Origin of the sequence: Larkinella arboricola (assembly GCF_003259745.1) — a bacterium.
Classification (GTDB): Bacteria; Bacteroidota; Bacteroidia; order Cytophagales; family Spirosomataceae; genus Larkinella; species Larkinella arboricola.
Window position 1 is genome coordinate 230687 of sequence record NZ_QLMC01000005.1, and the last position, 114652, is coordinate 345338.

Genomic DNA, 114652 nt, shown 5'->3' on the forward strand with positions numbered 1-114652 from the left:
TCAGAAAAAAGACGTTTTCCTGCGGGCCGATCTGGGCTTTACCCGCGAAGGAACGGGATTCTACCTGTCGCTGGGTGAAGCGTTTTAACTCAACGCCAGTTTCTTCCAATCCAGTACACGATCACGATCCCAAAGACCAGCCAGCTGGCGGTTTTTCCGTACAAGCGCCGGTGCAATTCCGGCTGCTTTCGGCCGAGCGGGGTATATTCCAGCAAAAAACCGAGTAACAGATAGGGCAAAGACAACACCAGCAGCGGGTTGTACGCAAACGCCTGCCGGATATGGCCGTGCATCAACTGGTGCAGACACCGCTGCGAACCACAGCCCGGACACTCCAAGCCGGTCAGCAGCTTAAAGGGACAGGGCGGGAAAAATGATACCTCGGCTGGATTGAACCAGCCGTAGATACCCGCCATTCCTGAAAGAAAGACCAGCGTGACGGCCCATCCGAGCCGCTTCTTAACGATATGACTGAACGAGTCCGCCAAAGATACCGAGGAAGAAAAGAAGGAAGTAAAGCACCCAGAGAACAATCGAGATAAAGAAGCTGACTTTCGTCCACTTGGCCGCTTCGTCGGACGCCCGTTGTGCGCCAATAAAATCGCCGTTGCTATAGCGGGAATCAACATTGGCTGCATTAACAATACCGGCAATTCCGAAGGGAAGGCAGCAGAACAGCGTCGCCAGAATCGACTCAACCAGCCAGGTTTTGGGCTTGGGCGGTGAGGCTCCGAGCGGCTGGTTGGGGGTATACGACTCCTGAAAAGGCCGGGTAACGGGAGGAACTTCGGTGAGAGGCTGGGCTGGAGTGACCGGCGGAAATGCCGCCCCCGCCAGCCATTCGTTGATTTCCGGGACGGTTTGGGCGTCTACCCAGTCGGGCAGACCCTGTGCCCAGACTTTGGTGTCGGGTTTGATGGGTTTTGAGCGTAATTCGTCCAGGCTAAAAGGGCCAAATTGCTGATTGCCCTCTAGGTAGTAGTATTGCTTCATGAAAAAAGGTGGTTTGGAATAAACAGCCGGACCAGTAGCCTGCCATCGGGGCTGAGCGGGGAACGGGTCAGTAAGATAGAAAAAGATGCCGGTTCCTGGTGATCAGCCCCTTGTTTTTTATTCACCGTTTTAGCAGTAATAACGGCATTCAGCGGCCTTTAATCCAATTAGATAGAACCGTTTTATTTCTTTTCGGATGCTTCGAAATGTTGCTGTTATTGGAGCGATTGGCCTGCTGACGGTCGTATGGGCCGTTTCGTTCATACCGCTTTCCACCCCGGAGGGAGCCAATACCGACTGGCGCGAATACAATGGTACTGGCGAACAAAGCCATTACAGCCCGTTGAACCAGATTACGAAAGCCAATGTAGGGCAACTGACGAAAGCGTGGGAATACGCTTCGGGCGGGGCCGATTCCGTTGCAAACCAGACGCAGATTCAGTGTAACCCTATTGTGGTAGACGGTGTTCTCTACGGCGTTTCGGCGGGTTCGCAGGCGTTTGCGCTGGATGCCGCTACGGGAAAAGAACGCTGGAAAACCGCCCTGACGGACGAGACGTTTAAAATGACCAGCCGGGGTGTTACGTACTGGACCGACGGCAGGAACAAACGGGTTTTCTTTGCTTACGGACACCTGTTGTACGCGCTGGATGCCACGACCGGAAAACCCGTACCAACGTTTGGAAAAGCCGGGAAAATCAACCTGCGCGACGGTCTGGAACGGCCCGGGGCTGATGATTACGTGGTGGCGAATACCCCCGGCATTCTTTTCAAAAACCACATCATTGTCGGCGTTCGTGTATCGGAAGGACCCACGGCTTTGAAAGGCGATATCCGGTCGTACGACGTGCGGACGGGGCGGCTGGTCTGGACGTTCCGGACCATTCCGGAGCCGGGTGAATTGGGCTACGACACCTGGCCGAAAGACGGATACCGGAATGTGGGCGGGGCCAATAACTGGATGGGCATGGCCATCGACCGGCAGCGGGGCATCGTCTACGCTCCAACGGGTTCGGCGGCTTTCGATTTTTACGGCGGCAATCGGTTGGGGACCAATCTGTTCGCCAATTGCCTGCTGGCGCTGGATGCCCGGACCGGGAAGCGGCTCTGGCATTTTCAGTTTGTACACCACGACATCTGGGACCGCGATCCGCCCGCTCCGCCCAACCTGCTGACGGTGGTGCAAAACGGGCAGAAAATCGACGCCGTGGCTCAGGTGACCAAGCAGGGACACGTGTTTGTGTTTGACCGCGTGACCGGAAAACCGTTATTTCCGATTGAAGAAAAGCCGTTTCCGGCGTCGGATATTCCGGGTGAGCAAGCCCATCCGACGCAGCCGATTCCGCTGAAACCGGCCCCCTTTACCCGCCAGACATTCACGGAAAAAGACCTGAACGAAACCGTGGCGGATCGGGAGGAGGTGTTAGCGCAACTGCGCGCCAGCCGGACCGGAACACCGTATTACCCGGTGGGGCGTCAGCGAACGATTTTCTTTCCCGGAACCGACGGCGGAGCGCAGTGGGGTGGAGCGGCTGCCGATCCGGATGGTATGCTGTACGTTCCGGCCAAGGAAATTCCGGTCTACTCCACGCTGACCGATGCGCCTAAACCCACGACCGTGAGCAGCGCCGAAACGTTGTATGCGACCAACTGCGGAGCCTGCCACGGCGCCGACCGCCGGGGTGACCATAGCGGAGCCTATCCCTCGCTGCTGTCGATCCGTGAGCGTATGAAACCGGAAGCCATGCACGAGTTGCTGAAAAAGGGCCGGGGAATGATGCCCGCGTTTTCGCACTTGTCACAGGTCGAACGCAATGCCATTGTCGATTTCATCTCCGGAAAAACCGCTTCCCATACCGTTGCTACCACGCCGGGCCGAACCTGGTTGCCCTACATTCACACGGGTTACAACCGCTGGTACGACCGCAACGGGTTTCCGGTAAGCCGCCCGCCCTGGGGTACGCTGACGGCCATTGATCTCAATACCGGTGAACACCGCTGGCAGATTCCGCTGGGCGAATTTCCGGCGCTGACCAGGCAGGGTATGCCGCCAACAGGCACCGACAATTACGGCGGCCCGGTCGTGACGGCCAGCGGTCTGCTTTTTATTGCCGCCACTCCCGACCAGAAATTCCGGGTTTTTGATCGCCAGACCGGTAAACTGCTCTGGGAAACCCAACTTCCGGCAGCCGGATACGCCACGCCCGCCCTGTATTCGGTAGGCGGAAAACAGTATGTCGTGATTGCCTGCGGGGGTGGTAAACTCAAAACCCGTTCGGGCGACCGCTACGTGGCTTTTGCGCTGCCGTGACCGGAAACAAAGGCCGGGGGCAGGGTTTGTAAAACCGTTTTACGTGTGTAACTTGCAGCACTAAACGAATTGTTACCGATGAATTTTCCCGAAGAACTAAAGTATACGCAGGACCACGAGTGGATTCGCATTGAGGGAGACACCGCCGTTATTGGGATTACCGATTTTGCCCAAAGTGAATTGGGAGATATTGTATTTGTGGAAGTTACCAGCGTCGGTCAGAGCTTGCCGAAAGGCGAAATCTTCGGATCTATCGAAGCCGTTAAAACGGTATCGGATCTGTTTCTGCCCGTGGGTGGCGAGGTGCTTGAAATCAATCCGGACGTTGAAAAATCGCCCGAGCTGGTCAACGACGATCCGTACGGCCGGGGCTGGATTATCCGGCTGAAACTGACCGACGGCGCCGAAACCGATGACCTGTTATCGGCCGAAGCCTATAAAGAGTTGGTGGGCGCTTAAGCCCCCGATTGAGTCAGGAAGCTCCATCCGGGGCTTTTTTTTTGCATTCCCGACCACCCGACCCCGGCCAGCTGCCCGCGGGTGGACCCAACAAAACCATGAAACTACTTATCCGTGCCGCCCGAATCGTAGACGCCCAGTCGCCCTTTAATGGACAGGTTCGTGACGTATTGATTGAAAACGGTCTTATCCGTCAGATTGGTGAGTCGATCACCGTTGAGGAATCGGACGCAGCCCTGAAAGTGATTGAACAGGACGGGTTGTGTATCTCGCCCGGCTGGATCGATCTGCGGGTGTCGGCCAAAGACCCCGGTTACGAACACAAAGAAGATTTGACCACGGTTTGCAAGGCGGCTTCACGCGGAGGGTTTACCGACATTGCCATCCTGCCGAATACCAAACCCGTGCTGGATTCGAAAGATACGCTGGGATACATCCGGCAGGCTACGCAGGGGCATCCGGTGAACGTACACCCCATTGCAGCCATTACCAAGAAAACGGAAGGTACGGATTTTACCGACATGATCGACCTGCATCATGCCGGGGCGGTGGCCTTCTCCGACGGCGAAAAACCGCTGCTGAATGCCGACCTGCTGCTCAAAACCCTGCAATACCTGCAACCGTTCAACGGGTTGCTGATGAACCGTCCGGAAGAGCAGAATCTGACGCATTTCGGGCAAATGAACGAGGGGCTGTCCAGTACGCTGCTGGGCCTGAAAGGAATGCCCGCTATGGCCGAAGAAATGATGATTGAGCGGGATTTGCGGCTGCTGGAATACGCGTATTCCCAGAGCGCCAACCCGGCCTCCGGTACGGTGTTGCACTTCTCAACGATTTCGACAGCCCGGGCCGTTGATTTAATCCGCCAGGCCAAACAGCAGGGTTTGCCAATCAGTTGCGATGTAGCGGCCCACCAGCTTGCCTTCGAGGACACGGCCCTGATGGGGTTCGATACCAACCTGAAAGTGAACCCGCCGTTTCGCGGGAGCGCCGACCGGGAAGCCCTGAAGCAAGGGCTGGCCGACGGTACCATTGACGCCATCGTGTCGGATCACAATCCGCAGGACGACGAGAGCAAAAACATCGAGTTTGACCACGCCGAATTCGGTATCATCGGCCTGGAAACCGCCTTTGCCGTTGTCCGAACCCACTTTGCGGACCTGCCGCTGGAGCAATTGGTCGATAAACTCACGCACGCGCCCCGCCGGATTCTGCGGCTTCCGGCGCTGACTCTCGATGAGAATCAACTTGCAACGCTGACGGTGTTCCATCCAGAGATGGAATGGACGTACGAACAGACGGTTTCGCGCTCTAAAAACTCGCCCTTTTTTGGCAAGACCCTGCGCGGAAAAGCGTTATGGATTATAAACAAAAACTTTGTTGAACAGCTATAAATCCGAGTGAAACAACTAGTCTCCTATTTCAACCACCCGCTTTTAAAACTTCCCGTCCTGTTTGGGCTGGTCGCGGGGGTGTTGTGTTTTATTTACTTCCTGGTGTTGTATTATCTGGGGATTGCACCGCTCGGCAATGTGCGGGTGCCGGATTTCGGCTTTCAGATTATCATGATGGTAGCCGCCGTCTGGTATTACCGGAAACACATCGGCAAGGGATTTCTGCACCTGTGGGAAGCCCTCACCATCTGTTACGTTGTGAATACCGTGGGGGCGTTGCTGACGGCCTGGTTGATCTATCTGTTTATCAACTTCGTTGATTACGATATATTTACGCGCTATCTTGCCGATATGCGGCAGTTGATTACGTCAACGAAGGGGCATCTGGTGGAATCGCTGGGGCAGGCCGAATACCTCCAAATGCTCAAAAATGTCGATAACATTACCCCCGAAACACTGGTGGGCGACGAGATCAGCAAGAAAACCGTATTGGCAGTCCTACCGGTCCTGATCATTTCGTTACTGTTCAGAAGGCAGGACTACAGTTTGTATAATGATGGGCCCGAACTGCCGAACCCTCCTAAATCGTCCCAACCCTAAACCTGTAACCGCTTGCATCATGGAAGAAAAACCTTCTACTGTTCGTCTGGCCCTGAAATGGGGACTAATTTCCGGCGTCGTTTTTATGGTTTATACGACGGTCATTAACCTCACTGGTCAGTTTGCAAATCAGTCGCTGTCGTGGCTGAGTGTGCTTATCTCAGTGGCCATTACGGTATTGGCCATGCGGGAATACCGTACGCTGAATGGCGGTTTTATGAGCTTCGGCGAGGGCGTGAGCCTCGGCGCGCTGGTATCGGTCATTGGAGGGTTGATTTCCATTACGTACAACCAGATTTATACGAGCTTCATTGATCCCACCATTCGGGAGCAGATCATGGACAATGCGCGGGAGCAACTGGAAAATCGCGGCATGACCGATGCGCAGATTGATCAGGCGATGGAGTATACCGAAAAGCTGCAAAGCCCCGGCTTGCAGTTTCTGATCGGGGTACTGGTGGCGGGTATCTTTGGGTTAATTATTTCGCTGATTGTAGCGGCCTTTATGCGCCGAAACAAACCGCCATTTCCGGATTTTCAGAATTGATAACGAGAGACAAAAGAGAATAGACAAGGGAAGAAAGACTTGTAAGGTCCGCCAGTACGTTTATTTGTTGTCTCTTGTCTAACGTCTTGTCGTCGAAATTTTTATGTTGCCTGTTTTTCGAAAAGAAATCAACGGCTTTTTCAGCTCATCGGTTGCCTACGTCATCATGGCCGTGTTCCTGACGGCGGTGGGGCTGATGGTTTGGGTGTTTCCGGATACGAGTCTACTGGAATACGGGTACGCCGATATGGGCGTTTTTTTTAACTTGACGCCCTACGTCATGCTGTTTCTGATTCCGGCCATTACCATGCGTTCCATCGCGGAGGAGGTTCGGACGGGTACCATCGAGTGGCTGCTGACCAAACCGCTGACCCGCTGGCAGTTAATTCTGGCAAAGTTTGTTGCCAACTGGTTGCTGGTGGTACTATTGTTGTTACCAACCCTGGTATATTATTATTCTGTTTATCAACTGGGTAATCCGCCGGGTAACATTGATTCCGCTTCGGTTTTTGGTTCCTACGTCGGTCTGTTGCTGCTGGGTGGCGTGTTTGTTGCCATTGGGTTGTTCGCGTCGTCGATCAACGAAAACCAGGTTGTTGCGTTTGTGATTGGCGTATTTTTATGCTTTCTGTTATACGTTGGTATCAGTTCCGTAGCCAGCCTGGAGTTTTGGGGCAGCTTATCGTATCCGCTGACCTGGATTGCGCTCGATGAGCAGTATCAGGCACTGGGCCGCGGTCTGATCGACTCCCGGAATGTGATTTATTTAGTGAGTGTTATAACCGTATTCTTGTACCTGACCGAGTGGCGCATGACCGCCCTCACCCGCTGACATGCGACTCGACTCCTTAATCAAATGGGCCGCCATTGGCTGGACCATCGCCATTTTTATTGGCTGTGCCTGGCCCAGCGATCACCTTTCTGAGGGGCTGACGACCAACGATAAGTTTATTCACATCAGTATTTTTGGCGGCTGGGGCTTCTTGTGGGGGACGGTTTACCGGCAGCAGCCGGTCCGTCTTTTTATCATTGGCGTGCTGTACGGTCTGGCGATTGAAATTTACCAGTTGGTAATGCCCATCAACCGTAGCTTCGAGTGGCTGGATCTGGCGGCCGATTCGGTTGGCATTGCGCTCGGTCTGATTGCCAGTGTTCTGATGTTGCGGGTGGTTTCAAAAGGGTAATGGTTCCTGCTGTTTATCATACAAAACCGTCAGGATTTCACCCCTGACGGTCCTATTTTCCTTCTTTTCAAATCCGGAGTTTCTACCGCTTTAAAACCGTCAGAACCGGCGACCCGACGGGGTGTTCGCACTTAAACTCGTGTCCCAGCAGCCGGGCCAGGGTAGCGGCGAGCTGGTTCTGGAATAAAACGGGTCCGCCGGATTGCTCGCCCGTTGGTGGGGTATCCGGCCCGATCACGGCAAACCACAACTGGTACGAATCCGGCGTTTTGGTACCGTGTCCTTTCCAGGTGGCTTTCGGGGTGTGGCCCCGTCCGTGATCCGTGGTCACAATCAGGGTCGTTTTTCCGGCGTATTGCGGGATTTGCTGAACGGTTTTCCAGAGATCGGCCAGGAAGGCATCCGCGGCATTTATCATGCGCAGGTCATCGGCGTAGCGCCCGGCATGGGCCAGCCCGTCGGTTTCGTCGAACTGCATAAACAACACGCGTGGACGGTTTTGGAGCAGGTAGTTTTTGGCGGCATAATACGTCAGAAAATCAGGGCGGACGGTTTTGTCCCAAACCTGCGGGGGAACGGTGGTCATCATGCTGTTGAGCAGCGAGTCGGTAGCCGTTTTGGGCTTTTCGATCAGTTCATTGCCCGCGCTGGCGTAAATCCCGGTTTTCCGCTCGTTGACGGCGGCTTCGATTACATCCCAGGACGAAAAAGCCGCAATCTTCCCTTTAAAGTCAGGTTTGTTGTTCAGAAATTCGAGGACGGTCGTGTTCGGGTTGTCGATTTTGTCGTTGGATTTGATGCGTTCATCGGCATAACCGGACAGGATTTCGTTATAACCCGGATAGCTGAACCAGTACGGGTTGGACGTGTTTACCTTACTGCCTTTCAGGCGGTTGCCGTACAGTTGCCCTTCTTTCGCAACGGTATTCCAGAGAAACGGAAAAACCAGCTTACGGCGTTCCTGCGGATTGGCGGCCCAGAAGAATTTGCGGGCCGAAGCGGTGTCGGGCGAGTAGGCGGCATCGAACAGCAGGGTGGAATCGGCACCGGAAAATACTTCCTGCCAGCGAACACCATCGAGCGTAACCAGAATAACATTTTGCGTTTGCTGCGCTCTGACAAATGAAAAAGACGTAACGGCCAGCAGGAAAATCAGACCGGAAATACGGAGTAGTAGCTTCATACGGTTTTGGTGAACGGGGAAGGGATTAGATGAAATGGTAAAGTAACAAAAAGCCGTCAGACCCGCTGGATGCCTGCCTGTTAAATTTTTATGAAAAGAAGAAGTGGGCGCCTGCATTTTTTGTACCTTGAAATTCCAACTTCCGACCCTTAATCTCCCTATGAATCATTCGCTTAACCGTCGAACGTTTCTTAAACAAAGCAGTGTTGGTGCCCTCGGGCTGTCCTTGTTTCCGGCCATTCGGAAAGTGGCGCCGAGTGACCGGCTGCGCATTGCCCACATCGGCCTGGGTGGCATGGGCAACAACCACATGGGCTGGTTTGCCAAACTACCCGAGGTAGAAATTGTGGCACTGTGCGATCTGGATCAGGATCACCTGAACGGCAGCCTGCAACGCCTGTCCGAATTAAACCCCGGCACCCGGGCGCAGGGATATGACGATTTTCGGCGTGTACTTGACCGCAAGGACATTGACGCCGTTACCGTGGCCACACCCGACCACTGGCACGCGCAGATTGCCATTCTGGCGTTTCAGGCCGGTAAGGATGTGTACGGCGAAAAACCGTTGTCGTTCGACGTGCGCGAAGGGCAGAAGATGCTCAAGAGCCTGAACCGTCACAAACGGATTTTCCAGCTTGGTACGCAGATTCACGCGGGCGACAATTACCACCGCGTTGTTGAACTGATTCGGGGCGGGGCCATTGGCAAGGTGCATACCGTTCGGTTGTGGAAAACCGGTTTTCCGCCCGATCTGGGTCCGGCCAACTACCAGACTCCCCCGGCTACGCTGAACTGGGATATGTGGTTGGGTCCGGCTCCGCAGTCGCTCTACACCCCGCAGCGGTGCCATTTCACGTACCGGTATTTTCTGGATTATTCGGGCGGGGTGTTTCAGGATTTCTGGAGCCACATTGCCGATGTGGTCTGGTGGTCGATTGGGCCTAAAAACCTGAAAAGCGTCAGTGCGACCGGGGAAGCGCCGGACGGCATTGCCGACGCTCCCAAGTCCATCAGCATTGATTACGAATTTGAAGACCTGAAACTCCACTGGACCTCGGCGCCCCCCAATGTGCCGGGGGCCGAGAAACGGGGCATTGGAGCGTACTTTGAAGGCGACAAAGGGACGCTGCTCTGCGATTACGGCTCCCGCGAAATAACCGTCAACGGCGTGGTGATGACCGATATTCCGGAAATTTCCCAGGTGATTCCGCGCTCGCCCGGCCATCAGCAGAACTTTGTCGATGCCGTTAAAGCCCGTTCGCAGCCGGAATCCAGCCTGGAGTATGCCCGGCAAATGACGATGCCCATGCACCTGGGCCTGATCTCGTACCGCCTGGGCCGCAAACTGGCGTGGAACCCTAAAAAAGAAAAGTTTATCCACGACCGGGAAGCCAACTCGTATTTATCGAGGGAATACCGCAGCAAATGGGATTTGACGTAATCGCTGGGTGTCGAAGGTGTCGAAGTGCTGGACAGTAACCAGAGGCTGAGTACGCGTAACAGCCTGAACCAGACCACTGGCGGTGTTCGGGCGCGGGTTCTGTATCAGTTTAGGTTTTTAACATATGATAAAACAAGAGTTATAGAAAGGTCGTTTAGAGAGTAAACTATCCGACCTTTCTATGAAGACACTCTTCGGAACAAAAGCCAGTCCCTCGACCGTTCATGCCGCCCTGTTGGTACTGCGCGTCGGCGTTTCGGCGATTATGCTGACGCACGGCTGGCCAAAAGTTACTAAAATCATGGCGGGCGATATGGCCTTCGGTGATCCCATCGGGATTGGCAGCACGCCGTCGCTGATTCTGGCAACGCTGGCCGAGTTTCTGGGGTCTGTCCTGCTCATCCTCGGCTTTCAGACCCGCGCTGCTGCCCTTGTGCTGGTGATCAACATGCTGGTCATCACGCTCTTTGCCCACGGCAGCGATCCGTTCGGAAAAAAGGAAATGCCGCTGCTTTACGCGCTGATCTATCTGACCATTTTCTTTGTGGGACCGGGGAAATACTCCGTGGACGGGCAGGCCAGCAAGACGTGGCCGGGATGATAACCAATTCCCGTAAAACGCTGCTTTTTAACCGTTTCTAATCAGTTGGAAGCCGTTGCGCCCGTTGCCACCGTAACCGCCCCTGACTCGCTCAGTTTGCTGGCATCGTCCGGTTTCAAATGCCAGTCGTTATCGAAATAGCCTTCGGCCACCGGTGTCTTGTACGTTCCTTTGAACAGAATAAAATCCTTGAAACCGGACGTCACGGCCATCGCCCGGTTGTTCAGCGAGAAACCGCCCGTTGGGGCCTGGGTATCCGTCCACCAGGGCAGTCCGGAATTGATGGTTACGTAGTGGTTATTAACCGGGAAAACGTAAAACAGGCCGTAATCGGTGGTGTTGGGGTTCAATTGAATGGGTAAACGATCGCTGAATTTGGCAACCAGAGAATTGGTTTCTTTCGTACCGAACAGCACCAGATTGGCGCTTTCCAGATCGCTGGGCCGAATTTCTTTGTCGGCCAGAATGCGCGGGAAAACCATGATTCGTCCCAGAAACTCACCCCGGTACGCTGACCAGTTGGCCGCCTGAAACGCCTGCTCCTGACGGTTTTTGAGTTCTTCGGGAGAAGGGTTGTCGGCGGTTCCGTAGACGTACACATGCCGGTCGGCGAAGGGTTCGCTCAACGGTCCTTCAGCACCCGGACGTTTGGCGGTGGGTGTGGGCTGATACGGCGTAACCTCCCAACCACTCTCGCGTTTGACCAGCGTTACGGCATCGCTCGTCGGTGCGCTAACGGTTTTACCGTCGATGACTACCTCCAGCGGCTTTTTGGCTTTAAAACTACGGTGTCCGGCCAGTTTCAGGGTAAGCGCCCCGATGTTCGAGGTGGTTACATCCAGGTGGTTCGGACTACTGAATCGAGCATCGACGGTTGCCAGCGTTCCGGGCGTTAACTGGTCAATCTGAACCCAGTATGCCGAGTTGTATTTGTATTGTCTGGTGGAAAACCGCACCCGCTCCGGAAAACGGTTTCGCTTAAACTTGTCGAACCAGCTAAAAATAAACCCGTCCTGATACGCATTCACCCAGCTATCGTGTTTTACGCCGGGGTATTCCTGGTAGATAATGTTCACGCCCGCATCCTTGAACCGCTGCACCCATTCGCGGGTTCCTTCCACTTTAACGGCCGGGTCGGCGTCGCCCTGAAAAATGTGAACCGGGTAGTTGAGCGCATTGCCCGCGAGCGCATCCGTACCTCTCGGCGGGGCGGGGCAAACCGGCGCAATGGCCGCCCACACATCCGGACGGCTCAGGCCAATCCATAACGTGCCACCACCGCCCATCGAATAACCCGTCAGGTACACCCGATCGTCGTCAATGCTGAACTGCTTCTTTACGTCGGCCAGTACATCGTACACGTCTTTTTCGGCAACGCCCTGATAGCCAACAGTTCCTCTTGCAAATGGTGAAGCCACAATGTAATTAACATCCGCCCATTCCGGAAAGTATTTCGTGGCTTCCACGTCGGTTTCGCCGTTGATGTTGCTTTTGCCGAACACCCGCCGGAGCGACAGCCGGTGGTTCGACCCCGCGCCGTGGAGCATAATCACCAGTGGGTATTTCTTTTTGGGATTGTAATTTTTCGGGAGGTACAAACCGTACGGCTGCTCGGTGTCATCAACGTTCGAGAAAATGGTCAGCACTTGCGGGCCGGGCGGAAGCTTCTGGGCAAACAGGCGGCTTCCTACGCCCAAAAGAAGAATGGTAAGCAGCAAAACGTGAAAAATTCGGTGACGAATCATGAGTGAGAAAGGTAAGGTGATACGGTTTTTCAGAAATTACTTCGTTTGCCACAGATTGGGCAGAAGCCGGTAGTAGAGCAGATGGCGCCAGGTCCCCAGTCGTGGGCACCCTCGCCACCGACGTAATAATCGTGCCTGATGTTATGCTTTTGCAGGGCTTCGTGCAGGGCGACGGCCCGCTGGCCAATGGTGGCTACTTCGCCCGTTCCCTGTCCGACGAGCAGGTAATCGACTTTCTTGTTGACATCCGGATCGTTGAGGAACTTCGCGCTGGTTTGCTCGGTGTTGACATCCCCGGAGCTCAGACAGCCGAACGAACCAAACAAATCCAAGCAGTTGAAACCAACCAGTTGCGTATGCCGTCCACCCATCGACAAACCGGCCAGCGCCCGGCCTTTGGGTTTGGTTACCGTACTATAATATTTGTCAACAAAGGGTACAATCTGTTTACGTAATTCCTCTTCAAAAAGTTTGAAAGTCAGTTCCGTATGCCGGGGGTCGGTGCGGTGAATCACCTGATTGTTCGGCATGGCAATGATCATCGGAACGGCTTTTGCTTCGGCAATCAGGTTGTCGGCAATGAAATTGGCCCGACCGTCGATGGCCCAGGTTGAAGCCAGTTCTCCGCTGCCGCCGAGCAGGTATAAAACCGGATATTTTTTCTTAGGATTGTAACCGGGTGGCGTGTAAATGTAAATTTCGCGTTCACCGTTCAGAACGTCGGAGTGGTAAACATGGCGGGTTACGGTACCGTGAGGAACCGGGCGGGCATCGTAATAAGCCGGTCCATCACCGTGTACAACCAGTTGGCTGTAACCCGGCTGATCCGAAAAACCCGTCAGGGTGTTGTTGGGATCGACCACGGTAACACCGTCAATGATAAACCGGTAGACGTATATATCCGGCTTTACGGGACCAACCGTCAGCGTCCAGAGCGTATCCGTCTCTTTTTTGAACGGTATGGGCTGGGTGGCCTTTAGCGCCAGCAGAATCGGTCCGCCCGTAAGCATCACTTCCTGAGCCCGGGGCGCTTTCAGCCGAAAGGTGACCCGATGGTCGTCGCTCACTTCCGGCGAAATAACGTTCGCACCGAAAGGATTCAGGTTTTGGGTATTTTTGTGCGGATTCCAGTCCAGATTGACGTGGGCCTGCTGCGCCCGGGCCGAGGGGAGCAGCGCCAGCAAAAAGAGCGAAAGGAAGAATGGAATGGGTAGTTTTTTCATCATAGTATGAAAGCGCAACGCTGACTGGTTAAAAATAAATACTGAATATGTACGGCATACATAAAGCTTATTTTTTATTTTTTCTTCATGGATTACCAAAAACAACTGCAAAACTATTTCGCGGAAGCTGATGAAAACTGCCTGCCCGGTCTTTCAATTGATTGTGTCATCTTCGGATTTTCCAATAATCAGTTAAAAGTATTGCTGTTGCGCTGGAAGTATACCGAGGAGTGGGGATTACCGGGTGGGTTTATTTACAAAACGGAATCGGTCGATGTGGCGGCTCAGCGGATTCTGAAGGAGCGAACCGGCATTAACAAGCTTTTTCTGCAACAGTTTCACACCTTTGGCGACGATGTTCGGTATAACCGGGAAGAAATCAGCCGGAAGCTGCACTGGCCCGATCCGGCGACGCGCCGGTGGCCTAACCGAACCGTTTCCATTGGCTACTTTGCTCTCGTGGATTTCTCAAAAGTAACGCCCACTGCCGATTTTCTGACGGACGAATGCCGCTGGTGGGACGTTGAAAACCTGCCGTCCCTGCTTTTTGACCACAATCACGTCATTGAAGTGGCACTCAAAACCCTGCGCGTTCAGTTAAGCTGGCAGCCCGTTGGCTACAACCTTTTGCCCGAAAAATTTACGATGCCGGAATTACAGCGGCTCTACGAAACCATCCTCAACCGGCCGCTCGACCCCCGGAATTTTTCCAAAAAAATGCGGGCGCTCGGGATTATTGAGCGGCTGGAAGAGCAGCGAAGGGGAGGGGCTTACAAGTCGCCGTACCTGTTCCGGTTTGATAAAGAAAAATACAAAAAGGCGCTGAAGGAGGGCAATCTGGCGTTTAGTTAACATTTTAGGAGTTGGGTCCGACGGACCCAACTCCTAAAATGTGTTCTTAGCTCAAATACTGCTAACTGGCCGCATCTTCGGCCATCCATCGGGCCGCCTGCCCAACATCGATACCGGGGGTCGAGTCGGTAATCCGCTAAGAACCCGTGCATCAATGCGTTTCAGGAATTCCCTTCCGGCAGCCATCGGAGCTTACTTTATTTTTTGACCAGACTGAATTTGACGCTGGATAAAGACAGGAGCGGCTCGATGGCTTTCGCCTGATCGTTTTTAAAGACCAGATAAACATCATGAATACCGCTGGTTTCCTTTAGCTCAATTTTTGGTGGACCCGAACTCCGCGGTGCTGGTGCGGCTGTCGTGGTCGATTTGGGTTGAGTCGTGGTGCCGCCCGCGTTCTGGATGGAGGTAGCCGTGGGGGCTGCCGACCGGGGTTGGGCCACGCCGATGGTAGTCTGACCGATCAGCTCACCCGTCGGCGAATCCAGCCGCACTTCGACGGTTCCGCCAACGGCCCCTTCGCGTTTCTGGGCCGAAGCAACCAGCTCCAGTTGCTGAATGTCGGTCAGGTCCAGTTTTTTAAACCCAATGTAACCGTTGGAGAAGGCCATCAGACTAACCCCGGCTCCCATACCCCGCGCCTTGATGTCAACACCTTTGGCAAGTTCGGCCTGATCGGGGCTCAACTCCGGATTACGCAGGATAAGCTGGCTCTCGGCGGTTTGCGAAGGAATCGTTTTGACCGGCCGGTCGGTGTAGGCTGCCCGCACCAGAACCGAGCCTTTGCCGTTGTCACCTTCCGGAATTTTGACGGTATAGCTGCCCTGCGCTGGCAAGGTGCTCAACGTTTTTTCGGTGCTGTTCAGAATATATTTTACAATCGCTGCGGCATCGCCTGCGGGCATGGCCGGGTGGGCAGGCATCGCCACTTCACCCCAGACGCCAGCCCCGCCATTGATGACTTTTTTGATCAGCCGGTCCGTGGCTTCACCCTGGCCTTTGTAGCGGTTGGCAATGTCGTGGAACGACGGCCCTACCGATTTCGACGCGACCTGGTGGCAAACTTTACAATCGCTCTGGCTGATCAGCGTCTGGGCTACGGCAAACTGCGTAGAGGCATCGACACTGCGCTGGCTCTGAATGACTTCGGCGTAATCGAAACCTTGCGAGGTGTAGTCGATGCTGATGGCCACCCGCGACGGGTCGATTTGTCCCGGGGCCGCCTTCGACTGGGCAAGGCTGCCGTCTTCCTTATCCGTCACCTGAACAGCGTACTGAATCGGTTTGTTGGGGAAGAAAAAGGTTTTGTTGCCGGTTATGTTTACCGCAACCGTGGGTGGTTCGTTGCCCGCAATGATTTTAACGGCCTGGCTGTTGCTGGCTCCTTTGGGGTCGGTAACGGTCAGGGTGGCGGTATACACACCGGGTTTGTCAAACGAAACCGTCGGGTTGGCCGTTGTAAATGTACGGGCGGCCACGCCCGGAGCGGCTACTTTCCATACGTATTTTAGCGCATCGCCGTCAAAATCCTTGGTTCCTTCCGACGATAACGTTATCTGGAACGGAACCTTACCGCCTTTTTTGCTGGCCGCTGCCTGCACCACGGGTTTGCGGTTACCACCGTTGTATTCGATGCGCACAAGCCGCGAGTTGTCGCTTCTGCGGAACCAGTTGCTGCCGTATTCCAGAACGTACAGATCGCCATCCGGCCCGAATTTCATATCAATGGGTTCAACGGGTCGGTAGCTCGGCAATACCCGTTCCATCGACTTGTAGTCACCGTTTTCGTCCATCGTAATGGCTATAATCCAGCCCCGCGAAAAATCGGTAGCAATCCATTTGCCTTCGTAATAGGCTGGCCACGGACGTTTCGGATTCTTGAAATCGGAGCGGTGGTAAATCGGGCCGCCCGTCGCCGAACGAGAACCGCTGCCCACCAGCGGGAATTTCTCGGAAACTCCGTACGGATAGTAAATGAAATTTGGCGCAACCGGTGGAAGCTCCGTTAAGCCGGTGTTGTTGGGCGAGTTGTTAACGGGCTTTTTCGGGTCTTTTTTCTCCAGCGGTTTGTTGTTGGCGTAATCATAAACCGGAAATGCCTGATCGTTGCCGACAAACCAGGGCCAGCCGAAGTTACCCGGTTTGCGGGCCTGGTTTAACTCATCGTAACCACGCGGGCCAATTTCGCTATCTTCGTTGGCGTCGGGGCCGACTTCACCCCAGTATACATAACCGGTTTTGCTGTCAATGAAAATCCGCCAGGGGTTGCGGTGGCCCATCGAGTATATTTCCGGGCGGGTTTTCGCGGTTCCTTTCGGGAACAGGTTGCCTTCCGGAATGGTGTACGTACCGTCGGGTTCGGGATGGATGCGCAGGATTTTACCACGGAGGTCGTTGGTGTTTCCGGCATGGCCCTGATCATCCCAACTGGCCCGACCGGGGCGCTCGTCGGTTTGGGCCGCCTGCTGGTTTCCGGTATTGTTCCCCACCGTCAGATAAAGGTTTCCGGCTTTATCCCAGGTCATACCGCCCCCCGTGTGGCAGCAGACTTCGCGCTGTGTGGTTACGTTCAGCATCACCTTTTCGGAACCCTCAACGAGTTTGTCGTCAACCAGGTCCCAGCGGGTCAGCATATGTTTTTTCTCGGTAGGGTGGGCATAATAGAGGTATACCCAGTGATTCTTCTCAAAATTAGGGTCCAGCGAAAGACCGATCAACCCTTCTTCCGCTTCGCGCGATACGCCCTCGGCATTGGTGTATTTGGTATTTACCGGAATGGTGGCAATCAGGCTGACGGTTTTGCTGGCCGGATCGTATTTCTTGAAGCCACCTTTGCGTTCGATGATGTAAACCGCCCCGTTCGGAGCAACTTCAAAGACCATCGGTTCGTCCAGACCTTCGGTGACCACGACCGGCGTAAACCGGCTTTCGTCCGGCTTCTGATCCCTGGGGTTATCCTGCCGGGTAAAGGAAACCAGCCCGATCAAGAGCGTGGCATTGAGCAGAAAGGAAAAAGACTTGGAAAAAGAATTTTTAAACATTACAGTTAAAGTTGAAACTTACATCGGTTTGTTGCTGGATTTCTATTCACTAAAAAAAGTCATTCGCTGCTGCGGAATCTTCCTGTTTCTGAGCGGAAACAGCAAAGATTTGAACAACGAATGACTTCGGTAAGTAAGCAAAATAGTGAAACCGGTTACATCGGTTTAGATTTCTTGCCTACCAGTTTCAGGTCAAGGCTGAAGGTGTCTTCAATGATTTTATCAGCCGCCGTACCGATGATTGCAGCCCGGTATTTGATGTCATAATCCAGCCGGTTGACGGTCAGTTTGGCCGTAGCTTCCACATTGTCGCCCTCCAGTTTAACCGTAGCCGGGAACGTAATGGGTTTGGTCGTGCCTTTAATCATCAAATCACCGGTCACGTTGTAGTTCGGTTGACCGGCAGCGGCACCGGAAATCGGCGCCAGTTTGGTGACTTTAAACGTTGCCGTCGGGTTTTTATCGACCGCAAAGAAATCGTCGTTTTTCAGGTGCCCAACAACCCGCTCGTTGCCTTTGTTTTCGCTGAGGGAGGTCATGTCGGCGGTGAACGTTCCGGCCGTTAGTTTATTCCCGTTGAACACAAACTCACCTTTGGACAGTTTGATGTTGCCCGTATGTTCGCCACCGACTTTCTTGGCGTTCCAGACGATGGTGCTTTGCTCGGTATCGACGGCATACGTAACGGTTTTGGTGACGACGGCTCCGGGGCGTTTGTCGGGACCGTGCGTTCCGGCAATAATCGTCAACGGGGTAGACGCCAGCATAGCCATGGCGAGTAGTCCGGCAAAAATTCGGTTGGTTTGCATAATAGAGAGGTTAAGTTGATAAACGGTTTACGTTAGCAAGATAAACAGAATTACAGAACGAAACATCCTGTAATTCTGTCGGTAAAGTGGAATAGTCAGAAATTATTTCTGCCGGGGACGGCCACCGCCTGCGGGCTGGGTTTGGGGCTGTTGAACAGCGCCACCGCCGTTGTCGTCGCCACCGCTTTTCTGGTCGTCGTTGTTGATGGATTTTTTCCGGCGGCCTAGGCTGAAGCCCGATCCATCCATGCTCATTTTACCCAGTCGATACGAGAAGTTCACGCGAACACCGGCATTGTACATGCTGTTGACGCTACGCTGTGAGACCAGCGGTGAAATTGTCTCGGAACGAATTTTGAACGGATGGTTAAAGAAGTTTTCAGCAGAGAGACCGATGCTGCCGCGCTTGCTGTTGAAATCTTTCTTCACACCCAGGTTGTAGAAGGCAAAACTGCCCTGGTACCCCTGGAGGTTGATCTGCCGTCCGCGACCGCCACCGAAGCCCTGGATACCCCAGCCGTTTTTCAGCGTAATGCTGGTAAACAACCGGCCACCCAGCACCCAGCCTGAATTGGAAGCACCGTAGAGGGCGCTGGCGTTGTTGTTGGTCAGGTAAGCGTGATAGAGGTCAAAACCGCCACCCAGTTGCCAGATGGAGAACAGCGTTACGTTTGTGAAGACGTTCATCCCGTAGGCGCGTTCCGTTCCGATGTTTTGCGTGGTGGTGCTGACAACGGTCTGGAAATTCGGATTAAGCTCCGTACCGATGTTGCGGGTGGCCGTATCCCGGAGGCTCATGATGGAATTGTCCGTAATCCGGGCAAATAACGTTGCATTCAGGTAGAATTTCTTGACCTGACCGCTTAATCCCAGTTCGACGTTGTCGGTGTATTCGGGCGACAGGTTCGGGTTACCCTGGCTGATGTTCAGCGGGTTGGCCGCATTGATGTTCGGGTTCAGGGATTGGATACCCGGGCGCTGAATCCGGCGGTTATAGGCCAGTTTGATGATTTTTCCGCCCTTGATTCCTTTCGAGATATTGACACTCGGAACAAAAACACCGTAATCCGGAATATCCTTTACACTGCCGTTTAGCTGTTCGCTGTTGTTGTCAAAGCGGGCGTTGATGAAGGTGTATTCGTAGCGGCCCCCGGCTTTCAGCGTCCATTTGGTTTTGGTCGATAAGGTATAGGCGGCATACAGGGCCGTGATGTTCTGGTCGTAGTTCAATCCGTTGGACGGCTGAATCGGGCTCAGTTCGTAATTTTCGTTATCGCCGGTAGTCGTATAGAACTGATAGTCACTGTTCATTTTCCGGAAAATACCCTTACCCCCAAATTCCAGCAACTGATTGCGTTTGATCGGGGTCTGGTAGTCGAGCTGCAGGGTCGATTCCTGGTTATGGCTCAGGTTATTGTTCCGCTGACGGCCCGTGATCGTGTGCATATCCGTACCGTTGAGCAGTTCGGTTATGAAATTGTTCGTGTTGTTGTTGCGGCTGTACAGACCCAGAATGCTCAGTTCCTGATTGGTCTTGTACGTTTTGGTGTAGCTAACGTTGGCATCAACCGTTCCGGACAGGTTTTTCGACTCCACGTTCCGGCCCGACTGCGTGACCAATTGGTTGACGTACGACATGGTTTGCAGGTTGTCCTGGAAGTTGATCATGTTCCGCAGACCGTACCGTACCGTGGCCGACAGCGACGTATTTTTGTCGATGTCATAATCCCAGCCAAACTGGTAGTTGCCAAATAGTCCGCGCTGGCGGGTATCGGCCGACTGAATGGTCGTGGTCGTGCCGGTCTGGCCAATGGTGGTCTGCGTATTGTTGAAGGCTCCCCTGACGTTGTACATGCCCCGGCCAAACCCGCCGAGGTTGAAGCCCATTTTGCCCTGACGGTAGCTGGCGTTCAGGTTCAGGTTTGAACTCCGGTTTCCGGTGCCAACGTCCATGTTCAGGGTCGCTCCCTGCAACGTATTTTTCTTGGTAATGATGTTGATAATCCCGGCAGAACCTTCGGCGTCGTACTTCGCGGAGGGCGATGTAATAACTTCTATGGACTTGATCATGTCGGCCGGAATCTGCTTGAGGGCGTCGGCTACGCTGCTGGCAATGATCGTTGACGGTTTGTTGTTGATCAAAACCCGGACGTTACCGCTCCCGCGCAGACTGACGTTCCCGTCCAGATCGACGCTCAGCATCGGCACTTTCCGCATGATGTCGGCGGCATCGCCCCCTTTGGAGGTAATGTCTTTTTCGGCATTATACACCAGACGGTCTACTTTTTCTTCAATAAGGGCCGCCTGTCCGGTCACAACGACTTCATTCAGTGTGCGGATATCCTGCGAGAGCTTGACGATGCCCACGTTGATGTCCGAGCCTTTTTCAATCTTAATCAGGTTGGATAGCTTATTCTGATACCCCAGGAAGGAATATTGCAGACGGTATTCGCCGGGGGCCAGTTTCGTTAAAGAGAATTTCCCTTTGCCATCCGCCGTAGTTCCGTCGATGGGCTTACCGGTTTTGGTGTCAATCAGGGCAATTGTCGCGAATTCGACGGGTTGATTGGAGGTGGAATCCATCAAAAAGCCGTTAATCTTGCCGTTGCCACGCGGTTTGTCGTCATCGGCGGTGCCGGGAATGAATGTTTTGTCCTGTTGATTGGTACGCTGACCCGGTTGGCTAAACCGACCCGGTCCGCCAAAACCGCCACCTCCGCCCGGGAACTGGGCGAATGCCTGGAATGCTCCCAGGCTTAAAATTCCTAAAAATAGTGAGAAGGAAAACTTTGACATGAGTTCGATTTCATTGGAAAATGAATGTACAAAATAACCATGGCGCAGGTGATCTATAAAATGGAATAGACTAAAACGGCAGGAACGTCGCCGGATGCCGTCTTTTCACCGATGAACTCCAGTCGTATTTTTTAGATACGAAAGTGTTGGCACCAGGTAAGCGACCGTGTCAGGGCCTTAGTATCAGTGAATTGAAATGGTCTGGAATACAGCCGGTGTGGGAACGTGCGTTGTGGGTCGGCGTAAAGCACCACATCAATCTTCATGTGGTTCAGAAACGCAGTTAGGCATGATTGGAGCGTTTATTTATGACCGGTATGATTGGAGAAACCAACGATTGTCATGCTCAGAAGAAGGGAAACGATGCTGACCCGTACGGTTTTCAGGGACGTATAATTTTCAGGGAGATTGCGGACCGGCGGCCGCCAAAAACGGGAGTGGAATAAAGGAAAAGATGCTGTTTTTGTTGCAAAATTCGGTATGCCAGGTAGTTAGTGTTGATGGTTGCTGGTTTGGCTGGACTGGTTAGTAAACAAAAGGCCGGGAGAACGAACTGGAAAGGGTAAGAGTCGATAATAGGCAAAAAACGGCCATTGGTCGGGATAAGGTGGCAATTTGTCGATTCTACCGTGCGTTTTTAACGGTTGTGCCGTAAAATTGTCAAATAATTGACGCCCTTACACGTCCTGACATATTCTCAGTATATGCGTTGTTGGACGATCTTATACATATAGTCGTATACGATAGAAAAGATTATTAATAGAGATGGTAGTTGGACAACCTGGTTTCGCTGAAATCAGGTTGTTTTGTCATTTTCGGAGAAGCTTTCCAACCTGAAATTAGCACGTAAGCCTTAACATCTCATGAAATTACTCACGTTACGTCGAAGTGTGCCCGTTTTAATTCATATTCTGGCATGGGGGCTGCTGGGCTTTGCTCTGCTGGTGTACCAACCCCTGAACTGGGATATCACGGCACCCCCGCAGTTCTGGATTAAGCAAGGATTTTATTTTAGTCTGCTGGTCGGGTCCTTTTATTTAAATACCCAGTTACTGGTGCCTTATCTGCTCTTTCGCGACCAGACCAGTCTGTATATAACCTCCCTGTTTGTTACCGCCGTTTTTGTGGTGGTGGTACTTTTTCACGTTGATAACTGGCTTAATCTGCCGGAACTCATGCACCGGGCCTGGCACCCCGAGGGCGGCCCCCGAAAGCCCCGGAACGTCTGGGCATGGAGCCAGCCGATTCTGGTCACCACCTTTCTGATGCTCGGGATTGGAACCAGCATTGCGTCCGTGCAGAAGTGGCAGGAAGACGCCCGGCTTCGGCTGGATCTGGAACAGGCCCGGGTCAGTTCGGAATTGTCGTTTCTGAAAGCGCAGATCAACCCGCATTTCTTTTTCAACACGCTCAATAACATCTACGCCCTAACGCTTATCGACGGAGAAGCGTCGCGTGAGGCCCTGCACCGGCTGTCGCGGATGATGCGGTACGTGCTCTACGAAACCGGTAACGACACCACGATGCTGAGTAAGGAAATCGACTTTGTACAGGATTATATTCAACTCATGCAGCTTCGGCTGACGGACAAGGTAACCGTAACGCTCGAACAGCCCACGCCCCTGAAAGACGTACCGGTTGCACCGATGCTGCTGCTGCCATTTGTCGAGAATGCGTTCAAGCACGGGGTCAGCGCGATCATGCCCAGCCGGATTGTGATCAGCATTCACCAGGATGGAAGCCAGTTGGAAATGAAAGTGAGAAATACGATATTCCCCGAAAAAAATCAGTCACTCGAAGTCGGCAGTGGCATTGGGCTTACCAATACGCGTCGGCGGCTCGACCTGCTTTATCCCGAACGGTATCAGCTTTCGGTAATGGAGGATCAACCCGCCAATGAATACCTGGTACACCTGAATCTGAATCTCTCATGATATTAAACTGCATTGCGGTCGACGACGAACCGCTGGCCCTCGGGCTGGTGTGTGCGTTCATTGAAAAAACACCTTTTCTGAACCTGGCCGGGCGTTACAGCAGCGCCGTAGAGGCCTTACAAGGCTTGCACGATCACCCCATCGATCTTCTTTTTCTGGATATTCAGATGCCCGATCTAACGGGTATGGAACTCGCCCGCGTGATCGAGCGCAACCAGACCGGTCATACACCACGGGTTATTTTCACGACGGCCTATAACCATTTTGCGCTCGAAGGCTACAAAGTGGATGCGCTGGATTACCTGCTCAAACCGTTCAATTACGAAGAATTTCTGCGGGCCGCCAATAAGGCTAAAGCGTATTTTGAGCTGGTCAAGCGGCCTGCCCCTGCACTGACACCGACCGTCCCCGAACCGGAAGAAGAGTACTTATTTCTGAAAGTGGAATATCAACTGGTCCGGATAGCGTTCAACGACATTCTTTACATCGAAGGTCTGAAAGACTATGTGAAAGTTCATTTGCGGAAAGAACGGCCTGATGCCGTTCCCAAACCCATTCTGTCACTGACCAGTCTAAAGGCGCTGGAAGATAAACTTCCCGCCCGACGTTTCATGCGGGTACATCGATCTTTTATTGTCGCACTGGACAAAATTGAAGCCGTTACCCGGAATACCATCCAGATCGGACCGGCTATCATTCCGGTCAGCGATCAGCACAAAGACGCATTCAACCAATTTCTGAGCCGCTGGTCGTAGACTCCGCTGCGGCAACATGGCGCTCCAGGGTAGCTTCGACGCCCAGTGTCAGCAGGTTGCTGAGGTGATCGGCAACGGCATCACCAAAACCGCTCAGCACGCTCAGGTCGGTTTCCCAGAGTAAGGTGTCGGCGCAGAGCGTCTGGACGAAGTTCCGGACGGAAGAGGCATCGTGTACATCGACCTGTTGCCACAACTTATAAAAGTATTCGGCGTGGTCGTCGCGGATGGGATAGGTGATGATGCCGCCGGTGGGCGTTGTGGCTTCGCCCAGATACACGCCATCTTCCTCCCGAACGGCTTTCATAAACCGCAGATAAGCCGCAAATCCCAGGGCCATGCGCTGCGGGATTTGCTCATGCTGCTCCACAAACCGCTGGATGGTCGGGAGGTTGCGGGCCCGCATTTTAAGCGTTTCCTGAAGCGTAATGTTCAGCAGTAGGTGTTCGATGTACGGGTTACGGAAGCGGTCGAGAACGTCGGCGGCAAACTCCCGGACGGCCTCCGGATTCTCTTCCGGAATCATCCATTCGGGCAGGGTCGGTACAATTTCGTGCGTGATTACATCTTCCACAAACCGGCTCATCAGCGGGTGCTGCATCATTTCGTGGACGGTTTCCAGCCCGAGCAGATACGCCAGCGGAACGCTGATGGTGTGGCTGCCGTTGAGGACGCGCAGTTTGCGTTCGCGGTAAAAATTAATGTCTTCGTCGATGATGACACCCGGATCAGTTTTGGCAAAGGTCAGGACATTTTTAACGCGATCATCCCCTTCAATAGCCCACAGCCGATACGGTTCTGCCATGATCAGGAGCTTATCGCTGTAGCCTAGTTTCTGTTGCAGCTGAGCGTGCGTTTCGGTGTCGGGTTTGCCCGGTACAATGCGATCAACCAGCGAGTTACAGAAGCGAACGTGGTATTTCAGCCACTTCATAAACAGCTTGCCCAGTTCGTTGTGCAGGGCTATTTTCTCCACGATGTCACGCAGTTTCAGGCCGTTGTCGCTGATCAACTCGGTCGGGACAACCACCAGGCCCTTATTGCGTCCACCGCCAAAATTCTTGAACCGTTCGTACAGAAAAGCCGTCAGTTTGGCCGGGTAGGATTGGGGCGGATTCTGGAAAATGCTCTCTTCCACATACTGAATCCCAACCTCGGTGGTGTTGGAAATAATGACCTGCAACGACGGCTTTTTGGCGACATCCAGCACGGCTTTCCAGTCTTCCTGCGCCGAAATCACGCGGCTGATGGCCGACACCACCGTGTGTTTGTCCACCAATTGACCTTTCTGAAGGCCCCGACTGACCACTGTATACAAACCGTCCTGTTCCGCAAACTCGTCCGTTGCGCCACCGGTTGACTTCACAACCACGATACTGCCGTTGAATATACCCTGCTGATTGGCTTTATGAATCAGGTAGTCGGGCAATCCACGAAGCAAAACGCCCGTGCCGAATTGCAGCACGCGTTCCGGATGGATAGCAGCCGGATGGTTTGAACGGTTCAGTGATGTCATGAGATGATACGTTTCGCGGTGGTCTCGACGGAATTAAAATAGAATGTAATGTGTAAAAGTAAGGTTTAAACACATTGAGCGCAAACAACCTTAGGGAATGATAAAGTGGGAACGATGCGTTCTGAATTGATTTACACCGGGCTGCCCGGCTTTCATGATTCATCGTTCCGCCTTCATCACGTATTATTTGGCACGCAGGGACTCAATAATCGAAAGGACTTCCTTCGCTTTGGCCTCAATCTGGTCGAATTGCCGGTTACTCAAAATGTCTTTCGGGAACAACTGCGAACCCATGCCAACGGCAGTCACACCGGCTTTGAACCAGCTTCCGAGACTTTCCCGGGTGGGTTCAACGCCCCCCGTTACCATCACGCTGGTCCACGGCATGGGGCCTTTGATGGCCTTCACAAAACCGGGGCTGAGCGTATCGCCTGGAAAGATTTTTACGATTTCTGCGCCCAGTTCCTCAGCCGCCGAAATCTCGGTCAGCGTGGCGCAGCCGGGCATATAAGCCACCTTCCGGCGGTTGCAGGTGCGGGCAATGGACTCGTGAAACGACGGCCCCACGATGAAGTTCGCCCCCGACTGGATGTACAGCGCGGCAGTTCCGGATTCGACGAGCGTTCCGGCACCGAGGATCAGGTCCGGAAAGTCGCGGGCGGCTATTTTGACCAGTTCGCCGAAAATTTCGTGCGCGAAGTCACCCCGGTTGGTAAACTCGAACGCCCGAATGCCTGCCCGGTAACAAGCTCCCAGCACCTCGCGGCAAATTTCAGGGTCAGCATGATAAAAAACCGGGACCATCGGCACCCGCCGGATGGTTTCGTAAACCTCTAATCTTGAAAAACGAGACACCTCTTTTTTAGTTATGAGTTAAGAGTTAAGAGTTAAGAGTTAACGGATGTGTTCAACTCATAACTCATAACTCTTAACTCTTCATTCATAATCATCTTCTCAATCGTCCGGATTTATCCCCTTGCACCAGGGCTTCAACTTCCGGAACGGTAACCAGGTTGGCGTCGCCTTCGACGGTGTGTTTGAGCGCCGAAGCAGCCGCGCCAAATTCAACGGCGTATTGCGGATCGTCGGTGGCTAATAAACCGTAAATCAGTCCGGCCAGGTACGCATCGCCCCCGCCAATGCGGTCGATGATGTGTGTAATGTCGTACACTTCGGACGAATACATGGTGGTTCCGTCAAAGATCTTGGCCGTCAGCCGGTTGTGCGACGCACTGACCGACTCCCGTTCGGTATCCGTGAAATATTGGATGCGCGGAAACTTCTCCTGCATTCGGTGGCAGGCATCGTCGAACGTATCGGCTTCCACCCCGTAGAGTTCTTCGAAATTAGCCTGATTGCCCAGCACCAGATCGCAGCCAGCGGTTAAAGCGGGCAGGATTTCCTGCGGTGTCCGGCCATATTTCCACAGATTGCTCCGGAAATAGATATCGCCCGATACCTTGACGCTCAGCCGGTTGGCGGTCTGAATGGCGTCCAGCAGGCAGTCGGCAGCCTGTTGCGACAAAGCCGGCGTGATGCCCGACCAGTGGAACCAGTCGGCTCCGGTCAGAATGGCATCCCAGTCAAAGTCACCCGGTTGAATCAGCGAGAACGCCGAATCGTAGCGGTCGTAGATGATCTGGCTGGCGCGGCTGACGGCCCCCGTTTCCAGAAAGTACAGGCCAAGTCGCCCCGGTCCGTAGGTGATGCGGGAGGTATCGACCCCGTGGAACCGTAGCGTAGCGGCTGCGGCCCGGCCCAGCGCGTGATCCGGGAAACGGGTGACATGAACGGCCTCACAGCCAAAGTAAGCCAGCGAAACGGCCACGTTAGCTTCCGTGCCGCCATAGACCACATTCAGGGAATGCGCCTGATTGAACTTTGCAAAACCCGGCGGAGCCAGTCGCATCATGACCTCGCCGAACGTAACTATTTTTTTCAAGTATGGAATAAGTTGTTAATGGTTAGGTGGTTTTATGGCTAAAAATGGCTGGACGGCTATACGGTTTAAAGGACTCTATGGTAAGGATGTGCAGGAGGAACTATTATACCCTTGGATCATCCAACCATTTTTAACCAGCCTTGCCGTTTTCCTTGCCAGCTATCCAGCTTTGAACTAGTAATCCGTTAAACACCAATACTATCCAGTTCCTTTTTAGTCACCGGTTCCAGCGTGGGCGATAGCAGGTGAATAATGGCCAGTGCAATCAGGTAGGTCGAACTGGCAATTATAAACAGGGGCAGGTAGCCGAAACTGACCCGGATATTGCCCGCAACGGCCGCCAGCAGAATACCGCCCATCGCCCCAAACATACCCCCGATGCCCGTAACCGAAGCCACCGCACTTTTAGGAAACAAATCGGACGCGAATGTATAGATGTTGGCCGACCAGCCCTGGTGAGCCGCCGTTGCCAGAGAAATTAAGGCAATGGCTACGTAAATACTACTGGTTTGGGCCGCAAAAAAGATTGGCGTGACGCAAAGGGCGCAGATGAGCATGGTGATTTTCCGCGCCCGGTTGGCCGACCAGCCCAACTGGATAAACTTGGACGACAGCCACCCGAACAGAACGCTGCCGCCGTCGGAAACGATGTAAATAACCAGAAAAGGCAATCCGACGTTTTTCAGATCGAGCCGCTGGTCGAGCGATTCGCTGCTGTTGAAAAAATCGGGGAGCCAGCTTAGGTAAAACCACCAGATCGGATCGCACATAAACTTGCCGACGATAAACGCCCAGGTCTGCCGGAATCCCAGCAGACGCCACCACGATAGTTTTTCTTCCGGAATATCCTCTTCTTTATCCTGTTGGATGTAAGCCAGTTCGGCCCGGCTGACCTGCGGGTGCTCCTCCGGACGGCGGTAGATTTTCAGCCAGGCAATCAGAACCAGAAAACCCAGCAGGCCCGTTGCAATAAACGAAAACCGCCAGCCAAACTGGAGCGTGAGCCACGGAATCAGAGCCGCCGTAACAATGATGCCGACGTTGGTTCCGGCGTTAAAAAGTCCTGCGGCAAACGAGCGTTCTTTTTTAGGAAACCATTCCGCCACGGATTTAATCGCCGAGGGGAAATTGCCCGCTTCGCCGATGCCCAGCATGAACCGGACCATACTCAGCCCGCGCAGGGAACCGATAAAGGCATTCAGCACACCGGCAATGCTCCAGACCACGATGGAAATGGAAAAGCCGCGTTTGGTGCCAACCCGGTCGATGAGCCAGCCCGTCAGCAGAAAACCGAGCGCGTAGGCCACCTTGAAAACCGTATCGATGTAGCTGTACAGCACCTTAAACTGGTCCAGATCGCTCTCGGTCAGGGCTTCCTCGCCGGTTTTACCCATCATCTCCTGCCGGAATGTTTCGTCGATCATGGTAAACGAAAGCACCTGCCGATCGATGTAGTTGATCGTTGTCGCGAAAAACAGCAGCAGCACAATCCGCCAGCGATAATTTCCGGAAAGGTTGGGCATCCGACAAAAGGTTAGCAGGTCTAAAAGACAAAATCCAGCCAAACATACCGAAATGCCGCGAAAAAATAGTAGATCGCAGGGCCGCAAGGTAAAATGAGTAGAGCCGCCCGGACTCTTTCTTTTTCTAGCAACATTACCCACAAAAAAATGGCATTAGAACAAACCTGGAGATGGTTCGGCCCCGCCGACCCCGTAAGTCTGGCCGACATCCGACAAGCTGGCGCAACGGGTATCGTAACGGCTTTACACCATATTCCGAACGGGCAGGTGTGGTCCGTCGATGATATTACGACCCGCAAATCCCTGATTGAAGCCGGTGCGCCCGGTGAACACCGGCTGACGTGGTCGGTCGTGGAGAGCATTCCGGTACACGAAGCGATCAAAACCCGTACCGACGGCTTTCAGCAATACATCGAAAACTACAAGGAGTCGATTGTGAACCTGGGTCGGTGCGGCATCGACACGGTTTGCTACAATTTCATGCCGGTGCTCGACTGGACGCGTACCGATCTGGACTACCTGATGCCCGACGGTTCGACGGCTTTGCGCTTCGATGCGGCCGAATTTGCGGCATTTGAACTGTTTATCCTCAAACGCCCCGGTGCCGAGGAGCATTACTCGCCCGAGCAGCTCCGGAAAGCCCGTCATTGTTTCGAGTCGCTGGACGAAGAAGCCGCCCGACGCCTGCAACGGAACATTATTGCGGGCTTGCCGGGTTCCGAAGAAAGCTATACCGTAGAGCAGTTTCAGGAAACGCTGGATACCTATAAATACACCGGTGACAAGGAGTTACGCGAAAATCTCTACGCCTTTCTGCGCGAAATTGTGCCGGTTGCGCAGGATGCGGGTGTTCGGCTGGCGATTCACCCCGATGATCCGCCGTACCCGATTCTGGGTCTGCCCCGTGTGGTGAGTACGGAAGAAGACGCCCGAATGGTGCTGAATGCCGTTGATGTGAAGGCCAACGGACTGTGTTTCTGTACGGGTTCGTACGGGGTACGGCCCGACAACGACCTGGTGGGGATGGTGGACCGGCTGGGTTCGCGCATTCATTTCATTCACCTGCGGAGTACGAAACGGGATGAGGAAGGCAATTTTTACGAAGCCAACCACCTCGACGGCGACGTGGATATGTTTGGTGTCATGAGTGCGCTGATTGGCGAGCAACGCCGTCGGCAGGAGCGAGGACGCGACGATTTCCGGATGCCGTTCCGGCCCGATCACGGCCACAAAATGCTCGACGACCTGAATTCCGTCAAACGCACCAACCCCGGTTATACAGCCATCGGGCGGCTGCGCGGACTGGCCGAACTGCGCGGCTTGATGCTGGGTATTGAACGGGCCAGTCTGTAATTGATAGCGCTGGTTAACGTTTGGGAGGTAGGCAGGTTGCCCATACCGCTCAGACGTTAATCGGTATTGGATGCGGTGCCGACGGGTAAAAAGCCCGGATAAGAACCTTTTCTTTCAAACGAATCTACTACGATCATGCTGGTTGATCATCCGATAAAATCCTTTCTCGACGAAGACTTTCTGCTTCAGACCGATACCGCCCGGCGGCTCTACCACGATTACGCCAAGGCGATGCCTATTATTGACTACCACTGCCACCTGCCGCCCGATCAGATTGCTGCCGACAAACGGTTTGAGAACCTGACGCAGATCTGGCTCTACGGCGACCATTACAAATGGCGGGCCATGCGCACCAACGGCGTACCGGAACGGTATTGCACCGGCGATGCGTCGGATTACGAAAAGTTTGAAAAGTGGGCTGAAACCGTGCCGTACACAATGCGGAATCCGCTCTACCACTGGACGCACATGGAGTTGAAAAACCCGTTCGGCGTTGAAACGATTCTGAATAAAAACACCGCCCGGGAGGTCTACGACACGTGTACCGAACAACTCTCGGGCTTATCGACCCGCACCCTGCTGCGGCACTTCAACGTGCGGACGGTCTGCACCACCGACGACCCCACGGATTCGCTGGAGCACCACAAGAAAATTGCCGACGACGGTTTTGAAGTCAGGGTGCTGCCTACCTTCCGGCCCGACAAGGCAATGGCCATCGACGATGTTGCGGCTTTTCAGGCGTATGTGAATCGGGTGGGCGAAGTGTGCAACCAGGAGATCCGCACGCTTGATACGTACATGGACTGCCTCAAACAGCGCCACGACTACTTTGCCCAGGCCGGTTGCCGGTTGTCGGATCATGGTCTGGAAACCGTCTATGCCGAACCCTACACCGAATCGGAGGTGCGGGCCATCTTTGAAAAAACGCTTTCCAATGCGGTATTGAGCGAAACCGAGCGGTTGCAGTTCAAGTCGTACATGCTCGACCGGTTTGCCGAATGGGACTGGGAGAAGGGCTGGACGCAGCAGTTTCACCTGGGGGCTTTGCGGAACAACAACCAGCGGGCCCTACGGACGCTGGGGCCGGACACGGGTTGGGACAGCATCGGCGATTTTCAGCAGGCCCGTCCGCTGGCCCGTTTCCTGGGTGGACTCGACAACCGCGATCAGTTGGCAAAAACCATTCTGTACAACCTGAATCCCGCCGATAACGAAATCATGGCAACGATGATCGGGAATTTCAACGACGGGTCGGTGCCGGGCAAAATTCAGTTTGGCTCGGGCTGGTGGTTTCTCGATCAGAAAGACGGGATGGAGAAGCAGATCAACGCCCTGTCGAATATGGGATTATTGAGCCGATTTGTCGGGATGCTGACCGATTCACGCAGTTTTCTGTCGTACCCACGGCACGAATACTTCCGCCGGATTCTCTGCAATCTTTTTGGGAGAGACGTCGAAAACGGCGAACTGCCCAACGACATTGACTGGATTGGCAAGCTGGTGCAGGACATCTGCTACCGGAATGCGGAGGATTATTTTGGTTTTTAATAAGTCAGAGTCGGGCCTGTTCGGGCCCGACTCTGAATACGGTTATTTCCTGACAATCACACCGTCAGCGGTAAAGGCAATTGCTTTTTCGGGCTGGGTGATTTTCGTAATTTCTTCCTTGCTTTTACCGGCATCTTCGGCGTAGTGCCGCAGTTCGGCTACCGAAGTCGTTTTGGTTTCGGCGGTTCCTTCAAACACAACCTTCTTGCCGGCAATATCTTTCGGAACAAAGAAACCGTAGTCGCGGAACCGCACCAGCATGGTCTGGTTGTCGGCGGTTTTGACCCGCATCCAGCAGCCTTTCACCTGGCAAACCGACTCAACGGTACCTTCCACTTTGGTCGCCAGTTCTTTCTTATCGCCCATTTTGGCCGCCAGTTCGGTCGAAGGAATGGCGTTGTCGGCGGAGATTTTCCTGCCGTGGTAGCTGCTGTTATCCTGCGCCATTGCGCCGTAGGAGAGGCCGAGCGCAAGCGCCCAGATGGCTAAGTGCTTCATAATCTGATGCGGTTTTGGAAGTGGTCTACAACAAAAATAATAAAAAATCACTCTAGTACCTGCACCCAACCTTTGCATTTGGTGCCCCGCTGCGTTGTAATCAGGTAGTAATACAGGCCGTTGGGCGCGTCGGCTCCCCAGTTGTTGGGATAGTTGTCACTGGCGTAAATCTGTTTGCCCCAGCGGTTGAAAATTTCCAGTTTTGCACCCGTAAACCCGATGTTGAAAACGTCATTTTTGCCGTCGTTGTTGGACGTTACCACGTTGGGAACTTCGCTCATATTCTCAATATCAACCGGTAGATTGAGCGTCAGGCTGCACCCGTTTTTGTAGGTCGTCAGCGAAATCTGGTACTGCCCGGAATGCGCGTACTGGTAGCTGCCGGGTGTGTTGGCGCGCAGGGTGTCGCCGTTGCCCATCGCCCACTGGTAGTCGTCGGCCCCGTCGGTTTTATTGACCAGTTCCACCTTCGTTGGTTGCCCGCATTCCGAATTGAGCCGCACCTCGGCCACCGGGCGAAACCCATCGTCGGTTTTGATTGTCACCTTTTTCTCCGCCGAACAGCCGCTTTCGTTTGTCATCTTGACGGTATAGGTGGTAGTTTGGGTGGGGCTGACCACGGGGTTGTGTACCGTCGCACTGACCATGCCCTGAGTGGGCGACCACGCGTAGGTCTTTCCTCCGTCGGCCAGCAACTGCACCGGTTTTCCGGGACAAATGGTGGTGTCGTTGCTGACCTTGAAATTGGCCGGATACACCTTGATAACCTTCTGCGCTACATCAACCCGCTTGCAGGTCAGCTTGTTATAAGCCGACAGCGTGACGGTATATTCGCCCGGTTTATCGAAGGTATGGCTGACTTCCCCCGGACTGGAGGAGGTGCCGGTGCCGCCAAAATCCCAGGCATAGGTGATGCCGCCCTCGCTGGTATTAACAAAATTAAGCGTCAACGGGGTGCAGCCTTCTACCACATCTTTTTTGGTTCCTTCGTAGGCGTCAAAAGCGGCTTTCAGGTGGTCGATGTCAAATTTAAAGGCGGCATTGTTGCAGTTCGGGCTTTTGTTGGTTCGCGACCAGACCTGCGCTGTTGCCGGAAAATTGGTTCCTCCGCAGGCGCAGGCTGCGTGGTAGATCACCCCGCTTTTGTCGAACCGGCTGGTGCCGCCGTCCACGTGGTCACCGCGCCCCTGGGGATTCTGGCTGCCGAAGAAAGTCGCATACAGCAGCGATTTGCCGCCCTGTTCGAGCAGCGCCAGCCAGTAATTGTTGCCATCGGTGGTCTTGCGGTAGGCTTCCGCCGTGACGGGCAGGCCCCGCGTACTGCTGCTGCCGTTTGCGCTCCGGACGTTGACAATCCCGCCCCAGCCCGACAAGTACATGTTACCACACTCGTTGACCAGAAAAGCCGTCGGAGAAATATCCGGCAACGAGCGGCCCGAGCCAATGACGGTCGAAAAGATGGTTTTGGAAAGCGATGGGTTAAGGGCGTGAATAAACTGGCCGCTCCGGGCGTTCTGGTACACACTGTCCGAAACCGGGTACTGGCCCCGGGTCAGCCCAAAGACGTGCGGATTTTCCTGCGCATCGAGGTCAATCAGGTACGCTGCGTCTTCGGCGCTGGTACCCAGGTAGGTGCTGCGCTCAACCCGATTGCTCACGAATTTAACCAGAAAGCCGTCTTCCTGACCACCTAACAGCGGTTTGTAGGCACCGGCTGTTCCCGGTAAGTCGGCGCTGAGGGTGGTCCCAACGGCGTAGACCGCGCCCGAATCGCCGACCCGAAGCGCATAGGAAACATCGTAACCGGAGCCGCCGAAAAAGGTACTCCAGCGCAACTGGCTTAAATCCGGGCTCATTTGCAACAATACCGCATCCGCCGGTCCGAGAAGTTTTGTCTGTGAGGCATTGGCCGTGACCGGAAAATCGCCGGACATGGTGACGGTTGCGACGTACACATTGTCGTTTTTGTCGAGGATGATTTCGCCCCGCAGGTCGTCGCCGTAATTATAAATACCCAGGTGGAGATCGGCATAATTCAGTCCGTCGTTCCCCGAACCGCCGACATACGTACTGCCCTGTAGTGCCCGACCATCGGGACTTATTTTCGCCAGAAACAAATCGGTTCCGTTCCGGAAATAAATGGAACCGTAGAGGCTATTGGGGTCGGGTGCCTGGTTGCCGATGGGAATGTACGCCGATCCGCCCGCGAATTTCCGGTTGTAGGCCGAAGCGGTTGTTGGGAAATTAGTGGAGGAGGTAACGCCGTAAATCAGCAGTTCATTTTTGGAGTTGACAATCAGGCTATGGGGCGTCTCCCCGGTCGAACCGCCCAGGTAGGCCGCGTAGAGCAATTGTTTGCCGTCCGGGCTGAATTTCATAAGGGCTATGTCGATTTCGGCACCGTAGCGGGTTTGGAAGGCGCCCGTTGTCGGTACGAAACTGGTGCCGAAAACCGTCCCGGCGGTATACAGATTGCCTTCGTTGTCGTAGGTGGCGGTATGACCCCAGTTGTCGCTGACCGACCCCGAATACGTCGCGAAAATCAGCGTCGGGTCGATGGTAAGCGGTTGCTGCGTATCGTAGCTGTTTGGAAAATGGAAGGAAGCGGTTTGCCCATCCAGCAGCCATTGCGAAGCTACTTCCGTCGTTTTGCCGTTTTTTTCGGTAAATGAATACGGTTTTTCCTCCCGGAAAGGCAGCAGACTAGTTTGGATAATTAGCTGGCCGTTTTCCTGACGAACCGCCGTGGCCCCGTCATACCGCAGCCGAATCAGGGATGGGTCAGCGCCGGGCCGCACCAGAAATTCGTATTTGAGGGTTTGGTAATACGCAAACAGGCGCAGGTCGATACCCGGATAAATGTCGTGGTAAATGATTTCGCCAAAAGCCGGGACGGCGCTGGCCCAGCGGCTGGATTCGCTGCCCAAAAAGTAGTTGATATTTTCAGAAACGCGGTTTTTGCTTTCAATCCGGGCGGTTGGCAGGCTATTTTGCAGTTGCACGTCCACACCGTGGGCGCGAACCATCGGCTCGGAGCGGGTGGGTGGCGGGGCCGTTCGGGCGGCTGGCTGGCTGACCGGGCCGGAATGAATCCGGTCCAGAGACTCGGAATCGTAGAAAACGTAGTGCAGTGATTGCTTTTTCAGGAACAGAAAACCGCCCGGCAACTCGGCCCGGTACAGCACTTCCGGCGACCACTGACCTTTGTTCTGCACAAACCGCACGGCATTCGGTGCATCGGCGAAAGCCAGCCCGAACAACCCAGAAAGCAAAAAGAGGAAAGAAAACGTAATGGTTCGACGCATAGACCGGCAACACAAAGAGTGATCAAGATACCAGTTTCAGACGAGAGATTCCAGACCTGAGGCCAAAGACATTAAAACTTCTTTCGTCCCGGATCGGCTCTTGTTCTCTTACTTACCTATGACTCCATAACGGGGCAAAGAGTTGCAACCAGATAGCGGTGGAAGGGCGTTTTGGGCAGGGGCCGGTTTATGGGGCGGTATAGGAGCCTTCGGGCTTACTTCCAGCGGCTGATGTCGATCACGTTGGGGCAGAAATCGTATTCGTCGGGCTGATTGGAGCCAATCAGCAGCAATTGACCGGAAAGCTGGCGAACCCGTTCCTGATACCAGGCTACGCCCTGTTTGTCGAGGTTGGAGGTGGGTTCGTCGAGAATGACAATAGACGCTTCGGAGTAAAAAGCCAGCCCTAACTTCACCCGCTGCTTCATGCCGGACGAAAACGCCTTGATCTCCTTGTGCCGGGCGTGGGTGAGAAACATCAGTTCACAAAGCTGCTCGGATGTCAGCTGGTTTTTGAACGGTTTGAACGACTGGTGAAACGTCAGCAGTTCAAGCAGGGTCAGTTCTTCAATCAGTTCCAGATACGGGGCCGCCACCACCAGATGCCGAAACCAGTTGTCGACCTCCAGCGAGTTTCCTTCGTGTGTGTAGCGAATGGTGCCTTCCGAAGCGGGCAGAACACCGGCCAGGGTTTGCAGCAGCGTGGATTTGCCGCTGCCGTTGGGACCCACGAACGTATAGCTCGAACCCGCTTGCAGGGTTAGGTCAACGTTCCGGAAAATCCATTCGCGCCGGAAGCGCTTGCCAAGTCGTTCGGTGGTAATATTCATGGAAATGATAAATGATGAATGATGCGCGATAAGTTACTTTTCGGTTGTGCCTTCATCGTTCATCATTCATCACCCCTAATTAAAAATCACTCGCCTACTTCGCGGCCCGACGGTCCTTTCATGATGCCGCGTTCGGAGTTGCGGATGAAGTTGACGATTTCGTCGCGTTCGTCGGAAGGAGGCAGTTCCAGTTCGATGCGGGTCAGGGCTTCGGCGTTGTTCAGACCGCGCAGGTAGATGTAACGGTAAATTTCCTGAATCTGGTTGATCTGCTCGTTGGTATAGCCGCGCCGACGCAGCCCCACCGAGTTGATACCGGCGTAGGTGATGGGTTCGCGGGCGGCTTTCGAAAACGGCGGAACGTCTTTCCGCACCAGCGTTCCGCCCGAAATAAAGGCGTGGCTGCCGATTTTGGCAAACTGATGAACGGCACTGAAGGCGCTGATAATCGCCCAGTCGCCCAGGTGAACGTGTCCGGCCATCTGGACGGTATTGCCGATGATGCAGTGGTTTCCGATCCGGCAGTCGTGCGCGACGTGGGCGTAGGCCATGATCAGGCAGTCGCTGCCGATTTCGGTTCTGCGGTGTTCTTCCGTTCCCCGGCTAACGGTAGCGTATTCGCGAATGGTGGTATTATCACCGACAAAAGTCAACGTATATTCCCCTCTGAATTTCAGATCCTGAGGAATCGCTGAGATGACACCACCGGGATAAATGCGGCAGTTTTTGCCGATGCGTGCTCCTTCGTTAATGACGGCATGGGAGCCGATCCAGGTCCCTTCTCCGATTTCCACATCTTTATGGATGATCGCGAACGGTTCGATAACGACGTTATGAGCAATTTTAGCCTCAGGATGAACGTATGCAAGTGGTTGAAGCATCAACTGGGTGGTTTAACGTTTCAGGTTGATTGGTACGGGACTGGCAGGGATGCTGAAATTCAACGGTTCCCTAAGCCGGATATTTCAAACCTTAAACCTATTTTTTCTTAACAAGACTGGCGATCATTTCGGCTTCACAGACGAGTTGTCCGGCTACGTAACCCCGTCCGGACATTTTGACGATGCCCCGTTTCATGGGTGAGATAAACTCACAGCGGAAAATAACCGCATCGCCCGGAACCACGTTCCGGCGGAAACGGCAGTTTTCGATACCGATCAGGTAGGGCCAGTAATTCTCCGGATCGGGAACGGTGCTCAGCACCAGGATACCGCCGGTCTGGGCCATCGCTTCCAGTTGCAGCACGCCCGGCATAACCGGATTGCCCGGGAAGTGGCCCATAAAATACTGCTCGTTCATGGTGACGTTTTTGACGCCGACCACGCTGTTCTCGTCCAGCGCAATGATTTTGTCGATCATCTGGAACGGGTAGCGGTGGGGAAGCAGGCTGGCTATTTTCTGAAAGTCGTAAACAGGCGGTTGCTTCGGGTCGTAGGTCGGAATGTTATTCGACGCATTTTTCTGCATCAGCTTTTTGATTTTTTTCGCGAAAGCAACATTGGCCGCATGGCCGGGCCGGGCCGCCAGTATCTGGGCTTTGAGGGGTCGCCCGACAAGCGCCAGATCCCCCACGAGGTCAAGCAGCTTATGGCGGGCCATCTCGTTGGGGTAGTGCAGGTCGAGGTTATTCAGAATGCCTTCTTTTTTATTGACACTGACTTTCGGTTTGTTCAGCAGTTCGGCCAGGTAATCCAGTTCACCTTCCCGCACATCGCGGTCTACAATCACAATGGCGTTGGTCAGATCACCGCCCTTGATCAGGTCCTGTTTGTAAAGTGCTTCCAGTTCGTGCAGAAACACAAATGTCCGGCACATGGCGATCTGCGACGAAAACTGGCTGATGTCGTTCAGGAAAGCGTGCTGGCTCGTAATTACCCGCGAGTTATAGTCCACCATAACCGTCAGCCGGTAATCGTTGAGCGGCAGGGCGGCAATTTCAATGTCTTTTTCTGGATTCTTGTAATGAACGTACTCGCTGATTTCGAAGTAGTTGCGGTAGGCGTTCTGTTCTTCAATACCGGCATCCTGCAACGCTTCGATGAATTTGATCGAACTGCCGTCCATGATGGGTGGCTCCGGACCATCGAGCTGAATCAGCACGTTGTCGAGTTGCAGCCCGACGAGCGACGCCAGCGTATGTTCAACGGTATGAATCCGGGCTCCGTTCTGCTCCAGTGTGGTGCCGCGGGAAAGATCGACTACATTATCAACATCGGCATCCACAATCGGCTGACCCGGTAAATCGACGCGCTGGAATTTATAACCGTGGTTTGCCGGAGCGGGCAGGAACGTCATCGTTGCCACCACGCCGGTGTGCAATCCGACACCCGAGACGGAGACGGCTTTTTGAATCGTTTGCTGTTTGGTGTTCATTCCGTAAGCTTCTGACCTGAAGGGGTTAAGTCACTCGTAAACAGTTTTTTGCCGGTTGCGGGTGACTACTGATTGTTTAATTTATTTTCTAACGCATGGATGCGTTTTTCGAGCTCCGGCAGCCGCTGGTAAACCACCTGCGAACGCAGGGCGTCCTTCAATTCAACGGCGGGTGCTCCGAACATCGATAAGCCTTCCTGTTTGATCGACTTCATAATGCCGGCCTGCGCTGCAATTTTCGTCTGGTTGGCAATCATCAGGTGACCGCTTACCCCGACCTGTCCGCCAATCTGGCAATTTTCGCCAATTTTGGAGGAACCCGCAATGCCAGCCTGAGCCGCCACAACCGTATTTCTGCCGATTTCAACGTTATGGGCCACCTGAATCAGGTTGTCTATTTTAGCGCCCTGCCGAATGATGGTGGATCCCATCGTGGCGCAATCAATGGTGGTATTGGCGCCGATGCTGACGTTATCTTCCAGGATGACGTTCCCCAACTGCGGTATGGGCCGGTACGTTCCGTCGGGCTGCGGAGCAAAGCCGAAGCCCTCGCTGCCGATGACGGCATTGGGTTTAACGACACAGTTCTGGCCGATTACCGTATTGTCGAGGATTTTGGCACCGCTATGAATAACCGTATTGTCGCCAACGGTGACGTTTTTGCCAATATAGACCTGCGGGTAAATTTTGACGTTGTTGCCGATCCGGCAATTTTCGCCGATGTATGAAAAGGCTCCCCGGTAAATACCGTCGCCCACCTGCGCGCTGTCGGCGATGAAAGACGGTTGTTCAATGCCGGTTTTTTCGATGTTCCGAAGCCGGTTTACCTGTTCGAGTAAAGTTGAAAAAGCGGAATAGGAGTTATCTACGAAAATTAAAGTCGCCTTGACGGGTTGCCGCGGCTGAAAATGCTTGCTGACAATGACGGCCGATGCGGCTGTTGTATACAGGTAATGTTCGTATTTGAGATTGGATAAAAAGGAGATGCTGCCTTCTTTTCCCTCTTCGATTTTGGACAGTTGATTGATTTTCAGAGAATCATTCCCATCAACCGTACCGCCGAGCAGGGCAGCAATCTGCTTCACTGTAAATTCCATAGAGTTGACGTTGTCGTCGTTGGAGCTATGTATGAGTTGGATAATCGTGCCGCTAAGGTAGAGAACAAATTGAACTATACCAACCGGACAGGTTGTTGAGTCAGGTTTTTCGCCCAGCAAACGTAGTATCGTTTGACCATGTTGGTGAGCGCTTTAATACCGGGAAGATCGGACGCATCGGCAATGTCGATGATTCGACCGTCTTTCATTTTGATGTTTATGTTGTCAATGGAAGGCAAATAAGCCGAGTTGGTCGCCACGCCTTCGACCAGAAAATAGGAGAGTTCGTCCTGCTGAAGCCCGGCATCCAGCAACTGCTGCTCGATTTCGCGCACCAGTTCACCGGCAAACGGAACATCCGACATCAGGATTTTAAAAAGCCGCCGGTCGAGCAGCAGTTGACAAAGGGTGGATAAAACCCGGTCGGGGTGTTGGCTCCAGAATTTGATGCACGTCCAGATGTCGTAATCATCCAGTTGAGAAAAGGCGCGGAGGTATTCCGGGTGCTGTTCAAAATCGTCCATTGTAATTTTCCGGGACAGGAACGTGTGCAGGGCCGGGGTTGTAAAAACCGTCGGCACGCCGGAATACTCAGCCTCGGTCTGGCTGAGTAAAAACCGGGCCCGCCGGATAATCTGCAACAGCATGGCTTCGGCGCAGAGGGAGGTTTTGTGCAGGTACACCTGCCAGTACATCAACCGGCGGGAGCTCAGAAAATTTTCGATGCTCAGAATGCCTTTTCCTTCCACCACCAGGTGGTCATCCACCAGGTCCAGCATTTTAATGATGCGGTCGGCGCCGATGGTTCCTTCGGCTACCCCCGTGTAGAAACAGTCGCGGTTGAGGTAATCCATGCGGTCCATGTCCAGCTGACTGGAAACCAGTTGATGAAAGAAAGGCCGGTGGTAGGTTCCTTCAAACATCTGAATGGCCAGCGTCAGCCCGCCCCCAAACTGCCGGTTCAGTTCGTGCATCAGCAGCAGCGACAGGCGTTCGTGCGGGATGCCTTCCAGAATCGTATATTCCAGTACGTGCGAAAACGGTCCGTGGCCGATATCGTGCAGGAGAATGGCAATCTGGGCCGCGTCGCACTCGGCTTCCGAAATCTTGTGGCCTTTGCTACGCAGGGTCTGGATGGCCTGCCCCATCAGGTGCATGGCGCCCAGGGCGTGATGAAACCGCGTGTGCAGGGCACCGGGATAGACCAGTTCCGACAGGCCGAGCTGTTTAATCCGCCGGAGCCGCTGGAAATACGGGTGTTCGACCAAATCAAACGTCAGATCGTTTGGCAGGGTAATAAACCCGTAGACGGGGTCATTAAGGATTTTTTTCTTGTTCTGAGAGGCCAACGGCGAATGGTGCAGGTTTACAGGCAAATATACGCCAAAAGGGTACAAAATGTTGCGGGATAGGCCGGTCCATCGAGCGAACGGACTTTTGTCTGAACAATTTGTCGTAAAAGCCTATTTTTATATATTTGCAAACGCTTTCTTCGTTTGGAGCAAGCGGCCGGGTTACCGGTTCGGGCCTATAGCTCATTCGGTTAGAGCAACTGACTCATAATCAGTAGGTGCTTGGTTCGATTCCAAGTGGGCCCACGAAACACGAAAATTACCCTAAAAAACCCCGAAAACAGGCTGTTTTCGGGGTTTTTCCGTTTCCTAATCGGTTTCCTAATAAAATTCCACGCCAATTTTTCCTAATTCTCTCCTAATGGGAAATCATCAGACCTTCAGTCAAAAGGTGATCATCAAGGATGATTACGTGAAGAAAGATGGCACCAGCCAGATACACATTTATGTGTCGATTGACGGGAAATGGACCCGGATTCCGCTTAAAATCTCATGGCCGCCAAGCCACTTTGATAAGGCCGCCGGAAAGCTGAAACCGCGCCATGAGAAGGACCAGGACTGCACTGATTACAGCATGATCATTGTCACCGAATGCAGCAAAATCAATGAGATTTTTAAGTCACACCGGCTATCTGGAAAAGTGCTGACCATCGATAATCTGGAAAGGGAGTATTACAACTTCAAGGCGCGTAACTGCTTTCTGCGGTACTTCGATAATGAATCAAGGGAACGGTATAAACGTCGGAAGATTGAGAAGGGAACCTACGATTGCAACCAGGTCGCGTTGAATAAGCTGAACGAGTTTTGGATTAAGGAGTGCCAGAAGAAGGTAAAAGGTAGGAGGGAAGAAGCACCAGTGGAGCCAGAACGGTTCCCACATCCCTTGCCGTTCAACCAGCTAACGAAGCAACTATTGGAGAACTTTGCGGCCTTCTGCAAAAATCAACACGGTAATGAGCCGGTAACAATTTCTAAAAATCTTCGGGACATTAAAACCTACGTCAACCGGGCGCTGGAAGACAAACACGTCTTTGATAATCCGTTTAAAAACTTCAAATACAAGGCGATTGAAAGTTTACCACACGCCCATACAGAAGAAGAATTACAGGCGCTTTTGAAGCTGGTAAATCACCCCGTCACCTCTGATGCCTGGCGTCAGGTTTTAGCCCATTATCTGTACAGTTGTTTTACGGGCCTTCGTATCTCTGACATCCAGGCTGTCAGCCATGATAACATACAGGGTGATTGGCTGGTGATTAAGCCGTACAAAACCAGGCGCTTTAATAAGATCGTCCGGATACCCCTGCACCCGATCTGTCAGACCTTTATTCATTCCACCACCGGGAAATTATTCAAGACCTTTTCTGAACAGTATACTAACCGGATTTTAAAGAAAATCGGCGAATACCTTAAGTTTCCGTTCGATCCAACAACCCATACTGCCCGGCATACCTTCGGAACTCTGTTTATTGAATTAGGCGGTGATGTGGTTACGCTGAAGGATTATATGGGACATTCAAATCTTGAAACGACTATGAAGTACGTCCATATAAGCGAGAAGCGGAAGAAGGAGAAGATCAATGTTTTCGATAAGCTATTCTGCAAACAGGAAAACAAAAAAGATGCTGCCTGAAAAAGCCCTTCCGCTCTGGAAGGGCTTTTACCAAATATTATATAAGTTTTCGATCTGTCGACCTGGTTGAATCTCCAAAGATTATTCTCTCAATTTAAAGTATTTGCTCAGTTCTTAATGCTCTTTCAATTTTTTCAATTACGTTTCCAAAGGGCTCTCTTACTGTAATATCCCTGTTTGTCAACCAAATTTTAGTCATTTCAACCCCATCCTTCCCAACACTAGTAATTGCTTGAATTACATCAATGTTGATTACATACTCTTGATTAGTAAATTCAATAACGCGAATAAATCTAGCCATAATTTTAAAGTTTAGTTTAGATGCCGGTCACCCGGCTATTGAAGAACGTTGAGCAAATCAGATTGTATTCAAAATTCACGCATTCAGGGCGAAACTGACAGGACGGCTTTTATACCTTCCACAAATCCACTTCCGCCGGAATAATATTTTCATCGGCACCCAACACCGCTTTCATGCTGCCGATGATATAATTGACCCCCCGGATATGCACCTTATTCCGGAAACGGAAGGTTGCCAAATCCGCCGGAGTCAGGTACAGAATCTTCCGGATCAGGAATGTATTGGCCTTAAACCGCTCAAACGCTCGCCAATGGTAGTCCACCAGGTTCCCCGCGCCGTTCCACACTAGCCGCCGTCCGTTGATTTCATTGGTGGCCACCGGTCGGCCGTCAGTTATCCCTTTCCAGAATAACAGGCGGGGCATTCCCCGGGCTGCTGAATCCTTGTTATAGACACTAATTCCCGGTTGTGAAGTCATGGCCAAACCGCTGGTAGGGTTGGTCTGAAGGGTACTGAACCGGCTTTGGATCGGGAGCAAACTTCCCCCGGCGGTCTGGGCTGTTTCGGCCGTCGTGTATTTATCGAAATCCGCCGGGATCGGCTTCATTAACGCATCGTTGCCGTCAATGGCATACGATAGTTCCAGCCGGTTCTGTAGCTCCGGAAGCTTCGTATGCGTCGGTTCGGCCTTGGCGCTCCAATCCAGCATCGTCGGAGCCTTCAGGATGTCATCCGAATAATCCAGGGTACATAAACGCCTACGGACGTCAAAGTCCATGTACAGGTTGAATTTCTGCCGGAGCGCAATCAGCAGTTGCGGGAACGACAGTTCCGGCAGGTGGTTTTGATACTGGATCGTCGAAAGTTCGTCCAGGCTGTACAGGTTGAAGAACAACAGCCGCAAAATGTCCGGGTCTTCCAGAAAGCCGCCATCAAACTGCCACCCCGTCATTTCACCAAATTGCTGAAATAGCCAGGGCAGAAAAACCATAGGAACACGGGCCTTTTCGTCCATCACTCCGGACACCACATCGACCCGGTTCATGGCATTATTAAATCCCGGTACTGAACCGTTATTTCCATAAAATCCCGGGTTTTCAACCTGGGGGAAGGCGAAGGGGGCAGTTAGGTGATCGACGTCCAGCACCGGAGCCGCCGGAGCCGCCACCGATCCGAAGTCAATATCCGGCAACAACACATTTTGCAGATCACCGAATATTTCCCCGAGGTTCTGCGTGAAGTACAGGTTATAGCTGCCCGAGGGAGCGTCCTGAATCTTCACGTAACCACGCTCAATCAGTTGGGTATTCACATACTTCTCACAATAAAACTTTCGATTTCGGTAAGGTACCTGAGCCTGATTGACAAAGCCCAGAATCCGCCGGTTTAAGGGTGTGTCGGGCAGGGTAAATCCGTACACGCGTGAACCCTGCACCGCCGAAAAGTCCAGCATGGGGTTAAAACGTTCCAGCGTCAGACGCGTTCCGGGCGTCATATCGACGCTATAGCCATCAATTCGAATATCAACCATGGGTGTTGTGTTTGAAGGGATCGACCGGCGAAACCAATCGGCCGGCCGATCCAGAATGCAGATTTATTTCAGGTCGGAATCCCCGGCCACGACGTTGATTTGGTTCATGACGTTGACGAACGTTTGAACCGACAGGTCTTTGGCGGCAATGCGGTCCAGGTAGCCGTTGGCGGTTCGTTCCACTGTAATGAGCTCATCAATCTTGCCGGTTAAGCTGGTCGCCAGGGCGTCATTCTGCTGCTTCAGGGTTGGAAGCAGGGTATCCGCCATGAACGCTTGTAATTCACCCAGGGCGTCCACCGTCATTCCGGTGTTGTCGGCAATGTCCATCATCATGTTCTGACTTTTGGAAATCTCGCTATTGGCTGTTGAGATAGTGCCCGACATATCCCCATCCGCCCCCGGCACCGAAATTCCATCCGACGGTAAGCCACCCGTATCGTAGCTTCCGGCATCGTAGCTCTGATTGGCTAACGCGTCCATTTCGGCCTGCATCTTGGCCATTTCTGCTTCCTGCTCTGCGGCCATTCGCTTGGCTTCTGCTTCAGCTTCTTTGGCCTGTTTCTTGGCTTTACGGGAGCCAAACAGATAGGATTTACCGTACCCAAGCGGTTCGAGGTAATCCCGGTAACTGCCGCCGTCACTAATCCCCCCATTGCCGTAGATCGGGGCGCCGTTCCGGTGCAGGGAGCTATGAAGCAAGCGGTCGATGACGGGCCGGTTATTTTTGTAGGTATTGCGGCTCAGAATCATAATCGGTTCATCCCCTTCCATTTCGCCCACTTCTTCCCCGGTATCCCGGCGAGTCAGCGAAATTCCCGACTGTCCGTATTGACGACCGTGCCCAGGGCCTTGGGGAACACCGGCATTCCGGACGTAACCACCCTGTTTGTAGGACGGTGGCTTCTGGTTTTTGATAATACCAATCTGGATACCGGCCAGTACTGCCGAAGCGGCTACCCCCACCAGACCAAGCGGAAAACCCAGGGTTGCCAGAGACTTCAACGAAGCCTGGGCGGCATTGATCAACGCGGCCGCAATGTTCAGCGTCTTTTCCCGGTTGAATGCCTGAAGCTTGGCGTTTTTCTCCCGGGCATCGCTTTCTTTCCGAACCCCGTCAATGGCATCTTCCAACTGCTCTTTGGCATCGAGCCGGGAATTATACTCGTTTTCCAGATTCTGAAGTTTCTTCTGGGTTTCCGCCCGTTCTTCATCCGTCCTGGCTTCTGAATACTCCTTGGTTAACGCCAGCTTCTGAACTTCGTAATCTTTCTCAAAGGCTTCTATTTTGGCAATTTCTTCCTGTTTGGCCGCAATGGTTTCATCCCGTTCTTTGGCAATCCGGGCCAACTGACGCTGAGTGTACTGGTCATTGATATTATTCAGCGTTCCCACCACTTGGCTGGCAATGCCCAATGTTTCCTGCCCCTTCTGGGCGAAGTCCTGAAGGCGCTGGTTATTAGCCGCTGCATCGTTGGCCAGCTTCTTATTCAGGAAATCCATGAAGCCGTTGTAATCCCCGGTCATCAAGCCATTGATGGCGTTGAAAAACTGGTCAGCGTTGGCTTTTCGTTTGTCCAGGTGCTCCTTATCCAGCGCCGTTTTATCCTGCTGGTATTTGGCATCAGCCGCGGACTTCTGAGCCAGTAAACGGGCGTCAATCGCTTTATCGGCTTCCGCCCGTTTATCGGCATCTTCAATCAGTGCCTTGTTTTTCTCTTTCTCGGCCTGGGCTTCATTCTCGAGCTTTTGTTTGGTATACTTCAGTTCAGCATCCAGCCGGTCCAGCTTTGCCTTGAAAATCTTATCGGCATTATCTTTCGCCAGTGACAGGTTTAAATCTGCATTGGCGGCTGCTTCTTTAAACTGGCTATCAAATAGCTGTTTTTCAGCCTTCAGGGCGTTGTCACGCTGCTGCTGCTCTTCCCTGGCTTTCTTGGCCCGAGCCTTTTCTTCATCGGCCGCTTGGCCATCTTTTATGGCCTTTATCTCTTTGGCCAGATACTCCTGAATCTGCTTTTCGACCTGGGCTAATTTTTCTTTATCGGTAATGGTCTTCCGGGCAATTTCCAGTTCACCGTTGGCGAAAGCCTGCGCCTTTTTGATTTTCTTGACATACTCATCTTCCAACCAGCGGTCGAGTAGCTGATCCTGTTTCTTCTGGGCGTCGGCCTGTATTTTCTCTACCCGGCGTTGGTGGTCGGTTTCCAGCAACGCCAACTGTTCATTCTTCGTTTTCTGGGACGCCACCGATTTTTTGACGGCTTCAACTTCCCGCTTGTAGCGCAAATCTTCCTTGGCCACTTCGCGTTCCACTTCACTTTTGATAGCCGCAACCTTCATGTCCTCAATCTTTTTCAGACTGTCGGCTTCGGCTTTCTGGTGCTCTTTCGCTCGTTTTTCGGCTTCCTTCTTGGCTTCCGCTGAAACCGTTTTCCCAGACTTGACCGTATCATCCTCAATCTTTTTATTCGTGGCTTTAGATTGCGCTTCCCGGCCCGTTTCGGTTTTCTTCCACGAATCTTCGATGGATTTAAAGTTGGCCTGGGCGTTTTTGGCCAACGTGTCGAAACTGGCTTTGGGATCTAATTTGAAGTCGGCCCCAAAGAAGTTCAACACTTCCTTTCCCTTGTTCTGAAGGGCGTTTAGCCCATCAACAAACACCTGAACCGCGGTCAATGCCAGCCGAATGGGGGTTAGAATGGCGTTGAAGACATAGCCAATTCCTTCCATCACTTTTTGCGTTGTGATGGACTCACTGTTTAATCCAAACAGGCTACCGACCAACTGACCGATGGACCGGAACGTACTACCGACGACATCTACTACCGAATCAAACACCTGAACCACCGGGTCAGAGAACTTGACCACATCAACCAGGACTTCAATTAGGCTCGAAATCCAGCTAATCAGGCCGTTAAAGCCATCTTTGCCTTTGTTGAAAATCCCGGCGTATAAGCTATCCAACTTGTCGCCCATGTTGGCCAACTGTCCTTCCGTCCCCTGGGAAATGGTGGCCGTCATACCCATGACGCCGTTCATTTCTCCAAAGGCGGTAATAGCTCCCAGAACCCCCGCTTCCGAGCGTTCCACCTCCTGCGTTACCCCCTTGAACGTCAGGCTGACTTTATCCCCGTTGGTCTGGGCCTTGATCCCGAATTCGTTCCACCGATCGGTATTGTTGACGTCATTGATGGCTTCCACCAGATCACCCATGGGCTTGCTGCTGGTGTTGGCTACATCCGCCAGTTTTATCAATTCTTCCTGGCCTGGCCGAAGTCCCCGGTTCGCCATTTTGATGTAGCTATCCGTCATTTCGTCCAGCGAGAAGTTGGTTTTGGCGGCTACATCCTGAAGCATTTCAAATGCTTCGGCCCCTTTCTGGGTATCGCCCAGAGTGGTGTTCAGCACGTTTTGATACTTCTCAAACTTGGCCCCGGTTTCGACGACTTCTTTACCGAACTCAAACACGGCCCGGCCCGCTTCCATGATGGCGTCATAGGTGAATGCCGCGGCCAAATGGCCTTTGAAGGTTCCCCAAAAGCTGGTCTGTTCGTCCCCTTCCCCCTTCAGCCGCTTCATCTCTTCCCGGACTTCCGAAATCCGGTTTTCGACTTCGGCCACTTCCTTCATTTTGGCAATCCACTCTTCCGAACCGGTTTTCAAACCGTTGAGCTCACTGTTCAATTGCCGGGAGCGGAAGGTTAATTCGGCCATCGAAGCATCATTGATGTCGATGTTTTTCTTCATCTCCCTCAATTCTTCGTTGATGTCCTTCTGACGAAGTTTCAGTTCCTTCCAGGCTTCCGAACCTTCTTCTCCGGATTCTTTCATCCGGCGCAATTCTTTGTTGATTTCCTTGGCTTCCGTCTGAAGGGCGACGAACGTTTGTGCAGCGTCGTCACCATCAATTTCAACCCGTAGCTTACTGGTTTCCGTGGTGTTCATGGAGAAAATGAAAAAAGCTTTGACCCAAGTTGGACCAAAGCTTCTCTCTAAAACAGGACGGAATTCTTTATTCTATCGTCAATGATATATCGTCTATATAGATCGTTCCTGGTGCATTGCGATTAGCTGTACTAATAGTGATGTATAATTTTTCTGTAGGGCCAAACTTGTCCGAGTAGTTCTCTAATCTTAGTGTATACTCTTTAAAATCCGAATTATCAGCAATTCCAGAAATGCCTTCGTTTGTGTTCCAATAATTTTCAGTTTGATCGTTGTTAGTTAAACCCAGAGCAGACATCCAAACAGTAGCACCTATCACATTATCCGTTTTAATTTTTGCTTTCAATACTGGGGTTGCTCCTTTAGGAATAGACGGATTAAGGATGACTTGACGCCAATAAGCATATAATGGACTCCCCGTGTTCTGAATCCTGCTAATCATTAAGGAGTTAGGGCCGGAAGTGTAATGAGCGTTGGTTATATTACCCACAAAGTCTTTGGATAAAGTATCGACACTACTAGTCGCCGCATTATAAACAATAAATTTCCAGAAATTGGTTTTACCGCTTATTTCGCCATCCTGCAACAAATTGATAGGTTGTTTCTTTTCAATATCCTTCGGTTTACATCCGATGAAAGAAAGCAATAGGGAAATAGTTACTAGACAGATTGAAAACAATTGTTTCATGATAATATGAGTGTGAGTAATAAAGCTAAATTATTGTGACAAATACCCTGCAAAAATTGGACTACTCTTGGCTTAATTGTTACCGGCTTCCAACTGCTTTTTCAGATTGGCAATCACAAAACCGGACGCCATGGCCCGAACCCGCTTTTTGGCATGGTTGAAAATGTCCATTTTGGTGGAGTTGTACCAGGTACCGCGGTAGCCCCTTGCAACAGACGGAACCCGCCGTCGTCCCATGGCAATGGCCCAGGCAATCCGGGCCGTGGCATTCTTGACGGTGGGAACCTGTTTGCCCGGATACCCTTCCACGTAGGCAAAAACATTCAGGTCATGACGCTCCACGTACTCCATCATGGCTTCTACCGGTGGCATGTGGGTACCATACCGGAGCCGGGCCATATCTTTAAAGCGGCCGTACTGCCTGAAGTCGTATTCAATTACCAGTTGATGGGTCGTCCGGATTAGGCGGTAATTGAAATCCCGCCGGAGTTCTTCCGTCAGCACCAGACCCTTTTGCTCAATGGCCCGTTGAAACCACAAAATACCTTCCTGAGCCAGTTCAATGGCGGCTTCTTCGAATTGGTCAAAAAATTCTTCCGTCATGGGTTTTCTACGCTGATATACAACTTATCCCCCGAAACCGGCGTAAATACTGACGCGCCGTTATTGTAAAAAACGTTAATCTGCTCGAAGCCTTCCCCGTTAATGGTGATCAACCTATTGATCATCAGAACACCATTGTTATAAATTTTCACCCGACGTTGGGTGTTTCGGGTACCCTTGATCAGTAAGGTCCAGAAATCATAATACAGCACGGATACCGGGAAGTTCAGATCATTCGAAAACTGTGGAAAGATGTAACTCCCCCCGCTTCCCTGCACCGTCCAACCATTACCCATGCTTTGTTCGGTCGGTGATCCATACTGAATGGAAATCTTCGACGCATCCGAAACCCGGTAATGGAAGTGATCTGCGGGAACGTTGTAGGAGTACGTTTCCGGTGAAAACACACAAGCGCCGTTGGTGTTGGCGTATGCCTGAGTATTAAGTGCTTGCCAGGCGGCTTCCGCTTTGGCCTGGGCGTCGGCCTGGCTGATCTCGCTCCCGTAGGTTTCGGCGGCAATCGTAATCAGGGCCGTTGATCCCACTTGCCCCGTTGAGCAACCCTGTTTGGTGTAGGTTCCCTGTTTACTGATCACCGTATTGAGGTAGGGCGTCACCGCGCAATCCGGCGATACCACCGGCGGGATATAGCCTTCCGTACCCGGAATATTTGGCTTGATGGGTGCTTCGGCTACCCGGCTGTTATCGTCCAGGTAATACTTTTCGATGAGCGTTGCCGCTTTTTTACCGGTCCGTTTGCCATTGGCATCCAGCAGACAGGCCACCGCCTTGGGACGCCAGGCCGTGGCCCGGGGTATTACCCCCGTCAGGATCGGCAGTTTGGAAAAATTGCGCTTGGGATTGGTAAACCGAAACGTCAGCGTCCGGCCAATCAAATCTTCGTCATCGACCACCGGCCGCACCGAATCGAAGGAAGGCACCAGCGGCAAAAACGCCCGTTCGGAGACGTAATAGATTTCCTTGCTCAGTAGCAGTTCCTGAAGGTATTCCCGCTGCGCCTTCGATAGCCACCCCGTTGAAACCGTTAGTTGCCGTTCTCCGGCCGTGGCATTGATCACCGTTTCGGCGTAGGATGGCAGGTAATTATAATCCGGGTACCGCTCGGAAATGGAACGCACTACATTCAGGCTTTCTTCCCCCTGTCCGGTCAGGTACAGCGTATCAAACCCGCCCAGGCTGTTGGCAAACACAATGAACCGGACGTTCCGCCGGTACTGCTGATCCAGCCAGTAACTTCGATCTTCGGTCAGCCTGGCGCCGTTGGCATCTTCCAGCCAGACCCGCCAGCCAATCACCTGGCCTTCCTTTGATTCCAGTCCCAATGCCTGGTAGCCCACCGCGGCACAATACACCGTCATGGAAGCCACGTTGTCAAGACTGGCTACCGTGAAGGGGCTTTCGTCTGATTCTTCGGCATATTCCACCCGGCAGCGTAGGTTGATCTGGGACGGGAGCGGGGAAACATTCGTTAGCCAGTATAAAAACTCGGGTTGCTCCGGATGGACTCGCTTGTGATCTTCCGCCCAGGTTAAAAACCGCGTCCCCTGAATGTAATTGGTGAAAAAATAATCCTTGTACTCTGCAAAGTCCGCTTCGTCGATCCCCGCTTTAATGACGTAATCCACCGGGAACGTCTTTTCATAAATCGGCTCTCCGTAGTTTTCAATCCGGGCCGTCAGGTAATACGGACTCACCAGCCCTTCACAGGCCCGGATTCCATCCTGACCAAATTCCGGCGCGGTTCGGGTCAACAACCCTTCCAACTGTTCTTCGAGCTCGAAGTAAGCACCCCGGTAAATGGTCCCCTGAGACATCTCTTCCGGCGGTATCTCGCTCCCTTCCAGTTCCACCAATTCATTAAAGGTGTTGGAAAGGTAAAATTCGGGCACCATCACTTTCAGGAAGTATTGGAGTCCAGCCCGATCACTAAGCAGCGGGTCAGCGGCTTCGATGTTGACGACAATCGGGTTTAAGGCCAATTTCAACGGTAAAATCATCTTAGTAAACGTTGGCGTTGATGTTCATATCAAATTCAAATTCCAGCCGGAAGCCGTAATGGCCATCTGCCCAGAGTTGGGAAATGGGCTCCTTTCGCTGACCGAGCAAATCCGTGTGAATCAGCCCTTTCTTACGGTCTTTGCGAAGTTTGTGTTGCAGGTCCGTGACAATCTGAAGCCCCAGGGCGTAGGCGTCAATCTGGGCTTCATTGTCATCCAGGGGGGCAATTTGGAGAACGGAAACCCCGACGCGGAAGCGGTCATTGACGTGGGCCGCGTCGTTGTCCTGGGTGACAATGACGGGTTCTTCCAACCACAAAAAGGGGTAGTCGAAATCGGGCAGCGAACGGGCAAAGGCCATGCCCTTTTCAACCGAGCCGAACATAAAGAACTTAACAGACGGGTGCGCGTCGGCAAACGTCCGGAAGTACTGGATAAAGGTGTGTAAAGTGCCGGTCAGCATCATGGCTTTTTCTTTTTAATCGGAAGGTAAGCCACCGGCCGGGCAGTCGATAGGACACAATCCTGTGCGCCGGTCGGCCGGAGCCGCACAAAAAAGCCAGACCGAAAATCAGCCTGGCTTTATCATTCATCCAGTCATTCTTTATTCTAGTGCCCTTACCAGGCATCAAATTCATCATCCCGGGGAATCCGTGGACGGGCATTCCCGGGTAGGGATTGGGGACTTTCCGGGGCGGGGATTTTACCTTCCACCCGCGTTATATTTTTTTGAAGGATAATCAATTCTTTTTTCAGATTCTCTTTATCCCACCAAAGTAGGTAGCTGAAAAGCCAGCTTATTGCTGTGGTAGCTACTAGCCAGAACACCAGCGAATTATATATATCCATTGAAGTTTTCGTTTACTCGTTTTCTTCGGCCTGTTCCGCCAGCACTTTGGCCCGGGCAATCTTTAAATTAGTATCCTTCAGAAACAGCCATACCGTGTGGCCATTCTGCTTGCAAACCTTGTCGAAATCCCCAAACGTGCCCGTTTTGGCTATCTCCATCAGGGTCGTCACCAAGCCTTCGCCACCCGCGTACAGGGGCGGCAGATCGGCCGCGTCCGGGTCTGGTTCGTATACTTCCCGGTACATCGAAACGAACCGGCTGTTCATGGCTTCGAAGTACTGAAGAACGCCCATCACCACCCCCAGGCCCAGGGTCGTCATCCGCCCGGCACGTTCGTCGGCCAGAATGGTGTTGTATTCTTCCCGGGCGTCCCCGTTCCAGTCGGCCGACTTTCGAAAGCTTTTTAAATCCTTCCGGACCGGACGGCAAAGGGTGGTAACGAGTTGCAGAACGGCCCTGGGATTGGGATTCTCCGGCCGCGTGTAAGCCAGGTAGTGAATGTTGGCCATGGCAATTTCAATGGCCGTCGTGTTGCTGAAGTTGTCATCGGGCAACAGATAATCAACCCCTTCAAATTCAAAGGATTCAAAGGGTTTGTGGGTTAGTCGCTTCTCCCAAATCCAGCGCGTCAACTGCCCGAGTGCCCAGAGTTGTTCGGGCAGCAGATCCTTTTCAAACTTTTTGACCATCGGAAACAGCACCCGCAAGGCGGCATTCTTCAGACGGCCGCGGCTTTGCGGTTCCTGCTCGTTGAGTACCACGAGTTGAAGCGGAAGCAGTTGTTGAATCTGCTCTTCCGTACATTCTTCCCACCGCTCGGGAATCAGTTGGCTAACGCCGTCGATCTTAACCTTTTTCATCCGGACGCACCCAGTTTAATACGGTCAGGCACACAAACAGGAACAGCAGCATGGCCACCGCCCCCAGGGGAATCGCCCGGTCGTACAGGTACACTAAAAACACTCCAACCCAGGTAGGGAGTAAAATCATGGTTTCAGGACATTAATCAGGTCAATACTTACTTTCAGCAGCGCCAGCGTTCCACCGATTCGCCAAATCCAGTTTTCCGCCCGGGACGCCTTCAGCTTGCCCGTTTTCCGGGTCAAATCGGCCTGGATCACTGACGCCCGGCTTTCACATTCACCCATCCGGTCTTTCTCCTTCAGGGTGGAAACCAGCAGGCCCATTTTTTCTTTCTGGACCAACAGCAAATCGGTTCGGAGTTGCCCCGTTCGAATCTTCAGGAATTCGTACCGGTTCAGCGAATCGGCAATGGCCCGGGCGTTACGAACGAATTCAGTAATGTGGCTGACGCTATCGCTTGCGCTTGCCGGGGTGGATGTACTCGTTGATTGCGCGGACAGCTTCAAGGTCAGTAAGGTGCTGAATGCTATCAGAAACAATCTTTTGTTTGAGGTCCAGAATTTGAGCGTCTTTTTCACTGAGTTCGCGTTGTTTAATGGCCAATAAGCCTTCGTATACGATGGAATCCATAATGGCTTGACTCCGGGCGCTTTGCTTCAGCAGGACGGCCCGTTCGTCCTGGCAGGTCTGAAGCGTCTGGGAGTTGAGCAATTCACTGATTCCCCAACCCACCACCGACAAGACCACCGCCACGACGATTTCCCACACGAACCGTTTCCAGTCCCGGTTGATCCATTTCCAGAAGTTGAGTAGCCAGGTCATTTTATCGGTGGTAACGCTTTACGGGGTTTCGGATCGTCCAGTTTAAGCACGGCTTTATAGGGCCTGGCCGTTTTGATTCCGTCTAAGACCGAATCTTTTCGTAGCTGCTCATAGTCCACCGTCAGCATCGATAGGACGGCCGCGGTTAGCGCAATGGCTCCCGACAGTTCAATGGCGCTTCGTAGATGATCGGGAAAGGGTATCCCGTCGGTGGCAAGCAGAGCCTGTCCCCACAGGAGCCAGATCACGAGCGCAACAACCGTGGCACTTACCCTCAGAATGGGCCGGAAGAATTTGGACGTCGGCGCTTTTAGGCGCTGAAGAACGGTCAGTTTTGGATACATGGTTCATTGGAGTTGATTGAAAAGTGGTTGGTTGAAGAGTCACAATGACGGGCTTTCCGTCCCAGGGCCATTGAAGGAGTGTGAAGAATACCATACAGCCCCACCAACCGAAAAGAAGGCCACGCAAGAACGGTTTAATTGTGATTTCCATGAATGGATTCCCAATAGGGAGTAAGGTGGTTGACAATGGCTTTGACTTCCTTCAGCCGACGCCGAACCCGGTAGACGCCCCCGCGGCCGGTGCCGCCGGTGGTGTTAAAGCCGATGGTTTCAATGTATTCGGCTTCGGGATCGAAACGGACAGTCGCTAAACCTTCGATGTGGGAAGCATACAGGCTTACCCCGTCCATCAGTTGGGGCTTGCGGCCCACGCGCTGATTGCCCCGTTCTCCGCGTTTGTAGACCCACCGTTTACGGTTGGCAAACCAGGACGAGACACTACCGGCCCCGTTGAACGGAAGCTTTCCGATGTTGACTTTGTAGCAGTAGGCCAGCCCGGATGCACAGTAATAGGCATTCTTGGGCAGCCCAAACGTTCGGTTGATCTTGGTAATGACCGGGTGGTCATTGCGGTTGGTCAGTTCCTTGATTCCCACGTAGGAAGCCGCCGTGTCGGCAATGGCCATGCGGAGTGTCATTTCGTCCGGAAAGGTCAAAGCGACAACCGGCGGCTTCGTCGGGGTTGGTGTTACGGCTTGACCGTGTGGGATAAAGCCAAGAAAAATAATAAGCCCAATAGTAAGGCCGTGGTAATAATGCTTCGTTGCCATGGCGTTAAGTCTTCGTAGAACTCGGTGTAAAAATCCTTCCGGGACTTGAGAAATGGCAGGACGTAAAATCCGACGAAGGGCACGATCAAAAACAGGATGACCAGGGCGATGGGAAGCGAACTGAAAACGCTTAACTGCTCGAAAAAGAACTTCTGAATGCTGGTCAAATCATACGGCTGGAGACGCTGATCAATGGCCAGATTCCCGTTCAGGGCGTCGATGTGTTCTTTGTAGGCCATAAACTGGCTGTAGCAGAATTGAATCAGCAGCAGCACCCCGAGCACCTGAAACATCGCCGTCAGCTTCTTATGACGCTGCATCCAGGGCAGGGCGATGGCGGGTTCTTCGGACGGCTCCGCATGGGAAACAATCCCCAATTCCAGTTCCAGCCGCCGGGCTTCTTCATCCGCTTCCCGCGCCCATTCGTACAGGTTGCGTTTTTCGTTCTCATCCTGAGTCGCGCGGGCTTCCCGGCGGAAGCCTGCCGCGGCATCCAGGGCTTTTTGCCGTTCGTCGAACATCCGGGTTTTCTTCATTTCAGCGGCCAGGTTCTCCTTCATGGTCAAATCAGCCTGACGTTGTTGAAGCAGTAGAAATTCTTCATCCAGCCGATTTCTTTCGGCTTGTAATTCGTTTGGTTCCGGATTCATGGGCAGTGGTTTGATGGTGGCATCAGGACTGATACCGGTTAGTTTGGCGATCATAAAAAGCTTCGTTGGGGGTATGACAGAAAAGATTATCCGAGTACGAAATAGGGGTTGGCCGGATCATTGGGAAAGCCGCCCCTAGGCCCGGACGGGTTCGGCGCTTCGTACCGCTCATAGTGGTAGTAGTCGGGCAAAACAGTCGGGGACGCCGTGGTATTAAGGTATTTCACCAGGTCGGCCGCGTAGGCAGACGCCTTGTCTTTGCAATCCTTCAGGATGGCATTCAACCGGCCGGTTTCCAATTCGTCTTCGTTGACAATTCCGTCCGTCTCCGAGACAATCCGGAAGTCTTCGTTGATGTTTAGAAACGGGATGGCTTCAGCAAAAGCATGGTTGGCGATGGCCAGGCGGCTCAGTCGAAGGACTTCGGCTTCCTGTACGAAAAGGGTCAGCGGGGCCGTCTTCAGCTTGGTAATCAGGCCGGAATACAACGCCGGACCCAGAAGCGGCATCAGGAAATCCACTTCCGAATTATGCAGGTAATTCCGCACCGACAGAAACAGCCGTCTGCTTTCCCGTCCGGCCGGAAAGGCCCGGCTCCATTCGGTGGCTGACGCGATGATCCGGCCCCGGGTGACGGTATACGAAGGGGAAGCGGTCCAGGTCGGAAACTGATCGGCATGATGCTCAAGCCAGGACAGGGCCGTTTCAAACCACTGGTCGGCCTTGGCGGCTGCATCTTTCACCAGCGTCACGTACATCCACTTGGTTATGTTGGCCGTGTTGGCCGGGGTATTCATCACCAAACCGGCATCCCCGGTGGCCGTCACCAGATACGGGATGGCGTCCAGGTAGGCAAAGAACGCCAGGGCAGGCCGGAGCCGGTCCAGCAGCTTCTTTTGTTCGGGTGTTGGAGTGGTGACAGCGGCCAGTTCGTCATACAACTCTTCCCCAATGGCCGGGATAATGTGGCGGATTTCGGCCCCGCGGATGTAAGGTTCCCAGGTTGGCCAGTTCATGGTTTTTTGAATGCCGCCAACCTGGGCTTTAAAGGTCAGTATATCATTGATTAGCATCGTCTTTGTCGGTTTCAGTGGAAGGATTCGACCCGGAGTTTTTGGGCGTCACGTCGTAGTTGTAAAGCTGGATGTTGCGCACATCGAACATCATTTCCCAGGGCCAGCCGTTGACAGCCTGGGCAATCCGCAGGGGCGTCAGCAGAATGAAGCGGTCCACGTAGGTCAGAAAGTTTTGCTGATAGTTGGCCGCGGCTTCCAGTTCCTTGCCCGAGCCGCCCATTTTACTTCCGGTGTCGATCCCCGCCAGCGACGGCAAGACGCCATGGCCCGAAGCCTGGGCCACGTTGGCGGTGTTAAACAGGTTGGTGTAGGCATCATCGGACATTTTGTTGTCCAGGGGGGTAATCCTCACGCCGGGAATTTCCTTGCCGTTTACATCCGCTTTGTGGAAGGTTATCAGCGCCTTGTCGGTGTTTTCAACCCCCGCCAGTGTTTCCCCCATTTTCCGGAGGGTGGCCGCTTTTAAGGCTTCCTGTTCCTGTTCGTCTTTCCCTTCCACCAGGAAGTAATCATCCGGGATGGAAATATGGTACTTGATGTTGTAGCCGTTGTCTAACCCCGCGTCGTGAAATTTCGGGATCTTGTTGGCCACCTTTGACCATTCTTCCGTTGACCACCATTCCGGAAAACCAAAGTTGTCCTGACCCGGGATGTCGTCCTTCAGGTGCAGGATGGCCACCGGATATTTAGCCGGATTCTGTGGGTCAAAGGCCGGAACGACTTCGGTTTCTTCCTTCTTAAACGCCTTGCTGCCGAACTGATTCGGGTTGACCAGGTAAGCCGTCGTGCAGGTTTCTCCCCTGGCCAGCTTGCGCGGACGGATTTTGAAGGCGTCGATGGCATCAACCGGGCCTAACTTCCCATCGGTACCAAAAACCAGTTTGACGAAGACGTTACCCGAAAAGCCGTACTGAAAACAGATTCGAATCCAGGCCCGATCCCAATCATTAAGCCGTCGCCATTGCTCGAACTCCGGGAAAATAGCGGGTTTAAAGTAGGTCGGAGAACCCACCCCGGCGGTTTCTTCGGTGTGGGTGTAAACGCCCCGGCCCACCACAAAATCCCGGCGGGTCTTGATGAGCCGCCATTTGTTGGGAGACTCACAGGCCAGCCGGTGCATGTTGGCCAACTGCCTGTCTTTGTCGCCCCATTGAACGTGGTCCCCGCGGCTTCCGGTGTTGGGCGTGTTATTGGCGTTGGGGGAATACGCTATATCCGCGTTGCCGAATGTCACAAAGGCCCCGACGTTGCCGGTGTTGAGCGTGTAGACGTTGTGGGCCAGCTTCCGAATTTGCGTCATGTCAGTAGTTGTGAAAAATGGTCATGCCATTGAACTCCATCAGCAGTTCCACCTTGGCTTCAAACGTCTGTTTGGCGCGGCAGTCAAACAGCAGCAGCGCCCCGGCTCCCTTCATGTTTCGCCGGATGGTGCCCAAATCCTTCGTTCCGCCGGTCGATTCCGGCCGGACGGCCGTGGGATTCTTTTTGACTTCGGGTTTGTAGGAAGTGGACCCGTCGAGCTTGCGAAACTTCAGACTAAAGACCGTCCCCGCTTCCTGAATGGAGTGCAGAACCGTTTTCAGCGTAATGGTTTGTTTGGTGGCCATGCCGTGTGGTGAATTCAATGACGATACAAGCTTACATCCGCCATTTTTCCCCCTGTAGGACGCATTTTCAGGGGGTGCGGGGGGCGGTTTTGAGGGGTTTTGCAGTCTGTTTTAGAGGTAGTTAGTTCACTGTCAGAGTGTTGTGGGGTCGAAAATTGAAAAAGTGCCCCCATCAAACACGATCAGGTAGCCCGCCCTTTACCAGCGATGGCAATTGCCATTCGAAAAAATGGAATATAAAAAACCCGACCGGGTGGGGTCGGGTGGAATCTGTAACAATTTTGTGGGGGTGGGTGCCCTGGTCTAACTCAGAATGATGAGCTGGTTCCGGTAGCCCGGCGCGGAGCCGGTAGGCAGTAGCCGCTTGTACTTACCCCATACGATGTAGTCATACGCGTCCGTCCCATCGGTGGCGTACTCCCGGTTCTTGTTGTTGGGAGTTTCCTTTCCCTTATCCTTCTTAAAATTATCGACAGTACGCGTCTGCTGGATGGCAATAATGAACGGCTTGTTGGTGTTCTGATTGAAGCGCAGCCGGGGCGTTCTATCGCTGCTTTCGCCCAGCAGGTGGTTGATCAGAACATATTTATCCTTGTGCCCGGGGTAAACAAAACGCAGGTAGAGCTTATTGACCCGCCAACCTTTCTTGACCAGGTAATCACAGAACTGTTCCAGGAAAGGCTTATTGGTTTCACTGGTTCCGGCACTCTTTGCCTTCCCCGATGGATCGCCCCATACGTCTACTTCCCGGGCCTTGTGGTTGCTGTAGGCTACGTCGAACGCTTCCGCCAGTTGGACCACCAGGCTCGTTTGCTTATCGATACTGGGCTTTTTGAAGATGCTGTTGATTTGGCGGAACTCCTTGCCGATCTCCTGGCAGATGACCAGCCAGCAAATAGCCGCGTTAAAGTCCAACGATACTTCGAGCTTGCGGTCTTCCCGGTAGTCGTTGCTGACGTGCAGGTGGAGCCGGGTGCGCTCATCGTACTCATACGAGTAGCTTTGGTAGTAGCAGTGCTTCGATGTGGTAAACGCAAAGTAGAACCCGTCCGGGCGCTTGGTAATGCGTTTGTTCCAGACTTCCACGTCCAGCGTAAGCGGGTCCAATGACTCTTCCAGTACCTCATAATAATTCGCCGGTAACACGTCTTTGTTGTCTTCCCAGGTACTTTCCAGGAAAAGATTTTTGGGGGGAGCTGCGGCTTTTTCTTCGTCCGTCAGCTTGGCCCGTTCTTCCAGTTCAGCCTTCCAGCGGTCTTCCGTTTGCAGAATCCAGCCCCCTTCCGTCGTCCAGGGGGCAGAACTGAAGTCGTAAAAGCACAGGTGCAGAAAGTGCCTGGCAAACGGCGCGTAACGGTTGGCCCGTTTGGCCGGAAGCAGGATTGTCTTGATGAAATCAAAATTCAGCGTGGCCGACTCATCGGCAATAATGCCGTCATTGTTGATCCCCCGTTGACTATCCGGGCGGTCCTGACTGCATAACTGAATCGTAAAACCGTTGATGAAGGCAACGCAGTATTGCCAACCCCGTTTACCCGGGGAGCTATAGGGCCGAAGCCAGTGATCCGGCGGCTGCTGACCAATGACGTACACCCCCCAGGGGGTTACGCGGGAGTACTCCACATAACCCATCCGGGACAGGGCGTTTTTTAGCTCGGGAAGAACGATTAAATCAAGCTGCACATACGTCAGACCCGTCAAAATGACCTTCGCCCGGGGCAGGTTTTCAAACATCATGCCGGTGGTATACCCCAGGGTTGTGGTTTTACCCGATCCACGCCCACCCATAAAGGTTTTTCGGTTGGCCCGGCTCCGGAGAAACTTCACCTGTTTGGCATTGGCGTAAATCTGCCGGACTTTTTCCTTATTCGTCATCTTCCATCTGCTGTTTAAGGTTCTGTTTCAGAATGTTGACGTTGTTGATGAAGACGAATTTACCCGGCTTCATAAAGTCATCCGGATTCATACCCACCGTCTCATCATCCATCAATCCTTCCAGCTTATCGGCTTTCTCCGTCAGCTTCCCGGCCGCGTCGTAGTCTTCCTTCATCATGGCCAGTTGCGCCAGCAGGCGGTAGAAGTTGGCCGACGCCACTTTCTTCCCCGCTTTGTCCAGCCGGGAGGTCTGCCCATGCAGAAAAACGGCTTCCGAAATGATGTACCGGGCCTGCCGTTCCTGAATGTTGTATTCCTTCATGACCAGGGAAATCGTCGCTTCGAAGGTGCGGCCCATACTCAGCCATGACCAGGCTTTCCGGTATTTTTCGAGCATGGCCGCTTCTTCATCATTCAGGGGGGTACCGTTGTGGTAATAGGATAAAAACTTATCCATTTTGTGTTCATCCAATTGCAGCTTTTGCTTCAATTTGGCCAACGACAGTTTTTTTGCCATGAATCAACCATTTATCAATATTTTGCAAGCATACAACACAACGAAGCGGGATTCTAGGACGCCATGAGCGTATATTTGCTTCAACCATGTATCATTTTGTTATGTGGTTAAACATCAATTAAATGGCAAAGCCCGGGCGGTATCCGTCCGGGCTTTCTTGTGATATTGAGCCGCCGTCAGCTTAGGGCGCTCATCCGTGAACGCACCATGGCGGCTTCGGCTTCCAGCTTGGCCACTTTCTGGCTGTAATGCACCTTTTTAACCCCGTCCGTGGCTTTGGCCAGCTTCCCCCGGGCCTTCGAGAGATTGGGGAGAATCGAATCCTTCAACAGCCTGGCCAACTCGTATTTTTCCGCCGGTAGACTGTCCAGAAATTCGGATTCCTGCTGCTGTTGGTCGGCCGGGGATGGCCCGGTTTCCGGTAATCGGCCGTTAGCGTGTAAAAACGCGATTTTGGCCCCGATTTCGTTCCGTTGGGCCTTAAAACGTTGGATTTCGTCCACCAGGTCTTTGGCGTTCACATCGTCCGGAATCTGGGTCAGTTGGTTGGAGCGGATGCACATTTGTTTGTGGGCTTCGGCCTTTTCCACCGTCAGTTGCTCCAACAGGCTGGTGAACTCGGGCAGTGAAATTTTAGGGCCAGCCGGGGCCGGATCGACGACCGGTTTTTCAGGTGGATTGACCGGCGGCTGATACCGGACCAGGGCGTCATAAATCCGCCTGGCATCTTCGACGTCGGCCGGAGTCACCAGGCCGGATCGGGCCTTCATCTGAAGCAACTCCCAATTCGCCCGGGCTTTCTTCCGCTGGCTGCTCAGTTCTTCACTAGTCATCAAGTTCGGAGGTTAAGGCGTCCCGGAAACGCTCGGTTGCCTGTTCGTAGTGTTTGGCCTGAATGTACTCATGGGGCTTTTCGTACTGATCGCACTCCTGCCGGATGGTTTCATCCACGTCAATCAAATAGTCATCAAGGGCTTCCTGAAGGTGGTAAGCGTCAATCCCGCGGTCTTTCAGGAAGGTTTTTAAGTTCGGAAAATTATGGGGTTTCTGAATGATCATGGTCGGTAATGGAATAAAAAAGCCGGGCATCGATGACCCGGCTTCCTGTTGAATTAGTCGTTTCTCGGATTTTCGCGGGTCGATTCCTGGGCCTGGGCTTCCTGCTGCCGTCGTTTCGATTCTTCTCGCAGCGCGTTCAACTCCTGTCTGGCTTTTTCCTGAATCCGGCGAGCACGTAAGATGTAGATGACGCCATCAACGAGTTGCGTAATATAGGCGGCTTCATCCGTTGACGTCGGTTGTTCGGGATCAGAAGGCTTCGTATCGTTGGCTTCATCCGGCGTAGAAGCCGGGGCCGGATCGACGACCGGAGCACCTTCTTCCGGTTCGGTCGGAGTCTGGGGAGTTTGTCCCGATGGCTCAGACGTCGGCGGCTCCGGTGTTGGTGGGGTCGCTGGCTCGGGTTGCTGTGGTTCGGCGGGAACCGGACTTGCGGCTTCCTGGGCCGCGTTTTCCAGCGCGGTATGAATCCGATTTTCCCGGGCTGGTTTCGGGGTGGCGGTGGTGGCTTTCTTGGCCATCGGTGATGGTGGTCTTTGGTTGAAAATAAGGCAGTCCGGCCGTAATCAATTGTTCTGCCTGCTCATCGGTCAGGTTCTGGTTAATGCGAACCCGTTGGCCGGAAATAAAATGGTCAACGCCCCCGTCCGGAACGTTGACCAATTCGTACTTTGTCAGCATGGTCTACGATTAAGCGCCCGCTTCTTCTTCGTCTTCGGCATCTTCGGAAGGAATCAGCGACAAAGCAGCTACTACATTGGCTTTCAAGGGCGTCAGCGGCCACATAAAGCCGTCCTGCTCGCCTTTCATCGTATAGCCCCGCTTGTCATTGCCTTTCTTGCCGGATTTGCCGGAAGGCTTGAAATAAAGGGCGTTATCCGATGAACCAGCTACGAAGAACTGACCGTCGTTCAATTCACCAATGACCACCGAACCGGCGTTCAGGTGCTTCATGATTTCCGTCTGGATGGTTTTACCCATTCCGGCAATCATGAATTCGGCCGAATGCTTGAACGACTGAAAGCCCGGATCACCGCTGGCGTCATCGTTCAGATCGAAAGTGCCGTCCGGGAATTCGTATTCCGCCCACTGCTTACCGGTCTTTAGTTCGGGAATGGTTGCGACCTCTCCTTCCTGAATGTCGGCTAGCTTGGGCCACACCCCCTTGATGTCTTTCGACAGAGCGATTAACAAGGTCCGGGTACCGCCTGGGTTGGGTTTCTGGAACGATGAACCGTCCAGGTTGGCAAAACTGACGGTGGCCATTCCAATCATAACTACCGCTGACGGATCGGACAGAGCGGAGAAGACTTCCGAGGGCAGCACAACCGCAACGGCGAACGCCAGAGCGGCCAGCAAAAAATTAAAGATTTCGTTACGTTTCACGTAAGCAAGGTGTTGAAGGTGAATGAATTGCTTGAATTAAGTACCCGGGCCTGAACTTATCAGGCCCGGTGTTACGGTGGATAGGACTTAGGCGTTATCGTTGGTCCAAATCTGCTCGGCTACGGCGATACCGGCCCCAACCTGAATATCCATCATCCAGGCAATGTCCCGGGTGCGCTTGTTGTAATCGACGGCCAGCGTATCCGATCCGCTCATGTCATCGTACAGATAGACCAGGTTGCCGCGGGTGGTGAAGATCGGCCGGTTAAAACCAGTCAAGCCCGGTTCCACGATGAACGGAATGTCGGTTCCCACAATGTTGGGCTTCAGTTGGCCTTGGTTGTAAGGCAGCGTACCGTACTTCGAACGATAATCGGCTTCGTAGTTGGTTTTCACCGTCCGGTTGCAAACACAGATCAAATCACCGGCGTAGAACTCCGAATCAGGGATTCCCGCAATGATTTTCTCGATTTCCGCCACCGAGTTGGTTGCCGACAAAATGGCCGTATCGATGATGTTTCCGGCTGGAACATCCCCGTCCGCAATCGCTTCCAGCAGTTGGGTTTTAATCCCATTGTTGACATCCAGCGGACCCGTTCCGGCCGCATTGTACACCCCGTTGTACAGGAACTTTACACGGATGTTTTCCTGCATCTTAGCCACAACCCGGGCGGCAATGTATTCTTCGAAAGGGATGGCTTCCGGGTCAATTTGCTTGGCCTTCACCTGACCCATATACGACTTGTACAGGGCCACAATTTTAGAGTGGATGAACTGCAAATCCACTTTGGCCTGACGTACTTTCCCGATACGGGGTTTGAAGTTGACGGCGTTGGCAGTCGGATTGAACGTGTCTTTACCGCCCGGTTGCAGGACATCACCCACTTCCAGGTTGGTCAACACCACTTCATCCGTGGCCTGCATCATGGTCATGTACTGGGCAATCGGAATAATGGGAGAACCTTCGATCCCTTCCAGGCCCGGAATCAGCGCGCGCAGGAAGATGTGTTCTTGGTTATCCCGGGCGTAGGTTTCCAGCGAAGTGGCCAACGCAGTGAGATTGAGAGCACTCATAGTTGATTGAAAAAAAGTTTAGTGTTGAAAATTCCTGATTTCAGATTTGAAGGTCAGCCAGTCCGTCCGGATTCAGTAGGACGATATTATTCAGCCTTCCCGGCGGCTTTCATGGCAGCCTGGTTCCAGGGCTGATCCAGTACGCCCGGCTTGGTTCGGCTGTTCTGAATGTTCTGGTCCACCGACGCACCTTTACCCCCAATTCCCTTAATGGCGGCTTCCCACTGCACCAGGGCCGCAAACCGGTCTTTGTTGTCGTTCCAGGCTTTGGCATCGGCCACCAGGGCGTTGTAGGCATCCTGACTCATTTCCTTCACCTGCACGTTGCCTTTCTCCGAAGCGGTGGTTTCAATCGTCGTTTCCGTCTCCGTAGTGGTTTCTTCCGTTTCGGTTTCGTCGGATTCTTCGTCTTCGTCACCTTCGTCAGTCGTGGTTTCTTCGGTGGTCGATTCGGGTTTCTCAACCGTGGTTTCGGTGGTCTTTTGGTCTTCAGACGCTTTGCTCCGGAATAAGTCCCGGATGCTGATTCGAACTTTGTTCATGATTATAAATAATTGAGAGTGAATGCAAAAAGAGGTTTAGGTAGCTTTCTGAGCCATTTCGTCCGCCCAGGCAATGGCATCACCCAGGTAGCCAATCCGATCCGCCAGCTTGAGCTTAATGGCTTCCTGGCCCGGGTACATTTTTCCGCTGAAAACCGATTCATCGACGCCCGGGCGTCCGGCCTTCACCTTGGCAATGAAGGTTTCCCGGATCAGATTCAATTCTCCCTTGATTTCGGTTACAAGCTCTTCCGTCAGCGGTTCGACATCGTTGAACCGGGCCTTGTGGTCGCTGCCGTCGCTTCGGATGATGGAGACTTTCAAGCCTGCATCTTCGTAGAATTTTGACGCATCGACGTGGAAGGCCAGAACGCCAATGGAACCCACCGAAGACGTGGTTTTCGATTCCATCATGATTCCCCGGGTCTGACTGGCAATCCAGTAATGAGCCGAAGCCGCCCAACCGGCGACAAAAGCATAGATGGGCTTTTGTGAGTTGCGGATGACTTCCCCGAGCATTTCAATTCCATCGACCGAACCGCCGGGGCCGTTGATTTCCAGTACCATGGCGGAAACGGCTTTGTCCTGATTGGCTTCAATGATCCATTGAGCGTAGTCTTCCGCGCCCCAACTGCATAGATCACCATACCGGGTAATGGCTCCGAGCATGGGCAACACCACCACATTGCCGGATACCCCTTCCGCTTTGGTCAGCCGGTCATACCCATAGGACGCGCCGATCTGGATACCTTCGTCATCGCCACTTACAACAAAGGGTTGTTTTTTATCTTGGGTAATCTCGAACGGTGAGAAACCTTGCTGAATCCGGCCCAGTGCCAGACCGGCCATCCGGTCATGATACGTGGGGTTCAGCGCCCATTGGGAAGAAAGAAGTACGTCTAACATTGCTAGCAGTGATCAAAAGTTGCTGCAACGATAGGGGTATGATTTGAGGGTAGATAGGACATAAAAAAGGCCCGAATCAAGCGTGATCCGGGCCGATGTCATTCGCGTTGACACTTAATTGGTAATCGGTTTCCAGTCGGTTGCGCCACTGCCCACCGAAACGGCCTTGTACCAAACCTTCGCGGCCGGATCGAAGTATTCTTCACCCAGGCGGGTAGCATTGACCGTGGGCGCTCCGGCCGCCTGCTGGAAGGTGTAGGCCACCGCCGACCGCGTAACTTCTTCCCATAGGGTTGCACCCCGGTAGAAAATAATACAATCCCCCACCCGAGGGTTCCAGTTGCGCGCTCCGGCCAGATTCAAAGAGCCAGTAGCCCCGGCGGTCGAGTGAACCAGCGTGGTGTTGCTGTCGGTAAAGTGTAGGATCACCAGTTGGCCGAGCGTTCCCGAACCCAGGAAGGTGAGATTCTGGGCCGATGCCGATGAGACGGTAAACAGCGAAGCGGGGCGAGCGTCTCCGTTACTGGTGGATACGCTTAGCGAAGATAGAGAACCGCCCGATCCCGTTAGGATCAGCCGTTGGCGCAGGGTAACGCCGTCCGGAGTGGTTCCATTTCGACGTAAGCCTAGTCCACTGACTCCACTCGCATAAGCGTCGTTAAAGAGCTGAAGAATTAACTCTTGTGCATTAGCGACCCAGCGCCAGACCTTCTCGTCAACCCCCGCACTGGTATTGCTGATCGTTTGTTTGGGGGCCGCGTCGGTGTGGCGGATTTCGCTCAGGTCAAATTGCTTCCGAATAACCAGACCATTAGCATCGGCCACATCCCGCTCGTAGAGCGTGAAGTTGCGGTCGTCTTTCACCAGGCGCTTCGAGCGAACGCCCCCCGATACCACATCCAGCCAGTGTTGCTGGTTCGCGGGTGAATCGGTGGAAAACAGCGAAAAGGCGGGTACTTCGCCATTCACTTGAACGACATGGGTTTCGTTCAGGATACTTCGACCCAGCCACCGCGCGACTTTCCCATAAATGACCCCTAGTTTTGTTCCTGACCAGTGGCCTGACGTAAAGTCGCCATATTTGCCTTCCGAAACGGTATAGGGGATATCCTGTCCGTCGATAATGGAGGGGTCGGGATCGGTGGCCGTATCGGTGGCCCGAACCCGAATCGAAACGCCTTTCCAGGAAAGCTTCGGCTGACCGGCTCCGGTGATCTTCACCAGTGAGCCGGGTTTGTTGTTGGCCAGCGGGTTGCTTGAGTAGACCCACGAACAGATGTGGCTGGCCCCCAGAATGGTAACAGGTGTGCCAGTGCAATTGTCGAAAACAATGGGGTTGTTCTGCATTCCGACATTGCCGTAGTGCGAGTTGATACGCTGTTCGGATTTCAGGTTCAGAATCGTGATGCTACCCTGGGCATCGAGATTCTTGAAGCGAATTAACCCACCGTTATTACCGTCGCCTGAAACGCCCGCAAATAGGCACGATTGAAACTTATTCGCGCCGGTTACGGCAAAGTCAATGCCTGGGCCATTACACCACAAAAATTTTACGGTATCAACCGTCAACGGCAAGGCTCCATCCGGGAATTCAATCCCCCCGCTGGGCGTTGCCCGGATGATGATGTTGTGAATGTGGGTGAGATCCTGCGGGGTGACGGTAGTGCCATCGGCCCGGCGAAAACTAATACCATACCCCGATCCCGCCGATGGTTTCCCCATAATGCTGAAGTTGTACAGCTTGCCGAACCAGTAGGCCCGACCAGATGAAGTATCCACATCGCCGTCAATGCGAATGACATCCATTGCCGAGTTCTGAACGAACTTGGTCGATGCACGGTCGCCCCGCTCCAGTGCGCCGTCTCCGAATAAGTTCACGCCAGTTGGAACGACCACCTGGTCAATGAGGTATTGCTGGGCCGGGCAATAGACATTCGTTCGCTTCAGTGGGTTGTCTTTGGCCGCATCCAAAGCCGCTTGCAGGGCCAGCGTCCAGTTACCCCCGACTACCCGATCCGCAAAGTCCAGCACGGTGATGTAATCCTTTTTTCGCCGGTAGCGGAAACCGGTTTTGCCGGGCAGCAGAATCCCGCCATATCCAGCTTGCCCGGGCGCGATTGTTCCGGCTTCCTTGACCCAGGTCCCCCCCTGAAACTGCACTTCGTCATCGTCCACTTCCGCCAGGGCCAAGCCCTGGGAAATACGACGAAGGCGGTCCTTTAAGCCTTCCTGTTGCTCGCCCAGAATCCCAGCCAGGCATAATTTCAAGAGAGCGTTCAACCCATCGGCGGTGATTGAACGCGGGGGTGATGAACTCTTTAGAACAGCATCGACTGCTGCATTAATTGCGTCTAGATTCATGTTGATTAATTGTTATTTGAATTCAAATCCGAAGGCGGAATTAAAGTCAGCGGTGGAGTCGATTAAATAGCTGTCTTCTATGCCAAGCATGTAATAGGCAGGCTGTTCGACCGAAGTCGAAAAGGTCAGCGTTGTTTGATTCCGACCATTCTTCCCACCGGTTGCCTGACCAAATCCGATTATAAGGGGTTGATCTGGGGTTCCGACACAACGGCAAAACCCGTTACGGTCCTGAAGAAATGCAACCCATTTCACGTGTTCGTAGCGTTGCAGCCAAATGGTTGTTTCCGGGCGAATTTTCGGGATAGTTAGCTGAATGGTCGGACGGAAGTAGCGGCCGTTGGCATCCGTCTCCGTATCCTCCGAAAAGAAGGCATAGTCGGGCATGACATCCACATCCACCAGGGAAGCCCCATCCGCAAAAAGAAGGTGTTGCTCGGAAAGCGTGAATTCCGGATAACCCCTATGACCCGGGCGGGGAAACCGTTCGGGCTTGATGAATCGTAGCTGGTCGGCCGGAACCAGCCGGAGCCGAACAATCCCGGCAGCATTGGTTTCCTGCTCCGGCACGGTAACGGCTGGTATCGATTTAAGAGGATCGTTAATCATACCTAAACCTATGATTAAACGACCTTATTCACTTGGACGCAAAAAGGGGCGAAATCCGGTCTGATAACCGGAATTTTCGCCCCTAAAACTATAAAGTAGGACAGAGATGCAAGGCTTTAAAATCGCTGGACAAAATCCCCGTTTTCTGGACAGGTTTTGCTCAACATTGGACGGGTTTCACGCAACTTTGGACAGGTTTGATTTTTCCCGAACCGACAGCTTGTTGAAGAAGACATCGTTCTTGACCTGGCTCCGGCCAACCAGTTTTCTAACCGCGTCGGAGGTGTAGGTTTCCACGCTGATCTGATGTTTGTGCGTGAAGCGTTCGGCCGCACCGTTCAGCGAGGGGAAAACGTCCATCCGCCCCTTCACAAAAGCAATGGCGTAAAACTCAAAGATCACTTCCAGCACCTTTCCCAATTGGGTAAGCTTGGCATCCGTCAGCAGCCGGTGTTCAATGGGGAAGGAAAGGGTGAAATTCAGGTAATCCGGGTTCAGGATTTCGGTGGGGGCTAACTCTTCTAAATCAACATCCTGAAGCGGATAGCTTGAAAAGATGGCGGCAATGATTTCGCCCAGGCGGGAGTTCCGCCGAACATTGATGGGTTCAGGTCCGAAGACGTCCGAGTTCTGGAAAAATTCTTTAATGTACGGTTTAACAGGTACGGCAAAAGTCATTGTGATGATAATTAGAAGGTTCGTATATTTACTTCACCAACTGACCATCTGTCTGTCTATCAACAGCCAGGCACTTCAAACGCCCGTCCCACCGGGCGTTTTTTGTTTTTGAAATATAGGTATTAATACCTAAATAATCAAACGTCAAAATGCTTATTTAAAAGTAATTGCCGGACTTTTTTCGAGTGCTTTCGAAAACCCTTTACGAAGGTTACACGGCGCTGGATCAATTGCTTGGACACTGGAATGCGTTGGGGCAGTAGCTTCTTACAATTGGATTATGCGTAGGCATGTAATCCGGTATAACCCCTTCTTAATCAATTTTGCCGCCAATCTTTGCGCAGAACTACCCAGGTCTGAGGTCGATTTTTTTTGTAACTCTGTATCATCTGTAACAATAGAGGGTAAATGCCTGTTATACAGATTATTATCCGATACAAACTTTGTTTTCGATTTTGTATCAACTTTTAAAAAAGTTGTATCTACCTCCTAAAACCGCTTTTTAGCGGTCCCCCTTAAAGCCTTTATTTTTTATTTTTTGTAACCTTGTATCCTAAGATACAAAAAATTGTATCTTTTATATCCATTGATTCCCAGACTAATAAGTCGTAAAACTGGGGTTCGGATACAGAGTTACAAAAAACTTCAGGTTTTTTGCCGGGGGGTTGAAGGGGAACAACAACCGGCAGGGTTGGGCAAAAAAAAGGCCCGATTTCGGGCCTTCTAAAGCGGTTGTCGTTTTGTATTTATTTTATCTGTCAGCCAGCATCCGGGTAATAGGTCTTGCCTGGCTCCCAGACGGGCGGTATCTGGATTAATTGTCCACGATCAACTAAATCCCAGAAGTCTTCCACCGAGCGGTTGACGGGCGTTTCTTTCTGCCATTCCAATAGGGAAACATGCGTCGTTCGGTATTTACCATTGATCCCCTTCCCGGACTTTTCAACGACGGCAAATCCCCGGTAGCTTTCACCCGGCGTTTTCCACCAGCTATAGAGCGGAATGGTCCGGTCCTTTACGTCTTCCGTGTCTCTCATGGCTAAACGTTGGGGGTTAGTCCGTAAGCTTCCGGATTATCGACGTCATCCATGATCATCACCTTGCCTTCATTCAACTGCTGCATGTAGTGAAGGCAAGCGTTCAGCGTGTCTACATCGTCGCACCCGGCCAGTTTATGGGCCATCTGAACGGCCGCGTCCCGCATCATCAGGATCGGCTTGTATTCGTCGGGGCTGTGCGTGGCCACCAGCTTCTTTCGGTTTTCTTCAGCGGCATTCACCAGCATCTTATTGAAGGGACCGTCCGGCTTGATCTGGGCCAGCATGGTCAACGCCATTTGCTCGAGGATGTAGGCTACTACCCGGTTCTTTCGTTTCGTGGCACTTTCCGCCGGTTGCAGTGGAGTTTCAGGGTTTTTGTCCATGGTTCACGCGGCTGTTTAAGTGTTGGAGATACTGGCCGAAGTAGGGCAGCAACAGGATTTTTAAGGTCTTTTTCATGGTCATTTACCTTGTGATTAAACATCAATTGAAAAATAGGTGCACTATTTTTCTAGAGTGACAAATTTTTTTACGCTTTGTTCTTTCTGGTTGTGGAAAACTTCATCCGCTTCCGGATCGAACGGCCCAGTATAATGACCATTCCAACCAGGTAGCCCAGGTCGTTACCAAGCGAGTTTCGGCGGTCGCGCCAGATCAATCGTTCGTTTTTCATTTGATTAAAATGTGACGGTGGGTACTTATTGATATTCAAGGGCACTTCATTAAAGTGCCCATTTCCAGGTGATGGAAGGTTTAAACTCAACAGGTGCATCGAAATAGTCTTCCGGGTCGATGTCTTTACTACCTATGCCCAGACATTCCGGATGAAACCGGTATTCCATAGGGGCTGGATGGGGCCAGGCGCGAATAGGCGTTTGGCCTTCGCCTATTACTTCGCCACATCTTGAACAAAGGCAGTGCTTATCCCCGGCATCCGGAGAGTCGGCAAACTCACGGTCAGTTGGTAGAATTGAGATTGATTTTGGGTGTCGCTCCATAATCGTTGTTCTGCAAAGGGATTTTATTGACTTCATAAATTCGGTGGGTTATTACTGATGGTTTACAAATCGGAGGTTTAATGGACTAAAGACTATAAAGGCCAAATCCTCATTTTTTGAACATATATAACGTATAGGATAGCCATTCTAACAGGGGGCAGCTTATATTGATTAGCTAATCATTCCTCGCTATGGTACCAGAATATATTCAAGCCCAGCTTAAAGAATTAAAATGGATCGTTTCAAAAGGTTTTCAACTGAGACATCACCCTTCCAAACAGTTTGAGCCTTTCATCATTTATGATGCTATTTACTTAATCCGGCTGCTTCGGAAGTTAAAAAGCATATAAAACGAGGGGGTAGCATAGGGAGGTTTGTTTTAGTGTATACAATTGACTACCTTCATAATAATCAGTATCATCTGAGTCCCTTCTCCGCCTTCTTTTGGCAAGCTGTCGGTCTAGCTTCTCTATAACCGACAGACTTCTCATGCTACTCGTTTTCTCGGTTGTTGATGCCGCTGATGGAGATATCCGCCCACTTGTTTATTACTCAGAACGCCTTGAATTAAGCTTTGATCTACTCAGCCGCTATGTCAGGACCGGGTTTACCATTCTATCGGCTGTGTTGCGCGAACCGAATGGGGTTGAGACTTCGCTGCCCATCGAAGCGATTGATGGAGAGCCGATAAAGGACTACATTCAGCGGCTTCAAAAGGAGTGGGAGAGCATTTTAAAAAAACGTCCATAAAACGAGGGTTTTATTGACTGCAAATTGATAGGGGAGAAGCCCCGCGTTTTCTCCCCAAAATCGGTACAGAAACCCGGTCCAGTATTCTACGTCTAATTATGTGGGTGGTTGGCGGGTTTCTTTACTTTTTTCGGCCCGGTCCTGACGGACATAGGAATACAGGGTTTGTTTGGAGATACCGACCAGGTTGCAAATGTCCTGAATGGGTGTCTTCTGGTCGTAGAGCTTAATGGCCAGTTGCCGGGCGTTGGAATCGACCTTGAAGTTTCGGCCACCCTTGCGGCCGCGGGATCGGGCGGATTCCAGACCAGCCATCGTTCGTTCCCGGATCAACTCCCGCTCGAACTCGGCAACGGCCGCGAAAATGTGAAAGACCAGTTTGCCGGTGTTTGATGTCGTATCAATTGACTCATGCAGACTTTTCAGGGCAACCCCTGCTTTTTCCAGGTAAGCCATCCAGTCGATCAAATCCCGGACAGATCGGCCCAGACGGTCCAGCCGCCAGACCACCAGCACATCACCTTTCCGTAGCTGCTCTTTCAGCCGGTTCAACTCCGGCCGTATAGCCGCTGTTCCACTTACCTTGTCCGTGAAGACCTTTTCACAACCGGCCTTCTTTAAAGCGTCTTGCTGAAGTTCCGGGTTCTGTTCCGTCGTCGATACCCGGGCGTATCCAATTAGCATCGTAGTAGCGTTTTGATTATTCAACTATTCCTTCGCCATCCGTCCACCAGCGTTTGACCGCCGGGATGCAAATGACCAGCAAAAGGAACACCGCAATGACTATGTGATTGATCCAATTATTTTTCATCATGATCGACGTTAGAAAGTGATTTCGTTGATGGCCTGGCCCGGTGTCCGGACATACAGCATTTCCTTGGAACCGCCATTGGGCTTGCGGATAATACGTCCCTGGGCGTTTTTCATTTCGTCCGGGTTCAGGATGTAGCCGTTGTACTTCGCCCAGGCTTTCAGGGCTTTTCCGAACCGTTGGGCTGTGTAGGTCTTTAGCTTTGTGACCCGGATAAAATCTTCAAACGCATCATCCCGAATGATCAGCGAATCCAGCCGCCCGGACTCGGGCGCGAAATAGACATCGGCCCAATTCCGGAAGTGATCTCCCATTTCCGACATCAGGTTCCGCTTGCTGACGTTGTTCATGGGCGGTACAATCTTTTCGTCGGTCGAAAGATAGAAGCGCAGACACTGAGCCATGAAGTTGTAAAACAGGTTCCAGTCTTTGTCGTCGAAGTCCGTAAATAGTGACTTTCCGAAGTCATCCGTTGGCGTCCGGCTTTCCTTGTAATCACCGTTGTTTTCGTGGTAGTAGTCTCCAAAGACCGTGTAGAGCTTCCGACGTAGGGATGACGGGTCAGTCATCCGGTCCCCGAAGTTGGTATCAAACCAGAATTTTGGAGAGTCTTCAAAGCTGATTTCAATTGACCGTTTTTGCTTGGGGTTGACGGTCATGGCCGACGTCAGCGGGGCGAAGAAGAAACCGAAGTTCAGAAACTCGTTGGCATCTTCGACGTGAATCAAATCCGTGTCGGCATCGACGTTTTCAAAAACGTGGGGGTTCTCCGTCAGCTTGGGATTACGGCCGTCCAACTGAACCTTGTTGAGCAGCTTGTACAGTGCCTTTGCTACTAGTCCTTTCCCAGCGCCACCGTGGCTTTCGCCTTCTTCCGACAGCTTGTTGTCCATCGCAAAGACGGCCCAGGGTTTGGCCGGGTTCTTATACCGGTGCAGGGCGTAACCAATGGCAAAAATCCGGTTGATCAAATGAAGCTTCTGTTCCGCGATTTCTTCCGGCAGAAGTAACCCGCCATCGATGCTGAAGCGGAATTCCTGTTTGTACGCTTCCTGTTTTTCGGCGGTGTCATACGCCAGCATCTGATTGATCTCTGTCTCGTTGAAACCGTACTTTTCAGCGTACTCAGAAAGGGCTTTCTCGGGCAGTTCACAGAGGTTCAACCGTTCTTCCAACTCCTTCCGCCAGTGAATCCGGCAGGTCTGAATCAGGAATTTGAAAAACATACAGGAATTATCCTTGATGTTAATGTCCCAGGCCCCTTCCTCATTGCGGGTAATCCTGAACATTTCCGGAAGGACTTTGGCGTCATGCTGGATCACTTTGGACTCCCAGATGTATTTGTCCAGCGTTCCGGACTTTTCTTCCATGATTCCGGAGCCTGTCACCTTCCAGGCGGATTTTTTGAAAAACAGGTATTGGAAGTCCGGCCCGTAAGTCTTGAAATCTCCATCGAACACCGGAATGTTGGCCAGACTCGAATCACCCAATTGCGGGGTTTTGTAGATCGTGTTCCGGAGGTCGATGGGCATTCTCCGCTGTTCCAGAAAACCATGAATGAAATCCTTCACAGCCGCGGTTTCAATGGTGCTCACCACGTTGTTTTCAACCCGGACGTACTTGAACCCGTCTTTCTCTTTCTGGCTCCGGAAACGGGCATATCCGTTCCGGTTTAAGAAGTTGTAAGCGTGGACGTTATTGAAAACGTACTTTACCACCGGCTTGCCAAACATGAATTTGACGTCTCCGTTTTTATCCCGGTCAACCTGCTCATCCCAAAACTGATAGGGAACGGCAATCTTCCGCAATTCGTCAAAATCAAATTTCCGGTAGTAGCGCAGGAAGTCCCGAACATCCTTGCAGGGATTGCCCCGGGCGTCCAGGTGTTTCTTTAGTTCACAGGGAAGCCAGATCGTCCGGATGGCCAGGTATTCCATCGCCAGTTGATGAGCCGCCCGAACGCCCGTTCCGTCGATGTCGGGAAGGTTGTAGATCACTTCGGCAATTGCCGTCAGGGCTTTGAAATCCATCGGCCGAAGTTGGGCCGTTTCGCTGTTCATCCATACCACCCGGTAGCCCAGAGCCGCCACGTTCAGGGCGTCCGATCCGCCCGAGACTAAGATGATTTCGGGCAGCTTCTTTTCCTTCCGCTTTTCTTCCGCGTTGGAGTCTTCCGGGTCATAGTCCTTATCCTTTTCAGCCTGAAGCTCTGCATACTTCTTTTGAGCCTGGGCCAGTCCGTGGATAAAGTGTTCCGGCTTGATGCCATAGCTCTGAAACCGGAATTGCTTTTCGGCCCTGGGTTTGTAAAGCTTCTTCCAATCCCCTTCGTCCCAAAGGAAAATCGGAAACCGTTCGTTGGAAGTGTACTGGTGGGTAACACCTTTGGCCGTATAGGTATACCAGTTCAGGCACTTCAGACGGTAATGGCTGCAAAGCTGAATGGCGGCTTTCGTCCGGGCTTCATCATCCCGGCCCAGGGCGTTCCAGGCGTTGGGGCTGAAGATGTGTCTTAAGTCATGGATCTCGAATTCCCGGAAGTCGAAATTCATACTGCCTTCCGCTTCATCGGGCGTGGCGGTCCAACTGTTGTAGTCGGGCTTGGTTTCCGGGCGTTGAGCTCCGGCGAAATTATAGAATGCAGCCACCGTTTTGAGGGCGGTGACAAAATCCACGTTGTCTTCAAACTGGACGATCTGAACCGCATTTCGGGCTTTTTGATCACCGCCAAAATCGGTGACAATCCAGATACCTTCTTCGGTTCGTTTCAGCGCGGCCGACGCTGTTTTTTCGGGCCGTACTTTAAATTTTCGTTTCGTTGAGCTTTCTGATTCCCGGGCATCCGGATAGCGATGAATGATATATGAGATACCGCCATCGATGGCCAGTAATTCTTTCATGTCGATGTGGTTACTGCTCATGGTCGGGTCAAACGGTGTAGTTCACGAATGCGTTGGTTGATGGCCAACAGTTCTAATCCTCTTAGTTGCGGATTGCAATTGCTCCGGTACCGGATCAGGAAGCTTTTGTCGGTGATGGTTGACACGAGTTCGCCTTTATAGACCCCGGCCCGGATGGTGATGTTCAGCATAATGGGCGCTGTTGAAGATGAATGATCTGTTAAAAAGCTTTGGCCAGTCAGGTGACCGGCCAAAGTCCCGGCGATTTAACCCTTAACCCTATGCCTGAACAGGACGGTTATATCCTGAAAGTCCAGCACCCAATACCCTAGCTTAATGGCATGGCATATCCGATTCAGACCCGCCCGTACCTGGGCGTTGGTCAGACCTTCGTGACCTAGTTGGGGGTTGGTATAGTACGCTAATTGGAGGTAGGCCATCATTTCTTGCAGACAGCCCAATTGATAGGAAGACAGCACAATATTGACCTGGCCAATGTCGTCCCCTTCGTCGCCGTTCCAGCCCATGGCTTCGTCCAGGTGGTATAAGTCCCCTAATGACAGACCGGACTTTCTACGGCCGTTCAACCAACCCAGAATCAGGTTTGTCATTAAGTTTTGAGACAACTGGAAGTCTTCGGCGGATAGCGTCAGACAAAAATTTTGGACAGAGAGTCCCTTACCCACCGGCGCTGAAGGTTTCAGCAGCCGCGGGAAAAACGCGGATAATGATAGCATGATGTTGGTAGTTAGAGAGTGGGGTTAGTCGTTACAGCCGTAGCGGTTATTAAGCGTGGTGAGGATATGGTCGGAAAGCTTGTCTAACTGGTCGGTGGAAACCGGCGGACGTTGGTGGGTAATGAAGAAGGATTCGTTACTGTGCTTTTTGAGGACGGCCGACAATTCGCTTACCATCAATTGGGCATCCTGCAAGATTTCATCGGGCCATTCGGCCAACGTTCCGGCATCGAACTTATCAAAGACTTCCAGAAGGGTAATTTCCGGAGTCCAGACTTTGGGCAGTTCCAGGTAGTCCTTTTCGATGGCGGTTAGTGTCTCCAAACTCCATGCTGAAACTACATTTCTCAGTCGGGTGGTCAGGTCTTCCAGATACTGTTGAATTGCATCCGCTCCCGGTACTTCCTTTAAAAACCGGTCGTTGGCTGCCTGCACCGTGAAAGTCATGTTCACGGCTGCCTGATGGGTCAGCCCTTCCTTCCTTTTTCGTCGATGGTATTCGACGGTTTGTGTGTTGGTTCCCATTTACGTTCAAAAAATATGTGGTTAAACATCAATTAAAAGCAATCTTGGTTGGTGTAAAAAGGGGAGTTAAGTTTGCGATCTTAAAACCATTTGCACATGTCTCAGCCTGTTTACCTACTTGTCGATAATACCTATGCCAATGACGTAGGTGGTTATACTACAGATTCAGAAAAGATTGATTACAATCTTCAGGCCCTACTTTTGAAAAAGAAACTTCAATCTCACACGCCTTCTACTGGCCGATATTCAATCTTTGCCTTTCCTGCTGGCCGGTATGTGATGATTCTACAATATGAACCTACACTAACCAACTGTCAAATGGCCTTTATTCATTTTGAGCTTAGTATTGACGACTGGTTTGATCACTTTGCAGATACGCTTACGCCTAAAACTATTCAGGGTATCTTTGAAACTCAGCAGAAAATCAAGGCGAGAGGGACCGATTTTCAACAGACGGTCGTTCTGACGACAGAGTTTCCATCTTTTTAAATACTTCATTGAAATCCACTTTTTCATGTAGGCCATCAACGAAAATGAAGTCGATGTCTTCATCAGAACTGGCTCCCTGATTTACTTCAGACCCTTGTGTACTCATCATTTTAATAGTTATGGATTAACAATCAATAACACGCTACTCAAAACCGTAATAGCCGTAAGCCAGGTAAAAGGCGTATTGGTCCAGATAGGAATTCAGTTCGGCTATTTCTTTGATAAGCTCTTGGACTGTCTCGAAATAGGTAACGGCATCCGTGCTCATTATCAGACTTAATTGGCATAAAATAACCGTTCGACAGGCTTTAACACCTTCCATTTTAGTCAACACCATGTCCCGGTTTTGCCCAGGCTGTTTACAGTTAAATTGGAGAAACTCCTTCTGGCATTCTTCAAAACTTTTAGGCTCCTCAATCGCTCCCTGCATCACTTTGTCATGTGGTTAAACATCACTGGTAGCGTACTCCATAACGGCCGGTTCGGAAGGTGGTAATACCGGATTCTGATTTTCATCGACCAGAACAGAATAACAATCAACAATCCCGGCGGCTGCACCACAACCAGCGGCAAGCAATCCACAAAAGGCACGGATAAAATGATCATCGATGATTACCACCAAACCGACGAATAGGAGAGCAAGAGCTACCAAAGGGAAAATAAGCTTTATCATTTCATGTTAGTTAGTGTGCTTACACAGCTTAAGCGGCAGGATCGGGAGCCAATGCCTGATCCATCAGACGTACAATCTTGGCCGTTACCTTCAGGCTTGCCCGACCGGCATGGGCGTTCTGAACTTTAAAGTAGCCACGCACCCCATCAAAGTCAGAATCCAGCTTCCCAATCCGGTCCGCAATGTCCCGGACACTTGTGAATTGACTGGACTTTTCCGACAGCCGTTCACGCCAGTATTCGACCGTCAAAATGGCTTCATTAACCGTTCCTTCAATGGATGGATTTACCGGTTGAATTTTGTCGCTTTTAGCCATACTTTTACTTATCAAGTATTACTTGTCAGGTTTTGATGAGTACAAATGTATATGTTGAAAATATACTTGTCAATATATACACGAACTATATTTTTTTGAAATGACCACTCTTGGGCAACGTATACGTCAAAAGCGACAAGAAATGAAATTGAGTCAAGATCAGTTGGCTCAAAAGATGGAAAAAAGTGGTAAGCAAATAGTGTCCAATTGGGAAACGGATAGGTCAGAGCCTTCTATAAGTGATCTGAGAAAACTAGCGGAAATACTAGGGACAACCGCTAGCTGGCTCATTGATGGGGGAGAGTCACCACAAACCAAGGTAGTCCAAGAAGTACCTCCTGGGTATGTGTTAATGCCAGCAGAGGAAGTGATTGAAATGCAACGACAGTTAATAAGAAGTAAAGATCAAACAATTAAAGAGAAGGAGTGAAGCCCTTATTAGGGCGCTTATACTGATTTCGTTGAATTATAATTAAATTCTCTAAGAGCATTTAGTAAAGTAATAATTACACATCATTATGAAAAATTAGGGTATGAATCACGAAGCTGGGCTGTCGGAAGTAATGGATTTAGATGAAAAAACGAAAAATGATAGGTTACGGGAGTTAAAAGGTGAGTTTAAAAGAAAGGCCAGAGGCATTCGTTTATGGACGATAATATGTTTACTAATTGTTATTTTAGCTGTCTTTTACTATTCAGCGTATTTTATATTCAATGGGAAATATGCATTTAATATTTTTATCAAAAACCAAGAACTTTATTATGCCTTTAATCTGGTATTTCTTCTTATTGTCCTAGTTAGTTTAGGCTGTTTAATGTATTTGTATCTCATAAATAGAGAGCTTGTAAAAGATTATCAAGATAATACAGACCAAATTAATTTAAAATTCAATAGGGTAAGAGATACTAATTCAATGTTTGTTTTAAATGATAATCATATTGAACTATTTAATGATGAGAACCAATTCTCACAAAAAGCAAAGACTCCGTTACATGATCCGTTACGTGATAAGATAAGCTATATCGATATTATAGAAGGTTGTGCCCTTTCTAAGGTGAGGATTGAAAAAGAAATTAATAAGTTAGGCTCAAGAGCAAATGTAAACCTTGTAATAGGCTCTGTATCTACAATTCTCGGCGTAGGTGTTCTAGTATGGAGTACCTTTGGCATCTCTCCAGGAAGTACAATTCAAGTGGTATTGCCAACTTTTCTTCCCCGATTATTCATAGCTATATTTATTGAGGTGTTTTCTTTTTTCTTTTTGAGGCTATATAGGAATACTTTGGTAGATATAAAGTACTATCATAATGAGCTTACGAATATTGATTTTAAAGTATTATCATTAAAAACTACTTTATTTAAAGACAATGACCCATTGTTGATACATGTCATTCAGGAGTTCGTTAAAACGGAGCGTAATTTTATATTAAAGTCAGATGAGGCTACCTTAATAACGATTTTAAATAAGTTGGAGAATGAAAGGGATAAAAATTCATCAGATAGTATAAAAATCGCTATAGAAAGTCTACAAAAATATTTTAATAAAGACACTAAATGAAAATATATCAGTAAACACGGTACAAATGGCTACAAACGACTCTTCCGAAACAATAGATAGTAATGGTAAAAAAAAATGCGGTATAATTATGCCAATTTCTTATACAGAGGGCTATCAAGCTTCTCATTGGTCTGATGTCTTGACGATTGTATCGGAAGCTATAAATGAAGCTAACTTTGAGCCTAACTTGGTCAGCAATGATGAAGCGATTGGCTTAATTCACGAGCGGATTGTGAATAATATTTATAGTAATGAAATGGTGGTTTGTGATGTTAGTTCGAAGAATCCTAATGTTATGTTCGAGTTAGGTCTGCGTTTAGCTTTTGATAAGCCAGTTATAATTATTAAAGACGAACGCACAACTTATTCATTTGATACCAGTCCTATTGAGCATTTATCATATCCATCATCGCTCCGATTTGGAGATATAATGACGTTTAAAATAGAACTCACAAAAAAAATAAGAGCGACTTATACAAAGTCATTAAAAAAGGATTTTTCTCCTTTCTTAAAAAGTTTTGGAAAGATGATTATTCCAACCAAAATAGAGGGCAAGGAAGTTCCAGAATTAGATTTTCTAAAAAATGAAATTTCTTATTTAAGAGCCGATATGCAAAGGCTTATAAAGAATTATCTAAAACAGAGCAAAGTTTTTAATGAGAGTGATAATACTGAAGGAGTTTATTACTCGATTGCTAAATTGTATACTACTTTTTGCTTTAACCACCAAAATAATGCCCAATCCTATATTCATTTTCTGGATTTCGCAAGGCCTCAGCTAGTAACATCAGGTTTTACAAACGAACAAGCTACGAATTATATAATGACATATTGGCAAACAATGAGAGATTTGCCATTTTGAATATGATTTCCTAAGACAATTTATATTTTTTATAATTAATTATTGATCAGTTTGTTATTATAACCAAATGAAATTATAAATATATATATTATGAAAATGCCATTTGTGCCTTGTGTTCTAAAGACTTTAGGACTTACGCTATTTTTCTTTACACTTTTTGACATATCCTCGTCTTGTGCTCAATCTTTCAAAGAAAGGTTCAAAGTAAATGTTAGAAGATTGCTTAATCCAAATATTTATGGGACGAGAGCTAATCTTAAGGCTAAGCTGATTGCAACATCAGATGGAAATCTTTTAGATAATCAACCAATATATTATCTGAAACCCGATCCTAAAAATGGGTTTAATTATTTAGATTATAGAATTTACAACGAGAATGAGGGTGGTAACGTAATCATTCGTCCGCTAAATTATGCTTCAATATCTTCGGATGATATGAGTATACGTCCAGTTGAAAGTGAGCCTGACTCTATCAATAATGCCCGTAATTATTTGTTTTCAGTGACACCTGCTGATTTTACAGTTGGGACAAAAGTTGAAAAACAAGTTCATCTCATCGCTATACCTCTCTTACATCCGTTTAAACTTAGAGGGCGGACTAGTTTAGGATTAGGAAATGAAGAGTTAAAACCTACACTAACTACTGATTTCACAGTTGGATACTCATTTGGAGTTCGATTAAGGATGGGTAATTATTTAAGATCAAATTTTTTTACTTTAATTCCTTGGGGTTTTGGTATTGGTAATACTAAGTATTTTAACGCTAAAGACTTAATAAATAAAGTTGATGCGGCTGCCGTCACATATCGGACGCATGGAATTCTGTTCACCTTAAAAAAAGTAAATCTTGGTGCTTTTGCTGGAAAAGATGCTATGATATATAGTCAAAAGGACTGGGCATACCAAGGTAAATGGTGGTTCTCATTTGGTGTAGGCTATCAGTTCAAGTAATTTATCCTCTTGTATAAGAAAAGGAATGTATTCATGATTTACACATATTTTCCTAATCCGTTTCCTGAAGTACTTTTAAGTATTTGATAATCAGTTAAAATTCAAAATCAAGTGGGCCCACGAAACACGAAAATTACCCTAAAAAACCCCGAAAACAGCCTGTTTTCGGGGTTTTTCCGTTTCCTAATAAAAATCCACGCCAATTTTTCCTAATTCTCTCCTAATGGGAAATCATCAGACGTTTATATTAATAAGTACCTAAATGTTCTATTTGCGCCTATAACGTACACCGCCCGTAATACCTTTGGAACCTTGTTCATTGAATTAGGCGGTGATGCCATTACGGCTGAAGGATTATATGGGCCATTCAAATCTTGAAACCACTATGAAGTATGTCCACATTAGCGAGAAGCGGAAGAAGGAGAAGATCAATGTGTTCGATAAGCTTTTTAAGAAGGATATTGGAATGCAAGAAGTTGCTTAATTTTTCTTTTTAGTCTTCAAGTGTTAAGGGTTCAATATCGTGTATATTCAATACCTGTGTATGCGGTGAAAAAATGAAAAGTTCATCGTTGTGCCTACTATGAATGTTTTTCCATACAAGTTTGCCCGCACTATTAGAACCGTATAAGCTTTTCTTTGCTGATAAAGTATATTCTAAACGCTCGGGGTCGAAGCTTTTAATTTGATAAATAGTTGCGCCGTATAAACGAAGGTAACGTTTGAAAAAGCTTTCACTAAAAACAATATTGTATCCTTGGAGCTTGTTTTCGACACTTGGATAAATTATGCCCTGGCAATCGTACCCAAATAGTACTTTAACTATTGCGCTTGTTAGCCAATATATATTATTTATTACGGACTGTGATGATACAAATAACTCTCCAATAAGTCTATCTAAGTCTTTAATATTATATGGTAATGACTCATTAAATTTATTACATTGATTTAAAAACTTATGAGCAGGCTTACTTTGGTCTAAATGCCTTGAAATTTGCTCGTTACCGAGGACGAAGCCGTTAAATTCAATAGGTATGGTGTCATCCAACGGGGCGTTTCTTTTACTACACCAGCGTGAAACAGCTACAAATTGATTGATTTTCTCGTTAGCTCTAACCTCAAAAATTGGAATCGTATTATCATTAGAGCCGTAAAATATTGGTCTGTTAGGTGAATTGCATCTATTGATTCCGGCGATATATGCAGGAGGTATACCAAATTTATCAATTTTGTCAAACCAGGATTCATCCTTATGAACCACAGCGCGATGGATGCTTCTAAATGACAACACTAGTTTTTTTTGCTTAAAGCCAGCTTCGTCTAATAAAAGTTTTATTTCTCGATAGAGGTAACTCTTATTAATAAATGGTTTATTTAAATGGTCTTGAATTTTAGCTAAGCGGTTTAAATAATTAGTGCTCTTTGTCATATTGAATTAAGACTTTTTTTAATATAATTATTATTTAGTACTTCCACAAATCTACTTCAGCCGGAATGATGTTTTCATCAGCACCCAACACCGCTTTTATGCTGCCGATGATATAATCAACACCCCGGATATGCACCTTATTTCGAAAACGGAAGGTTGCCAAATCTGCCGGAGTCAGGTACAGAATCTTCCGGATCAGGAACGTATTAGGCTTAAACCGTTTGAAGGCTCTCCATTAGAAACATTCCCCGAATAGTCCCGCCCTTTAGCCGTTTCACCCAGGGAGGAGAGGGGCCGTTAACTCATTCTTTCCGGTATTCTACCTCCCCGTTTTTTTCGCTCCGGTTTATCTATTCGAACACCAGCCACCCACAACCGCTTACGAACCGACGTGCGCAGTGGTCATTGTTAAAATCCAGGTTCATTGTTGTCTCCTGAAAAGCGCACCTTTCAAGAGGTTATAAAATGATTAACCTGCTCAACTTTACCAGATTACCCTTCTCATGAGTTGTATTCTTGATTCAATTCGTCAACCACTGCAGATTGTTTATTTGCAGGGCGCCAGCAACTACACCTGGATTCATTACCGTGATGGGCAGAAGCTGTTGCTGTCGAAACCCCTGCTTTATTTTGAAACGGCCCTGCCCAATTTTTTGCGGGTGCATAAAACGGCCCTGGTCAATCCCCGCTATATTCAGGATGTGACGGCCCCTCCCCGGCGGAAAATGCCGGGCCATATTCACCTGACAAACGGCATTACCCTGCCGGTCGGCCGTCGCCGGTGGCACCCATTATTGCAGGACATCCATCAGGCCGTTCAACTCTCGGATGAAGGCAGAACTACTTTTTATACTCACCCGGCTACCCGGGCCGAGTCTACCCAGCCCGTCGCCCGGCAGCGGCTTTACGTGGCGATGGCGAATGAAATCAAGGCCGGTCTGGTCCGGCAGCTTATCGAAGATCACTGGCCTGAGTGGGGAATACACGTTTTTAATTCGGGATCGGGCCTGCTCAAAACGCTGGCCGCGAGTGAGGAAACCAGTCTGCCGGGGATGATTCTGCTGGATGCGGGTCCGCAACCGGCCCGCAGTTTATCCGTGCTGGAAACGATCAAGAATGCGGGCAAACTTAAACGGATCCCCACCCTGCTGATGGCCGAATCAGACCACGGCGACCTCGTCGAGCAGGGGTACGCCGTGGGGGCCAATTCCGTCATTCTGCACCCAACGCATCCGTCCCATTTTGTTCAGGCCCTGGAACGGGTTTGCCGGTATTGGCTCAGAATGGTTTCGGCACCCCGGTTTGCAGGTTGCCTCAACTAGGGGCTGGTCCAGGCCGGAACCTCATTTAGTAACCTATGTTCAATCTTTCCAGGACCGGGCCTGGTTCTTTACGCTAACGGGATGATTATGTTCCATAAATTAAAATCAGATCATGTTCTATCACGACAAAAAATTGCAGTACAAAGTCCGGGTTGAAAAACCGAACCCAACGTTTGCTCGGGCACTTCAACAAGCTATCGGCGGTGTTGAGGGCGAAATTCGGGTGTGTTTACAGTACTTATTTCAGGCCTGGAACTCCCGCGGACCGGTTCGTTATCGGGATATGCTGCTCGATACCGGTACGGAAGAAATTTCCCACATTGAGATGTTAGCTACGGCCGTTGCGTTGAACCTGGAAGGGGCGTCCAACGACCTGATTGATGATCTGGTAGGCAAAAACCCGCTTGTTGAAGCCATCATGGGTGGCATGGACCCCCGCCATTACCTTTCGGGTGGCCTGGGTGCTATGGCCGCCGATGCCAATGGTGTGCCTTTCAACGGCTCCTGGGTGGTTAGTTCGGGCAACACGGCCGCCGATATGTACGCCAACGTCATGGCCGAATCAACCGGACGGCTGCTGGCCACGCGGTTGTATTCACTGACCGACGACCCCGGCATGAAAGATATGCTGTCCTTCCTGATCGCCCGCGACACCATGCACCAGAACCAGTGGCTGGCCGTATTGGAAGAACTGGGTCACGGTGATTTGCGCAACGTCCACCCAATTCCCAACAGCTTCCCGCAGGCAAACGAGCATCAGGAGTTTAGCTACACGTTTGTGAATACCAACGTGGATAAAGAAGCCTCGGTGGGTGAAAACCGGCGCTGGACCGAAGGACCGTCTATCGATGGCCGGTCGACCTTCCGCGAGATGCCTGCCCAACCCTTCGGCAATGAGCCCCAACTGGGACCGCCTGCACCGTCTGCGTTTGCCCAAACCGAGCAGATGCAGCACCCGGGTGATAAGCAGTGACAAACAAGATGTAAATTTTGTGGTTTGTTTCGTTTAGAAACGGTTCCTCCGGAAGACTTCGTTGAAGAAGGCCCTTTCGAGGAACCGTTTTTTTAGAAGAGTTTACTGACTGAGTGATCCGAAAAGATAATGACCCTGCTTGTTCTGACCGCTACTGTGCAGGCCGTCTATTACGTGCTGACCGGTATCTGGCCCATCCTGAGCATTGATACGTTTCAGCGGGTAACGGGGCCGAAAACCGACCTCTGGCTGGTTAAAATGATTGGGGCGTTGTTTGCCGTCATTGGCCTGACCATCGGTGTGGCGGTCCTTTATGCCGACATCGACCGGACGGTGGCTGTTCTGGCAATAAGCTGCGCCGTGGCTGTTATCATCGTTGATGTCTGGTACGTAAGCAGGCGGGTGATCAGCCGGGTTTATTTGCTGGATGCGTTAGCCGAAGTCTTCCTGCTGATTGGCTGGAGTCTGGGGCTTTTTCTGGCGGGCTAGGCTGATGATCCGTTTTTATAAATGAACACCATAACCGGGGCGCTTACTTATGTTTGTTGTCGATCAACCTGCTATCGCTATTGTCCTTTGTCTGCTCACCATGCTGTTCTGGGGTTCCTGGACCAATGGGCAGAAAATCGTCACGCAATCCGCTCCGTTGCCGGTTTTCTACCGCGACTACGTGTACGGTATTGTTGGCACATCCATTCTGGTGGCCTTTACCCTGGGAAGCCTGGGCGATCAGGGCCGTTCGGTTTGGGAAGATCTGCAACAGGCCAAGGTCGCCAATCTGGGGCTGGCGTTTGCCGGAGGGGTGATTTTCAACCTCGGAAACTGGCTGCTGGCTTCGGGCATCAACCGCTCCGGTATTGCCATTGCCATGCCCATCGGAACGGGCCTTTCGCTGGCCGTTGGGCTGGTGGTCAATTACATTGCTGAGCCAACCGGCAGCCTGCCGCTGCTAATTGCGGGTGGGGTAGCGGTTTTGGTCGCCATTGCCTTCAGTGCCCTGGCGTATCTGGCCAAAGAGGAAGGAGAATCGTCCGGCGATTCCGATAAGACGGGGATCTGGATTGCGCTGGCGGGCGGTCTGGTCGCCGGTTTTTTCTTTCGGACGGTTTCGGCTTCCATTGCCCAGGATATCATGAACCCCGAACCCGGTATGCTTACGCCTTATTCGGCCCTGTTGCTTTTCTCCATTGGCATCGGGCTAAGCAACCCGCTGATTGAACGATTGGTGAAGCGGTTTAAACTCGCCGGTGATGAGGAGCCGGATCATTCCATCAACTTCCGCCAGCACAGCATTGGTCTGGCCAGCGGTTTTATCTGGAGTCTCGGAATGGCGGCTCTGCTGGTCGGATCGCCCAAAGCCGGTGATGCCGTTTCGTATGGCCTGAGTCAGGGAGCCACCATCGTTTCGGTGCTGTGGGGCCTGTTTCTCTGGAAGGAATTTGAGGGCGCTCCACCCAAAGCCAATCGCTACCTCTGGCTGATGGGAGCAACATACGTAGCGGGGCTTGTCCTGATTATTTTTGCCCGTGCCTGATGGGATCGTTTCGCCTTTTCCGTAAACACCAGGATGTCGATGGGTGGTTTCTCCCCGTTGTCTCATTCTCCAGCCTGATTAGCTGACCAATTGGCAGAAAGGGAGTTATATGGAAAAAACTCTCAAAATCCTAACTCAGGCTGTCGTTTATGGAAAGCAAAGCAAAAGTGCTGGGGCATCCGGCACACCCTATTCTCATTGTATTTCCGCTGGGGCTGCTGGCTACTTCGGTTATCTTCAATGTGGTTTACCTGATTACCGATAATCCTACCATGTCGGTGGTTTCGTACTGGATGACCGTGGCCGGTATCTGGGGCGGTCTGATCGCTTCCGTGCCGGGGGTGATCGACTGGGCCGCCATTCCGTCCGGGACCCGGGCCAAGCGGGTAGGGGCTATGCATGGACTGGGTAATGTGCTGGTTCTGATTCTGTTCGTGCTTAGTTGGTTCCTACGGCGGAATGAACCGTCTTACCTGCCCTCCACGCTTGATCTGATACTTTCGTTTCTGGGATTTGCCATTGCCGGGGTTACGGGTTGGTTAGGGGGCGAACTGGTAGACCGGCTCGGTGTTGGTGTTGACCAGCACGCTAACCTCAACGCCCCGAACGCTTTATCGGTCCCGAATTTACGGGAAAGCGGAGTCCGTCCGTCCGGGCCACAGGCTCACTAGTTAGAACAACCTCCTGTTGGTAGGGTTACCTTACTGATGAGCTGCTTTAGGTCAACAGACAAAAACCGAATAACCGTATGTTAGCTATGAATTATCGCGGGCCCCAACGTGTCCGCGTCAGTCAGAAACCCATGCCCGAAATCAAGCACCCGGAAGATGCGATTGTCCGGGTGACCCGTTCCTGCATCTGCGGTTCGGATTTGCACTTGTACAATGGCAATGTTCCCGACACACGGGTGGGAACAACCTTCGGCCATGAATTTATCGGGATTGTCGAAGAGATAGGCCCGGAAGTACATAAACTAAAAGTGGGCGATCACGTTATTGTGCCGTTTAACATCTCCTGCGGAAAATGCCACTTTTGTCGGCAGGGACTCTACGGGAACTGCCATGAATCCAACCCGCAGGCTACGGCGGTGGGCGGTATTTTTGGCTACTCCCACACGGCGGGCGGCTTCGATGGCGGGCAGGCCGAATTTGTTCGGGTACCGTACGCCAACGTCGGCCCCACCGTTATTCCGCCGGGCATGGACCCGGACGATGCCGTACTGCTGACGGACGTGGTACCAACGGGGTATCAGGCCGCCGAAATGGGCGGTATTCAGCCCGGCGATACCGTCGTTGTGTTTGGAGCGGGGCCGGTTGGCATCATGGCGGCCCGGTGTTCGTGGCTGTTCGGGGCCGGTCGGGTCATTGTCATCGACCAGTACGAATACCGCCTGGAGTTTGTGCGCAATTACGCCCCCTGCGAAGCGTATAATTTCAGAGAAATGGACGATCCGGTCGTGTTTATCAAGAAAGCCACCGACTGGATGGGTGCTGATGTGGTCATTGATGCCGTAGGGGCAGAAGCCGCCGGAAGTCCGCTGCAAACCATTACGGGCCGCAAAACGCTGATTCAGGCAGGTTCGGCAACGGCTTTGCACTGGGCCATCAATTCGGTCAAAAAAGGCGGTATTGTTTCAATTGTCGGGGTCTATGGTCCAACGGATAACCTGGTTCCGATTGGCAACGTGGTCAACAAAGGGCTGACGCTCCGGGCCAACCAGGCTTCGGTGAAACGGCTGCTGCCGCGGCTCATTGAGCACGTTCAAAACGGGGTGCTGAATCCCAAAGCGATGATTACTCACCGCGTCCCGCTGGAAGATGCCGCCGATGCGTACCGGATTTTCTCCGACAAGCTGGACAATTGCATCAAACCCGTTCTTATTCCACCATCAGCCCGCATTTAATCATGGAAAATCCCGTAAAAGATCCTACCGCCGATCTGGCTCAGAAAACCGATCTGGCTCAGAAATATGCTCACATCAAGGGTTGGGGCATCGACGCTGATCCGAAAAACGATCCGACGTACCCCATCAAACACCGGACAGATGCTGAGCAAACAGGCTATAGCTGGGAGCGACCTACCCAGCAGCCCGTTGATACCGAGATCCTGCGTTCCATCGAACGGCCCAACATCAGTGCGGTTTTCGGGACATCTTCGCCCCCTTCCGGATTGAGCGGAGCCATTCGCCGGTATGCCTTCAAATACAGCGAGTCGGAATATGGCCACTGGCTGCCGTTGATACTGGCCGACCGTGTCAACGCCGTGGAGGGCATCATTGATGACATCAAGCAGGGCCACATTCCGAACATCTTTGCCGAAAGGGGCTGGAAAGCGCAGTGGCAACACAATCCGAAAGGGCTCGCCCGCAAAGTTCTGATTGGGGCGGCTGCGGCTCTGACGGTTTATATGCTGGTCACCCGAAACGATAATGACGACGACGATTAGGCAATTCGTTTCTTACAGATAAAAGGGGCAGGTGTGCAGGCAAAACAGAGCCGGTACACCTGCCCCTTTTTTATAGGAATGGGCTGACACCAGTCGGTTTTAACGACTCGCACCGGTTACGGACGGGCTTCTTTGCCTGCATGGAGGGAGGCCAATGCGCTGTTAAAGCAATGCATAAACCGTTCGGGTTCTTCGAAAATGGGGCTGTGGGCCGAGTTAGTAAACGTAAACAACCGTTTTTGGGGCGCGGTAAGCTGGTTGAAATACCGCCGGGCAATGGGATAGGGCGTTTGATAATCATGTACGCCCTGAAAAAGAAAGTAGGGGACTTTTAACTCCGGCGCTACTGTTGGCAAATCAATAGCAACCACGGCGGGCCACAAATACCGCACGGATTCCTGAGCGCCCCGTGCATAATGAAGCTTATCGGTTAGCGTGTATTCCGGACTCAACAGAATGCTCCGAATGAAGAGGGGGAAAAAGTGGCCCCGATACATACCACCGCCGTACCGGGCGACCAGTTCCCGTTGCCACGTCAGGTAATCCAGCCAGGCATCCGGCGGATAGGGCGGGCGGCCCTGGCGCAGCAGTTTCGTCGCCTGCCGGTCGTTTCCGTGCAGCCGTGCCTGCTGGAGTACCCAATCATAAGACACCTGTTCGGCTTCCAGTTGCCGGGCAATCTGGCTGATGCAGAATAGGGCTCGGAAGTGTTCCGGGTATTTTTTGACGGTCAGCACCCCCAGAAGAGTTCCCCAGGAGTGCGCCAAGACATAAATTTTAGGCTGACCAAAGCGACGGCATAAATACCGGCTAACCTGGGCCGCATCGTCCACCAGGGTTTCCACCGTAAAAGGCGGGCGGCCCGGCTGAGGCTGAAACACGTCCGCTGAATAAGACTTTCCCGAACCCCGCTGATCCCAGTTGACCACTACAAAATGTTTCTCCAGTTCATGGCCCGTCAGCAGCGACAATTCCGGCAAACCGGGACCGCCGTGTAGAAACAGCAGCACCGGTTTGGTGCGGTCCTGCCCACGAATAAGCAGCCATTGCCGGGTGCCGTTGACGGTGATGGGTGTCCATTCGGCAATACTCCAGGGTAGCGGCTGACCATTGGGGCCGGTGATCGGGGTTGTTTCGCCGGTACTGCGCCAGGCGAGATAACCCACCGCCATGACCAGCAGGAGGGCGATTCCTCCAACCAGCCAGCGGACCACTCTGCGGACGTGTTTCCCCATTTTATTCCCGTTCAGGACCGTTCTGCGCAACGGCCACGTCAGGTTTCGGTAGACTGGCCATTACGTCCCGGGGTTTTAGCGTTCTGGCGGCTGACTGCCGGATAAAAGTCCCGGGAGTTCAGCAAACCAGCCGGTACGGTTAGTTCGCCGGTTTTAGGATCGATTAAGCCGTTGCGTTCGTCTTCGATGTTCGTAGCCTGGGTGTAGATATCCCCCGCAATGTCGTGTTGCCGCAGCGCCTGCTTGAACTGCCGAATCCGGTCGGTCCGTTCCGAAGATTCGGCGGGGCCGCCGTAGTCGGCAAACCCGAAGCCACCCCACTCACTGATGACGAAAGGAACCTGTCGGCGGTAAAAAAACGGATCGCCCACCACCAGCGGAAAAGCCGCTACATCCGAAAGTTCGCCCGCCGATAGCCGGTTGAGCAGTTCGTTCCAGCGTTCCAGATCGGGCGTATAGAGGTGGGCCGTCAGCAAGTCGGATTTTAATCTTCCCTCAAACGAAACATGCTGCCAGCCGTCGTTATCGACCACCAGAAACTGCGGGTGCGCCAGTTGCATGTAGTGGTACATATCCATGATATACTGGCGCGTTTCCGGATTGGTGGCAATATCCTGCGCCCCCCAATCTTCATTATAAAGGCTCCAGATCACCACGGAAGGGTGCGTACCGATCAGGGCGACCATCCGGAGTAGTTCGGCCCGGTGATTTTCACGACTCAGGGCCGTGGAGACGTGGGTGCTGGGGACTTCCACCCACAACAGCAGCCCCAGTTCGTCGGCCAGGTTGTAAATGCGCGGATCAATTCCGGCAATATGCACACGCACCAGGTTGCAGCCCAGCTCTTTCATCGCCAGCATATGCCGCTGCATTTCCTCGAACGTCGCTGTACCGGGCTGGTAAAGAATACCGTCCAGGTAAATCGGTTCGTTGTTTAGATAGATATACCGGCCCCGGGCTTCGATTTTGCGTAACCCGAAATGCGTTTCGATTTGCGCTGCATACCCGTCCTGATCAATAAGTTGCGCGACGAGTTTATAACGGATGGGATTTTCGGGCGACCAGAGTTGGGCATTCTCCAGATCGAGCACGACGCGTTGCTGCTTTTGTCCCACACTCAGGCGCAACGGGTAGTCAGACGTTGCTATTGGGGTCGTTTCGCCCGGTGCAAAGACTTGCAAACGCAGCACGTAATCGCCCGGATCATGAATCCGGGTGGTCAGGCTAAACCGCACCAGCCGATCTTCCACGATGCTCACCACGCCCACGCGCGACCGCAACCGGTTTCGTTCAACGGTTTCCAGCCACACACTCCGGACGGGGCCGGTGTAGGTATGGTACCAGATACCGCCCCGTTTATAAACGTGGGATTCCTGCTTGCCACGCGGAATTTCAGCATCCATCGTGTCGGCAATCCGTACGGTAAGCCGGTTGACCGGGCGTAGGTATTCTTCGGGGAGTTCATACGAAAACGACGTGTATTCCCCAAAATGGACCGCTTCATCTTCGATGGTACGAAGCGGATGGCCATTTAGCCAGACGCGGGTTTCGTAGCCGCAGGCACCAAAGGTGAGCTGAATCATGGACCGGTTGGCGGATTCGCTTCGGGCCGGAAGGGTAAATTCCCGTTCGTACCAGGCCACAACTTTATCCTGCCAGCCGGTTGCGTTGAGTTGCTCGTGTGCCTGAGCGATATGCTCCTCAACGGAGCCGGGCCAGTGGGCCGTTACGGCATACGAATGGCCCAGACACCACTGGTCCTGTAGGCCGCGGTCGTCAGCGTCGATGGCAAAGCGCCATGCACCGTCAAGTAAGAGATAATCGTTCGGCCGCAAAACCGCTCTGGGAAGTTCGTTGACCGGTTCGGCGGCCTCAGAGCGACTGGCCGAAAAACTCGTATTAGGGTGCTTTACCTCCATAGAAAACAAGAAATTGTGAAAACCGTCTTTTGTTAAAGATACGGTTTTAGCGCGTAGCGTATGGCGTCCGCTGGGTCATTAAGCCAGCCCCGATCTCAAATAAACCAAAAATGACATGGGGCAGGAAAACATGCTCCGCGAAGCCGAATAACCAGGGAGAAGCCGCCATGACCACGCCACTCAGCACATCCATAGTGAGATGCGCCGACATAGGCAGACGCCGGACGAGTCCCATTTCGTAATCGGTAAAAATGGAATAAATGACGGCCATAACGCCTAAAATCACCGGAACCCACTGTTCGGGTCCACGGTTGGCAAAGCCAAATACCCAGGGGGATATTACAAAAAAGGTCCCGGCAATGTAGTCTATTATGCCGTGAATTCGGGTTGAAAGCAGACGCATAATACGGAATGACTAGTTTAGGGTGAACTTAAAAAATAAGGCAGACCGGATTCACTTCTGGAACGAAACGAATCCGGCTGCCTCAGGGTATATCAGGACTGTACGGCTTTTTGATTGGCCTGGCTGGTGGCAATACCCGTCAGTTTTTCATCTGTTGCTTTTTCTTCATCCAGCGTTTGCTGGAACAGCTCGGCTATCTGATCCTGACCGGCCTGTTGGGCCAGAGTGCGGGCGGTGCCGTACGCGGCAATCTCGTAGTGTTCCATCTTCTGGGCGGCCCCGATAATGGCGGCATCAGTGAGTTGGTCATCCTCCAGTTGTTCCAGTAAATCCTGGGCTTCGTCGATGAGTCCCTGCATCGCCAGACACGTTTCCCCTTCAGGTTCGATTCCCAGGTGTTGAGCGATCTGTTCCAGGCGCTGCACCTGTTGCTCCGTTTCGCGCTGGTGTACCTCAAAAGCCTGACGCAACTCCTCACTCGTGGCCCGTTCGGCGAGTTCCGTCATAGCGTCGAGCGCCTGGGTTTCGGCCGAGTATAAATCCTGGACCATATGCTGCATTAAATCCTGCATTGTTTTCATAGCAATTGACGTACGTTGTGTTAGGGATGGACTCGTTTGTAAAGGCTGGCAGATTAGTAGATCGTGCGTTCTCCCCGGTCGGCTTCATGGTCTATCTGCTGAACCAGCAGGGTTCCCAGCTGGGCAGCGTGCAGGCTATCGGCAGCCGCCGTCGGGCCATGATTTACCGTGATATGAAAGACATGTTCCAGATTCAGAATGTGAAGGGTCCGGGTTCTGGCGTTCCAGACGGCTTTCTCCCAGGCCCCCGGAACAGGCTGGCTACCCGCCCTTATTTCGTCATTATCATCCAGTTGCGTACGCGGTACGCCGGGTTCTGAATGGACCTGGGTGGAGTCGGTGGGCGCTCCGGCAACCGTAGCCTGATCCGCCGTAGAAGAATTGCCTACTCCGCCCGCCGGGCTTTCTGCGCCGGTTCCTTCCGGGTCCGGACCCGTATAAAACTGCTTTCTGCCGCGTTTGTTCAGGGCCGATGGATCATAAAGACGGTCAAAATAATATTCGGCGTGAAAAACCGATTCAAAAGGCCGGGGACTTGTGGTCGAAAGGACAACCAGCTTTTTATTGTTGGCGGAAACTTCACAAGCGGCTTCGGTATCTGTCCAGGTAAGCGTAGCGCCTTCCTTGAGTCCAAGCATACTCACCAGCGACGACTGATTGATGTAATCGCAGGGCAGGCTGTACTGGTAATATTCACTCAACCGCCGGCTACCGCTGACCTCGCGGCCCAAGCCTTCGACCCGCCGGCCACCCCCGCCCGTATCACCGGTGGCACCGCCGGTGGTGTCACCACAGGCCAGCAGCCCGCAAAGAGGTAATAAGGCCCAATACTTTTTTAGCTGAATGGTTGATTTTAAGATGGTGTTGTGCATAATGATGATTGGTCGTTTAAGGATTTATTCGGGAAACCCAATACGTGTAAAAGGGAACTGCTTAGGCAGGCATCTGGCACGAATCGCTGCTTTCAAATTAGCTTATGGTCCATGTTCCGGGTCCGGACGGGGGCTTTCACCTTCCTGAAATTTCGTAGACCGAATCCTCATTCCTGCCTGTTCTGACCGGCTTTATTCCCTCAATATGAGTTAATGCACTTATATACTTTCATAAACTGTAGTCAACCATAGCGATGAAAAGGAACGTATTAGCGGCAGCGATGATCGTAGCAATGACTACCCTTCAGGCGCAGGCCCAGACAACATCAAGCAGTAGTTCGCCCAGCCAGCAAGTGCTGGGGGCCAGCGCGAGCGGTCAAACCAGTGGATCTGTCGGATTAAACCCGGGTTCGGGTGGTCAGGTCCAGCAGTCAAACGGAAAGGTTCCCGGTGGAAATGGCCAGACAGCCGGTACGAGCGGAAAGCAGGGTGCCGGAACCCAGTTCAGTACGCCGGACGGTGAACTCACCGTCGGAACCCGCAATCAGACCAGCTCCACGGCTACCAACAACACCGGCCAGCAGAGCCGTGAACAACGTTCAAAACCCGCTGCGGCTGGTAGTGCGGGAACCGATAAGAAACAGAAACGTCCGTAGTAACAGGGCACTCGATAATTCAGGAGAGGAAATCTTTAAGGTAAACAATGAATTGGTGAATGAAAAGAACGTAACCGGTCGACCGGTTACGTTCTTTTTTGTTTTGTGAAGAGCCAGCCGACCCGGCTCATTTATGATTGTCTGCCAGACTGGTTTCTGCTAATTTGGCAAACGAACGTTCTTTGAGGAAGTAGGAAGCACCCCGTGCCAGGATCGTTACCCGCAGGTTATGGAGGTAAACCGGCTCAAGCTCGGGAACCTCGTGGTAATTCGTCTGGGATACCTCGTCGGCGTCAATAATAAAAACTCCGCCCGAGCCGATAGCCCGCATGATGTTTCCCTCCGAAATGACAACGCCGGAGTCGATGCACAAGCCAATACCGATCAGACCGGGATTGCGCAGCAGGGCTTCGGTAAGGCGGGGAAACCGGCTGCGTTGCATAAAGTGCGTGTCGATAACGGCATCGGGCAAAAAAGAGAATCCCTTTTCGGTTTCCATCATGCCTTTGATGAGCGACTCCCCACCTTTTCCTTCTTTAATCGCCAGCCGGGCCATGGCCATGGCCCCGGCGCTGGTTCCGGCAATGACAAAGTCATCGTTCTGGTAGCGTTCCTGGATTCGTTGAATGAGTTGGGTGTCCAGTAGCTTTTCAATCAGTTGGTCCTGGCTGCCCCCCGTAAACAAGACCCCGTCCGCCTTGGCAATCCGGTTGAGGTTTTCTGCGCGGTCGGCGTCTTCGTAGGAGTCAATTTGCAGCACATGAACGTTTTTGCAACCTAGCTGGTGGAACGCTTTCAGGTACTCTTTTCCCATTTCGTCGGGTATTTCGGAGGCCGCCGGTATGATTTCAATTCGGGAGTCCGGGCCTTTCACCTCCTGTAAAAATTCGGACAGAATACCGGATTCAAAAAAGTGGGATTGCCGAAGTTCGCTGGAAGACTCATTGTCGCCCTGATCTTTGGCTTCACTGCCGCCAATCGGAATCAATTTGCCTTTAGGAGTGATCCGCTTATCAATCATATTCAGTAGACGGCTTTCGCAACCCGGTTATACGTTATTAGACGTGAGTTTAGCACCCAGAAACTCCCGATTGAGTCGGGTGATATGGTCGAGCGAGATGGAAGCCGGGCATTCCACCGAGCAGGCCCCAATAAAGGAACAGGCTCCGAAGCCCTCGGCATCCATCTGGGCAACCATACGCTCCACCCGGAGCTGGCGTTCGGGCTGACCCTGCGGCAGAACGGCAAATTTGGAAACCTGGGCCGCCGTGAATAACATCGCCGAAGCATTTTTGCAGGCCGCTACGCAGGCTCCGCAGGCAATGCAGGCGGCTGCGTCCATCGACTGTTCCTGCCGTTCGCGCGGAATCGGGATTTCATTGGCGTCGGGTGCAGCCCCGGTATTGACGGAAATATAGCCACCGGCCTGCACAATCCGGTCGAAAGCCGACCGGTCAACGGCCAGGTCTTTAATGACGGGAAAAGCCCGCGCCCGCCAGGGTTCCACCACAATGGTGCTGCCATCGGCAAAGCTGCGCATGTGCAGCAGGCAGGTGGCTCCGCCGGTTTGGGGGCCGTGCGCCCGTCCATTGATAAACATCGCGCACGAGCCGCAGATGCCCTCCCGGCAATCGTGGTCAAAGACGACCGGGTCTTCACCCCGATGAATCAAATCCTGGTTCAGGACGTCAAACATCTCCAGAAACGACATATCAGGAGACAGGTCGGTTAGCTGGTATTCCACGAGTTTACCGGGTGTCTGACTATTTTTCTGCCGCCAGACTTTTAAGGTGACGTTCATACGTGTATCGTTTTCTAACAGTACTCGACGCGCCCGGTTCCGGTTTCTGTTCTGAATCAAAAACAAGGAAATGGTCCGGCCTCTTTTTACATCTCCAGTCTGGAGGAAACAAAAACCCGGCTTTCATCAGGCCGGGGCTGATTTCGATACGTCAGATTCCTCACCGACACGTGTAAAAATAATCAGCGACTTGATAGTGGGTTGTTCCGTAACTGTCGAATGAATAGTAAGAGCGGGTAACGCGCCCAGCCTGATCAAAAAGGTATTTGAAGTTATAGACATACGTGACGGTTAGCTTTCCGTTATCATAAAGCTGAAAGGTTTGTTTGGTTCGCAGATTCCGGCTGATTTTGCCCCGGTACGGTTCCGAGTTAGGTAGATTCGGTTTGGAGAGGTCATATTCATACGTCACCACCTCCGTAACCGGTTCATCAGGACCGGAACGACGCTCCATCCGGGTAATATTACCCTCAACAACGGTATAACTGGTAGGGCCATACACATTGGCATCCTGTACCAGAAAGCCGTCGGCATCATAGGTAAAGTCCTCCTTGGCCCATAAGCCCTGTTCGTTCAACGGCAGCCTTTCGACAAGATCAGGTTGGGGAGACGCGTAATTATATTGTTTGGTGGTTACGCTGTTTGCATCATACTCATACGTAATTCGTTGGTTTGCGGAACTACCCGTATACGTTAGATATTGCCTCTGGACCAGACGGTTCTGCTCGTCGAAGGTATATTCATACGAGCGTTCTTTACCGATGGGAATCTGCTGACCATCCACCTCTAGGATTTCGTCCTTCTGGAGCCGCGGCCCGAAAGAGGTTTTCGTAACCAGGGTCATTGTTAACAAGTTGCAATCGGGATTCTGACCCGGGGGCTGATGATCCTGTAGGGTACAGGCATCCAGGAGAATAAACAGAATAGCCGGAAGAAGGGCCAAACGGAAAAATGTTTTCATGAAGTTTATCGGGTTTAAGGTATTATATAGGAAGAGCTTGGCGGGAGTAAAAAGGTTGCAAGCGCCTGTCCAGGATTTATTTTACGCAACGATGCGGATGGCTTTCCAGCAAAATGGCAACGGGAATAGTTTTGGTGTCTGTCGGGTTGCTAACGGGGCTGACTAACCAAACAACCGTCCGGCAAAAACACCCGGGCTGATTTTCGGTTAGACGGGTATGATGTCGTCACCAGTCAACATGGGTTACGCCTGTATCAACCTGAGTCTACAGGCCCAAAAGGTCACCACCAACCGGGGGATGATCAAAAAAACGTTTCTTGAACGCGGTCTGGCGTATGCCTCCGAGCTGGCCCTGAAAAACGTACACGATCTGCTCACCATTGTCGACTGGAACCTGCAACACGGTTTTCAGTTGTTTCGCATTTCGTCAGACCTGTTTCCCTGGGCGTCGGAATACCGGATTGCCAGTTTGCCGGACTTCCCGGCTATCCGGGCTACGCTGGAAGAAATCGGTCGGCGACCCATCCGCCTGACCACGCATCCGGGGCCTTTCAATCAACTGGCGGGCCAGGGCAAGGTGCTGGATAATACCATTGTGGACCTGGAATACCAGTCGGAATTGTTCGACCTGATGGGGCTAAAACCGTCTCACTGGAACAAGATCAACATTCACGTCGGCGGAACCTACGGCGACAAGACGGCATCACTGGCCCGGTTTGCCCAAAATTTCAAGTTGCTGTCGGAAAACCTGCGGGCGCGTCTGACGGTGGAAAACGATGACCGCCCGAGTCTGTATTCCGTTGCCGATCTGCGGTCCCTCCACGAAGCCGTGGGCATTCCCATTGTCTTTGATTATTTCCACCATTCACTAAATCCGGGCGGACAGACCCAGGAAGAAGCCTTTCTGATGGCCTACCACACCTGGGATGTGCGGCCGGTGTTCCATTATTCCGATTCCCGTCAAACCCGCGAAGACCCCTCCGCCCGGCGCGAAGCCCACGCCGACTGGCTGTATTCGACCGTCAATACCTACGGCAAGGAAGTCGATATTGTTTTTGAGTCGAAGATGAAAGAACTCGCGGTGATGCGGCTGCGGGGAGAAGAGCCGGTGATACCGCCCGCCGTGCAGAAACTCATGAAATTACAGCAGTCTGAATAACCGCAGAAGCAAACCCCGGCCTAGAAAGGAGCGCTAAACGGGCGACACGACGGCTTTTGTAATTATACGCAGTGTTGCGGTCAAACCTTGGAGAATATGTTTATTTTTGTTTTTCGTTCAAGAGAAACAAAGGAGGCTTTCTTCCTGTGGGTCAGCAAACTATAGCGTATGAAGTGGTCGTTTATTATTCAGCAAAAATTAAAAGCCGCCGTTTTGTTAACCAGCATCATGGCGCTCGTAGTCCTGTGTTCATTCCTTTCAAACAGTGCCATAAAACACATCAATCAGTCATTCTCGTCGATTTATCAGGATCGGCTTATCCCTGCGGTTGACATGGTTTATTTAAGCGAAAATCTGTATACCAAACGGCTTTCGCTCGAAAAATACCTGTTCTCGAACACGGATGTAACGCTGGCTCAGGTGAGCGAACAGTTGCACCGGCGGGACCGCGCCATTGATTCGTTGCTCCGGGATGTTGAAAAAACGTTTCTGGTTGCCGAAGAAGCGAAAAGCCTTCATACGTTCAAAAACCATGTGAAAGACTATACGGTGCTGGAAAACCGGATTCTGCAGTTGAGTCAGGACGGACAGAAAGAGGCCGGTCATGCGTTGTTTAATGGGCGGGGGGCGGCCATGTTTCAGGAATCGATTCAGTGTCTGAATGCTTTAACCCGGATTCAGTCGACCGTGGGACGAAGCCTGATGAACGAATCGCAAAGTGAATCCTCCCAATTTAATCTTCTTTCTTCCTTACAGATTAGCGTCGCCATTATCATTGGCCTGGTGATCCTGGGGCTGATTTATAACTCCAAAATGATTACCCAGGAAAAACAGCCTTTTCACTTGAACTAAACGGAAGCCGCTCTGCCATTTCCGTCTGTTACCGGCTTCGGGCCGCCAAAATAGACTGGATCTCTAAAAAGATCCTTGTCCTACGGTTTTTCTTCCTTACTTTGGCGCGACGGATCGGTATCCACGTATTATAATGAATCTTGGTATTGAAATTGGCGGTACAAAACTGCAACTAGTAACGGGCGAAGGAACCTCTATCCGGCAACATTTTCGCTATCCGGTCGATAAAGCGCACGGCGCTGACGGTATTTTACAGCAAATTGACGACGCCATTCGGCAGATTACCGAACCGATCGAAACCGTCGGCGTTGGTTTTGGCGGCCCGGTTGATACGCAAACCGGCCAGATTGCCACCTCACACCAGATTGCGGGCTGGTCCGGTTTTAACCTGACGGCCTGGTTGCACCAGCGGACGGCAGCCCCGCAGGTTCGGGTCGAAAACGACGCCAATGTGGCGGCTTTGGGCGAGGCTCTGCACGGGGCCGGTCGTCCGTTTCGGCAGGTGTTCTACATCACGCTGGGCAGTGGCGTCGGGGGCGGTATGGTAATCGACGGCAGCATTTACCACGGTGTTCCGCCGGGTGAAACCGAGATTGGTCATATCCGTCTGGATAAATCCGGCAAAACCGTTGAATCCGTCTGTTCGGGCTGGGCCGTTGATCAGGAAATTCGGCGGTCCATTGCTGACCTTTCTCACGATTCCATTTTAAAGCAGCGGGTCGGGTCGGCCACCTCAGGAGAAGCCCGGTTTTTGCGGGAAGCCTTTGATCAGGGTGACGCCACAGCCCGGCAGATTATCGGGCGCATTGCCGACGATCTGGCTTTTGGGCTGTCGCACGTAGTCCATTTGCTGCATCCCGACGTAATTGTGTTAGGCGGTGGGTTGTCGCTGACCGGCGAACCGTTGCGGGCGGCTGTCGAAGCCCGATTGCCACACTACATCATGGGTGCTTTTCAACCTGGTCCGGCGGTTCGGCTGGCGGAGTTGGGCGAAAATGCCGTTCCGATTGGTGCCCTGAATCTGTCATCAAAATAGGAAGGCAGCGTAAGCCTGCCGGGCCAAAATGCCGTTCGTCTTTATCATAATTCAAGTGTATGCAAACGTATTTCAAACAATACCTTATCCATCACCAGGCGGCCATTGACTCGATTCCGGTCGATCAGGTCGAACGCATTGTAAGCCTGCTGAAAATCTGCTGGCAGGAAGACCGTCAACTGTTTGTGTTTGGCAACGGCGGCAGCGCGGCCAATGCGTCCCATTTCATTACGGACTTAGGCAAGGGCGCTTCCGACAAGCTCGGCAAACGGTTTCGCTGCCTGTCGCTGAACGACAATACCGCCTGGCTAACGGCCCTGGGCAACGATTATTCTTACGACGATGTGTTTGCGGGACAATTGCAGAACTACGCCCAGCCGGGCGATCTGGTCCTGACCATGAGCGTTAGCGGCAGTTCACCCAATCTGGTCAAAGCCGTTCAGTGGGCCAACGACCACGGCCTGACCAGTGTGGCGCTCGTTGGTGGCAAACGCGGAAAACTCGCGGATCTGGCGCATGAGGTGATCGTTATCGACTCCGAACACTACGGCCGTGTCGAAGATGCGCACATGACGATCTGCCATATGTTGTGCTACGCATTTATGGAGAATTCGCTATAAACGTGGGAAGTTATTTCGCAGCGTTAAGCAGAGGCTCCGCTAAACGCTGCGAAATATTCTCTTAGCTATACCGGTCATTCCGCCAGGGATAGGCCGTATTCGAATAACCGCGCTCTTCCCAGAAACCCAGCCGGTTGCCGGCCAGAAATTCAATGCGTTTGATCCATTTGGAGCCTTTCCATGCGTAAAGCTGGGGCGTAATCATCCGGAGCGGACCACCGTGTTCGCGCGGCAGGGGCTGGCCTTCGACGGTATGGACGAGCAGTACGTCGGGTTTGAGGGCTTCTTCCAGCGACAGGTTGGTTGAGTAGCCGTCAAACCCATAACACATAACGTGGGTGGCCGCTTCCTTGGGCATCACCAGCGCAGCCAGGTCGGCAAACCGAACACCTTCCCAGGGAATATCCAGTTTCGACCAGGTGGTGACGCAGTGAAAATCGCTGACATCCTTGGTCTGGGGCAGGGCCATAAAATCCGCCCATTTCAGCCGAATCGGGTGTTCAACCTCACCGTCGATGGCCAGTTGCCACTTGTCCAGCGGAATGTTGGGATGATGGCCCAGATCTAAAACCGGCCATTTCTTCGTAACCGTCTGGCTTTTTGGAATCTTGGGCATACCGTGGCGGTTCGGTGGGCCGGAACCCAGCGGCTTGTTCGGCCCGTCGATGTGGTCGGCCATTGACGGCGTATTTTGCATGGCATCCTCAAACCGGCGTTTCAGCTTCATGCGGGCTTCCACAATGCGGTCGAGTTTGTCGGATTCCGGTGAGATCTCTTCTGGTTCCATGATTTCTGGTTTGGAGTGTAACAACAAGTAAACCGTTCTGGTTTGATTGACCAAAAAGCGGGAAAAGCAAACGGGACGGATACGGTATTTGAAGAAAACAAAAAACCGGAAAGCTGGATGCTTCCCGGTTTTTACTCGCAATCGGCAATGTTAAGTTAGACGGGTTTCTTCCGGTTCTCGATGAAAACGGCCGTTCCGATGAACGCGATAATCAGCAGCGAACAAACCAGATCGACCACCTTCCCGACCCGGATTGACACCGGATCAAATTTGAACACAATGGTGTGTTTGCCCGCCGGAACGCGCATGGCCCGCAGGACGTAATTGGCGCGCAGGTGTGGCACTTCCTTGCCATCGATGGTGGCTTTCCATTCGTCGCGGACGTTGTAGTAAATTTCCGAGAAAACCGCCAGTTGCTCACTGGTAGCGTTGCTTTCGTACGTCAGTTCGTTGGGCTTGTAACTGGTCAGGCGGATGGAATTGGCCGCCGAATCGGGCTGAATTTTCAGGCCGTTCAGTTGCTCGGCAAACCGTTGATCGATTACGGCATTCCGGCGCGTATCCAGCGTGTCGAGGGCCTGCATCTCGGCGTTGGCATTCGGAACCAGCCGATAATTCTGGACAAACCAGGCATTGCCGAGCGCGCCCGGATTGGGTACGGCCACCGGAGGTCCCGGTGCCTGTTGCTGTTCGGGATTTGCTGATTGCGCCTGCGTAATAAAATACCTGGTGTTCAGCATATTAATGACGTTGTACGCATTCGGGGCATTTGGCGATTCCCGCAAATTCCGGTAAAGCTGGAAGTCGGCCAGTTCCTGATACCGACGCATTTTGGCGGCATGATAGCCCCCCAGCGATTTGTGAAAATACGATGCTTTGGCGTCGCTCATAAAACTGGTGGTGGCATCCAGCACCCGGTAATCCAGCGATTTGTCGGCTAGAATCTGCTCGTCGGCGGGCGTCGGAGAAACCGTCTCCTGAATGGCCTGTTTGTTCACAAAATCGTCGTTGTTGAAATACCGTTTATCCACGCCGAAGAGGTCGAAAATGACCAGCGCCAGAAGCACCGGGTAGAAGATAACCGGCTTGATGCGGTTCCGGACAAACAGCCAGATCAGACCACCCACCAGCAGAATCAGTATGGCCGAGCGGAAGGCATCGGAACGCAGCATGCTAATGCGGTCGTCGATGATGGCCGCCATCACCTGTTCGGCGAGGTTTTTATTTTGCAAACCCTGCTCCAGATTGCCCATCAACATCTCGTCATTAGGTCCCCGGAAATCCTGGAAAACCGTCGGAACAAGTGCCATGAGCAACGACAGGCCAGCGGTAAGCGCCAGACCAATCATCAGAGGACGGTTTAGCTGCTCAGGAGTCAGTTTTTTATCACTAATCTGCTTAACAGCCACAATGCCAAGCAAAACAAGGGTCAGTTGAGCCAGATTAAGCGTCATCGTCACCGCCCGAAACTTATTGAAGCCCGGAAAATAGTCGAAGAAGGTGTAGTTCAGGGCCGGAAAGTTTTTACCCCACGCCCAGCCAATGTACAGGAGGGTAATGCCCAGTGCCCACCATTTCAGGCGTCCGGGAACAATGAGCAGGCCGAGTACAAACAGAAAAATGACAATAGCACCCGCATAGGCCGGACCACTCTGAAACAAATCTCCGTGATAAATTGGCAATTGCTGAATAAACTGTTGAGCCATGCCAGGATCAACTCCGATGCTGGTCATTTTCTTGTAGGTTTCTGAATCCGTAGTAAGAGGGTTGGATGAAGCGGCCCCTCCCTGGTAGTTCGGAATCAGTAACGTAAATGTCTCGCCAATGCCGTAGCTGTACTGGAAGGCGTAGTCTTTGCCCAGACCGTCTTGGGGGGCGGTTGCAGGAGCCTGTTGCGCGCCCGGTTCGGCTTTGGGGGTGATGGTTAGTTCGGATTTGCCGCGGGTCGAAACCGTAACGTAATCGGCGGCATTCCAGAGTCGGGTGGTGTGTGTACCCACGGCCAGCACGACGGCAACCGCCAGGGCCGATAGGGACAGCATAAGCTGGCGGACGCGCCCTTCACGGAGGGCCGCAATGCTCTCTATCAGAACGTAAACGACGATGCCAAAGGCCAGGTAATACGTAATCTGAACGTGGTTGGCGTAGAGTTCGAGCCCTAAAAACAACGCCGTTAGAGCCGCTCCGGCCAGATACCGACCCCGCAGGGCAATGATGACACCGCCCAGAATGCCCGGTGCATAGGCCAGCGCCAGAATTTTGGAAACGTGACCGGCTTCGAGGCTGAGCAGGTCGTAGGACATGAACGCGTAGGCTACCGCCCCCACCGCCGACAGCCAGACGTTGGCCCCCAGCGCCAGCATCAGCACAAAACCGCCCACCATCATCAGCCAGATGTAGTTGGCCGGGTCGGGGAGGAGCAGGTTAATGTATTGTCCCAGCTTGTGGGTCAGGCTGGTGGGGTAGTCGCCGGAAATCATGTAAGCGGGCATTCCGCCAAACATACTGTTGGTCCACCAGGCCCATTCGCCGGTTTGTTTATGGTAATCAACGACTTCGCGCCCGGCGGCAATGGACTGAATGATGTCGTGCTGGTTCAATCGTTTGCCTTTCAGGACGGGCGAGCAATACACAACGGCCAATACCGCAAACCCAATGACGGCGAGTAAATGGGGGAGGAAGCGTTTGAAATTCATACTATCGATACGATGCGAAGCTAAAAGCAGCCTTTTCAATTAACGGGTAAAGAAACGCTTTTTCCGCCAAGGCGAAAACTCCCTCCGTCACTTTTTCCGTTTGTAGCGATTTGAACCGGAATTACAGGCTCTGAACCCGGATTACACAGATTAAGGGATTTACCAAGATCAAAAGAGTCTACTTGTGGTCTTGGTGAATCCCTTAATCGACAGAATCAGCGTTCAGGACAGTTTTACGACCGTCACCCCGGCGCCACCCCGGTCGGCGTGTTCATCCTGCATGGAAGCAACCTGTGGGAAGGTCCGGAGCTGGTTGCGGACCAGCGTGCGCAGAATACCGTCGCCTTTGCCGTGAACAATCCGGAGTTCGGAGTAACCGAGCATCAGGGCGTTGTTGATGAAGTTGTCCAGTTCCACCAGCGCTTCTTCACCCCGTTTGCCCCGAATGTCGAGGTTGAAGCTGAAATTCATCATCTTCTCATTGAGGTCAATGCCCTGAATGCGGGGGCGGCTCGATTCACCCACGGCTTCGCGGTACACTTTGCGGCTGACCTTCTCCAGACGGTTGAGTTTGATGTTGGATTTCAGATCACCAATCCGGATTTCGGCGTCTTTTCCGCGCAGGGACAGCACCTCACCAATCGTAGTTTGTCCCTTAATCCGGACAAAACTGCCAACGGTGATGGCGGTGTTATCGGGCAGGAATTCTTCCGTGTCCGCTTTATCGGCGTTGCGGTTTGGCTCGTCGGCCAGCGTTTCCTGTTTGAGTTCTTTTTTGTCAAACTGCTCCAGTTCCTGACGCACCAGCCGGGTCATGTCACGTTCGGCCTTGTTTTCCTTGATCTCCCGAATGGTATTTTCAATCCGCTGATTCGCTTCGGTTACGAGGGCTTTCGCTTTTTGCTTGGCTTCGTTCAGAATCCGTTTCTGGTCGTTGTCGAGCCGGGTTTTCAGGGCGTTGGTTTCGGCCAGTTGCTGGGCCAGTTTGCGCTGGTTAATCCCGATTTCCATGTTTCGCTCGGCAAAAACCCGCTTCTCAATGTCCAGTTCTTTCAGCAGTTTTTCGAGGTTCACCTGCTGCGAACCCAGTTTCTCCTTCGCCCGGTCGATAACCGGTTTGGGCAGGCCGATCTTCGAGGCAATTTCAAACGCAAACGAACTGCCCGGTCGGCCAATTTCGAGTTCGTACAGCGGTTCGAGATGTTCTCCGTCAAACCGCATGGCACCGTTCACCAGCCCCGTGGTTTTGTCGGCAAACAGTTTCAGGTTGGTGTAGTGGGTGTTAATGACCCCGTATGCCCCGGATTTGGTCAGTTCTTCCAGAATGGCTTCGGCAATGGCGCCACCCAGACCCGGTTCGGTTCCGGTACCAAATTCGTCAATGAGAAAGAGCGTTTTACGGTTGGCAAAGGTCACAAACGCCTTCATGCTGGTCAGGTGCGAGCTGTAGGTACTCAGGTCGTTTTCGAGCGATTGCTCGTCACCAATGTCGATAAACAGGTTCTGGAAAATACCCGCCGTCGAGCCTTCAATAACCGGAATGAGCAAACCGCTCTGGAGCATGTATTGGAGCAGACCAATGGTCTTGAGAGCCACGGACTTACCCCCGGCGTTTGGTCCCGAGATGATCAGAACCCGTTGGGTGGTATCGAGCAACAGCGTCAGCGGAACCACCTTTTTGCCTTGTTTCTGGAACGACAGATGCAGCAGCGGATGCCGGGCCTGTAGCCAGTCCACCAGCGGCTGGTTAACCAGTTTGGGCATATCGGCATCAATTTGCAGCGCAAACCTGGCTTTTGCCCGAATAAAGTCGATCAGCCCAAGAAACGTCGTAGCGCGCTGTAATTCCGGCAGATAGGGGCGGAGCAAAGCCGTCAGCTCACGCAGAATCCGGGCGATTTCGCGCCGTTCCTCGTATTCCAGTTCACGGATTTCGTTGTTGGTATCGAGCACTTCCGCCGGTTCGATAAAAACCGTCTGGCCCGTAGACGACTCATCATGAATAAAGCCTTTCAGCCGCCGTTTGTGTTCGGCTGCAATCGGGATAACTACCCGCCCGTTCCGAATCGTCAGCGTGCTATCTTCGGGCATCCAGCCCTGCTGGCGGGCGCTTTTCATGATGCTGTCCATTTTTCTGCGCAGACCAGCCTGTTCGCTGATGATGCGTCGGCGGATGTTGGCCAGTTCCGGTGAGGCCGAATCGCGTACGTTCCCCCGGTCGTCGATCACGCGCTCGATGCCTTCCGTGAGTTTCTTATCGACGGTAATGGATTCGGCCAGTTCGGTCAGGTACGGAAAGCTTTCTTTTTCCTTTCCGGCCAGAAAACGCAGACACTGCTGGATGGTCCGGAGCGTCAGTTTCAGATCGAAAAACTCCTGCTCGGTGAGCATCATGCCCTCAATCCGGATTTTGCCCAGTTGCGGGCGAATATCCAGGTAATTGGAGGCCGGGAACTCGGGTTCATACTGCACGATGGTTTTGAACTCGGCAACCTGCCGCAGCATTTTATCGATCAGCTGAAAGTTGTCAGAAAACCGTATTTTATCGACATACGACTGTCCCAGCGGACTCAGACAAGCCCCCCGGAGTAAGTCGCGGATTTTATCAAAACCTAATTTTTGTTCGAATGAATCAGGGTAAAGCATTTAAATCGTTTTCTTGTTGTTACTACAGACCTATGGTCCCTGTATTAAATAACACCAACGGCGGGTAAGCAGTTCTTTGTAATTTAATTCTGTTGGGCTTAAAAGCCGTAAAGCTACGGAGTAAAAACAAATTCCTGTTTGGTCGGTCGGTTAGTCACCGAAAACCGTCGTTGGGGTTCAACGTTGGAGGAATCACACCCGCTTGCAGTATGAACTCGTTTAAAGTAATTGAATGCCCCCGCGATGCGATGCAGGGGCTACACGGTTTTATTCCGACCGCCGACAAAATCCGGTATCTGAATGCCCTGTTACGGGTTGGCTTCGATACGCTCGACTTCGGCAGTTTCGTGTCGCCCCGGGCTATTCCGCAGATGCGCGACACGGCGGAGGTGCTGGCCGGACTGGACCTCTCCCAAACCGTTACGCAACTACTCGCCATTGTTGCCAATGTCCGCGGGGCCGAACAGGCGGTGACGTATCCCCAGATTCAATACCTGGGTTTTCCGCTGTCGGTTTCCGAAACATTCCAGCTTCGCAACACCAACAAGACCATTGAACAGGCTTTTGCAGAGTTGCAGGCTATTCAGAATCTGTGCGTTGCCAGCCGGAAGAAACTAGTGGTTTACCTGTCAATGGGTTTTGGAAACCCCTATGGTGATCCCTACAGCCCCGCCTTGATTGGACAGTTTACCGAACGGCTGATTAAACTTGGTGTTACCATTATTGCCCCGTCGGATACCGTTGGCTCTTCAACCCCCGACGGCATTGAGACGCTTTTCGGGCATTTGCTGGAAGCGTTTCCCTCCGTTGAGTTTGGGGCACATTTGCATTCCCGGCCCGATCAGGTGGTCGACAAGGTGCAGGCGGCTTTGCGGGCGGGCGTTCGGCGCATCGACGGCGCGTTGCTCGGTCTGGGCGGGTGTCCGATGGCGGCTGATGATCTGACCGGCAACCTACCCACGGAGCAGGTTGTGGACCTGCTCGAACGAGCCGGTGTTTCGCTGACGATTGATCAAACCCGTCTGGCCGAAGCCCTGGTTTTATCGGCCGAAATTCTGGGGTCACATTAAAGAAAAATCGACTGCACTTCGTCCTTAACGGCTTTCAGACCGGTTGCGGTAGGCTGGATGTCTTTCTGAATCATTTTATCGAAAATGCGCTTGGATAAATCCAGGGCGGGGGCGTCGGGGGCAACTTCACCGGCGGCTTCGTTGATCAGGACAACCACCTCATTCATGGCACTTTGAATAGCTTCCCAGACGGTCTGGCTCATGTAAATCTGCTGGGAAACGTTGTGGTTGTACTCCTCCCGGATTTCGCGCAGCAGCAATTGCTGAAACTCCAGAACCGCCGATGCCTGCCCGCTCAGCCGCAGCAGCAAGTTGTTGGGGGTAATTCGTTCCAGAAATAGCGCCATGCGTTCGTACGCCTGTAGCCGTAGCGGGGTCACTTCACTGGCGTAACGGTTTTTCAGATCGACGCGCTGTTTTTCGGCTTCTCGTTCCAGTAATAATTTGACCGTCAGATACATTCCGTATAAAACCAGACCGGCCGGAACCAGTAATTTTAACAAATCGGCAAAGATATCCATAGGCGTTTCAAGGGCAGTGATTCGATTCCGTTTCTGCGGTTGGAGCTATTGGTCCGACACGGGCAGAAAGTTAAACGGTATCGTGCACTATAAACTGAATTAATTAGTTATTGACTAAATTGTGAGCAAAGTTTGTAATTTTCAGTCAGCAAACGGAATTTTTACTTAGTATGTTTTTTAATGAGATCGAAAATCCGGTTCGTTTAACGCCTGAAGCCCGCACACAGATTCAGGACACGTTCCGGGCGAATAAAATTCCGGATACATACGGTTTACGGGTTGGCATACGGGGCGGAGGATGCGGTTCGTCGTGGCTGTTGGGGTTTGATCAGCCCGGACAAACCGATGAAGTGTTCGAAATTGATTCCATTCGGATTATTATTGATAAAAAACACCTACTATACGTTTTTGGTGTCGAGGTAGGCTATGAAAACAGCGAAGAAGAGCGCGGTTTCACCATTCAGAAGTCCGACGAAAAATTATCTGACCATTCGGTAAAGTAAAGGGCTTGTTTGAAAATTTGGCATGATTTTGGGGTTACATTAAGTGAAAAGCCGTAACCCCAGTCATCCATTTTGGTGTGAGTCAACTCAACAAACATATTTTCCTGATTTTATCTCTTCTGGCATTAGTTCTGTCAGTTTTCTTCTATTCAGTGTTGGAAAAAGGGGCCCTGAGTGCCGCTGATGAGCAATATCTCCGTACGACCCAACAACGAATCAAGAAAGAATTGGCCATCAGCTCGGAGGAACTTCAGGTGGTTACACAGCGACTTAAAGAGCAAAATCCCCCCTATACGTTTGCGAAACTAAAATGCCAAACGAAGCATCCGTATTATATTTTTCGCAATAAAAAGCTTCTTTTCTGGTCAGATCACCGATTTGTACCGGGTTACAAGCGGTTAAAAGCCGTCTCTTATCCAAAACTGGTTGCTTTTCCCCGAGGAGATTATCTGGTCAGCCGGCAATTTATCGTGCAGGGCGCGGACTCACTGGAGGCATTTTCGCTGATCAATGTGCGACGCAGCTTCCGGGACGAGAATAACAATCTTCGTTCGGAGTACAATCCGAACCTGTTCTCGCTTGATCCAGCAGAGATCAAGCTGGCCAAGAGCAGCGTTCATCAGCGTATGTTTGACCAGACGCCCGTATACCTGTTTTCGGTTGTTCCTCCGCACATGAAGGACTACCAGAATCAAACCTCGCCGGTCAATACCGTCATCTGGGTCATGTTGTCGGTGTTTTTCATGGGCGTTTATTTGATTCGCAGTACGCTACGGTTACGGCGCAGACGCCATTATGGAGCCGGCTGGATTATTCTGGCCCTGTATTTGATCATGTTGCGTGCGGTGATGCTGTACTTCGGCGTTCCGTTTCTTTTTTTTGAACTCGACCTCTTCAATCCGAAATATTTCGGTTCTTCTCCCGGTGCCCCATCCCTGGGCGATTTGTTGTTGAACTGCCTGGTGGTTGTGGTGCTGGCGTTGTATCTGGCCAATACTTTTTACCGCACCCAGTCGTATTATTGGCTGCTCCGGCAGTCGGACATCCTGAAGGCCGTGGTGTCGGTTATAACGGTTATTCTGAGCTACGGAGTCTTTTTCATTTGCTTTGAGGAAATCCGTGTCCTGTACGAAAAAGCGACTTTTACGCTCGATATTACGCTGAGTCTGTCTTATAGCAGCCTTAAGCTGGCCTGCCTGCTGGTTTTTATCGGCATATCGACGGCTTTTTTTCTGTTGCAGCACGTCCTGTCAAGTTTGTTTATCCGGCTGAATTTATCCTACCTGCGCGGTTTGCTCTGGTTTGGCATAGGTTCGGTGCTGGCCGCCTTGTTCTTCTGGCAACTTCCAACACCGATGCCGTGGCTTTTAGGCATTCAGACGCTGTTTTTTATGGTGCTGTACCTGAGCCGTTTTCCGCGGGCCTTGTACACATTTCGCTTTAAAACAACGCTTTATCTGTTCTTCGCGGCTTTCGTCTGTGCTGCCATAGCAACGTTTGTTGTCTATAATCAGGGCATTCAGAAAGACCTGGTTAATAAGCGCGAGTTTGGCGAACAGTTGCTGGTCGAAAACGACGCTTTCGGCGAATTTGCGCTCAATCGATCGCGGACGGCTATTCGTCGGGACACGGTTATTGTTCGGGCGCTGACCAGTGATACGGTTTCCGACCGTGATTCAATTGAGCTGCGGGTAAAATCTCATCTGGATAAATATTTTGAGCGTTACACAACCGAGGTACGGGTTTTTCCTGAAAAACCCCGATTGGCCAATTACCAGAATTCACAAGCTGATTATACCGAGTATGCCAAACGTTTCCGGCAGGAAAAATACCGGACTCAATATCAGGATATTTACTTTATCAGCGGCCCGGATAATGGCTTCCGCAAGCATTACGTTCAATTTATAGATATCCGGAAGGGGAATGTTCTGGCCGGCCATATCGTACTTGATTTAAAGCTGGATCATAGCCAGTTTAGTAGCCTTTACCACGAACCGCTGACCGGTAAACAGTTTGTTCTGGCGCCGGAGACACAAACGTATGCGTATGCCGTTTATGATCACAACAAAAAATTGCTCTACAGCAATTCGGGGTATAACTACGAACGCCAGTTATCGGATAAAACGCTTACTTCTGCCAACCTGTATGAAACCGGTGCGGTTCAGAATAACTTTAAACACGTTGGCATAAAAGATGGCAGTGGCCGAATCGTTATTGTTTCTTCCAAGAGCTATCCGGCTCGGAACATCCTTTCCAATTTTTCCTTCCTGTATCTGGTTCTGATTGTATTTATTTTAACCCTGATTGTCGTCTATACCATCCGTTTTGGACTTTCTCGGTTTTACATCAATTATTCGACAAAAACGCAGCTATACCTGAACGTAGCGTTCTTTCTGCCGATGGCGCTGGTTGTGGCGATTACATTTGGGGTTACCAGTGCGAACTACAAGGATTATCAGGAAAATAGCTATTTGACCGACGCCAAGAATGTCAGCGTCAACATCCTGGGGAACTGGGTTAATTTGCAGGCCGCTATCCGGCAGGGCAATCAGACTGATATTGAGGCAGAACTCCAGAAAATCACCCCGGATGAGCATGTTGGAATCAGTATCTACAACAGGGAGGGGCGCTTAACCTGTTCCACACAACCGTTACTGTATGCAAACGGGAATCTGTCCAAACGCATTAATCCGGCGGCCTACATTGATCTGGTTGAAGAAAAAGATAATCAGGTTTTATTGCTTGAATCGCTGGGAGCAAAGCGCTATAAAACGGTTTATACGACCATTCAGGGGTACGACGGACAACTGCTGGGTATCCTGGCCGTTTCTCATTTTGACTCTGAATCCGTACTGGAACGCCAGATGATCGACGTTGTAACGACGGCACTGAGCGTGTTTATCGGTTTATTCCTGGTCTTTTTGCTGGTCTCCTACTGGGCTTCTAACCTGCTGACCAAACCGCTGAAAATCATCACCCAGAAAATTCGGAAAATCAATCTGGACCGGCTCAACGAACCACTCGACTGGAAATCGGATGATGAAATCGGGCTTCTGATTGGCGAATACAACCGGATGCTCGTCAAGCTGGAAGAGAAAAAACAAGCCCTGTCGCAGAGCGAAAAGCAATCGGCCTGGCGGGAAATGGCCAAGCAGGTGGCACACGAAATCAAAAATCCGCTGACGCCGATGAAGTTAACGCTTCAGCACCTGCAACGAACGCTGCAATCCGACAATCCGGCGGCCAAGCGGGTGTTGCAACGCACCCTGGATACGCTGCTCGACCAGATCGATAACCTGAGTGCCATTGCCACCTCGTTTTCCGATTTTGCCAAAATGCCGCTGCCCAAAAATGAGTTGTTTGAACTCACTTCCGTCATCCATAAAGCTGCGGATTTGTATGCCGATGACGGAAAAATTACCCTCATCCGCGACATTTCGCCTTATCCGGTTATGGTCATGGGCGACCGGCAATTGATTGGCCGGATTCTGACCAACCTGATTATCAATAGCGTACAATCTGTTTCGGAAGATCGTAAGCCCATCATTCATTTACGGCTTTCGGTCAATGAGGAGTACATCAACATCGAAATCAGCGATAACGGCGCGGGCGTTCCGGAACCAATTCGTAACAAAATATTTCTGCCCAACTTCAGTACCAAAGAGGGAGGGTCAGGTCTGGGTCTGGCAATTGCCAAACGAGGTATTGAACATGCCGGGGGGAGCATCTGGTTTGAAACCGAAACCGGTGAAGGAACCACATTCTTTATCACCTTGCCTCACATTCTTTCCGTTGGAGCGGGCAATGGTCTGCAAGGTGAAGGCATAGGCCAAAACTAAGGTGTTTCTGGAGGCCGGAGCTTTGGGGTCTTATTCCTCATCAATCGTAACGTGCTTCCAGTTTTCTCCCGAGCGAATCCGGTTCAGTTGGGTATGAGTAATACCAAACTGCTTGGCAATCATCTTCAAACGGTTTTTTTCGTTCTTCAGCAGTTTCTTAATCATCTTTACCTTCGACTCCGTAAGCTTATAATTCCGGGTCCGGCGGGGTATTTCCCGGTTCAGAATGTTTGGGCTGGAGCGGTTGTGTTCTATCATCTCCTC

General features: G+C 51.8%; 111 protein-coding genes and 1 tRNA gene (2 of these 112 cut by a window edge). 38 read left to right on the forward strand and 74 right to left on the reverse strand.

The annotated features are described in order from the left end of the window. Window positions 1–88, forward strand: the final stretch of a protein-coding gene (locus tag LX87_RS20115; RefSeq protein ID WP_111630486.1) for a BamA/TamA family outer membrane protein. It extends 1049 nt beyond the left edge of the window; 88 of the gene's 1137 nt are visible here — the last part of the coding sequence; its start codon lies beyond the left edge, outside the window; it ends in the stop codon at window positions 86–88. A gap of 1 nt (window position 89) precedes the next feature. Here the strand turns inward: LX87_RS20115 and LX87_RS20120 are convergent, their stop codons facing one another. Further along, window positions 90–416 (reverse strand): DUF2752 domain-containing protein, encoded by a 327-nt coding sequence (locus LX87_RS20120; RefSeq protein ID WP_111630072.1) that lies wholly within the window; start codon window positions 414–416, stop codon window positions 90–92. A gap of 43 nt (window positions 417–459) precedes the next feature. After that, window positions 460–993 carry a CD225/dispanin family protein gene (locus LX87_RS20125; protein ID WP_111630073.1) on the reverse strand — a complete coding sequence of 178 codons (534 nt, stop codon included), beginning with the start codon at window positions 991–993 and terminating at the stop codon, window positions 460–462. Window positions 994–1189: 196 nt separating this feature from the next. Between LX87_RS20125 and LX87_RS20130 the strand changes: the two genes are divergently transcribed. From LX87_RS20130 to LX87_RS20160, 7 genes are all read left to right on the forward strand, one after another. Continuing rightward, window positions 1190–3304 carry an outer membrane protein assembly factor BamB family protein gene (locus tag LX87_RS20130; protein WP_111630074.1) on the forward strand — a complete coding sequence of 705 codons (2115 nt, stop codon included), beginning with the start codon at window positions 1190–1192 and terminating at the stop codon, window positions 3302–3304. A gap of 78 nt (window positions 3305–3382) precedes the next feature. Continuing rightward, window positions 3383–3763 (forward strand): glycine cleavage system protein GcvH, encoded by a 381-nt coding sequence (gcvH, locus tag LX87_RS20135; protein ID WP_111630075.1) that lies wholly within the window; start codon window positions 3383–3385, stop codon window positions 3761–3763. Between the two features lie 98 nt (window positions 3764–3861). Then, window positions 3862–5157 (forward strand): dihydroorotase, encoded by a 1296-nt coding sequence (locus tag LX87_RS20140; RefSeq protein WP_111630487.1) that lies wholly within the window; start codon window positions 3862–3864, stop codon window positions 5155–5157. A 6-nt stretch (window positions 5158–5163) separates the two neighbouring features. Further along, window positions 5164–5757, forward strand: a complete 594-nt coding sequence (locus tag LX87_RS20145; RefSeq protein WP_111630076.1) for a DUF4199 domain-containing protein — start codon at window positions 5164–5166, stop codon at window positions 5755–5757. 19 nt (window positions 5758–5776) lie between these two features. Beyond that, entirely contained in the window at window positions 5777–6304 is a 528-nt protein-coding gene (locus tag LX87_RS20150; RefSeq protein WP_111630077.1) for a DUF4199 domain-containing protein, read from the forward strand. A 103-nt stretch (window positions 6305–6407) separates the two neighbouring features. Beyond that, window positions 6408–7136, forward strand: coding sequence for a gliding motility-associated ABC transporter permease subunit GldF (gene gldF, locus LX87_RS20155; protein ID WP_111630078.1), 729 nt, complete (start codon window positions 6408–6410; stop codon window positions 7134–7136). A 1-nt stretch (window position 7137) separates the two neighbouring features. Then, window positions 7138–7488 (forward strand): VanZ family protein, encoded by a 351-nt coding sequence (locus LX87_RS20160; RefSeq protein ID WP_111630079.1) that lies wholly within the window; start codon window positions 7138–7140, stop codon window positions 7486–7488. Window positions 7489–7570: 82 nt separating this feature from the next. Here LX87_RS20160 and LX87_RS20165 read toward each other — a convergent pair whose 3' ends face one another. Next, complete coding sequence (locus LX87_RS20165) at window positions 7571–8671, reverse strand: alkaline phosphatase family protein (protein WP_111630080.1); 1101 nt, start codon at window positions 8669–8671, stop codon at window positions 7571–7573. Window positions 8672–8831: 160 nt separating this feature from the next. Between LX87_RS20165 and LX87_RS20170 the strand changes: the two genes are divergently transcribed. Then, window positions 8832–10112: a Gfo/Idh/MocA family protein gene (locus LX87_RS20170; RefSeq protein ID WP_111630081.1), complete on the forward strand. Its 1281-nt coding sequence runs from the start codon at window positions 8832–8834 to the stop codon at window positions 10110–10112. Between the two features lie 181 nt (window positions 10113–10293). Further along, a complete protein-coding gene (locus LX87_RS20175) occupies window positions 10294–10713 on the forward strand; it encodes a DoxX family protein (RefSeq protein WP_111630082.1) in 420 nt (139 codons plus the stop codon). 41 nt (window positions 10714–10754) lie between these two features. Here the strand turns inward: LX87_RS20175 and LX87_RS20180 are convergent, their stop codons facing one another. Together LX87_RS20180 and LX87_RS20185 are read right to left on the reverse strand one after the other, a co-directional pair. After that, complete coding sequence (locus LX87_RS20180; RefSeq protein ID WP_111630083.1) at window positions 10755–12458, reverse strand: carboxylesterase family protein; 1704 nt, start codon at window positions 12456–12458, stop codon at window positions 10755–10757. A 29-nt stretch (window positions 12459–12487) separates the two neighbouring features. Then, complete coding sequence (locus LX87_RS20185) at window positions 12488–13684, reverse strand: esterase (RefSeq protein WP_229310745.1); 1197 nt, start codon at window positions 13682–13684, stop codon at window positions 12488–12490. 84 nt (window positions 13685–13768) lie between these two features. Between LX87_RS20185 and LX87_RS20190 the strand changes: the two genes are divergently transcribed. After that, window positions 13769–14533, forward strand: a complete 765-nt coding sequence (locus tag LX87_RS20190; RefSeq protein WP_111630084.1) for an NUDIX hydrolase — start codon at window positions 13769–13771, stop codon at window positions 14531–14533. Between the two features lie 197 nt (window positions 14534–14730). Here LX87_RS20190 and LX87_RS20195 read toward each other — a convergent pair whose 3' ends face one another. From LX87_RS20195 to LX87_RS20205, 3 genes are all read right to left on the reverse strand, one after another. After that, window positions 14731–17574, reverse strand: coding sequence for a PQQ-dependent sugar dehydrogenase (locus LX87_RS20195; RefSeq protein WP_111630085.1), 2844 nt, complete (start codon window positions 17572–17574; stop codon window positions 14731–14733). 155 nt (window positions 17575–17729) lie between these two features. After that, complete coding sequence (locus tag LX87_RS20200; RefSeq protein WP_111630086.1) at window positions 17730–18383, reverse strand: YceI family protein; 654 nt, start codon at window positions 18381–18383, stop codon at window positions 17730–17732. Window positions 18384–18485: 102 nt separating this feature from the next. Continuing rightward, window positions 18486–21179, reverse strand: coding sequence for a TonB-dependent receptor (locus LX87_RS20205; RefSeq protein WP_111630087.1), 2694 nt, complete (start codon window positions 21177–21179; stop codon window positions 18486–18488). Window positions 21180–22042: 863 nt separating this feature from the next. Here LX87_RS20205 and LX87_RS20210 point away from each other — a divergent pair. Both LX87_RS20210 and LX87_RS20215 read left to right on the forward strand, forming a co-directional pair. Beyond that, window positions 22043–23113, forward strand: a complete 1071-nt coding sequence (locus tag LX87_RS20210) for a sensor histidine kinase (protein ID WP_111630088.1) — start codon at window positions 22043–22045, stop codon at window positions 23111–23113. After that, window positions 23110–23868 (forward strand): LytR/AlgR family response regulator transcription factor, encoded by a 759-nt coding sequence (locus tag LX87_RS20215; protein WP_111630089.1) that lies wholly within the window; start codon window positions 23110–23112, stop codon window positions 23866–23868. The genes LX87_RS20210 and LX87_RS20215 overlap by 4 nt, the downstream gene beginning before the upstream one ends. Here the strand turns inward: LX87_RS20215 and LX87_RS20220 are convergent. The 4 genes from LX87_RS20220 to LX87_RS20235 all read right to left on the reverse strand — a co-directional run bounded on the left by LX87_RS20220 (window position 23840) and on the right by LX87_RS20235 (window position 28849). Continuing rightward, on the reverse strand, window positions 23840–25384 hold the full coding sequence (locus LX87_RS20220; RefSeq protein ID WP_111630090.1) for a tagaturonate reductase: 1545 nt from the start codon (window positions 25382–25384) through the stop codon (window positions 23840–23842). The genes LX87_RS20215 and LX87_RS20220 overlap by 29 nt on opposite strands. 183 nt (window positions 25385–25567) lie before the next feature. Further along, complete coding sequence (locus LX87_RS20225) at window positions 25568–26239, reverse strand: bifunctional 4-hydroxy-2-oxoglutarate aldolase/2-dehydro-3-deoxy-phosphogluconate aldolase (RefSeq protein ID WP_111630091.1); 672 nt, start codon at window positions 26237–26239, stop codon at window positions 25568–25570. Window positions 26240–26330: 91 nt separating this feature from the next. After that, window positions 26331–27326, reverse strand: coding sequence for a sugar kinase (locus LX87_RS20230; protein WP_111630092.1), 996 nt, complete (start codon window positions 27324–27326; stop codon window positions 26331–26333). Window positions 27327–27511: 185 nt separating this feature from the next. Next, window positions 27512–28849 (reverse strand): MFS transporter, encoded by a 1338-nt coding sequence (locus LX87_RS20235; protein WP_111630093.1) that lies wholly within the window; start codon window positions 28847–28849, stop codon window positions 27512–27514. Window positions 28850–28996: 147 nt separating this feature from the next. Here LX87_RS20235 and uxuA point away from each other — a divergent pair, with 147 nt between their 5' ends. Then, window positions 28997–30202, forward strand: coding sequence for a mannonate dehydratase (gene uxuA / locus LX87_RS20240; protein ID WP_111630094.1), 1206 nt, complete (start codon window positions 28997–28999; stop codon window positions 30200–30202). Between the two features lie 135 nt (window positions 30203–30337). Next, a complete protein-coding gene (gene uxaC / locus LX87_RS20245) occupies window positions 30338–31750 on the forward strand; it encodes a glucuronate isomerase (RefSeq protein ID WP_111630095.1) in 1413 nt (470 codons plus the stop codon). A 42-nt stretch (window positions 31751–31792) separates the two neighbouring features. On the opposite strand, the gene LX87_RS20250 is transcribed toward uxaC, so the two are convergent. From LX87_RS20250 to LX87_RS20280, 7 genes are all read right to left on the reverse strand, one after another. Further along, window positions 31793–32248, reverse strand: coding sequence for a DUF4920 domain-containing protein (locus LX87_RS20250; RefSeq protein ID WP_111630096.1), 456 nt, complete (start codon window positions 32246–32248; stop codon window positions 31793–31795). 47 nt (window positions 32249–32295) lie between these two features. Further along, window positions 32296–35553 (reverse strand): DUF7948 domain-containing protein, encoded by a 3258-nt coding sequence (locus LX87_RS20255; RefSeq protein WP_111630097.1) that lies wholly within the window; start codon window positions 35551–35553, stop codon window positions 32296–32298. Between the two features lie 215 nt (window positions 35554–35768). Continuing rightward, window positions 35769–36383: an ABC transporter ATP-binding protein gene (locus LX87_RS20260; protein ID WP_111630098.1), complete on the reverse strand. Its 615-nt coding sequence runs from the start codon at window positions 36381–36383 to the stop codon at window positions 35769–35771. An 86-nt stretch (window positions 36384–36469) separates the two neighbouring features. After that, window positions 36470–37264 carry an acyl-ACP--UDP-N-acetylglucosamine O-acyltransferase gene (gene lpxA, locus LX87_RS20265; protein WP_111630099.1) on the reverse strand — a complete coding sequence of 265 codons (795 nt, stop codon included), beginning with the start codon at window positions 37262–37264 and terminating at the stop codon, window positions 36470–36472. A gap of 97 nt (window positions 37265–37361) precedes the next feature. Then, window positions 37362–38756 carry a bifunctional UDP-3-O-[3-hydroxymyristoyl] N-acetylglucosamine deacetylase/3-hydroxyacyl-ACP dehydratase gene (locus LX87_RS20270; RefSeq protein ID WP_111630100.1) on the reverse strand — a complete coding sequence of 465 codons (1395 nt, stop codon included), beginning with the start codon at window positions 38754–38756 and terminating at the stop codon, window positions 37362–37364. A gap of 65 nt (window positions 38757–38821) precedes the next feature. Beyond that, a complete protein-coding gene (lpxD, locus tag LX87_RS20275; RefSeq protein WP_111630101.1) occupies window positions 38822–39853 on the reverse strand; it encodes a UDP-3-O-(3-hydroxymyristoyl)glucosamine N-acyltransferase in 1032 nt (343 codons plus the stop codon). 74 nt (window positions 39854–39927) lie between these two features. Further along, on the reverse strand, window positions 39928–41202 hold the full coding sequence (locus tag LX87_RS20280) for an HD domain-containing protein (RefSeq protein WP_111630488.1): 1275 nt from the start codon (window positions 41200–41202) through the stop codon (window positions 39928–39930). Window positions 41203–41377: 175 nt separating this feature from the next. Between LX87_RS20280 and LX87_RS20285 the strand changes: the two genes are divergently transcribed. Both LX87_RS20285 and LX87_RS20290 read left to right on the forward strand, forming a co-directional pair. Next, a tRNA-Ile gene (locus LX87_RS20285) sits at window positions 41378–41451 on the forward strand. A 115-nt stretch (window positions 41452–41566) separates the two neighbouring features. Beyond that, window positions 41567–42838, forward strand: a complete 1272-nt coding sequence (locus LX87_RS20290) for a site-specific integrase (RefSeq protein ID WP_111630102.1) — start codon at window positions 41567–41569, stop codon at window positions 42836–42838. 94 nt (window positions 42839–42932) lie between these two features. Here the strand turns inward: LX87_RS20290 and LX87_RS20295 are convergent, their stop codons facing one another. The 33 genes from LX87_RS20295 to LX87_RS28855 form a co-directional block, all read right to left on the reverse strand. Continuing rightward, entirely contained in the window at window positions 42933–43139 is a 207-nt protein-coding gene (locus LX87_RS20295) for a hypothetical protein (RefSeq protein ID WP_111630103.1), read from the reverse strand. A gap of 109 nt (window positions 43140–43248) precedes the next feature. Beyond that, window positions 43249–44670, reverse strand: a complete 1422-nt coding sequence (locus LX87_RS20300) for a hypothetical protein (RefSeq protein WP_111630104.1) — start codon at window positions 44668–44670, stop codon at window positions 43249–43251. Window positions 44671–44733: 63 nt separating this feature from the next. After that, window positions 44734–48618: a tape measure protein gene (locus tag LX87_RS20305; protein ID WP_111630105.1), complete on the reverse strand. Its 3885-nt coding sequence runs from the start codon at window positions 48616–48618 to the stop codon at window positions 44734–44736. A 67-nt stretch (window positions 48619–48685) separates the two neighbouring features. Further along, window positions 48686–49306 (reverse strand): hypothetical protein, encoded by a 621-nt coding sequence (locus LX87_RS20310; RefSeq protein WP_146624511.1) that lies wholly within the window; start codon window positions 49304–49306, stop codon window positions 48686–48688. A gap of 72 nt (window positions 49307–49378) precedes the next feature. Continuing rightward, window positions 49379–49909 carry a hypothetical protein gene (locus tag LX87_RS20315; protein ID WP_111630107.1) on the reverse strand — a complete coding sequence of 177 codons (531 nt, stop codon included), beginning with the start codon at window positions 49907–49909 and terminating at the stop codon, window positions 49379–49381. Continuing rightward, entirely contained in the window at window positions 49906–51915 is a 2010-nt protein-coding gene (locus tag LX87_RS20320; protein WP_211325344.1) for a DUF5977 domain-containing protein, read from the reverse strand. The genes LX87_RS20315 and LX87_RS20320 overlap by 4 nt, the downstream gene beginning before the upstream one ends. A 13-nt stretch (window positions 51916–51928) precedes the next feature. After that, window positions 51929–52393 (reverse strand): hypothetical protein, encoded by a 465-nt coding sequence (locus LX87_RS20325; protein WP_111630109.1) that lies wholly within the window; start codon window positions 52391–52393, stop codon window positions 51929–51931. 395 nt (window positions 52394–52788) lie between these two features. Further along, a complete protein-coding gene (locus LX87_RS20335; RefSeq protein ID WP_111630111.1) occupies window positions 52789–53637 on the reverse strand; it encodes a hypothetical protein in 849 nt (282 codons plus the stop codon). Continuing rightward, window positions 53624–53767: a hypothetical protein gene (locus LX87_RS28845; RefSeq protein ID WP_170139401.1), complete on the reverse strand. Its 144-nt coding sequence runs from the start codon at window positions 53765–53767 to the stop codon at window positions 53624–53626. The genes LX87_RS20335 and LX87_RS28845 overlap by 14 nt, the downstream gene beginning before the upstream one ends. Further along, a complete protein-coding gene (locus tag LX87_RS28600) occupies window positions 53764–54147 on the reverse strand; it encodes a hypothetical protein (protein ID WP_146624512.1) in 384 nt (127 codons plus the stop codon). The genes LX87_RS28845 and LX87_RS28600 overlap by 4 nt, the downstream gene beginning before the upstream one ends. Continuing rightward, window positions 54092–54463, reverse strand: a complete 372-nt coding sequence (locus tag LX87_RS20345) for a hypothetical protein (protein ID WP_111630113.1) — start codon at window positions 54461–54463, stop codon at window positions 54092–54094. The genes LX87_RS28600 and LX87_RS20345 overlap by 56 nt, the downstream gene beginning before the upstream one ends. Beyond that, window positions 54460–54807 carry a hypothetical protein gene (locus tag LX87_RS20350; RefSeq protein WP_111630114.1) on the reverse strand — a complete coding sequence of 116 codons (348 nt, stop codon included), beginning with the start codon at window positions 54805–54807 and terminating at the stop codon, window positions 54460–54462. Before LX87_RS20350 ends, LX87_RS20345 begins: the two co-directional genes overlap by 4 nt. Window positions 54808–54941: 134 nt before the next feature. Then, window positions 54942–55577, reverse strand: a complete 636-nt coding sequence (locus LX87_RS20355) for a hypothetical protein (protein WP_146624513.1) — start codon at window positions 55575–55577, stop codon at window positions 54942–54944. Then, a complete protein-coding gene (locus tag LX87_RS20360; protein ID WP_111630116.1) occupies window positions 55496–56281 on the reverse strand; it encodes a hypothetical protein in 786 nt (261 codons plus the stop codon). Before LX87_RS20360 ends, LX87_RS20355 begins: the two co-directional genes overlap by 82 nt. Before the next feature lie 32 nt (window positions 56282–56313). Next, entirely contained in the window at window positions 56314–57300 is a 987-nt protein-coding gene (locus LX87_RS20365; RefSeq protein WP_111630117.1) for a DUF6712 family protein, read from the reverse strand. Then, window positions 57287–58603 (reverse strand): hypothetical protein, encoded by a 1317-nt coding sequence (locus LX87_RS20370; RefSeq protein ID WP_111630118.1) that lies wholly within the window; start codon window positions 58601–58603, stop codon window positions 57287–57289. Before LX87_RS20370 ends, LX87_RS20365 begins: the two co-directional genes overlap by 14 nt. Window position 58604: 1 nt before the next feature. Continuing rightward, window positions 58605–58910: a hypothetical protein gene (locus LX87_RS20375; RefSeq protein WP_146624514.1), complete on the reverse strand. Its 306-nt coding sequence runs from the start codon at window positions 58908–58910 to the stop codon at window positions 58605–58607. A 303-nt stretch (window positions 58911–59213) separates the two neighbouring features. After that, complete coding sequence (locus tag LX87_RS20380) at window positions 59214–60785, reverse strand: hypothetical protein (protein WP_111630120.1); 1572 nt, start codon at window positions 60783–60785, stop codon at window positions 59214–59216. Next, window positions 60775–61302: a hypothetical protein gene (locus tag LX87_RS20385; protein ID WP_111630121.1), complete on the reverse strand. Its 528-nt coding sequence runs from the start codon at window positions 61300–61302 to the stop codon at window positions 60775–60777. Before LX87_RS20385 ends, LX87_RS20380 begins: the two co-directional genes overlap by 11 nt. A gap of 176 nt (window positions 61303–61478) precedes the next feature. Beyond that, entirely contained in the window at window positions 61479–62135 is a 657-nt protein-coding gene (locus LX87_RS20390) for a hypothetical protein (protein WP_111630122.1), read from the reverse strand. Then, window positions 62128–62361: a hypothetical protein gene (locus LX87_RS20395; RefSeq protein WP_146624515.1), complete on the reverse strand. Its 234-nt coding sequence runs from the start codon at window positions 62359–62361 to the stop codon at window positions 62128–62130. The genes LX87_RS20390 and LX87_RS20395 overlap by 8 nt, the downstream gene beginning before the upstream one ends. Before the next feature lie 53 nt (window positions 62362–62414). Beyond that, window positions 62415–62882, reverse strand: coding sequence for a hypothetical protein (locus LX87_RS20400; protein ID WP_111630124.1), 468 nt, complete (start codon window positions 62880–62882; stop codon window positions 62415–62417). 169 nt (window positions 62883–63051) lie between these two features. Continuing rightward, a complete protein-coding gene (locus LX87_RS20405) occupies window positions 63052–63747 on the reverse strand; it encodes a hypothetical protein (RefSeq protein WP_111630125.1) in 696 nt (231 codons plus the stop codon). 87 nt (window positions 63748–63834) lie between these two features. Beyond that, the gene (locus LX87_RS20410; protein ID WP_111630126.1) at window positions 63835–64821 is read right to left on the reverse strand and encodes a hypothetical protein; all 987 of its coding nucleotides are present in this window, start codon (window positions 64819–64821) and stop codon (window positions 63835–63837) included. An 86-nt stretch (window positions 64822–64907) separates the two neighbouring features. Continuing rightward, complete coding sequence (locus LX87_RS20415; protein WP_111630127.1) at window positions 64908–65363, reverse strand: hypothetical protein; 456 nt, start codon at window positions 65361–65363, stop codon at window positions 64908–64910. 36 nt (window positions 65364–65399) lie between these two features. Continuing rightward, a complete protein-coding gene (locus LX87_RS20420; RefSeq protein ID WP_111630128.1) occupies window positions 65400–66269 on the reverse strand; it encodes a S49 family peptidase in 870 nt (289 codons plus the stop codon). A 114-nt stretch (window positions 66270–66383) separates the two neighbouring features. Next, window positions 66384–68630, reverse strand: coding sequence for a hypothetical protein (locus LX87_RS20425; RefSeq protein WP_146624516.1), 2247 nt, complete (start codon window positions 68628–68630; stop codon window positions 66384–66386). Window positions 68631–68642: 12 nt separating this feature from the next. Beyond that, window positions 68643–69239: a hypothetical protein gene (locus LX87_RS20430; protein ID WP_111630130.1), complete on the reverse strand. Its 597-nt coding sequence runs from the start codon at window positions 69237–69239 to the stop codon at window positions 68643–68645. Window positions 69240–69416: 177 nt separating this feature from the next. Continuing rightward, complete coding sequence (locus LX87_RS20435) at window positions 69417–69917, reverse strand: hypothetical protein (protein WP_111630131.1); 501 nt, start codon at window positions 69915–69917, stop codon at window positions 69417–69419. A gap of 758 nt (window positions 69918–70675) precedes the next feature. Continuing rightward, window positions 70676–70954 (reverse strand): hypothetical protein, encoded by a 279-nt coding sequence (locus LX87_RS20440; RefSeq protein ID WP_111630132.1) that lies wholly within the window; start codon window positions 70952–70954, stop codon window positions 70676–70678. A 2-nt stretch (window positions 70955–70956) separates the two neighbouring features. After that, entirely contained in the window at window positions 70957–71340 is a 384-nt protein-coding gene (locus LX87_RS20445; protein ID WP_111630133.1) for a hypothetical protein, read from the reverse strand. 146 nt (window positions 71341–71486) lie between these two features. After that, window positions 71487–71630 (reverse strand): hypothetical protein, encoded by a 144-nt coding sequence (locus LX87_RS28850; RefSeq protein WP_170139402.1) that lies wholly within the window; start codon window positions 71628–71630, stop codon window positions 71487–71489. Between the two features lie 49 nt (window positions 71631–71679). Continuing rightward, entirely contained in the window at window positions 71680–71991 is a 312-nt protein-coding gene (locus LX87_RS28855; protein WP_170139403.1) for a hypothetical protein, read from the reverse strand. A gap of 453 nt (window positions 71992–72444) precedes the next feature. On the opposite strand from LX87_RS28855, the gene LX87_RS20450 reads away from it, so the two are divergent. Further along, window positions 72445–72705, forward strand: coding sequence for a hypothetical protein (locus LX87_RS20450; RefSeq protein WP_111630134.1), 261 nt, complete (start codon window positions 72445–72447; stop codon window positions 72703–72705). A 96-nt stretch (window positions 72706–72801) separates the two neighbouring features. Here LX87_RS20450 and LX87_RS20455 read toward each other — a convergent pair whose 3' ends face one another. The 5 genes from LX87_RS20455 to LX87_RS20470 all read right to left on the reverse strand — a co-directional run bounded on the left by LX87_RS20455 (window position 72802) and on the right by LX87_RS20470 (window position 77678). After that, window positions 72802–73389, reverse strand: coding sequence for a recombinase family protein (locus LX87_RS20455; protein WP_111630135.1), 588 nt, complete (start codon window positions 73387–73389; stop codon window positions 72802–72804). A gap of 138 nt (window positions 73390–73527) precedes the next feature. Continuing rightward, window positions 73528–76437 carry a hypothetical protein gene (locus tag LX87_RS20460; protein ID WP_111630136.1) on the reverse strand — a complete coding sequence of 970 codons (2910 nt, stop codon included), beginning with the start codon at window positions 76435–76437 and terminating at the stop codon, window positions 73528–73530. Next, window positions 76434–76607 (reverse strand): hypothetical protein, encoded by a 174-nt coding sequence (locus tag LX87_RS28860; protein ID WP_170139404.1) that lies wholly within the window; start codon window positions 76605–76607, stop codon window positions 76434–76436. Before LX87_RS28860 ends, LX87_RS20460 begins: the two co-directional genes overlap by 4 nt. Window positions 76608–76682: 75 nt before the next feature. Then, window positions 76683–77027 (reverse strand): hypothetical protein, encoded by a 345-nt coding sequence (locus LX87_RS20465; RefSeq protein WP_170139405.1) that lies wholly within the window; start codon window positions 77025–77027, stop codon window positions 76683–76685. A gap of 150 nt (window positions 77028–77177) precedes the next feature. Then, window positions 77178–77678 carry a hypothetical protein gene (locus LX87_RS20470; RefSeq protein ID WP_111630138.1) on the reverse strand — a complete coding sequence of 167 codons (501 nt, stop codon included), beginning with the start codon at window positions 77676–77678 and terminating at the stop codon, window positions 77178–77180. A gap of 96 nt (window positions 77679–77774) precedes the next feature. Between LX87_RS20470 and LX87_RS20475 the strand changes: the two genes are divergently transcribed. After that, window positions 77775–78167, forward strand: a complete 393-nt coding sequence (locus LX87_RS20475; protein ID WP_111630139.1) for a hypothetical protein — start codon at window positions 77775–77777, stop codon at window positions 78165–78167. Window positions 78168–78309: 142 nt separating this feature from the next. On the opposite strand, the gene LX87_RS28865 is transcribed toward LX87_RS20475, so the two are convergent. The 3 genes from LX87_RS28865 to LX87_RS20485 are packed head-to-tail and all read right to left on the reverse strand — an operon-like array spanning window position 78310 to window position 79156. After that, the gene (locus LX87_RS28865; protein WP_211325345.1) at window positions 78310–78600 is read right to left on the reverse strand and encodes a hypothetical protein; all 291 of its coding nucleotides are present in this window, start codon (window positions 78598–78600) and stop codon (window positions 78310–78312) included. Between the two features lie 12 nt (window positions 78601–78612). Then, the gene (locus LX87_RS28605; protein ID WP_146624517.1) at window positions 78613–78840 is read right to left on the reverse strand and encodes a hypothetical protein; all 228 of its coding nucleotides are present in this window, start codon (window positions 78838–78840) and stop codon (window positions 78613–78615) included. Between the two features lie 28 nt (window positions 78841–78868). Next, window positions 78869–79156 (reverse strand): hypothetical protein, encoded by a 288-nt coding sequence (locus tag LX87_RS20485; protein ID WP_111630141.1) that lies wholly within the window; start codon window positions 79154–79156, stop codon window positions 78869–78871. Window positions 79157–79256: 100 nt separating this feature from the next. Here LX87_RS20485 and LX87_RS20490 point away from each other — a divergent pair, with 100 nt between their 5' ends. From LX87_RS20490 to LX87_RS20505, 4 genes are all read left to right on the forward strand, one after another. After that, window positions 79257–79586 (forward strand): helix-turn-helix domain-containing protein, encoded by a 330-nt coding sequence (locus tag LX87_RS20490; protein ID WP_111630142.1) that lies wholly within the window; start codon window positions 79257–79259, stop codon window positions 79584–79586. 103 nt (window positions 79587–79689) lie between these two features. Further along, the gene (locus LX87_RS20495; protein ID WP_111630143.1) at window positions 79690–80715 is read left to right on the forward strand and encodes a hypothetical protein; all 1026 of its coding nucleotides are present in this window, start codon (window positions 79690–79692) and stop codon (window positions 80713–80715) included. Window positions 80716–80740: 25 nt separating this feature from the next. Continuing rightward, on the forward strand, window positions 80741–81577 hold the full coding sequence (locus LX87_RS20500; protein ID WP_111630144.1) for a hypothetical protein: 837 nt from the start codon (window positions 80741–80743) through the stop codon (window positions 81575–81577). Window positions 81578–81667: 90 nt separating this feature from the next. After that, the gene (locus tag LX87_RS20505; protein ID WP_111630145.1) at window positions 81668–82528 is read left to right on the forward strand and encodes a hypothetical protein; all 861 of its coding nucleotides are present in this window, start codon (window positions 81668–81670) and stop codon (window positions 82526–82528) included. A gap of 493 nt (window positions 82529–83021) precedes the next feature. On the opposite strand, the gene LX87_RS20515 is transcribed toward LX87_RS20505, so the two are convergent. Next, window positions 83022–83957 carry a hypothetical protein gene (locus LX87_RS20515; RefSeq protein ID WP_111630147.1) on the reverse strand — a complete coding sequence of 312 codons (936 nt, stop codon included), beginning with the start codon at window positions 83955–83957 and terminating at the stop codon, window positions 83022–83024. A gap of 503 nt (window positions 83958–84460) precedes the next feature. Between LX87_RS20515 and LX87_RS20520 the strand changes: the two genes are divergently transcribed. From LX87_RS20520 to LX87_RS20550, 7 genes are all read left to right on the forward strand, one after another. Then, the gene (locus tag LX87_RS20520; RefSeq protein WP_111630148.1) at window positions 84461–85279 is read left to right on the forward strand and encodes a response regulator transcription factor; all 819 of its coding nucleotides are present in this window, start codon (window positions 84461–84463) and stop codon (window positions 85277–85279) included. Between the two features lie 112 nt (window positions 85280–85391). After that, the gene (locus tag LX87_RS20525) at window positions 85392–86252 is read left to right on the forward strand and encodes a manganese catalase family protein (RefSeq protein WP_111630149.1); all 861 of its coding nucleotides are present in this window, start codon (window positions 85392–85394) and stop codon (window positions 86250–86252) included. Between the two features lie 129 nt (window positions 86253–86381). After that, complete coding sequence (locus LX87_RS20530; RefSeq protein ID WP_111630150.1) at window positions 86382–86741, forward strand: hypothetical protein; 360 nt, start codon at window positions 86382–86384, stop codon at window positions 86739–86741. 49 nt (window positions 86742–86790) lie between these two features. Then, a complete protein-coding gene (locus LX87_RS20535; RefSeq protein ID WP_111630151.1) occupies window positions 86791–87786 on the forward strand; it encodes a GRP family sugar transporter in 996 nt (331 codons plus the stop codon). Between the two features lie 149 nt (window positions 87787–87935). Continuing rightward, window positions 87936–88457, forward strand: coding sequence for a DUF2231 domain-containing protein (locus LX87_RS20540; protein WP_111630152.1), 522 nt, complete (start codon window positions 87936–87938; stop codon window positions 88455–88457). A gap of 77 nt (window positions 88458–88534) precedes the next feature. Further along, window positions 88535–89689, forward strand: a complete 1155-nt coding sequence (locus LX87_RS20545; RefSeq protein WP_111630153.1) for a zinc-dependent alcohol dehydrogenase — start codon at window positions 88535–88537, stop codon at window positions 89687–89689. A gap of 2 nt (window positions 89690–89691) precedes the next feature. Further along, on the forward strand, window positions 89692–90231 hold the full coding sequence (locus LX87_RS20550; RefSeq protein WP_111630154.1) for a hypothetical protein: 540 nt from the start codon (window positions 89692–89694) through the stop codon (window positions 90229–90231). 116 nt (window positions 90232–90347) lie between these two features. Here the strand turns inward: LX87_RS20550 and LX87_RS20555 are convergent, their stop codons facing one another. The 5 genes from LX87_RS20555 to LX87_RS20575 all read right to left on the reverse strand — a co-directional run bounded on the left by LX87_RS20555 (window position 90348) and on the right by LX87_RS20575 (window position 95241). Continuing rightward, window positions 90348–91496, reverse strand: coding sequence for an alpha/beta fold hydrolase (locus tag LX87_RS20555; RefSeq protein ID WP_229310746.1), 1149 nt, complete (start codon window positions 91494–91496; stop codon window positions 90348–90350). 8 nt (window positions 91497–91504) lie between these two features. After that, window positions 91505–93385, reverse strand: a complete 1881-nt coding sequence (locus LX87_RS20560; protein WP_111630155.1) for a glycoside hydrolase family 2 protein — start codon at window positions 93383–93385, stop codon at window positions 91505–91507. A 46-nt stretch (window positions 93386–93431) separates the two neighbouring features. Further along, window positions 93432–93788, reverse strand: coding sequence for an SPW repeat domain-containing protein (locus LX87_RS20565; RefSeq protein ID WP_111630156.1), 357 nt, complete (start codon window positions 93786–93788; stop codon window positions 93432–93434). 92 nt (window positions 93789–93880) lie between these two features. After that, window positions 93881–94369, reverse strand: coding sequence for a YciE/YciF ferroxidase family protein (locus LX87_RS20570; protein ID WP_111630157.1), 489 nt, complete (start codon window positions 94367–94369; stop codon window positions 93881–93883). A 53-nt stretch (window positions 94370–94422) separates the two neighbouring features. Further along, window positions 94423–95241: a hypothetical protein gene (locus LX87_RS20575; RefSeq protein ID WP_111630158.1), complete on the reverse strand. Its 819-nt coding sequence runs from the start codon at window positions 95239–95241 to the stop codon at window positions 94423–94425. Between the two features lie 254 nt (window positions 95242–95495). On the opposite strand from LX87_RS20575, the gene LX87_RS20580 reads away from it, so the two are divergent. After that, a complete protein-coding gene (locus tag LX87_RS20580) occupies window positions 95496–95897 on the forward strand; it encodes a hypothetical protein (RefSeq protein WP_146624518.1) in 402 nt (133 codons plus the stop codon). A gap of 127 nt (window positions 95898–96024) precedes the next feature. Here LX87_RS20580 and LX87_RS20585 read toward each other — a convergent pair whose 3' ends face one another. The 3 genes from LX87_RS20585 to LX87_RS20595 all read right to left on the reverse strand — a co-directional run bounded on the left by LX87_RS20585 (window position 96025) and on the right by LX87_RS20595 (window position 98659). Next, window positions 96025–96918 (reverse strand): cyanophycinase, encoded by an 894-nt coding sequence (locus LX87_RS20585; protein WP_111630160.1) that lies wholly within the window; start codon window positions 96916–96918, stop codon window positions 96025–96027. A gap of 27 nt (window positions 96919–96945) precedes the next feature. Beyond that, on the reverse strand, window positions 96946–97698 hold the full coding sequence (locus LX87_RS20590) for a succinate dehydrogenase/fumarate reductase iron-sulfur subunit (protein ID WP_111630490.1): 753 nt from the start codon (window positions 97696–97698) through the stop codon (window positions 96946–96948). A gap of 160 nt (window positions 97699–97858) precedes the next feature. Then, on the reverse strand, window positions 97859–98659 hold the full coding sequence (locus LX87_RS20595) for a hypothetical protein (RefSeq protein ID WP_111630161.1): 801 nt from the start codon (window positions 98657–98659) through the stop codon (window positions 97859–97861). Between the two features lie 217 nt (window positions 98660–98876). Between LX87_RS20595 and uvsE the strand changes: the two genes are divergently transcribed. The 4 genes from uvsE to LX87_RS20615 all read left to right on the forward strand — a co-directional run bounded on the left by uvsE (window position 98877) and on the right by LX87_RS20615 (window position 102326). Continuing rightward, the gene (uvsE, locus tag LX87_RS20600) at window positions 98877–99818 is read left to right on the forward strand and encodes a UV DNA damage repair endonuclease UvsE (RefSeq protein WP_111630162.1); all 942 of its coding nucleotides are present in this window, start codon (window positions 98877–98879) and stop codon (window positions 99816–99818) included. A gap of 168 nt (window positions 99819–99986) precedes the next feature. Continuing rightward, entirely contained in the window at window positions 99987–100670 is a 684-nt protein-coding gene (locus tag LX87_RS20605) for an MCP four helix bundle domain-containing protein (protein ID WP_111630163.1), read from the forward strand. Window positions 100671–100803: 133 nt separating this feature from the next. Continuing rightward, entirely contained in the window at window positions 100804–101706 is a 903-nt protein-coding gene (locus LX87_RS20610; protein ID WP_111630164.1) for an ROK family protein, read from the forward strand. Between the two features lie 59 nt (window positions 101707–101765). Further along, on the forward strand, window positions 101766–102326 hold the full coding sequence (locus LX87_RS20615; RefSeq protein WP_111630165.1) for a D-sedoheptulose-7-phosphate isomerase: 561 nt from the start codon (window positions 101766–101768) through the stop codon (window positions 102324–102326). 61 nt (window positions 102327–102387) lie between these two features. On the opposite strand, the gene LX87_RS20620 is transcribed toward LX87_RS20615, so the two are convergent. From LX87_RS20620 to LX87_RS20630, 3 genes are all read right to left on the reverse strand, one after another. After that, window positions 102388–103113 carry a sulfite oxidase-like oxidoreductase gene (locus tag LX87_RS20620; RefSeq protein WP_111630166.1) on the reverse strand — a complete coding sequence of 242 codons (726 nt, stop codon included), beginning with the start codon at window positions 103111–103113 and terminating at the stop codon, window positions 102388–102390. Window positions 103114–103268: 155 nt separating this feature from the next. Beyond that, on the reverse strand, window positions 103269–105809 hold the full coding sequence (locus tag LX87_RS20625; protein WP_111630167.1) for a YfhO family protein: 2541 nt from the start codon (window positions 105807–105809) through the stop codon (window positions 103269–103271). A gap of 222 nt (window positions 105810–106031) precedes the next feature. Beyond that, window positions 106032–108455 carry an endonuclease MutS2 gene (locus tag LX87_RS20630; protein WP_111630168.1) on the reverse strand — a complete coding sequence of 808 codons (2424 nt, stop codon included), beginning with the start codon at window positions 108453–108455 and terminating at the stop codon, window positions 106032–106034. Window positions 108456–108664: 209 nt separating this feature from the next. Between LX87_RS20630 and LX87_RS20635 the strand changes: the two genes are divergently transcribed. Beyond that, window positions 108665–109525 (forward strand): hydroxymethylglutaryl-CoA lyase, encoded by an 861-nt coding sequence (locus LX87_RS20635; RefSeq protein WP_229310748.1) that lies wholly within the window; start codon window positions 108665–108667, stop codon window positions 109523–109525. Here LX87_RS20635 and LX87_RS20640 read toward each other — a convergent pair. Then, window positions 109522–110046: a DUF7935 family protein gene (locus tag LX87_RS20640; protein WP_111630169.1), complete on the reverse strand. Its 525-nt coding sequence runs from the start codon at window positions 110044–110046 to the stop codon at window positions 109522–109524. The genes LX87_RS20635 and LX87_RS20640 overlap by 4 nt on opposite strands. A 170-nt stretch (window positions 110047–110216) precedes the next feature. Here LX87_RS20640 and LX87_RS20645 point away from each other — a divergent pair, with 170 nt between their 5' ends. After that, window positions 110217–110549: a HesB/IscA family protein gene (locus LX87_RS20645; protein ID WP_111630170.1), complete on the forward strand. Its 333-nt coding sequence runs from the start codon at window positions 110217–110219 to the stop codon at window positions 110547–110549. Window positions 110550–110701: 152 nt separating this feature from the next. After that, on the forward strand, window positions 110702–114388 hold the full coding sequence (locus LX87_RS20650) for a sensor histidine kinase (protein WP_229310749.1): 3687 nt from the start codon (window positions 110702–110704) through the stop codon (window positions 114386–114388). Between the two features lie 30 nt (window positions 114389–114418). On the opposite strand, the gene LX87_RS20655 is transcribed toward LX87_RS20650, so the two are convergent. Next, a protein-coding gene (locus LX87_RS20655; RefSeq protein ID WP_111630172.1) for an HNH endonuclease crosses the window boundary here: on the reverse strand, window positions 114419–114652 show its 3' portion. Its footprint extends 336 nt past the window's final position; only the last 234 of its 570 coding nucleotides appear in the window; the start codon falls outside the window, past its right edge — the gene reads right to left on this strand; the stop codon is at window positions 114419–114421.

What these genes read in the sequence shown, in the direction of transcription:
- LX87_RS20255 (WP_111630097.1), bottom strand. Translation starts at nt 35,553, where the DNA reads ATGCGTCGAACCATTACGTTTTCTTTCCTCTTTTTGCTTTCTGGGTTG.
- LX87_RS20450 (WP_111630134.1), top strand. Translation starts at nt 72,445, where the DNA reads ATGCTACTCGTTTTCTCGGTTGTTGATGCCGCTGATGGAGATATCCGC.
- LX87_RS20395 (WP_146624515.1), bottom strand. Translation starts at nt 62,361, where the DNA reads ATGATCATTCAGAAACCCCATAATTTTCCGAACTTAAAAACCTTCCTG.
- LX87_RS20430 (WP_111630130.1), bottom strand. Translation starts at nt 69,239, where the DNA reads ATGATTAACGATCCTCTTAAATCGATACCAGCCGTTACCGTGCCGGAG.
- LX87_RS20545 (WP_111630153.1), top strand. Translation starts at nt 88,535, where the DNA reads ATGTTAGCTATGAATTATCGCGGGCCCCAACGTGTCCGCGTCAGTCAG.
- LX87_RS20235 (WP_111630093.1), bottom strand. Translation starts at nt 28,849, where the DNA reads ATGCCCAACCTTTCCGGAAATTATCGCTGGCGGATTGTGCTGCTGCTG.
- uxuA (WP_111630094.1), top strand. Translation starts at nt 28,997, where the DNA reads ATGGCATTAGAACAAACCTGGAGATGGTTCGGCCCCGCCGACCCCGTA.
- LX87_RS28605 (WP_146624517.1), bottom strand. Translation starts at nt 78,840, where the DNA reads ATGATAAAGCTTATTTTCCCTTTGGTAGCTCTTGCTCTCCTATTCGTC.
- LX87_RS20535 (WP_111630151.1), top strand. Translation starts at nt 86,791, where the DNA reads ATGTTTGTTGTCGATCAACCTGCTATCGCTATTGTCCTTTGTCTGCTC.
- LX87_RS20615 (WP_111630165.1), top strand. Translation starts at nt 101,766, where the DNA reads ATGCAAACGTATTTCAAACAATACCTTATCCATCACCAGGCGGCCATT.
- LX87_RS20550 (WP_111630154.1), top strand. Translation starts at nt 89,692, where the DNA reads ATGGAAAATCCCGTAAAAGATCCTACCGCCGATCTGGCTCAGAAAACC.
- LX87_RS20490 (WP_111630142.1), top strand. Translation starts at nt 79,257, where the DNA reads ATGACCACTCTTGGGCAACGTATACGTCAAAAGCGACAAGAAATGAAA.
- LX87_RS20375 (WP_146624514.1), bottom strand. Translation starts at nt 58,910, where the DNA reads ATGGCCACCAAACAAACCATTACGCTGAAAACGGTTCTGCACTCCATT.
- LX87_RS20290 (WP_111630102.1), top strand. Translation starts at nt 41,567, where the DNA reads ATGGGAAATCATCAGACCTTCAGTCAAAAGGTGATCATCAAGGATGAT.
- LX87_RS20465 (WP_170139405.1), bottom strand. Translation starts at nt 77,027, where the DNA reads ATGACAAACCTGATTCTGGGTTGGTTGAACGGCCGTAGAAAGTCCGGT.
- LX87_RS20410 (WP_111630126.1), bottom strand. Translation starts at nt 64,821, where the DNA reads ATGAGTGCTCTCAATCTCACTGCGTTGGCCACTTCGCTGGAAACCTAC.
- LX87_RS20360 (WP_111630116.1), bottom strand. Translation starts at nt 56,281, where the DNA reads ATGATCGCCAAACTAACCGGTATCAGTCCTGATGCCACCATCAAACCA.
- LX87_RS20590 (WP_111630490.1), bottom strand. Translation starts at nt 97,698, where the DNA reads ATGAACGTCACCTTAAAAGTCTGGCGGCAGAAAAATAGTCAGACACCC.
- LX87_RS20315 (WP_111630107.1), bottom strand. Translation starts at nt 49,909, where the DNA reads ATGACGGAAGAATTTTTTGACCAATTCGAAGAAGCCGCCATTGAACTG.
- LX87_RS20390 (WP_111630122.1), bottom strand. Translation starts at nt 62,135, where the DNA reads ATGACTAGTGAAGAACTGAGCAGCCAGCGGAAGAAAGCCCGGGCGAAT.
- LX87_RS28850 (WP_170139402.1), bottom strand. Translation starts at nt 71,630, where the DNA reads ATGAAAAACGAACGATTGATCTGGCGCGACCGCCGAAACTCGCTTGGT.
- LX87_RS20575 (WP_111630158.1), bottom strand. Translation starts at nt 95,241, where the DNA reads ATGCACAACACCATCTTAAAATCAACCATTCAGCTAAAAAAGTATTGG.
- LX87_RS20160 (WP_111630079.1), top strand. Translation starts at nt 7,138, where the DNA reads ATGCGACTCGACTCCTTAATCAAATGGGCCGCCATTGGCTGGACCATC.
- LX87_RS28855 (WP_170139403.1), bottom strand. Translation starts at nt 71,991, where the DNA reads ATGAAGTCAATAAAATCCCTTTGCAGAACAACGATTATGGAGCGACAC.
- LX87_RS20370 (WP_111630118.1), bottom strand. Translation starts at nt 58,603, where the DNA reads ATGACGCAAATTCGGAAGCTGGCCCACAACGTCTACACGCTCAACACC.
- LX87_RS28860 (WP_170139404.1), bottom strand. Translation starts at nt 76,607, where the DNA reads ATGCTGAACATCACCATCCGGGCCGGGGTCTATAAAGGCGAACTCGTG.
- LX87_RS20310 (WP_146624511.1), bottom strand. Translation starts at nt 49,306, where the DNA reads ATGAAACAATTGTTTTCAATCTGTCTAGTAACTATTTCCCTATTGCTT.
- LX87_RS20130 (WP_111630074.1), top strand. Translation starts at nt 1,190, where the DNA reads ATGCTTCGAAATGTTGCTGTTATTGGAGCGATTGGCCTGCTGACGGTC.
- LX87_RS20335 (WP_111630111.1), bottom strand. Translation starts at nt 53,637, where the DNA reads ATGAAAAAGGTTAAGATCGACGGCGTTAGCCAACTGATTCCCGAGCGG.
- LX87_RS20570 (WP_111630157.1), bottom strand. Translation starts at nt 94,369, where the DNA reads ATGAAAACAATGCAGGATTTAATGCAGCATATGGTCCAGGATTTATAC.
- LX87_RS20420 (WP_111630128.1), bottom strand. Translation starts at nt 66,269, where the DNA reads ATGTTAGACGTACTTCTTTCTTCCCAATGGGCGCTGAACCCCACGTAT.
- LX87_RS20385 (WP_111630121.1), bottom strand. Translation starts at nt 61,302, where the DNA reads ATGGCAAAAAAACTGTCGTTGGCCAAATTGAAGCAAAAGCTGCAATTG.
- LX87_RS20415 (WP_111630127.1), bottom strand. Translation starts at nt 65,363, where the DNA reads ATGAACAAAGTTCGAATCAGCATCCGGGACTTATTCCGGAGCAAAGCG.
- LX87_RS20355 (WP_146624513.1), bottom strand. Translation starts at nt 55,577, where the DNA reads ATGGCAACGAAGCATTATTACCACGGCCTTACTATTGGGCTTATTATT.
- LX87_RS20305 (WP_111630105.1), bottom strand. Translation starts at nt 48,618, where the DNA reads ATGAACACCACGGAAACCAGTAAGCTACGGGTTGAAATTGATGGTGAC.
- lpxD (WP_111630101.1), bottom strand. Translation starts at nt 39,853, where the DNA reads ATGGAATTTACAGTGAAGCAGATTGCTGCCCTGCTCGGCGGTACGGTT.
- gldF (WP_111630078.1), top strand. Translation starts at nt 6,408, where the DNA reads ATGTTGCCTGTTTTTCGAAAAGAAATCAACGGCTTTTTCAGCTCATCG.
- LX87_RS20625 (WP_111630167.1), bottom strand. Translation starts at nt 105,809, where the DNA reads ATGAATTTCAAACGCTTCCTCCCCCATTTACTCGCCGTCATTGGGTTT.
- LX87_RS20210 (WP_111630088.1), top strand. Translation starts at nt 22,043, where the DNA reads ATGAAATTACTCACGTTACGTCGAAGTGTGCCCGTTTTAATTCATATT.
- LX87_RS20220 (WP_111630090.1), bottom strand. Translation starts at nt 25,384, where the DNA reads ATGACATCACTGAACCGTTCAAACCATCCGGCTGCTATCCATCCGGAA.
- LX87_RS20525 (WP_111630149.1), top strand. Translation starts at nt 85,392, where the DNA reads ATGTTCTATCACGACAAAAAATTGCAGTACAAAGTCCGGGTTGAAAAA.
- LX87_RS20610 (WP_111630164.1), top strand. Translation starts at nt 100,804, where the DNA reads ATGAATCTTGGTATTGAAATTGGCGGTACAAAACTGCAACTAGTAACG.
- LX87_RS20295 (WP_111630103.1), bottom strand. Translation starts at nt 43,139, where the DNA reads ATGGCTAGATTTATTCGCGTTATTGAATTTACTAATCAAGAGTATGTA.
- LX87_RS20190 (WP_111630084.1), top strand. Translation starts at nt 13,769, where the DNA reads ATGGATTACCAAAAACAACTGCAAAACTATTTCGCGGAAGCTGATGAA.
- uxaC (WP_111630095.1), top strand. Translation starts at nt 30,338, where the DNA reads ATGCTGGTTGATCATCCGATAAAATCCTTTCTCGACGAAGACTTTCTG.
- LX87_RS20475 (WP_111630139.1), top strand. Translation starts at nt 77,775, where the DNA reads ATGTCTCAGCCTGTTTACCTACTTGTCGATAATACCTATGCCAATGAC.
- lpxA (WP_111630099.1), bottom strand. Translation starts at nt 37,264, where the DNA reads ATGCTTCAACCACTTGCATACGTTCATCCTGAGGCTAAAATTGCTCAT.
- LX87_RS20505 (WP_111630145.1), top strand. Translation starts at nt 81,668, where the DNA reads ATGAAAATGCCATTTGTGCCTTGTGTTCTAAAGACTTTAGGACTTACG.
- uvsE (WP_111630162.1), top strand. Translation starts at nt 98,877, where the DNA reads ATGATGTCGTCACCAGTCAACATGGGTTACGCCTGTATCAACCTGAGT.
- gcvH (WP_111630075.1), top strand. Translation starts at nt 3,383, where the DNA reads ATGAATTTTCCCGAAGAACTAAAGTATACGCAGGACCACGAGTGGATT.
- LX87_RS20495 (WP_111630143.1), top strand. Translation starts at nt 79,690, where the DNA reads ATGAATCACGAAGCTGGGCTGTCGGAAGTAATGGATTTAGATGAAAAA.
- LX87_RS20200 (WP_111630086.1), bottom strand. Translation starts at nt 18,383, where the DNA reads ATGCAAACCAACCGAATTTTTGCCGGACTACTCGCCATGGCTATGCTG.
- LX87_RS20195 (WP_111630085.1), bottom strand. Translation starts at nt 17,574, where the DNA reads ATGTTTAAAAATTCTTTTTCCAAGTCTTTTTCCTTTCTGCTCAATGCC.
- LX87_RS20250 (WP_111630096.1), bottom strand. Translation starts at nt 32,248, where the DNA reads ATGAAGCACTTAGCCATCTGGGCGCTTGCGCTCGGCCTCTCCTACGGC.
- LX87_RS20580 (WP_146624518.1), top strand. Translation starts at nt 95,496, where the DNA reads ATGAAAAGGAACGTATTAGCGGCAGCGATGATCGTAGCAATGACTACC.
- LX87_RS20540 (WP_111630152.1), top strand. Translation starts at nt 87,936, where the DNA reads ATGGAAAGCAAAGCAAAAGTGCTGGGGCATCCGGCACACCCTATTCTC.
- LX87_RS20635 (WP_229310748.1), top strand. Translation starts at nt 108,665, where the DNA reads ATGAACTCGTTTAAAGTAATTGAATGCCCCCGCGATGCGATGCAGGGG.
- LX87_RS20455 (WP_111630135.1), bottom strand. Translation starts at nt 73,389, where the DNA reads ATGCTAATTGGATACGCCCGGGTATCGACGACGGAACAGAACCCGGAA.
- LX87_RS20630 (WP_111630168.1), bottom strand. Translation starts at nt 108,455, where the DNA reads ATGCTTTACCCTGATTCATTCGAACAAAAATTAGGTTTTGATAAAATC.
- LX87_RS20175 (WP_111630082.1), top strand. Translation starts at nt 10,294, where the DNA reads ATGAAGACACTCTTCGGAACAAAAGCCAGTCCCTCGACCGTTCATGCC.
- LX87_RS20365 (WP_111630117.1), bottom strand. Translation starts at nt 57,300, where the DNA reads ATGCTAATCAATGATATACTGACCTTTAAAGCCCAGGTTGGCGGCATT.
- LX87_RS20565 (WP_111630156.1), bottom strand. Translation starts at nt 93,788, where the DNA reads ATGCGTCTGCTTTCAACCCGAATTCACGGCATAATAGACTACATTGCC.
- LX87_RS20325 (WP_111630109.1), bottom strand. Translation starts at nt 52,393, where the DNA reads ATGATGCTGACCGGCACTTTACACACCTTTATCCAGTACTTCCGGACG.
- LX87_RS20270 (WP_111630100.1), bottom strand. Translation starts at nt 38,756, where the DNA reads ATGAACACCAAACAGCAAACGATTCAAAAAGCCGTCTCCGTCTCGGGT.
- LX87_RS20445 (WP_111630133.1), bottom strand. Translation starts at nt 71,340, where the DNA reads ATGGACAAAAACCCTGAAACTCCACTGCAACCGGCGGAAAGTGCCACG.
- LX87_RS20425 (WP_146624516.1), bottom strand. Translation starts at nt 68,630, where the DNA reads ATGAATCTAGACGCAATTAATGCAGCAGTCGATGCTGTTCTAAAGAGT.
- LX87_RS20400 (WP_111630124.1), bottom strand. Translation starts at nt 62,882, where the DNA reads ATGGCCAAGAAAGCCACCACCGCCACCCCGAAACCAGCCCGGGAAAAT.
- LX87_RS20520 (WP_111630148.1), top strand. Translation starts at nt 84,461, where the DNA reads ATGAGTTGTATTCTTGATTCAATTCGTCAACCACTGCAGATTGTTTAT.
- LX87_RS20300 (WP_111630104.1), bottom strand. Translation starts at nt 44,670, where the DNA reads ATGGTTGATATTCGAATTGATGGCTATAGCGTCGATATGACGCCCGGA.
- LX87_RS28845 (WP_170139401.1), bottom strand. Translation starts at nt 53,767, where the DNA reads ATGATTTTACTCCCTACCTGGGTTGGAGTGTTTTTAGTGTACCTGTAC.
- LX87_RS20215 (WP_111630089.1), top strand. Translation starts at nt 23,110, where the DNA reads ATGATATTAAACTGCATTGCGGTCGACGACGAACCGCTGGCCCTCGGG.
- LX87_RS20170 (WP_111630081.1), top strand. Translation starts at nt 8,832, where the DNA reads ATGAATCATTCGCTTAACCGTCGAACGTTTCTTAAACAAAGCAGTGTT.
- LX87_RS20205 (WP_111630087.1), bottom strand. Translation starts at nt 21,179, where the DNA reads ATGTCAAAGTTTTCCTTCTCACTATTTTTAGGAATTTTAAGCCTGGGA.
- LX87_RS20470 (WP_111630138.1), bottom strand. Translation starts at nt 77,678, where the DNA reads ATGGGAACCAACACACAAACCGTCGAATACCATCGACGAAAAAGGAAG.
- LX87_RS20645 (WP_111630170.1), top strand. Translation starts at nt 110,217, where the DNA reads ATGTTTTTTAATGAGATCGAAAATCCGGTTCGTTTAACGCCTGAAGCC.
- LX87_RS20165 (WP_111630080.1), bottom strand. Translation starts at nt 8,671, where the DNA reads ATGAAGCTACTACTCCGTATTTCCGGTCTGATTTTCCTGCTGGCCGTT.
- LX87_RS20380 (WP_111630120.1), bottom strand. Translation starts at nt 60,785, where the DNA reads ATGACGAATAAGGAAAAAGTCCGGCAGATTTACGCCAATGCCAAACAG.
- LX87_RS20120 (WP_111630072.1), bottom strand. Translation starts at nt 416, where the DNA reads ATGGCGGGTATCTACGGCTGGTTCAATCCAGCCGAGGTATCATTTTTC.
- LX87_RS20640 (WP_111630169.1), bottom strand. Translation starts at nt 110,046, where the DNA reads ATGGATATCTTTGCCGATTTGTTAAAATTACTGGTTCCGGCCGGTCTG.
- LX87_RS20500 (WP_111630144.1), top strand. Translation starts at nt 80,741, where the DNA reads ATGGCTACAAACGACTCTTCCGAAACAATAGATAGTAATGGTAAAAAA.
- LX87_RS20530 (WP_111630150.1), top strand. Translation starts at nt 86,382, where the DNA reads ATGACCCTGCTTGTTCTGACCGCTACTGTGCAGGCCGTCTATTACGTG.
- LX87_RS20260 (WP_111630098.1), bottom strand. Translation starts at nt 36,383, where the DNA reads ATGAATATTACCACCGAACGACTTGGCAAGCGCTTCCGGCGCGAATGG.
- LX87_RS20180 (WP_111630083.1), bottom strand. Translation starts at nt 12,458, where the DNA reads ATGATTCGTCACCGAATTTTTCACGTTTTGCTGCTTACCATTCTTCTT.
- LX87_RS20560 (WP_111630155.1), bottom strand. Translation starts at nt 93,385, where the DNA reads ATGGAGGTAAAGCACCCTAATACGAGTTTTTCGGCCAGTCGCTCTGAG.
- LX87_RS20435 (WP_111630131.1), bottom strand. Translation starts at nt 69,917, where the DNA reads ATGACTTTTGCCGTACCTGTTAAACCGTACATTAAAGAATTTTTCCAG.
- LX87_RS20595 (WP_111630161.1), bottom strand. Translation starts at nt 98,659, where the DNA reads ATGAAAACATTTTTCCGTTTGGCCCTTCTTCCGGCTATTCTGTTTATT.
- LX87_RS20440 (WP_111630132.1), bottom strand. Translation starts at nt 70,954, where the DNA reads ATGAGAGACACGGAAGACGTAAAGGACCGGACCATTCCGCTCTATAGC.
- LX87_RS20460 (WP_111630136.1), bottom strand. Translation starts at nt 76,437, where the DNA reads ATGAGCAGTAACCACATCGACATGAAAGAATTACTGGCCATCGATGGC.
- LX87_RS20515 (WP_111630147.1), bottom strand. Translation starts at nt 83,957, where the DNA reads ATGACAAAGAGCACTAATTATTTAAACCGCTTAGCTAAAATTCAAGAC.
- LX87_RS20140 (WP_111630487.1), top strand. Translation starts at nt 3,862, where the DNA reads ATGAAACTACTTATCCGTGCCGCCCGAATCGTAGACGCCCAGTCGCCC.
- LX87_RS20485 (WP_111630141.1), bottom strand. Translation starts at nt 79,156, where the DNA reads ATGGCTAAAAGCGACAAAATTCAACCGGTAAATCCATCCATTGAAGGA.
- LX87_RS20585 (WP_111630160.1), bottom strand. Translation starts at nt 96,918, where the DNA reads ATGATTGATAAGCGGATCACTCCTAAAGGCAAATTGATTCCGATTGGC.
- LX87_RS20345 (WP_111630113.1), bottom strand. Translation starts at nt 54,463, where the DNA reads ATGACCTGGCTACTCAACTTCTGGAAATGGATCAACCGGGACTGGAAA.
- LX87_RS20150 (WP_111630077.1), top strand. Translation starts at nt 5,777, where the DNA reads ATGGAAGAAAAACCTTCTACTGTTCGTCTGGCCCTGAAATGGGGACTA.
- LX87_RS20125 (WP_111630073.1), bottom strand. Translation starts at nt 993, where the DNA reads ATGAAGCAATACTACTACCTAGAGGGCAATCAGCAATTTGGCCCTTTT.
- LX87_RS20185 (WP_229310745.1), bottom strand. Translation starts at nt 13,684, where the DNA reads ATGATGAAAAAACTACCCATTCCATTCTTCCTTTCGCTCTTTTTGCTG.
- LX87_RS20605 (WP_111630163.1), top strand. Translation starts at nt 99,987, where the DNA reads ATGAAGTGGTCGTTTATTATTCAGCAAAAATTAAAAGCCGCCGTTTTG.
- LX87_RS20350 (WP_111630114.1), bottom strand. Translation starts at nt 54,807, where the DNA reads ATGTATCCAAAACTGACCGTTCTTCAGCGCCTAAAAGCGCCGACGTCC.
- LX87_RS20620 (WP_111630166.1), bottom strand. Translation starts at nt 103,113, where the DNA reads ATGGAACCAGAAGAGATCTCACCGGAATCCGACAAACTCGACCGCATT.